Genomic DNA, 115343 nt, shown 5'->3' with positions numbered 1-115343 from the left:
TCCCGGAGGCGGGCATCGGGTAGTCCAGTGGCTCGGGCTCCGCACGGCGGGCGCGGAACCACGTGCTCCCGGCCCGCCACAGGGTGGCCGCTGCAACCAGGTAACAGCCCATCACGGCTGCCGGCGCGTTGGTGTACCAGAGTGCCGCGACCAGAACGCCGATGCGCGCCGGCGACCACCGGGGTGCCAGCACCGCGGCAAACAGCAGCGGCAGCCACACGGCGGCAAGCAGTTCGCCGAATGCGGTGCGCTCAAAGCCGGTAAACAGCAGGTAGGGGCACAGCGCGTACACCATGCCTGCGAGGCTGGCACAGCGCAGGCGGCGCGCCGGGCCTGCGGTGCGCGCCACTGCAAAGTGCATGGCAGCGGCGGAGCCTGCCACGCACACCGCGGTAAACGCAGCGGGCACCAGCGCCCAGGGCAGCAGCAACGACAGGAGGGCGCCCAGCAGCCACGAAAGCGGAGGATAAAACAGCAGGCGCGGCTCGCCCGCGCCGTAGTTGGCGCCCGGCACCCATTGGGGCGCGAGCAGGCCGTCGTGCCAGGCGGCGCACACCGCAAACCAGCTCTGCAGGTGGAAGTCGAAGTCGTGTCCGCACGAGGCGCCATGGAGCAGCAAAGGCACCACGGCGATCAATCCGACGGTTGGCGGAAGCAGCCAGCGGGCAGCCTGGCGCCTCACGCGCGGCATGCGTGACCGGTGGCTGGCATGCGGGCAAAGGCCTGGCGCGGGTTCAAGAAGAAAACCCCTCGGCGCAGCGCGCGGGTCGCGCGCGGGCCAGCAGGGTAGAGCCCGAACGGAGCCTGCAGAGTCGATTCACCCTGATCGTAACTTCACCCCTGCCTGCTCCGATATTTGCGCCGCCTGTCGCGATGGTCCCCGGGCGCTTGCTGCCGGGAACGTGCGCACACCTCGCTCGCTACACATGCTATCGCATCAGGATCCGCCGAAAGCAGCCACGGCGGCAGCGCGCTGTCTTTCTCAATCGTGCGGCCACAGGCCACAAGCACTTGCCGCCACACAGCCCCTGCCACGGGCACCGCGTGCGCCCTAGGGATGAAGCGTCGCTGCCTGCGGTACGCCCTGCATTGCCACGCGGAACACGCGCGTTCGTTGTTTCCCCGCGCCTCCGCAAGCTCCACAGCCACGACCCAAAGATCTGCTTATGCCCGATCACTTCTTTGACTTGGACGCGCCGAACCCGCGCGCTCAGTCTGGGAGCAGAGGACACACCGTGATTCAGACCCTGCCCCTGCCGATCGGCCCAACCAAGAGCGAACCCGCCACCCTGTGCCGCTCGGCATTCGCGCCGGCCATGTTTCTCGACGAACGGGCGATCGAGCGGCTCCCAGCAAGCGCGGCACTGGCCGAGCAGAAGGAAGTGGTCGAAGACTCCTGCAAGCAACTCAGCAGGCAAATGGATGCCAAAATCCTGTTCTTTCTGGGACTGCTGCTTGCCGCGAGCGGCTTCGTCTCGCCACCAGTGGCGCTCGCGGGAGGCATCGCGTACGGCTTCACCGGAGAGCACCCGCTGCGGCGCGAAGCCAGCACCCTTGCGAAGCTGCTGCTGCAAGTCTCCGTGGTGCTGCTCGGCTTTGGCATGAACCTCGAGCAGGTGCTGAGGGTGGGCAGGTCAGGCTTCGGCTACACGGCCGTCAGCATCACCATGGCGGTCGCGCTGGGGCTTCTGCTCGGCAAGCTGCTGCGCATCGGCGGCAAGGCGTCCTACCTCATCACGATGGGTACGGCGATCTGCGGCGGTTCCGCAATTGCGGCACTCGCCCCGATCACCGAGGCCAGCGAGGAAGAGATCTCTGTTGCCATGGGCACCGTGTTCCTGTTGAACGCCGTCGCGCTGCTTCTGTTTCCCGCGGTGGGTTGGTGGCTGCACCTGAGCCAGAACCAGTTCGGGCTGTGGGCAGCGCTAGCTATCCACGACACGAGTTCAGTGGTAGGCGCCGCGGCGAAATACGGCAACCAGGCGCTCGCCATCGGCACCACGGTGAAACTGGCGCGCGCTCTCTGGATCGTGCCGATTTCGCTCGTGACCGCTGCACTGGTACGCCGCGCGGCGGCAAAAGCCGGCCGCCAGCACACGGCCAAAGTCAGGGCGCCATGGTTCATCCTGCTGTTCATCGGGGCTTCGGTCGCCAGCACCTGCCTCGTTCCCACCGCCCCGGTGTACGGCAACCTGACCCACCTGGGCAAGCTTGGACTCGCCGCAACCCTGTTCCTGATCGGCACGAGCTTCTCCCGCAAAACGCTGCGGCAGGTGGGCTTTCGGCCGCTGCTGCAGGGCGTAGTGCTGTGGATCCTGGTCGGTTGCGGCTCGCTCGCCGTTATTTACTCCCACCTGATCGCGATCTAGCAGCCGCCACGCAGGTAAGTTAGCAGGTGAGAGCAGGCCCCCATGATCGAGAACTTTCGCCTCCACGTGTTTCGCAGCGTCGCCCGGCACCTTAATTTCAGCCGCGCTGCCGAGGAACTCCTGCTGACGCAACCAGCGGTGACGCAGCAGATTAAGGCGCTCGAAGACGAGCTTGGCGTGGCGCTGTTTGATCGTGGTGGAGGCCACGTGCAGCTGACGCCGGGCGGCAGGGCGCTGGTACCGTTCGCCGAAAAGCTGCGGGCGCTCGCCGAGGAAGCAAGCACAGCCGTGGCTGCAGCCTGCGGCCAGCAGGGTGGAGAGCTGGCGCTGGGCGCCTCGCAGACCATCGCGCAGTACCTGCTGCCGGCGTTGATCGCAACGTTTCGCAAGAGCCACCCCCGGGTGCGTGTCACCACGCAAAGCGGTAACACCGACACCATGCTGGACGCGCTGGTTGCGGGCAGAATCCAGCTCGCGCTGGTGGAAGGACCCGACCGCCGCCGGGATCTTCAAATCGAGCATTTCATGGAAGACCACATGGTGCTGGTAGTGCCGCCGGCGCACGAGTGGGCCGGCGAGGAGGTCACCATCGGGATGCTGCGCGAGGAGCCGCTGTTGCTGCGCGAGTTCGGCTCCGGCTCGCGCCGCGTGATCGAGCAGGCGCTGGCGGCCCGGGGTCTCAGGGCGAAAGACCTCAAGGTCAGCATGGAACTCGATTCGACCGAAGGGCTGCTGAGTGCGGTCGAAGCCGGCCTCGGGGTGGCCTTTGTGTCGCGCTGGGCCGTGCGCAACCAGCTCGCCCTCGGCACGCTCAGGCTTGCGTATGCGCGGGAGCTGAAGCTGGCGCGGTGGCTTTCGGTCGCGCGTGCACTTGGGCCCGACACCGGCGGAGGCGCCGAAGCATTTCGTGCCCTGCTGCTGTCAGGAATGCTTGAGCCCGCGCCTCGCCGAACAGGCGCATCGCGCAGCCCCAGAGCGTCCGCGTGAAACAACGCCGGGGCGCGGGGAGCGCAATGGTTTCTTGTTGCTCCGCGCGCGGACAGTGGACGCGGCAGGCTCAGGGAACCAGCAGCAGCGTGTGTTGCGCCGCAGCAGCAACGGCAGCGGCAGAGTAGGGGAGCGTAAACGTGGTGCCGCCGTACCAGGCAGGCCACTGGTTGCGGTAGTACGGGCTGGCCGGGTCCTCGGACTCACCTGCAACGATGTTCTCGGTGGACTGGTCGAGGTCGCCCAACACGGCGGTAAAGCGCTGCGACGGGCCCAGCTCGCCTGACACCTGCTTCACCGTGGTGGGGTCACCCGACTGCGGCAGCGGGCCGATACCCGCGTGGAACCCGGGCAGCAGCTTCCAGAGCGGGTGCTCGATCGCGATGGTGTGGGTATCGCCGTAGTGCCAGGTGCTGAGTTTGGCAGGTGCGTCCTTGAGTCCTCCATCCACCAGGGCTGCGAGGAAGTCGTTCCAGTTCCGGTACGCGGGCGGCAGCCACGCGGCGGGCTGATGCGCGATCATCTGCTCGCGCGCGTAGGCAGACTCGGACCAGTCATAGAGCTTCCAGCCATCGCCGACCTTGGCTTCCAGCACCGCAGGCCAGAAAGCTTTCTCGGTCGCAGTCACAATCGCGGCCGCAGGCGAATTGGTGGCGAGAACGCCATCCCAGGAGCGCAGGAGGTCAGCAGCGGCGCGTGCCCGCGCGGTTGGGTGCGCGGCATGGTCCACAGCATAAGCCAGGCGCTCGGCGATCTCCTGGTCCACCTCGGAGAACACGTCAGTCTGGAGCCGCAGCATCGCAGCCGGGGTGAGCGCCTGGGCGCCGGTAAGCTGCTTCCAGATGCGCTCGTTGCGGTACGGCGCGGCCCAGTCCAGGCTCAACTGGTACGGGTAGCCGTCGGGTGAAACCCGGGCATTGGCAGTGGCGACGATGCCGCTCGCCGGGTCAAGCACGGCGGGCATGGCCTCGAATGGGATATAGCCGGTCCACTCGCCGATCACCGCCGGCGGGGTGGAGGGAGCGGGCTGGGTCGGAACCGTCGAAGTGCCGGGCTGTGGTGCTTCCCACATTTCAGACGCGGGCTGTGGAGCACCCGGTGTTGTTTGCGCCGCGGACTGCGGCGTGGGTGAACCGTTGAGGGCCTCGGGCGCGAGTGGAGACACAACAGGCTGGGGTGGCGCTGCCCTGGTGACACCGGGCGTGATCGGCGCGCTCTGCAGCCCTCCGGCGCGGATCGGGATCAGCCCTACGGCCTGGTAGCCGATGTGGCCGGCATCGTCGGCATACGCGACATTGAGGCTGGGAGCCCACCAGGTGGAAAGAGCAGCGCGAAAGCTGGTCCAGTCCGTGGCGGTATTGAGCGCGTATAGCGGCAGCCCCGCGGCCCTGGTGTCGTAGATGTTCCAGTGGACGGAGTACACCCGGTTCTGGGTCTGCGCCTGGTCGAGCGGCAGGGAGCCCAGTAGTGCTGAGATGATCGGACCATGTGCGGTGCGCTGCACATCCAGTTCCACATCGCTGCCGCCGCGTACCTTGATGCGTTCGTGCTCATGGGTCAGCGGCTGCCAGTGCACGGAGCCATCGGCAGCCACCACCCGGGCCTCGCCGTGCTGGTTGAGCTGTTCCACGTACACATCCTGCACATCGCCGCCCATCGCGGTGAACCCCACGCGATGTGATCGTTGTGGCCGGCCGAGATTAACGGCAGCCCGGGCACGCTGAGGCCCGCCACGTGAAAGCTGCCGGCGCGCAGCTCCGACTCGTACCACGGGTCAGGAATCTGGTGCTCGAGGTGCATGTCGTTGGAGAGCATGGGCTTGCCATTGGCCGTGTGTGCCCCGCTCACGGCCCACTCGTTGGAGCCGGGGCGACAGCCGGGGCAACGCTCGGCTGCGCCGGGCAGGTTGGACAGGGCAAGCAGCGCATCGGTTGGCAGCAGGCGCGGCTCCCCGGGTGGTGGCGTGGCCGGCAGCGCTGGAGCCGTGTTGCGGACCTGCGATGGGTCGAGCGGAACCAGTGGCACGATCTGCGGGTCGCTGATCGCCGGGGCGCTTGGCACGGGCGGGTGGTCCCTCCAGGAGCCAATCGGGTACAGATCCTGCGCCAGCGCTGCGTTGCCGTGGGCGGCCAGCCGCGCGGTGAGCTGTTCCCGCTTGAGCTTGGCCTGCCAGCGCTCGTCCAGCATCTGCCCCATCGAGAGCGCCACCAGCATGGAGTCGGCCGGCTTCCAGGCACGGGGCTTGTACAGTAGCAGCGAAAACTCGGCCGGCAGCGTGCTTTGGGCGATATAGGCGTTGACGCCGCGGGCATACGCATCGAGCTGGTGGAGCTGGTCCGGCGGCAGGGCGGCCGTCATGCGGTCGGCGACGTCGCGCACGCCCAGCGTGCGTTCCATGCGGTCATGCGGCACGAGCTTGGAGCCGAGGATTTCGGCGGCCTCACCAGCAGGCAGGCGGCGCGCCATGTCCATCTGCCACAGGCGGTCGCTGGCCGTGACCCAGCCCTGCGCAAACAGCAGGTCGTCCAGGGAGGCGGCCTCGATATGCGGCACACCCTGCGCATCGCGGCGCACCGTGACACGGCTGTTGAGCCCTGCGACATGCAGCGTGCCGTCAAGCGGTGCCAGCGATGCCTGCATGCGATGGTGCAGCCCCAGAACCACCGCGACCGCGAGTAGCGCGACGACGCCAAGGATGGAACCAAGAAAGAGGACGATGCGGGCAGGCGAGAACGGGCGGGCAGGGCGTACGGGTTTGTCGCGCATCACGTGGTGATTCTCTCACCCCGGAATGCGTGCTTTTGTGAGCGGGCGCATGCGTTCACCAGCAGATGCCACGGAGCGCGAGGGTGCCCGGGAACGACCATCAGCGGTCGTCTTTCGTCACAGCCTACCCACAGGGCAAGTCTCAGGAAACCACCACGGAGCCGGGACGGAAGGCGCGGCCTCGACGACGCTGCCATAGCAAAAGCAGCAACGCCACGAGGACGAGCACCGGGAACACCAGCACGCTGCCCTCCGGCCCGGTAGCACCGCCGCTCCACAGCGTCGGCCCCGTGGGCTGCGACGTAAACAGGTGCCCGGCCACGCCGGTGCCACTGTCGGCCGTGCCCCAGAAGAAGCTTTCACCCCAGTCCCACGCGGCGTGGAAGGCGATCGCCCACCAGAGAGACTGCGTATAGAAGATCGACAGGCAGAACAGCAACCCCACCGCCATCGCGGCAAACAGGCCTACCGCCGTTTCGCCCGGGTTGACGCCATGGATCGCACCAAACGCGATCGACATGACGATGGCGGCGGCAGGGAAGCCGATGCCGCGGGCCAGGGTAAACAGCAGGTAGCCGCGCAGCATGGTTTCCTCGGCAACCGCCACGAGCAGAAACGCCGCAGCCCAGAGCAGGGCGTAGCTCCACGCCGGGCTGCCATGCAGCACTGGCCCGGCAAGCACGAGCAGGTGTTGTGCCCGGAGCCAGCCCACCAGCGCCGAGATGGCCGCGAAGCCCGCGAGGAGGCCACCCACCGCGCGTGCCGTGTTGAGGCCGCGAAGGCCAAAGCTCAGCAATGGACGGCCCTCGATACGGGCCATCACCAGCGTGGCCAGCAGCACGGCCGCAGCCAGCAGCAGCTCGCTGAGCATCATCACGCCTGGCGTGATCGCGGCAGGGTGCTGCGCCGGATGCGAGCCGGAGTGCGCGGCAAACAGCCACTGCGATGCCACCCGCAGTGCAAAGCCAAGCGCGGCCAGGATCGCCAGGAACAGCAGGCAGGCCCAGCCGGCGCGTAGCCCCTGCGCGCCAAACAGGATGTGGCTGCGGGTGGCCAGCGGATGCTGCGGTTCCCGGGCAGTGCCCGGCGCTGCGACGTCACCTCGAGTGAGGTCGTGGGGAGTCTGGGGCGGTCCATCCTGCATCCTGTCTGTGTCCTCTCACTTTTGATCGTGCGGCCATTCTGCCGGAAGGTGCACGCGCGCGCCACAGAGTCGAGCCGGGATTAACTTTTCATCCCCACCGTCCGGGTGCGCGCTGCCTGACTTGACAGGCCGTCCCTGCGCCGCCATCCTAGTAGATTCGTGCCTTCAGCCTCCAGGGCGGGCAGTTCACCGAAAGGAAGTCGCCGCATTGACGGTTCGTGTTTTCTATCACGGGAATTGCTTCGACGGAGCCTGCTCCGCTGCACTGTTTACCCGCTTCCACCGCGAGCGCATCGATCCCTCGGCAACCTATGAGTACCAGGCGCTGATGCACCGCGCGGGCTCGCTGTTTGACGACTCCGCCTTTACCGGCGACGAGAACGCGATCGTGGACTTCAAGTACTCGCCCTCGCCCAGGGTCACGTGGTGGTTTGATCACCACCTCAGCGCGTTTCTTTCGCCCGAGGACCATGCTTCCTACGAGCAGGGGCTTGCGGATCCGACGAGCAACTTCCGCGACCGCCGTTTCTACGACCCACACTACACCTCGTGCACCTCGTTCATTGCCGACACGGTGACGGAGCGCTTCGGCTTCGATCGCTCGGGAGTGGCCTCGCTGGTGCACTGGGCCGATATCGTGGACGGCGCGCTTTACGAGAGTGCGCAGGCAGCCGTGGAGATGCGCGAAGCAGCGATGCGGCTGACACTCGTGATCGAATCCACCAGCGATGACAGCTTTGTGCCGCGACTGATCCCTTTGCTGGGCACCCAGTCGCTCGAAGACATCTTGGAGCAGCCGTTTGTGGCTGAGCTCCTGCCGCCGCTGCTGCAGAAGCATCGCGAGGCGATCGAGATCATTCGCGAGCGGGCAAAGCTCGAGCAGGGCACGATCTTCTTCGATCTCGCGGACCGCTCGCTCGAGGGCTACAACAAGTTCATCCCGTACTACCTGCATCCCGAGGCGACCTACTCGGTGGGCCTGTCGCGGTCGAGCTTTCGCACCAAGGTTGCCGTGGGTACGAACCCGTGGACGCCACTGATCAAGACGCCGGAGAAGCTCGTTAACCTGGCCGCCATCTGCGAGCGGTATGGCGGCGGCGGTCATGCGCGGGTCGGGGCCATCTCTTTCCCGCCCGACCGCTATGACGAGGCCAAGGAAGTAGCAGCCATCGTGGTGGCGGAGCTGCGCGCGGCGGACCAGGGCGCTTTGTAGCGCGCCCGGCGCTCGCCTAGCGCGCCAGCAGGCTCGCCGCGGCAACGCCTGCGCCGTGCAGCAGAAGCGCAACAACCAGCCCGGCGACAATGCCGCGCCATTTCGCAACCAGCGAAGCCAGCAGTCCATAGACAGGAAACTGCGCCCACATCATCCACTGCGCGAGCGTGTCGCGCTGCTCCGGCGCAAGCGCGCCAAGGCCCAGGCGAGCGCCGTGGAGCTGGATCAGCGTGACCCACGGGTACAGCAGGCGCAGCGCGCCCGGGCCTGAGAGCACCAGCACACTGGCTGCGCGCACTGCAAATGGCGTGGCCACCAGCGCCAGCAGCAGCGGCCACCAGAGGAGCCAGGACGAGGTCTTTTGCTTGCGGGACCGGCCTCGTTTGCGCGGTGCGGTTGCCGGTCGTCTGCGCTGCGTTGCTGCGGGTGCCATGGGTTCAGCATACCCGGCTGGGTCTTTGTTGCTCCGGTCGGCCTGGTGGGTCGATCGGTGTCGACCGCAGGTCCTTCGCTTCGCTCAGGATGACAAGGCGGCCTTTGAGATGACCGCATTCTTTCGAACCAGACCTGCGGCTCGGGCGCTTCCTTAAAGGCCCAGTGCTTCGGCGTTGCGCTGCATGGCGGCGAGGCAGAAGGCGATATGCGTGTCGAGGTCGATGCCCAGTTCTTCCGCGCCTTCCACCACGTCTTCGCGGCTGACTCCCCGCGCAAACGCCTTGTCCTTCATCTTCTTGCGCACGCCGGCCGGCTCTACATCGGCGATGCGTCGCGACGGCTTCACCAGCGCACAGGCTGTGAGCAGCCCGCTCAGCTCGTCCGAGGCATACAGCGCTTTCGCCAGGTGCGTGGTGCGCGGCACGCCCGAGTAGTTCGCATGCCCCAGGATCGCGGTGCGGATCTCCTCAGGCCAGCCCTGTTCCTCAAGGATGCGCACGCCGACGAACGGGTGCTCCTCGGGCGAGGGATGGCGCTCGTAGTCAAAGTCATGCAGCAGTGCAGTCACACTGTAGCGTTCGGCCAGCGCGCCGGCAGCGGCCGCATCGAGGCCGAGACGCGCCGCCTCCTGCTCACCGTAGGCGCGGCAGCACGTCTCTACTGCTAGCGCGTGCTTCCGCAGACTTGCGGACTCGGTGTACGTTTCGAGCAGGTGAAGAGCCCGGGCGCGCGACCATTCCTGTTCTGCCGACACGGCATCGGACGTTGCATCTGCGTGCGTGTGGCCTTGGTTCATAGGGCTGTTCCTGCTTTCTCTGGGTCCTATGCTGAAAGTAACTTGGGATTGCGGCCGTCCACTTGACAACCGGGGTACCTGGGCGCAAGGTTGAGAAGTTCCCTGTAGCCGAGAGCTGGCCCGCGTGCTAGCACTCGTACGGCCCGCCCGCTCTGGCGCCCCGTAGACAACTCATGGTAAGCACCCCAGCCACCCCAATGCTGCACGAGGTCGCGCGTGAGGTTCTGCGTTGCGAACGCTGCCAACTGGTGCAGTTTCGCACCACCAGCGGCTTCTGTCGACGGTGCCACAAGCCGCTCGAAGTGGAAGAGCCTGCCGTAGCTGCCATGCAGCCGCAACTGCACGCGACCGCCCCCACCCAAGAACTGGATGTAGCCCGCGCCGTGCGCGCCCTGCGGCATACGCGCGGACTCAGCCAGCGACAGCTTGCCGCCCGCATGGACGTTCCCCGTACCTACATCTCCAAGATCGAAAACGGCAAGGCGATGCCCACTTTGTCATCGCTGCAGCGGCTGGCCACTGCGCTTGAGGCGGAGGTTGGCGAACTGCTGCACGACGCACGCTCGCGTCGCTCACAAGCGCTTGCGAACGTGCTGTCCGATCCATTCCTGTGCGAGGTTCTGCCGTTGTGCAGCCGGCTCAATGCTTTTCAGCAGCAGGTGCTGCTGAGCCACGCACGCGACATGGCGAGGGACGGCGCGCGCGAGGGCGTACGCCTGCAGACCATGCGGGCGTAGCGCCGGGTGTATGTCCCGTCCCACCCCGCGCGCGCCTGGCCCATTGGGCCGCCCCGGGGTAGCGCCGCGCCCATGCATCGTTCGCGCTCGGCCCCCTGTTTCCCACATGGTGCTTCGCTTTGCGTGGTTGTTTCGAGCCGTGCTTCCTTCGGTGTTTCCACGCGGCCCCGCCCGCTTTGCGGGCACCCGCAAGCTATGCTACGGTCACACTGAGGTCGCCCGTTGTCACTGCAGCAGCCCAGCCGCGTTCATGAACTTTCCGCGGAAGAGTTGGCTATCTTCCGCCGTCTCGATCCCACGCGTATGCCCGAGCATGTAGCCATCATCATGGATGGCAATGGGCGCTGGGCGGGGAAGCGCTCCATGAAGCGCTTTGTGGGGCACAAGCAGGGCGCAGAGTCGGTCCAGTTCGTCGTAGAAACCGCGTCACGCATCAACCTGCCCTGGCTGACCCTGTACGCTTTTTCGCTTGAGAACAGCCTGCGCCGCCCTCGTCTCGAAGTGTCGTTCCTGATGCGGCTGCTGTCGAGCTACCTGGCCAGCAACGTCGAACGCATGAACGACAACAACGTGCGCATCCAGTACATCGGGCGCACCGCCGAGTTGCCTTCCGAGGTGCGCGACCGCATGGAGTGGGCTGCGGAAGCGACCTGCCGCAACACCGGCACCACCCTGACGCTTGCCCTCAATTACGGTTCGCGTTCCGAGCTGGTGGACGCCGTGCGCGCACTGGCCCGCGAGGTCGAGCAGGGTCTGCTGCGCCCCGACCAGGTGACCGAGCACGACATCGAGCGGCACCTGTACACGCGCGATATGCCCGACCCTGACCTCTTGATCCGCACCTCGGGCGAAATGCGGATTTCGAACTACCTGCTCTGGCAGATCGCGTACACCGAGATCTTCGTCACTGAGCGTCTCTGGCCCGACTTTCGCGGTTCCCACCTGCTGGAAGCCATCGAGGCATTTGGCGCCCGCAACCGTCGGTTCGGCGGCTTGAGCGAATCCGAAGGCGGCGCTCTGGCCGGGAGTGTCCTGGTTCCCCGGTAAAGCAAGACCCCCTGCGCGGGAGGCGGCCACTTCGTGGCGGGTATCCGAAAATTAAAAGAGCAGGCATTCCCGGGTCCTCTCGGAGAATGGCTGCTCTTCGTTGTTCAGGGACCGCCAGCCGCGCAGGCGATTTCGAACTTGCTACGCGTCCAGCACGACCCCGCCCCAGAAATCCTCTTCCACGCCGGTCACGGGTGTCCGCGTCGCGACGAGGTGGTAATCCTCGCGGTTCATCTGGTCGCCAAACTGCGCACGCACGCGCTCGATCACGCCGCGCTGCGACGTGTGTTTGCCGAACACGGCGAGCTTGCGCTCCATCAGCGCGTCATCCAGGTGGAGCGAGAGTGACACAGGCGGCATGGTGCCTCCGCGCTGCGCTTCCTCGTCGCGGGTCGACAGGAACTGCGTGGCGGCATAATAGAGCTTCTGTGGGGCCCAGATGGGAAGCGTCTCGAGCTGTTCGGCGAAGAATCCGGAGCGTCCCGCCCAGTGAAACGCCGCGGTCGCTGCCAGCGAAACGGTGGTGTGATCGCGATGAAGATTGACCCCGCCTTCACCGCCAAAGGTCAGCACCACATGCGGCCGGAAGCGGCGGATGCCTTCCACAAACACGCCCACGAGCGACAGAAACGGCTGCTCCCAGAGCTGCCCGTCGGGATACTTCAGCAGGCGGGCCTCATCGATTGCGAGCGCATGGCAGGCGTCCACAAACTCTTCGCGACGGGATGCAGCGAGTTCTTCATCGGTCTGGCCTTCCTGCCGGTAGGAGCCGGCGGCGCCCTCGGTCAGGCAGACCACGGATGTTTCGATTCCTTGTTCGGCGGCGAGCAGCAGGGCCGCTCCAAACGCGCCGGCTTCATCATCCGGGTGGGCAGTCAGGCACATCAAGCGTCGCGGCAACAGGTCTCCTTTGTGCACGCGGTGCGCGCTGTTCTTCAAGCTATCAGCAATGCGCGTCCCAGGGCAGCAGCGCCTCCCACACAGGGCGGAAGCTGCGGCGGTGCAGCGGCGATGGGCCATACCGCAACAAGGCCCTCTGGTGCTCCGGCGTGGCATAGCCCTTGTGCTCGTGCAGCCCGTACACGGGGTACTGCTTGTGCAGCGCGCACATGCGCGCATCGCGATATACCTTGGCCACCACAGAGGCGGCAGCGATCGACAGCGAGCGGGAGTCGCCGTACACGATGTTGGTCTGCGGACACGGATGCTGCAGCCGCAGCGCATCGATCAGCAGGTGATCGGGCGCGGGTGCAAGGTCCTCCACCGCGCGCAGCATCGCGAGCTTGGTGGCCTGGTAGATATTGACCCGGTCGATGGTGGCCGCGTCGATCTCGCGGATGGTGATCGCGACGGCGCACGCGCGCACCATGGCGGCAAGGCGCTCGCGCTCCTCGGGGAGCAGTTGCTTGGAGTCGCGCAGCCCCGCAGCCTGCAGGGCCTCGGCGTTGCAGTCGAGCGGCAGGATCACGGCGGCGGCGACCACGGGGCCAAACAGCGCGCCGCGTCCCACCTCGTCGACACCCGCGATCCGTGTAGCGCCTTCGGAGATTGCCGCGCGCTCGAAGCTGTCATCGCAGCAAAGGGTCTGCAGCATGCGCAGCTTGCGCGTGGCCTTGGAGACTTCAGCGTCAGGAAGCCGGCGCGAACGGGCAGGGGTTGTGGGAGCAGCCATCGATTTCAGTGTAGAGGACCGTCGAGGACCGGCCCAGCGTCGGGCTCAAGCGGGAAGCAGAGAGCCGCCACGCACAAAAGGCGTCTCGCAGGGAGACGCCTTTGTGTTGATGCCTGCTGCTTCTTGCAAACTAGGAGCGGTCGACTTCCTTGAGGCGGGCAGCCTTGCCGCGCAGACCGCGCAGGTAAAAGAGCTTCGAACGGCGGATCTTGGCCGAACGGAGCTTCTCGACCTTGTCGACAACCTTGGAGTTGAAAGGGAAGATGCGCTCGACGCCCTGGCCGAAGCTCATCTTGCGAACTGTGAAGGTGCCCTGCGGACCCTTCTTGAACGCGATTACGAGGCCTTCAAAGGCCTGCAGACGTTCCTTCTCGCCTTCCTTGATCTTGACCTGGACGCGCACGGTGTCGCCGGTGGCAAATGCGGGAAGATCGGTGCGCTTCAACTTATCGGCAAGGCGCTGCATCACTGGATGAATAGACATGGGCTGTTCCTGAACTTGATCGTATTTTCAGCTGCTGCACTACGGTCTGGATTGCCGGGCGCGAACCGAATCCTCAGTGTAGCAGAAGTTGGGCGGGTTGCCGCAGTTCCAGGCGCTGCAACGGCTGCCTTGATCCGGCTTTTCGCTCCGAAAAAGGCCTGCCACCAAGACTCGAACGCAGGGATGATCAGGCCGTTTGCCGCGCGGCGAGCGACGCCAGGAACACCCGGTCCGCCGGGCTCAACTCGGCCTGCTCCAGCAGGTCCGGGCGGTTGCGCCATGTCTTTTCGAGCGCCTTTTCTCTCCGCCAGCGCCGCACTTGCTCATGGTTGCCATTGAGCAGGACCTCGGGCACGGCGCTCCCCGCGAACTCGGGCGGCCGCGTGTATTGCGGGTAATCCAGCAAGCCGCCCGCGCCATGGGTAGCGCGGGGCGAAGCCGCGGGCGAGTGTGTGTCGGCCAGCAGCGTGTCGGCAACGCCAAAACTTTCAAACGCGCTGGAGGCGGCATTGCCAAGCACGCCGGGCACGAGCCGGGTCACGGCGTCGACGATCACCGCTGCGCCCAGTTCGCCGCCGGTCAGCACATAGTCGCCGATCGAGATTTCCCCATCGCACAGCAGCGTCGATACGCGCTCGTCCACGCCCTCGTAGCGGCCGCACAGCAGAACCACCCGCTCCACGCGGGCCAGCGCATGCGCCACCCCCTGCGTAAACGTGCGGCCCTGGGCCGAGAGCAGCAGCACAAGCGTTCTGGACGGGTCACGCTCGGCTTTTGACGGCACGCCGATCGACTCCAGCGCCGCGGCAAAGGGTTCCGGCTTGAGCACCATGCCCTCGCCACCGCCGAACGGGCGGTCGTCCACCGTGTGGTGCCGGTCGGTCGCAAACGAGCGCAGGTTGTGCACGTGGGCTTCGACCTGCCCGTCCGACAAGGCGCGGCGCAGCATGCCGGAGCCGAAGATGCCGGTGCCGGCGGCGCTCTTCGCAGTGGGCACCCCGAAGAAATCAGGAAAGATCGTGAGAATGTCGAAGCGCATGGGAGGTGATTCTTCCTGCGTGCTGCTGGTTTTGCTGCCGGGCTGCGGGCGTCGCGATTGCCTAGTCGGAGCTTGCGTCCCGAGGCTCATCCGGCGCGGCTGACAACTCCGCCGTCAGGTCCAGCAGGCCATCCGGAAGCTCCATGTGCAGGGTACGCGCCTTAAGATCCCACCGGGGCTTGTAAGCCTTCACGAAGGGGATCAGCAGTTCTTCGCCGGCACTGTTCGCGCCTTCGATCTCTGCTTCCTCGCGGCCGACGAGCACGGGGGAAACCACCAGTAGCGCGCTGTTGCTGGTCTCACGATCCACGTCGATCACGGTGCCGACCGTTCGACCAGAACAGGTGTCGATCAGCACGCAGCCCGACAGCTCCGCAATGTACACCTCGTCCTCGGGGAGAGGCTTGCGTTTCTCCCAGGGAATCACCACCTCGAGCCCGCGCAGGGTTTCCGCGTCGTTCATGGTGGCGCACTCGTCAAAGTGCAGCACCACGCGACCCTGGTGCATGCGGTAGCTAGTGACCGTGACGTGGCGCGTCGGCACCGTGGCGCCGGCCGGTCGCAGCGCTACTGCAGGCCTGTCTGCAAAGCGCTCCGGAAAGTCGGTAAGCAGGTCGGCGATCACGTCGCCGCGGTGGCCCTGCGGGCGAACGATGCTGGCCACGCGCAGCCACGCTTCTGCCGGCTCCGGAGCGATGGCGTGCGATGACAAGGGGGGCGTGTCGGTGCGTTTGGACTGGCTGGGCAAGGTCTCGTGTCTATTCGTGCGAGCTACGCGGGCGGCTCCGGCGACATCATCGGGGCAGGGACGGCGTGCGGCGCCGGGTTGTTCTCGACTATGTCGAGGGTGTAGCGGTGATGGTACTTCATGCTGACGGCGCTCAGGATGGTGCGCAGCGAGTGCGCTGTGCGCCCCTGCTTGCCGATCACCTTGCCGATATCGGACTCGGAAACATGAAGGCGGAGGATGGTGCATTCTTCACGTTCCACAGCCTGTACTAGCACTGCCTCGGGATGATCCACCAGTGCACGCGCGATCTGCGTCACCAGCGTATGTGTATCGTCCGCCCCAACTGCCGGGATGCTTCGCTCGTCGCTCATACCTGCTGCTCCAACCTTGAAGAGCCTCCACTATGGGGCAACTCCGCTTCAAAGTGGCGCAATAGTACCAGCTTGTCGCCGCAACGCAATAGTCCCACATAGACGATGCGGAGGGAATAACCGGAGCCTGCGCCGAGTCGCATTTTCACTTGATCGCTTACACAAAAAGCGGCGCCCCGGTGAAGGGGCGCTACGCGATGCGAGTCAGGTAGGTAGAGAGAGAAGCGAAGGATCATTGGCGCGGCCGCTCGTCCTGGAGTGAACCAGTCGAACGAGCCAGGCCCGAAAGCTAGGCCGTTGCTTCCGCTGGCGCCACAGGGGCGGCCTTGAGCAGCTTCTCTACGCGCTCGGAGAGCTGTGCACCCTTGCTGGTCCAGTAGTCGATGCGATCGCGCTTAAAGTCGACAGTGGCAGGGTTGGTGCGGGGGTTGTAGGTGCCGACGAGCTCGATGGAACGCCCGTTGCGCGCACGGTCCTTTTCGATCACAACCACACGGTAGAACGGCTTCTTGCGGGCGCCAAAGCGCGCCAGACGAATCATCAACACAGTGAAAATCCTTTCATCAACTACGGTACGGCAGAATATGGGTTGGGCGCTCCGATGCCGGCGGCAAACGTTGCAGAGTGCTGCGGCGAAGCCTTTGAGGAGCGGGTGTGCTCAACAAAGCGCAGTGCACTAGCCCCAGCTAGTAACTATAGCAAAAACGCGGGGCAAAGTCTGGCCGGCATGCCTATCGACCTACGGATCCGCTAGGACGCCCGACCAGCGCGAGCATCTTAGCAGGCATGACAAAGCGAGCTGGCATGGTGAGGCACACCCCCGACGAACAGCGGAACGAGCACTCTGCCCAGGCGAACACCGCCGAGCCGATGCCGGTGACGGCGACATCAGCAGCGGCAGTCCCTGGCTCGATGCACGTTGCTGCCACGCACTCACGGCAACCCGACCTCGCGGCGCAGCACGGCGCGACGACCCCGTCGGTGCGCCCCCTCATTGTCACCCTCGGCCTGGCTGCGCCGGGGCAGCAGCAGTTCGAGCAGGAGCGGCGGCTGCACTTCCCGGCGAAGCTCAACCGCATCCCCGCGCACCTCTCCATGTTTCATGCCCTGCCCGGTGAGGAGATCGACTCGATCCGCGGGGTGCTTGCACACGAGGCCCGGCGGGAACCATTCCCGCTCGCCGTGCACGACCTGTTGCGGCTGGGACGCGGCGTGGCGTACGCGCTCAAGGCCCCGGAGCTGTTCACGATCCACGCGGCCCTCCGCGGGCGATGGCTGCCGTGGCTTACCCGGCAGGACCTGCAGCCGTTCCACCCCCACGTGGTGATCCAGAACAAGGTGGACCCGGCGGAGGCGCGTACGCTGTACAGCCGGTTGTCGGAGGGCTTTCGCCCGTGGACGGCGGAGGCCAGCAGCCTCCTGCTATGGCACTACGAGGGCGGCCCATGGAAGCTGGCGGACGAGTTTCCGTTTGCCGGGCTCGAACACTCGGCGCCCGGCATGGCTGGCAACGCAGCAGTGACCCCAGCGGGAGGGGAGTAGCGCTATGTACCGCCGTCGCCTGCCGAGCTTCTGTCTGCGCGATCTTGCGCAGCCGACTGTTGCCGGGGAAGCAGCGCCTGCTGCAACCGACACTCCCGCCGGGAAGGCGGCATCCAACACCCTTATGGCGACAACCGGCACCACGGCAAACATCGCAAGCATGACCACACCTTTTCAAACGCGGCAGCTCGGCGACTCCGACCTGCACCTCAGCCCCATCGGTTTCGGCGCCTGGGCCATCGGTGGCGGCGACTGGGAGTTCGGCTGGGGTGCCCAGGAGGACCAGGCCTCCATCGACACCATCGAACGGGCGCTGGAGCTAGGCATCAACTGGATCGATACGGCAGCCATCTACGGCCTGGGCCACTCGGAAGAAGTTGTGGCGCGCATGCTGAAGCACAGCGCGCACAAGCCGCTGGTGTTCACCAAATGCTCCATGCGCTGGACCACCGAGGACCGCAAGATCTACCGTGCGCTCGATGCGAAGTCGGTACGGCAGGAACTGGAAGACTCGCTGCGCCGACTCGAGCGGGAAACGATCGACCTGTACCAGGTGCACTGGCCCAACCCGGAAGATCAGATCGAAGAAAGCTGGGCAACACTGGCGAAGCTGAAGGAAGAAGGCAAGATCCGCTACATCGGCGTGTCGAACTTCTCGGTGGAGCAAATGCGGCGCGTGCAGAAGATTGCGCCGATCACCTCGTTGCAGCCGCCTTACTCGCTGGTAAACCCCAAGGTCGAGACGGAGATCCTGCCCTTCTGCCTGGAGAACAACATCGGCGTCATCAACTATTCGCCCATGGCCTCGGGCCTGTTGACGGGCAAGATGACAGCAGAGCGCGTCCGCGAGATGCCGGCAGACGACTGGCGCAAGAAGAGCCCCAACTTCAACGAACCGAAGCTGACACGCAACCTAGCCCTGGCTGCGCTGCTGGGCGAAATCGGCAAGCAGCACGAGGTTGAAGCGGGCGTCGTTGCCATCGCCTGGACGCTGCACAACCCCGCCGTGACGGCCGCAATCGTGGGCGCACGCCGGCCCGACCAGGTGGACGGCATCCTGCCGGCAGCGACCTTCCGCCTGGCAGAGGAAGAGCTCACGCGCATCAACGACTTTGTGCGCGCAAACCCGGCCTGACCGCAGGCAATTGCTCAACACTGCAAACGAAGAAGCCGCCCTTGCGGGGCGGCTTCTTATTGTCAGCGTGCTTTGAACCCTTGCGCTACTTGTCGCGATTGACCACGAAGTCCGGCACCCATAGCAGCGCACGCTTGTACTCTGACTCGGGCAGCAGATCAAGCGAACGGCGGGCGGTCTCCGCGTGGTCGCGCGCCACCTGCATGGCAAACGCGATCGAGCCGTGCCGGGCCAGCGTTGCCAGCACGTCCTCGTAGCGGACGGTGGTGAAGGCTCCGTCGGCCAGCACCTGCAGGATCGCTTCCTGCTCGGCAGGGGACGCATGTTCGAGCGCATGCACCACCGCGAGTGTGGCCTTGCCCTCGCGCAGATCGCTGGCCACCGGCTTGCCAAGCACCTGTTCGTCCGCCGTCAGGTCGAGCACATCGTCAACAATCTGGAAGGCAAGGCCCAGCGAATGGCCATAGGTGGCCAGGCACTGCTCCACCTCGGGACCAGCGCCGGCAAGCACCGCACCCAGCCGCATCGAGACCTCGAACAGGCAGGCGGTCTTGCGGTAGATCAGCTCGTTGTACTCAGCGGCGGTGACGGCGCGGCCAAGCTTCTCGGTCTGCAGCAGTTCGCCCTCGACCATCACCTGGGTAAGGCCAATCAGCAGTTCGAGGATGCGGAAGTTCTGCTCGGCAAGCGCGATGCGGAAGGCCTGCATGTACAGCCAGTCGCCGGCCAGCACGCAGCGAGAGTTGCCCCACGTCGTATTGGGTGAAGGGCGGCCGCGCCGCAACTCCGCTCCATCAATGATGTCGTCGTGGACCAGAGTGGCTGTGTGAATCATCTCCACCACCGCGCCGAGGCGGTGCATGGGTGCGCCACTGTAACCAAGGCTGTGGCAGGCCAGCAGCAGCAGCGAGGGACGCAGCCGCTTGCCGCCGCTCTCGCGCAGGTAGCCGGTGATCTCGGTGATCGCTGCAACGGAGGAAACAGCGTCGCGGCCAAACTCCTGCTCAATCGCCAGGAGGTCGTCGTGCAAGAGGTCGAACACCTCTTTCGCTGTTGCTATCGCTGTAGTCCCCACATACTCTCCTGCCAACACTGATGCACCCCGGCCACTCCGTACCGCAAACTGGCTTGGACCGCGCACAAATCTAGTTCGAGCGAAAATTCGTAAACTGCATGTCGATGCCCAAGTCCTGCTTCTTCAGCAGGGCGATGGTCTCCTGCAGAGTATCGCGATCCTTGCCGGTGATGCGCACCGTCTCGCCCTGGATCGTCGCCTGCACCTTGGTCTTGGAGTCCTTGACGATGCGAACAATTTCCTTGGCCTTCTCGATGGCGATGCCTTGCTTGAGCGTCACCTTTTGCCGCACGCTGGAGCCAGAGGCCGCCTCGACCTTGCCGAACTCGAGCGACTTGATGGAGATGCCGCGCTTGATCAGCTTCTGCTCCAGGATCTGGGTCACGGCTTCCAGCTTGTAGCTGTCTTGCGAGGCGAGTTCCAGGCCCTTCTCGTCGCCGTCGAGCTTGATCGAGGACTTGGAGTCCTTGAGGTCGAAGCGGGCGTTGACTTCCTTGGTCGCCTGGTCGATCGCGTTCTTGACTTCCTGCAGCTCTACCTTGGAAACGATGTCGAACGAATTGTCTGCTGCCATGCTCTCTTGCTCCGTACTGTCAGTTTCTATTATGGGTGCAAACCGGCTGCCGCGCCCCGCTCAGCTGGCTGGAACCGCGTCGGCAGGATGGAAAAAACTGTAAAAGTTATCCTCTGTCAGCCTGGCGAGCTCGGTCGAGGAGATGCCCCGCACCTGTGCCAGGACCTCCGCCGTGCGCGCGACCAGGGCCGGCTCGTTGCGCTTGCCGCGCTCCGGAATGGGCGCTAGGAACGGGCAATCAGTCTCGATCAGCAGGCGGTCGGCAGGAACAGTGCCGGCAATGACGCGGAGAGCGCCGGCACTGGGATAGGTCACGTTGCCGGCGAAGGAGATCATGAAGCCGAGCGCAAGGGCGCGATGAGCCTGGCCCAGGTCGCCGGTAAAGCAGTGAAGGATGCCGCGGAGACCAGTGGGCGCCCAGTGTTGTTCGAGCATGCCGAGGCACTGTTCCCAGGCGTCCTGTGGTTCGTCGGCATCCTGGTCGAGTGCCGTGCCGGGGCGGCAATGAATGATGATCGGCTTGCGGTGCGCAGCGGCTACTTCCATCTGGGCGCGGAAGCACTCCCGCTGGACCTCGATGGATGGGTTGTCGTTGTGGTAGAAATCGAGGCCGATTTCGCCGCACGCCAGCACTTCCGGTTCTGCCAGCAGGGCGTCGAGGTTGGAGAGCGCAACAGTGTCCCACTTGGCGGCTTCCTGCGGGTGCACGCCGGCAGTAGCGTAGATGCGCGGGGTCTTTTCCTTGTCGCGGTAGGCGCGGGCGATCTTGAGCGCGCCGTCCATTGAGGATGGGCCTTCGCCGATACCGATCGAGAGGATGGTGCGCACCCCTGCCTGCCAGGCCCGGCCGAGCAGCAGTTCAAGCTCGTCGCCAAAGCGCTCATGGTCGAGATGGGCGTGCGAATCAACCAGCAAGGGTGGATCCTTTCAAAGTGGGAGAACAGCAGGTGGGATGCAGGAAAGCGGCGCGGGCGGAAACAGCCGCGCCGGTTCCTGTCTCCGCGAGGGAGTGTTACTTGAGGCGTGCGCCGATCTCGACGTGATCGAGGAAGCCGGCGAGCGACGGCTTGCCGTGCTCGCCAAGCGAGGCAGCGACGACCATGCCGTTCGACTCAAAGCCGCGCAGTTTGCGCGGTGCCAGATTGGCGACGATAACGACCTTGCGGCCCACCAGCGACTCGGGCGCGTAGGTTTCGGCGATGCCGGCCAGGATCTGCCGCTGCTCGTAGCCGAGATCGACCTCGAGGCGCAGCAGCTTGTCGGCTTTGGGCACGCGCTCGGCAACCAGGATCTGCGCCACCCGCAGTTCTACCTTGAGGAAGTCATCAATGGTGATCTGCGGCACGGCGTCGGGGCGCGCGGCTGCAGGGGCATCGTTCACGTTGGCGGTCTCGACCATGGCCGGGGTCGTGATCTGGCCGACAATCGCGGCGTCTTCCATGGCGCCAAGCCCGGGCATGAAGGCACCAAGCGGCAGAGACGCATCGGCCGTCTGCTCCGGCGGGGTGGCCAGGGCCGTCGCGGGGGATACGGGAACCGGACCGCTCTCGAGGTTGGGGTGGCTGATCGACTGGTCGACCGGAGCCGGCACAGACTGCGGGGTGGTGGGGCTTGCGGGCGCGGTCTCGGCCGCCTGTGCCGCAGCGTTGCGTGCGTTGTCCTGTTCCATGGCTTGCATCCTCTCGGCGGCATCTTTGTCCGCCCTTGGAAAAACGGGGCCGAGCGCGCCCAGGCGTGCGCCTGGCTGCAGCCCTCCCCAGTGAAGGTCTTTCAGATCAGCCTGGTGCAGGTCGCCCAGCCCAAGCTGTGTCCAGATCTTTGCGGCGGCCTCGGGCAGCACCGGGTACACCAGCGCAGTCAGCACGCGGATCGCTTCGGCACAGGCGGCCAGCACCGTCTTGAGCTGCTCCCGGCTCGCCTCATCGCCTGCGTCCGCCTGCTTGGCCAGCTTCCATGGCGCCTGCTCGGAGATGTAGCCGTCGATCACCGCCACCAGCGCCCATGCACTCTCCAGCGCACGGGAGAAGTCCAGTGCGTCGAACCGCTCGCCGAAGGTCTGGATGCACTGCTCCGCGGCCGCCTGGATGCTCTCGGCAGCAGAGGCCTCCGGGATCACGCCACTGAAATACTTCTCGATCATGGCTAGTGTGCGGCTCACGAGATTGCCGAGTCCGTTGGCGAGGTCGGCGTTATAGCGCTGCACCAGCGCGTCAAATGAGAACGAGCCATCCTGTCCGAACACGATCTCGCGCAAGAGGAAGTAGCGCAGGGCATCGGCGCCCAGCACGGCCAGGATCGTCTCCGAGCGCACGATGTTGCCGCGCGACTTGGACATCTTGGACTGCTCGAACAGCAGCCATCCGTGCGCGACCACGGCCGTGGGCAAAGGCAATCCGGCAGCCATCAGAAACGCGGGCCAGTATACGCAGTGGAACCGCGAAATCTCCTTGCCGATGATGTGCAGCTGGGCCGGCCAGTACTTGTGAAACGCGGACTCATCCTCCGACCCGTAGCCGAGGGCGGTGATGTAGTTGGCCAGCGCGTCGAGCCAGACGTAGATGACATGCGACTCGTCCCCGGGCACCGGGATGCCCCACTTGAAGCTGGTGCGCGACACGGAAAGGTCGCGCAGGCCGCCGCGCACGAAGGCGAGCACCTCGTTGCGACGTGTCTCCGGCTGGATGAGCCCGGGCTGCTCGGCGTATAGCTCAAGCAGGCGGTTCTCGAATGCGGAAAGCTTGAAGAAGTAGTTTTCCTCGCTCACCGTCTCGGTAATGCGCCCGCAGTCGGGGCAGGCCGCGCCGGGGCCGGCTTCCACGTAGAGCTCGTCCCACACGCAGTACTGCCCGGTGTAGGTGCCCTTATAAAGGTAGCCCCGCTCTTTCAGCACGTTCCAGAGCTTGTGCACGCCGCGTTTGTGCCGCTCTTCCGTGGTGCGGATGTAGTCATCGTAGGTGAGACCCATCTGGTCCCACAGCCCGCGGAACTCGGCTGACACCTGGTCGGTGAATTGTTGCGGCGCGATCCCGGCTTTTTCCGCCGAGCGCTCGATCTTCTGCCCGTGCTCGTCGGTGCCGGTCAGAAACCAGACGTCCTGCCCGAGCAAACGGCGGCGCCGGGCGATGGCATCGCTGACCACCGTGGTGTAGGTGTGCCCGATGTGCGGACGCGCGTTGACGTAGTAGATCGGCGTCGTGAGGTAGAAGGGCGTGCTGGTATCGGGCATGGGTGTTGGGGCTACGGCGCAAGCCGTCGCAACCCCCATCGTATCAGCCCTGCGCAGGGAGATCGCACGCGCACGGCAGGGACGCGTGCCGAATCAGCTCGTTGCGCTGATACACTCAGCCCGAGAGCGATGCCTGGGAGAAGTGCGTATGGCGACGACCGCAGGGGTGCCCCTGGAGTTGTATCTGCACACGACGTATGAGCCCGATGCCGAGTTTGTTGACGGAGTCATTGAGGAGCGTGCTGTGGGCGAGAACGATCATTCGGCGTGGCAGTTCGCAATTCAACGTTGGTTCGGCATGCACGAAGACGAGTGGAACATCCTGATTCGCCCGGAATACCGGGTGCAGGTTGCGGCGACGAGGTTTCGCGTGCCTGACGTCTCGATACTGGATGCAAGTTTTGCTCCGGACCCCATCGCTGTGCGGCCGCCGCTGGCAGTGTTTGAAGTTTTAAGTCCGGAGGATACTGTGAAGCGCCTGCGCATAAAGCTGTTGGACTATCAGGCGATGGGCGTCCCGTCGATCTTTGTCGTGGACCCTGAGAGCGGACGCTTCGAGCAATTTGTGGACAGTGAGCTTCGCGGAACACAGCAGTTCGCATCCGGTGCCATCCACTTCGATCTGGCGGAGATCGCTTCACGGGTGAAGTAGGCCCCAGCTTTAGCAGAATAGGAAACCAGACCTTGTATCTCCAGGCACAGCAAACGCTTGCAGCAGCGCTGCAGGCTACCCTTCGCACCCTGTACAACCTTGACCTCGCCCAGTTCGCCATCGAGCAGCCGCCCGAGATGCGCTTCGGCGAGTACGCGCTGCCGGTCGCGCTCAAGCTTGCGAAAGAGCTGCGCAAGGCCCCGCGCAAGATCGCGGAAGAGATCGTCGCAGGGCTCGGCACGGTGCCCGGGTTTGCCGGCTTCGAGGTCGCGGGCGCAGGCTACATCAATGCGCGGCTTGACCGCTCGGCTGCCGTGCGCATCCTGGCCGAGGGCACGCCGGAGCTCATCGAGCGCACGCCGCAGCATGCCCTGGTCGAGCACACCTCGATCAATCCCAACAAAGCCGCGCACGTCGGCCACCTGCGCAACGCGATCCTGGGCGACACGTTTGTGCGCCTCCTGCGCGCCACTGGCGACCAGGTGTCGGTGCAGAACTACATCGACAACACCGGCGTACAGGTTGCCGACATCGTGGTCGGCCTGGAACACCTGCTCGGGCTGTCGCTGGGCGACGTGGAGCAATGGATCGCAGGCCTAGCCGAGCGGATCGACTTCGCCTGCTGGGACCTGTATGCGCGCACCTCGCAGTGGTACACCGCGGGGTCGCCCGAAGAGAACGCCGCTCGCAAGCAGTTGCGGCTCGACACGCTGCACCGGCTTGAGCAGGGCAACAACCCCACTGCCGCCATCGCCGAGCGTGTCGCCACGTTGATCGTGCGCCGGCACCTCGAGACGATGCTCCGCCTCGGCATCACCTACGACCTGCTGCCACGCGAAAGCGAGATCCTGCACCTGCACTTCTGGGACGCGGCCTTTGTGCAGCTCAAGGAAACCGGCGTGCTACGGCTCGAGACCGCAGGCAAAAACACCGGCTGCTGGATCATGCGGCGCGCCAACACCGAGGGCGTGGCCGAGGGCGAGACCGACGAAGAAGCCAAGGTGATCGTGCGCTCCAATGGCACCGTCACCTACGTGGGCAAGGACATCGCGTACCACCTCTGGAAGTTCGGCCTGCTGGGCAAAGACTTCGGCTATAACCCGTTTTTCCGCTACCCGTCGGACAGCGGGCACCCCACCTGCTGGATCACCGCCGAGCACGGCGAGGCCGAGCACCCGCACTTCGGGGGAGCCGACGCCATCTACAACGTCATCGACTCGCGCCAGTCCGACCCGCAAAGCAACGTCATCGAAGCGCTGCGTGGCATGGGTTTTGCCGCGCAGGCCGAACGCTACACCCACTTCTCCTACGAGATGGTCGCGCTCACACCACGCTGCGCGCTCGAGCTGGGCTACGAGGTTGCCGAGGCGGATCGCGCCCGCGCTTACATCGAGGTCTCGGGCCGCAAGGGTTTTGGCGTCAAGGCCGATGACCTGATCGATCGGCTCGTCGCCGCGACCCGCGCCGAGGTCGATGAGCGCAACCCCGAGCTCAGCGAAGTGAACCGCGCGCAGACTGCGCAACAGATCGCCGTGGGCGCACTGCGCTACTTCATGCTCAAGTTCACTCGCAACACCGTGATCGCGTTCGACTTCAAGGACGCGCTTTCGTTCGAAGGCGAGACGGGCCCGTACCAGCAGTACGCCGTGGTCCGCACGCGCTCCATTTTTCGCAAGGCAAATGCCTCGCCCGCAGCCGTGCTCGCCGAGGCCGCTACCCTGGACCTCGCCGCGCACCTCGATGGCGAAGCTGGTGACAGCATCTGGCAGGTGTGGCTGCGTGCCGCCAAGACCGGCCTCGTGCTCGAACAGTGCCGCGACACCGCCGAGCCCGCGCACCTTGCGCGCCACTGCTTCCTCCTCGCGCAGGAGTTCTCCGCCTTCTACCGCAAGCACCACATCCTCACCGAAGAAGACCCCGCCCGCAAAACGCTGCTGCTTGCTACCGCCGCCATCGCCGAACAGGCGCTGGTTCGTTCGCTCGCCATCCTCGGCATCGAAGCGCCTGCGGTGATGTAAGACCCCCTGCGCGGGGAGCGGTCCCTTTGGGACATGTACTCGTTCAATACAAAAGCCTGAAAGCACCCCGGGTGAATCTATCCGGGGTGCTTTCAGGCTTTTGCTCTTCCGGTATACCCGCCACGAAGTGGCCGCGAGCCGCGCAGGCGGTTTTGCTATGGCAGTGGCTGTCCCGCGGCGGTCAGTAGTTTCAGCTGCGCAGCGTCGTACTGCTTCATGTTGTCGGGCAGCGGCGCATAGTTGAGAGACCCGGCCACGGTCTGGCCGTCGCTGATGATGTACCGCACGAAGCCCTTAAGCGCGGTGCGCCTGGTCTTGTCGGGGCCGTCCTTCGGCAGGATCAGGAAGGTCAGGCCGGAGATCGGGTAGGCATCTTTTGCTGAAGCGGGTGGGTTGACGATGGAGGCGCGGGGATCCTGAGCGAGCTGGGTAGCAAACGCGTTGATGGCCGCGGTGCTGCCGGCAGCGGTGGGCGCCACGAAGGCCCCGGCTGCATTCTCGACCTTGATTTCCGGCAGCTTATTTTGCTCGGCATAGGTGAGTTCGACGTAGCCAATGGCGCCAGGTGACTGGCGAAGCTGGCCGGTGACGCCCTCGCTGCCCTTGCCGCCGAGGCCCAGCGGCCAGCTCACACTTTTGCCCGCACCCACCTTGGACTTCCATACCGGACTGACCGCGGCAAGGTAGTCGGTGAAGATAGCGGTGGTGCCGCTGCCGTCGGCGCGGTGCACGATCACGACCGGCAGCCCCGGCAGCCTGGCGCCGGGGTTATCCTTCGCAACCGCCGGGTCGCTCCAGGTCTTGATGGTGCCCAGGAACATGCCGGCAAGCGTGGCCGGGGACAGCTGCAGCGTACCGGTGAAGCCCGGCAGGTTGTAAGTCAGGCACACCGGGCCTGCGGACTCGGGAATCTGCACCACGGCCGGCATCGTCTGCAACTGCGCGTCGGTAAGCGCGGCATCCGAAGCGCCGAAGTCCACGGTCTTGTTCTTGACCTGCTCGATACCGCCGCCGGAGCCGATCGACTGGTAGTTGATCTGCGTGCCGGTGTGAGCCTGGCTGTACTGCTCGATCCAGCGCGTCATCACCGGGTAGACAAAGGTGCTGCCCGCGCCCGACAACATCGCGGAACCGCTGCCGCTGTCGGAGCCGGGTTTGCAGGCAGTGAGGCTGCCACAGACAACGGCAGTCAGGGCGAGGGCAAGTACACGTCGCGAAACGAAAAGGTTCACTCGGGAGATCTCCACCTACCTAGAGGATAGAAGCGCGGACGCAGTTGCCCGCAGGGCGCGGCCCCGCAGGCCTGACACTGACCACCGCTTATTCGCCCTCGGGCAGCGTAACGCGGGTCTCCGGAGGCGTTTCACGTCGTGGAATCTTTCGGAGCAGGTGCGGAAACAGCAGGATCACCGTGAAATGCGCCGCGGTCGCTACCACGGCCAGCAGGGGCAGCCCCGCACCGCAAGCCATGCCCACCGCCGCTGTCAGCCAGACACTGGCTGCCGTGGTGAGCCCGCGTACCATGTCGCCGCGCACAAAGATGATGCCGGCCCCGATAAAGCCCATGCCCGAGATCACCTGCGCCGCGACACGTGACGGGTCCAGCGTCACGGTGCCCGCATGCAGCACGTCGGTAAACCCATACTTCGATACCAGAAGGAAAAGCGCGGAGGAAAGCCCAACCAGCGTGTAGGTACGCAGACCCGCACTCTTCTGCCTCCACTCGCGCTCGAGCCCGATCAGGCTCGATAAGAAGAATGCGGCGCCAAGCTCGCCTACCTGCTCCCAACCCTGCCCGGTCGGTTCTCCCGGAATATGCATAGTTCTCCTTGCTGCGACCCGGCGCCGTTTCGGCCGCCATGCTTCTCACCCTGGATTATCGTTGCTAGCGGATGCGGATACCATGTCAGGCAATCCGCCGCTTCTGCTGCCCCGTGGCAACGCCGCTCTCGATCCGTCCCTCCTAGACGTTAGGAGAACAGGCACACCATGGCACAGGAACTTGCAGGCAAGACAGTAGCGATTCTGGCAACGGACGGGTTTGAACAGGTCGAGCTGACCGAGCCCAAAAAGGCCCTGGAAGCAGCAGGCGCCACCACGCACGTGCTCTCGCTTAAGGACGGCGAGATCAAGGGGTGGAAGTTCACGGACTGGGGCGAGAGCGTCAAGGTCGACAAGCTCGTCAGCGAAGCCTCACCCGACGACTACGACATGCTGGTGCTGCCAGGCGGCGTGCAGAACCCGGACAAGCTCCGCGTGGACAACGCGGCCGTCGCCTTTGTGGGCGAGTTCTTCGACTCCGGCAAACCCATCGGCGCCATTTGCCACGCGGCCTGGACCCTGATCGAGGCCGACGTGGTCGACGGACTCACCGTGACCTCCTGGCCTTCGCTCGAGACCGATCTTGAGAACGCCGGCGCCGAGTGGGTCGATGAAGAAGTCGTCGTCGACGCCAACCTGATCACCAGTCGCAAGCCCGACGACCTGCCGGCCTTCAACGCAAAGTTGATTGAAGTGCTGAAGGGCTAAGACCCCCTGCGCGGAAGCGGCCACTTCGTGGCAGGCGTACCTAAAAGCAAGGCCTCAAGATACCCCGGAAAAATACTCCGGGGTATCTTGAGGCCTCTGTTCTTGAAAAACACATGTCCCGAAGGGACCGCAAGCCGCGCAGGCGGTTTCGGCTCTACGCGTACTGCTGCACCCATGCGACGATGCTCCGCACCGCGACGCCGCTCGGGCCCTTGGAGATCCAGCCCTTGGCGTCGTCAAGCCATGCCAGCCCGGCGATATCGAGGTGGATCCAGGGCGTGTCGCCGGCAAACTCCTTGAGGAACATGGCAGCGGTGATAGCCCCGCCGTAGCGGCCGCCGGTGTTCATCAGGTCAGCGATATGCGACTTGATCTGCTCGCGGTACTCGGAATGCAGGGGTAGCCGCCAGAAGCGTTCGCCGCTGAGCTTGAGCCCGTCCTCGAACTTCGCCCACGTAGCCTCGTCGCTCGCGAACGCCCCGGCATTGTGCACGCCAAGCGCCACGCCAACCGCGCCCGTAAGCGTGGCGGCGTCGATCAGGTGGGTGGCGCCAAGCTGCTTTGCATAATGCAGCCCGTCGGCGAGCACGAGGCGGCCTTCGGCGTCGGTATTGATCACCTCGATGGTCTTGCCGCTCATCGCGGTCAGCACGTCGCCGGGCTTGTAGGCACGGCTCGAGGGCATGTTCTCCGCCGAGCAGATCACTGCGAGGACGCGAACGTTGGGCTTGAGCAGGGCAATGGCACGGATCGCGCCCAGCATGGCGGCGCCGCCGGCCATGTCGTACTTCATCTTCTCCATGCCATCGGCAGGCTTGATCGAAATGCCGCCGGTGTCGAAAGTGATGGCTTTACCGACAAGGCCGAGTACGACCTCGCTGGTGGGGTTCGCCGGCTCGTAGTGCGCGACGATCAAAGCGGGTGGCTCGGCCGAACCGCGGGTGACGCCAAGGAACGCGCCCATCTTGAGCTCTTCGAGCTTCGCCGTCGAGTACACCTCGCAGGTGAGCCCGACCTCGTCGCACATGGCCTTGGCGCGCTCGCCCAGCACCGTGGGCGTCAGCACGTTGCCTGGCTCGTTGATCAGGGCGCGGGCGAAGTTCTGCGACTCGCCCAGGATCACGCCCTCCTCGAAGCCCGCCAGGGTGCCCGGCTGGTCGATGCGCTCGGAGCCAAGCAGGGTGAGCGACGTGAGGCTTTGATCCTTGCGGTCGGAACGATAGGTGTCCGGGTCGAAGTCGGCGGCGATCACGCCTTCTGCAATGGTGCGCGCTGCTTCGGCGTCGGTGGCCTCGACCAGCGTCTGCGGCAGCGCGATGGTGAGCGCGCGCAAACCACGTGACTTGGCGTAGCGAGCCGCCGTGCCGGCTGCCTTGCGCAGCGCAACCACGCCGGGGCCGGTGGTGCTTGCCGGGTCGGCGGCCTTGCCGATGCCGACCAGAAGGACGCGCTTGGCTGCGAACGACTTGGGCTGATGGATCAGGAGGGTTTCGTTGGCCGTGGAGCGGAACTCGCCGCTCGTGAGAATCTCGCCGATGGAGTCATGCACGGTCTGCGATTCGGTAAGGGGGAAGACCGCGGGGATATCGGCTGGGGTGCCGTCCACGCTCTGGTCGACGGTGAAAATCACCAGTAGTTCAGCGGCAGTAGCGGAGGCAAGCGCGAATTTCAGTTCGGTTTTCACTCTATAAGGATAGCGTGTGCGCGCCGCCTGGTCTCTCCCGAAAGCCTGGCGCGTGTCGCTATCCGGATGGCGTGTCGCCCATAAGCGAAACCATCCGAGCTCCGACACGGCCGCTCACGCTCGAACCCGGGGCAAGTGAGAGAAGGCGCTCCCGCTCAGGCTCCTCAGGAGCCCGGGAGAACGGTTCAACCCCGCTTGCTGGCCGCAACCGCCTGCTTGGCTTCCTTGTCGGCTTCGCGCTTCTTTTCGGTGGCGCGCTTGTCCCAGTCCTGCTTGCCTTTGGCGACCGCCAGTTCGCACTTCACGCGTCCATGGCGGAAGTACAGTCGGGTCGGGATCAGCGTCAGGCCCTTGGCCTGGGTCTGGTCGATCAGCTTGCGGATCTCGCCGGAGTGCAGCAGGAGCTTGCGGGTGCGCACCGCGTCGTGCGAGTCAAAGCCCGTGTGTGAGTAAGGACCGATATGCGCGTTCAAGAGCCAGGCTTCGCCGTTCTTGACCAGCCCATAGCTGTCTTTCAGGTTGGCCTTGCCTTCGCGAATGCTCTTGACCTCGGAGCCGCGCAGGGCCACGCCGGCTTCGAAGCGATCCATCAGGAAGTAGTTATGTCCGGCGGCACGGTTGTAGGCAGCATCTCGCTCGCCCGACGCGACCGGGTCGCGCGGCACAGCTTTAGTGGGGGCGCTGCTTTTTTCCGCAGCCTGCGTCTGGTATGTCGATTGCCGAGCCATGACTAAAGGATAGATGAACGCGCATTTCGATGCGCCCTGTCTATCTTTTTTGCCGGAATCACGGTGCTATACTTTGCCAGCATTCGTCTATCTACGGTAGGTATCCGCCCCCGGCTAGCGCAGGGCTGACCTGCATCCACCGGGGCGACCCAAGGAAAACAACATTTCAAGTGGCGGAACGACCGGCTAATGCCCGCAATGAATCATCTTTTTTCTGGAGTTGCATGAACCGCCTGACGCACTGGGCCATTCCCATTTCCGTCGCAGCTCTCTGCGTGACCGTTTCGGCACGCGACGCGTATGCGCAGTCGGCCAACACCTTATTCAACCGGGGCAGAGCTGCCGAGGCCCGCGACGATGTTGAGGGCGCTTACAACGACTACGCCAAAGCTTTCCAGAAAAAGCCGACCGATGAGAAGTTCAAGATCTCGTACGAGCGCCTGCGACTGGACGCGGCTGCCGCGCACGTAAAGCAGGGCGAACGCCTGCGCGACCAGGGCGACAACACCGGCGCGCTGACCGAGTTCCTCCGCGCGCTCGAGATCGATGCGTCCAACGAGCTCGCCTCGCAGGATATCCGCGTTACGCGCGAAAAGATCGACGGGGAAGCCAACGCGCCGGTGCCCGAAACGGCCATGCCGCCCGGCGAGCGCAAGGCCCTGCTCGACCTCGGCGGCGTGCCGATCCTGAAGCCGCTCTCGAACGAGCCGCTCACCGTGCACGCCACCCAGGACTCCAAGGTTGTCTACCAGACCATCGCCAAGACCGCTGGCATCAACGTCCTGTTCGACCCGGATTACCACTCCTCCAACATCACGGTGGACCTGCAGAATGTCAGCCTGCTCGATGCGCTGCGCATCCTCAGCATCCAGACCGGTACCTTCTGGCGGCCGATCACGGCCAACACCATCTTCGTAGCGCAGAACACCCGCGGCAAGCGCACCGAGCTCGACGAGCAGGCCGTGCAGACCTTCTACCTGACCAACATCGCGCAGCAGAACGATCTGAACGACATCCAGACCGCACTGCGCAACGTGTTCACGGTAGCCAAGCTGTACAGCGTGCCGTCCCAGAACGCCATCATCATGCGCGGCACCCCGGACGAGCTGCTGCTGGCCGGCAAGCTGATCAACGATCTCGACAAAGCGCGCGCCGAGGTTGTGGTCGACATCGCCGTACTCGAAGTAAGCCGCGAACGCATGCGCACCATCGGCATCCAGCTGCCGCAGACTGCTTCAATCAACTTCCAGCAGTCCAACGCAGATACCACCGCAACCACGACGACGACCACCACCAGTACCTCCAGCCTCACGCTCAACAGCCTGGCCCACCTGAACTCCACCAACTTCGCAGTGTCGATCGGCGCCGCCGCGGTCAACCTCCTGATGAACGACACCGACACCCACATACTGCAAAATCCTCGTCTCCGGGCGACGGACGGGCAGGAAGCGACGGCCAACATCGGCGAGCGGCTGCCGGTGGCCACCGGGTCTTACCAGGCAGGTGTCGCGACCGCGGTCACCTCGTCGCTGGTCAACACGCAGTTCCAGTACCTTGATATCGGCGTCAACATCGACATGAAGCCTACGGTGCACTACGACCGCGACGTATCGATGAAGCTCAAGATCGAAGTCTCCTCGACCAATGGCACCGAAGACCTGGGCGGCATCAACGAGCCCATCATCACCCAGAGAAAAACCGAGCAGACGATCCGCCTCCGTGAAGGCGAAGCGACGATCCTGAGCGGCCTGCTGCAGCACCAGAAGAGCAAGAGCGCCTCCGGAACGCCGGGGCTGGGCGAGCTGCCGCTCCTGAAGTACCTGTTCTCCTCGGTCACCACCGACGACACCGACGACGAGATTGTGTTCCTGCTGGTGCCGCACATTGTGCGCGCCGCCGACATCACCCCGCTCAACCTCCGGCAGGTCGATACCGGCACGAGCGGCGATATCCAGCTTCGGCACATGGGCGCGAACCTGAGCGATGACGACATCGCGGGTGACGTACCGCCGCTGCCAGGCGTCAAGGGCGTCGTGCCCTCCAACGCGTCCGACTCCAGCATCGCGCGTCCGCGTCCGCAGATCCCCGACAGCACCAACCCCGCCATGATGACCGGTAGCATCCCGGGACAGGTCGCTACGGCCGGACCTTCCGGACAGCCCCAGAACGGCTTCACCTCGAACCCTGCAGTGCAGGGAAGCGCCGGCGCAGCCACTGCCGCGATGGCCGCACTGGCCAGCGGGCAGGTTGGAGCCGCCGCCGCGGGCGGTCCGCCGCCGGCCCTGACGCTGGTGCCTTCAAACGCAACGCAGTCCATTGGCAACACCTTCCAGGAGCAGGTCATGCTTGCCGGCGGAACGGATGTCTATTCCGTGCCGCTGCAGGTGAAGTACGACCAGACCAAGCTTCAGCTGACCAACGTGGACGTAGGCGACATGCTGGGTCGCGATGGCCAGGCGGTTGCGCTGGTGCACCGCGACGACGGCGCGGGCAACGTTGTGATCTCCACCTCGCGTCCACCTGGCGTTGCCGGCATCACCGGAGCCGGCACCGTCTGCACCCTGACGTTCCAGGCAAAGGCCGTGGGCGATGCGGCCATTTCGATCAACCATCCGGTGGTGCGCGACAGCAAGCAGCAGCCGATGGCGGCAACCGGTTCCGCAGGGGTCGTACACATCAAGTGAAGCACCCTCTGCGCATCCGGCTCGATGACCTGGCACGGCGGTTCCGAAACCACCTCGCTGGCACCAGCACTGCGGCGATACCCTCTGTCATGGGCACGCGCATACGGCAAAGTCGCGGGGCTGGCACCAGCGCTGCGGCCATGGCCTCTGCCAGGGGAATGCGCATACGGCGGAGTCGCGAGGCTGGCGTAACGCTGGTGGAGCTGATCGTCACGGTCGCCATCCTGTCCATCCTGGCTTCGGCCGCTGTGCCGATCACCCGGTTTGAAAAGAAGCGCGAGCGCGAACGCGAGCTTCGCTATGATCTCTGGTCGATGCGCGCGGCGATCGACCGCTACAAGGACGCGGCGGACCGCCAGGCCTTTCAGATCAAGGTTGATAGCCAGGGCTACCCGCCGGATCTCAAGACCCTGGTCGAAGGGGTGGATGTGCAGGGCAAGAAGGTGAAATTTCTTCGCCGCATCCCGATCGATCCGATGACCGGCAATGATGACTGGGGCGAGCGCGCCATGCAGGACGATCCGGACTCGACCTCCTTCGGGGGCCAGAACCTGTTCGACGTCTACACCAAGTCCAACGGCACCGCGCTGGACGGCACGAAGTACTCGACCTGGTAGCAGCTGAGTACGACCGCCAGCCAGGGTGAATCGATAACGAGATGAGCGAGTTGCAGCACAAACCGGTGTCCCCCAGCACACTCCCCACGAGCGAGAGCGGTTTCACGCTGGTGGAACTGATGATCGTCATGTTGATCATCGGCGTGCTGGCCGCCATCGCCATTCCGAGCTACACGGCGTCGCTTCGGAGCGCGCGCGAAGCGGTGTTCAATGAGGACCTCCACGTCATGCGGCAGGCGATCGACTCCTTCACTATGGACAAGGAAAAAGCGCCGCAGTCGCTCGACGACCTGGTGCAGTCCGGCTACCTGAAAGAGATCCCCAAGGACCCCATCACGCAGAGCCGCGACACCTGGGTCCCCGACCAGGATGACTCCGTCGAGAGCGTGGACCAGACCAGCGGCGGCATCACCAACGTGCATGGTGGCTCGGCCCAGGCTGGCACGGACGGCCGGCCCTACTCGGAATGGTAAAAGGCCGCTGATCACAGCAGCCTGCAGCCTTTCGGTGGGGTTGTCGAGCGGTTTGCCAGGACGGCTATCGAGTCAAAATGAGAACGCAAGTCCGGCTGCAAGGCATCGCTGCGCCTGCGCAAAGTACACCGTGGTGCCGTCCTGCGACACAAAGGGCCGGTAGCCCTGCGCGAGCAGGTTACGCACATCGAGGATGGCCTCGAGCCGCCCGGTGCCCATGCGCTGCAGGTGCAGCGGCTGGCGGAGTTGCAGGCTCAGGTATGGTTCGGGTGTGGCTGCCTCGAAGGGCGCCACCTGCGTCAGGGTGCTGACTGGCTGCCATCGATACCCGCCGTGCACAACAGTACCCGTAACCCCGACCCGTGTCTCGCCTTCGACGGCAAGCATTGAAGCCGGCGCCGCATTGAAGCTGTCGCCCACGGGCAGAGCTGCTGCCTCTTTGCCGCCGGCATCGCCTAACGTGACCGCTTCGCCCAGCGCATAGCGCAGCGAGATCCAGGTGTCGCGGCTGAGCTGGTCGCGCAGCAGAGCAAGCACGCCCCCTCCGCTATATCCCTTGCCGGAAACAGCAATGGTGCCGCTCGCGGGGTCATACAACACGTTGTCCGAGTCCAGCGCTGCTTCGTCGCCCGTCGCGCCCAACGCTGCTTCAACCACCGGGTGCGCCAGCCGATCGTGGAAGATGGCAATGGTGCCGGTCAGGGTGGAACTGCTGCCTTCCTCCCCCTGTAGTATCCGCTCGACGCGAAGCTCCTGGTGCAGTCCCTGCTCCAGGTGCAGCGCCCCAGCCTGCCGCGTCAGCATGGGGGCGTCGCCCGGATGGTACGCCTCGAGCTGGCCCGCGCTGGTGAGCCCCGGCGCCGTAGCCATGGAGTACCCGACCGCCGTGCGGCTGCCGTGCACGCGCGCCCTGACAAAAGGGTGGCTTGCGGCCATGAGTGAGCCCCCGCCGAAGGATGCGGCCGCCAGTTCCGTGCCGGCCTCCACATCGCCCAGGTCGCCGAAGGGTATGGTGCTGGCCGTGCGTACACGCAGCATGGCCAAACCGCTCGCGCCACCGGCAGTAAGCTCCGGCCGATCGGTAAAGGTGGCAACAGTGGTCATGGAGCGGCCCGGTGCAAGCTGCTGCTGCATTGCAGCAGTGGCCGACAACCGGTTGTAGCCCGTTCCTCCAGCCGCCGACCCCACCGACGACTCGGCAGCCAGCATCAGCGACCGCGTATCGCCCAAGGTGCTGTTCCAAAGCGCCTGCTCCGACAGCCCACTCTCTCCGAACTGGCGCACGCCGCTGTGCAGCGCAAAGCGTCCATGCCGACGTGCGCTGGCGCCGGTTTCCGCAGGGCTGCCTGCTATCCCGCGCGGAAGCCCTTCCTGCCGGTCGGCCACGGAGGCAAGCCGCGCCTGTGCTGCCTGGTCGGCCTCGAGCATGCGCAGCAGGGGGCGGTTCGCCGAAAGGCGCAGCGTCCAGTTCCAGTCGTCGTCGCGGGTGGCCGGGGTACGTGGCGTCGCGGGAAGCCACTGCACCGCATCGTACAGGGTGCTCAGCGTGAGATTGATAATGATGCGGGAGTTCGCCACGACGCGCAGGTCCGGATGAATCGTCGGCAGAAACAGGGTGTTGCTGGCCTTGAGCTGGTATTTGCCGGCGGGCAGTCGTGGCAGCGTGTAGCGGCCCCGGTCGTCGGTGAAGGTGCGCGCCAGCACGTCATACTCGCTGTCCAGCAATTCGATCAGGGCGCCCACCTGGGGCTGCCCGCTGCGGTCACGCACCACACCGGCAATGCCGGATCGCTGGGTGCTTCCGTTGACCGTGGCTCCGGCACGCACCTCGTGGGTCTGTGCGCGCGACAGGGAGGAGGTGGCGACGGCGCCCACAACGAACGTGACGGCAAGTCCTACGAATCTGGAGGTTCTATCAATCACTCGCGTGTTCGAATACCGTTTCTTCGCGCCCTGCTCCTGAAATGCACTGCCGGCCACAGCTCTGATGGCCGCATGCCTTGTTGTTTCCAAAAATGACGTGCTCGTGACCGAAGTGTAGCGCAAAACCGTTCAGGTTGGCGGGGAGAGCGTTGCGGATGCTTTTCGGCTGTTGGAAATCAGCGCGATCGCGGCTCGCAGAACAAGCTGGGACCGCGCTGTGATGCCTACTCCACCGAGAACGGGGCCGTCTGCGCAATCTCCTGCTTGGTCACTCCATCATTCACGCTGACCTTGACGCTGTACTTGCCGACCGGCACGCTCGAGAGCGGCACCGTCTTGGCCAGCGTGATCTGGTCGGAGCTCGCACCCAGGGTGGCCGAGCTTTCCTGCGTGTTGAAGATGGTCTTGCCGTCCGCCAGGTTGATGATCGAGTAGTCAATCATCGCGCCATTCTTCTTACTGTCCTGGTTGATGCCGAGGTTGTACACCTGCATCCAGAAGTTGAGGTTCTGGTTCTGGTGGAAGATCGCCGGCTGCGTCTGATTGGCCGTTACCGTAGGCAGCAGCTTGGTGTTGCCGATGATGAAGTTGCCGGTGCCAATCTCCTTCGACGCCACCTTCTCCATCTTGGCCGCCAGGATCAGCGACGAGGCCGACAGGCGGTCATCGTCGTAGCGCGGCACCACCACGCCCTGCGCCCAGGTGCCGATGTGGTCAGCGTTGTTCACGTCCTTGATGGCGATATCGATCCGGTACCGGCCGGGACGCAGGGGCATCGCCTTCCAGTACAGCTGCGAATTGTTCATCAGCTTCGGGAGCAGTTCTGACGGCACCGGCACCTCCACCGTGTCCTCAAAGGTCTGCACGATCTTGTCGGTGATGGTGGAAACGCGGCCGATGATGTGCACCTCGCCCTTGGACACGCCGTCCTTGGTCTGGAAGGTGATATCGCGGTTCTTGATCTGGATGGTGATCGGCATCAGCACCGTGTCGTCGGTGACCTTGACGTAGTCGGTACGCACGTCAAAGGGGAAGAACGGGCCGCTCAGCACCTTGTGGGTCGAGAGAAACTCTTCCAGCTTCAGATCCTGGAACTTGATGATGGGCGGCGCCTGCAGCTTGGCATAGCGTTCCAGGCGGTCGAACTCCTTGGACTGCTGCATACCGCTCATGGGGCCGGTGCCCAGGTTCTCGAGCCCGCCCTTGAAGCGGTCCGCCTGCTTGGCCTGGCCCATCTGCTCGTACAGGGTCTGGCCCGCGCCCGGCACGTGCAGCAGCGCGTCCTTCTCCGAGCGGTCAATGGTCATGTGGTAGTCGCCGCACATGCAGGTGTCCACGAACTCGATGTCGACGTTGTCGCCGATGCCTTCGAGGTAGCGGTAGTGCCAGATCTCGAACGGAAACGTAGAAGTCTGTCCGCCGCCTTCGTCCATGGGCCGGTCATAGGAGCCGCCCGACGGGTGCGAGTCGATCGAGTCCGGCTTGCCGTAGGCGATGTACATGTGGCCGCGGTCGGTCATCCAGCCGGGCTTGCCGGCAGGGAAGTGTTCGTTGGAGTACTCGATGCGGCGATAGTGTTCATCGCGGAAGGTGTTCTCCGGCGATTCCGGGTCGGGATTGCGACGCTGCCAGAACTGCTCGATGAACGCATCGCGCTCTTCGTCGTTGGACAAGCTCTTGAACGCCTTCATCTCCTGGTCGGTGATGATCCAGCGCACGTCCTGGGTCGCCCACTTCTTGTAGGGTCCCTTCAATTCCTGCCGCAGGTCCTTCTGCTGGTTGAACCGTTCCTTGTCCGAGAGCTTGCGATTCAGCGGGCTGTCGGGATCATTCTTGCCACCCACATCGGAGGCCGGGCGCTCGACGTCGAGCAGTGCCTGCGCTGCCTTGGCGTTCGCCTGGGCGTTGGACATGTCGGCACTGGTGCTGTTCGAGGCAGCCTGCGTGTCGGAGGTGCCGGCCGGCTGCGCCGACTGCTGGGCACGTGCAAAGCCGCCGTTGCCCAGCAGCAAAGACGAGACCAGGCAGAAGGCGGCTGCCGGGAACACACGGCGGCGCGGCGTGGAAAAGAAGCGGACAGCGGATGGGGGACAAAGGCGGTTCAGCATGATGCGGGACTCCCTGCGAGCAGGTTTATTCTAGTGGGCGCGGGTATGGGTAGCAAGCGAACCACAACCCCGCACGCAGCCACCGCATCGAATTGCAGTTTGCCCGAACGCGGCCGTGCGCACGGCCGCGGCCTGTGGGTGGCGGTACGGGCCGGCGAAAGGGACTGGAGCGTGCCGGGTTCTGCCCGCAGAACAGTGTCCATCTGAGTGCGCAAACGGGGTGAAAAAGCACGCAAAAGAGCTGCGAATTGCGCGTTGTGCGCACAAGGCTGATTGATATTTATGCAGTGTTTTGGCGGGTGGTGCATACCTATGCACGAAAGAACGCGCCAGTTGGGAAAAGCAATTTGCGGAAGTGCATATTTATGCGGTGCACATCCATACGCCCAAAGCTGTCAAAATGGCGACCTCAACGTGGCAGCCCTTGAAAGCCGCCACGCGCGCAGTCTGCTACCGCGAAGCAACGCCCACGGCTGCTGCTTCCCGGGCCAGCGCTGCGTGCAGCAGGCGCTGCAACGCTTCGCGCTCTGCCGTGTACGCCTCCGGGGTAATCCGTCCCGCGGCATACTCGCGCTCCAGCGCAAGCAGTGCCTGCTCCAGCGCGGGGCGTAGCGCGGTGGGTGCCGTTGCTGTTTCCCCCCTTGCCCCGGCCGGCCCGGCGCGCATCAGCCACACGGCACCGCCCAGCAACAGCACCCCCAGGCCACCCAGCAGCCACGGCTTGTAGCGTTGCAGCGGGTCTGGCGTATCCACCGGCGGCCCCAGGCCGCCGCCAGGGCGCGTGTCAGACTGCATGCTGCTTTGCGTCGCCACGTTGGCGCCCGCGGCAGCGCCGGCAGCCGCACCGGAGGCAGCCGGCGCGTTGCCGGCCTGGTCGGGCTGGTTGGAGTCGCGCGGCAGCTCGCCCTGGCCACCGATGGAGAACGCGACCGGCACGGACTGGGCGACGCCCTTGCGCACAAACGTCTGCGCCTCGGGGTTTGCGGGGACTGGCTGCCACTCGGTGCCCTCCGGGGTAAAGCGCATCGATTTTGGAAGCAGCACTACCAGGTTCTCGGTTGCGAGCGACTCGCGCTGGGTCCAGCCCAGGCTCTTGCCGGAGTAGGGCAGGGTATAGCTCACCTGGAAACGGGTCTGCCCGGGCCGCAGCGGAAAGATAAACGCGTAGTGGCCCTTGCCAGGCAGCGGCACCGGCGACGACTCCACTGGCATGCCGTTTGGCCCCTTGGCCGCGGTGCCGACGACCTTGACGCCTTCCGGCAGGTAGAACTCGTAGGCGTGGTCGCTGAGCTGCGTGCGCGCCGGCTTGGAGGCATTGCGCACGAAGTAGTCCTCCACCACGCGCAGCTCGCCACCCGGCGCGGTCTGCATGGTCAACACGTCGGCCTCGGTGGTGATGCCGGCCACCGCGGGCGCCACGTCGTACACGTCGACGTTGACCGTGGTGCTGCCCGGCGTGGCGGGCGCGAAGTACGCGGCTTTCTGATGGCTCACCCGCACCAGGTGCATGGCCTGGTCGGGCACTTCGAGCGAGTAGCGCCCGGCGGCATCCGTGGTGGTCTGCGCGGCCACCTGCATGCCCGCGCCATTCTGGCCATCCAGCGCGATCAGCGCCACAATGTCGCCCGCCGATGGCTTGCCGTTGGTCCGGTTCTGCACCGTGCCTCGCAGGGTCGCGGCGATCGATACGGTCGTCGCCGCACATGGAGCAGCGGCCAGGCCGATCAGGGCCAGCATGCGCAGCAATCGAGCTGCGCTGGTGTACTTGGGTCGAAGTTTCACGGATTGAGTGTACCGGTCGCGAACAAGCCGGGTGAGTGGTCCCTGCCGGAAGAGCGTGCCCGTGGGAAGAAGTCCACCCGCGGTAAAGATGCGCCGCTAAATAAGTTTGATCCCGTCAACGTGGCCCATCGCCTGCGTGTTGAGGCGCACCAACGAATGCGGTGAGGCGTGATGTTATCGATCACAGCAGGAGCGAGCCTCAAACTAAAGACGCTCGGCCACCTGCACCAGGGAGCCGCCGTGCCAGCATCTTCAGACAGTTCCATGGAAAACAGGTTCGCAGAAACACGAAGAGTAGTAGATACCGATCGCAACGGCGACGCTGTGATCCTGACCTTCGACAATGGAGAAGTGCTGCAGTTCGAAGGCGCCTACCTGTACAGCCTCAAGTTAGAACAAGGCTGCCTGCCTCTTCTCAGGACACAAGCCGACCTCGACGACATCAGCTAGCGCAGCCGCCACACCCAGACTGTCGATCATCCACGCGGGCTGCACAGCCACGCCCGCGATCGTGTGCCTCCAGCAAGCCAGTCAAGCCGCGCCTACCCGGTGGTCCGCTCGAGTCCGTCCAGTTCATGCAGGATGGCAGCGGCCTCTGTCTCGAGTACCGCGCGCTCTGATTGATACTCCTCGTCGCGGTACTTGCCGGCGCGGTGCTCAAAACTCAGGTCGCGCAGGTTCTCGTAGAGCACGGCCTTGCGCTCCTCCAGGTACTCGGCGCGCGACTTTTCGCTCTGGGCGGCCACGCGCTTCTCGGGGTAGAAGATAAACACGGCCAGTGCGAGCGTAAGCGCCAGCGACGCGATCAGGGCGGTCACAGTTCACCGCCCGTCTCGCGGCGGATGCGCGCCAGCGCCTCGCTTTCACGCGGCGTAAGCGGTGGCCTGGTCCCGGCGCCGTTTGCCGTGGCCTGGGCCCTGCCATGCTCACGCCACTGCCGCAGCACCAGCAAAGCGCCCAGCATGGCCAGGATCAGCACGGCGGGTGGCATGATCCACGCACTCTTGTTGAAGCGGGTCAGCAGCGGCGACGCCAGCGCCGTGGGACCATACTTTTCCGAGAAGTCCACCAGGATGGCATGATCGTCCATGCCACTCGTGAGGTCGGTCTGCAGCGTGGCCAGCATCGGGGTGGAGCGCGGGCAGCCGAGATGGTTGCACTCGCCCAGGATCTGCGCGCACCCGCAGGTGCACATCATCTGGTGGTTCAGCGACTTGTAGCGTTCTGCGATGTCGCTCGCGCCAAGGCTGCCCGCCAGCCCTGCGGCGAGCAGCAGGCTCAAGGCCGGGCGTACCAGCGCCTGCAATCGCGATTGGGCCAATCTTTTGCCGAGCACGTGCATCAGTCACCCCCACTTACCGGCAAAAGGCTGCCCTGCGCCGGGCGCGGCCGTGCTTCGACCGACACGGTGGCCGTGATGCGATTTGGCGCCAGTGCCACAGCTGTGCCTGCTACCACGATCAGCACGCCGATCCAGATCCAGGCGACCAGCGGGTTGAGAAAGATCTTGAGTACAGGCTGGCCGGTGTCGGCGTTCTTGCCGGCGTAGACCGTGTACAGGTCCCATGCCAGCGTGGAATGGTTGGCGACGATGGTCTCGGTCTGCTGCGAGGCGGGGTAGAACCGCTTGGAGGGTGTGAGCGTGGTGACCAGCTTGCCGTGCCGGTACACGTCGAGCAGCGCGTACTCCGAGTCGTAGTTCGGGTTGGAGTCCTGCGTGAAGCTTTCGGCGACCAGGGTGTAGGGGCCGATCTGCATGCGGTCGTGGAAGCCCATCTCCCGCTCCTGGCTCTGGTTAAAGGCCGAGCCGGCAAAGCCGATAAAGATGATCACGACGCCGAGGTGGATGATGTAGCCGCCGTAGCGGCGGGTGTTGCGCTGGCACAAGAGCAGGGTCGAGCGAAGCAGGTTGCGGCCGGTCTGTCGGCTCAGCACCTGCGCGCCGCGGAGGAACTCGGAGAGGATCGCGACGGCGACGAACATGGCGAAGACCCAAACGGTGTAGGCGTAGAACGAGCCTTCGTCGGTCCAGGGACGCAGCCCCCACACCACCAGGAGTACCGCCGTGATGCCGGCGGCGGTCACGGGCCGGGCCAGGTTGCGGCGGATCGAACGCAGCGAACCGGTGCGCCAGGCCAGCAGGGGGCCGACGCCGGTGAGCATCATCAGGAAGACGCCGATCGGCACGGCAACGCGGTTGTAGAACGGCGGCCCGACGGTGACGCGGTTGCCCTGGGCGTATTCGGACAGGATGGGGAACAGAGTGCCCCACAGCACGGTGAAGCAGGCCGCCAGCAGAATGATGTTGTTGAACAGGAAGCTCGACTCGCGGGAGGCAAGCGACTCGATCTGGTGATCGGCGGTGAGGTGGGCGCGCTGCCGCCAGAAGGTGTAGGCGCAGACCACGAAGCTGATCCCCATGAACGCGTGAAACCAGCCGCCGATGGAGCTTTGCGCGAATGCGTGTACCGACTGCACCAGGCCGGAGCGGGTGAGGTCGGTGCCGAGCAGCGTGAGCAGAAAGGTGGAGAAGATCAGCCACACATTCCACTTCTTCATCATGCCGCGCTTTTCCTGCATCATCACCGAATGCAGAAAAGCAGTGCCGGTGAGCCAGGGCATCAGCGAGGCGTTTTCCACCGGGTCCCAGCCCCAGTAGCCGCCCCAGCCCAGCACCGAGTAGGCCCAGTGCGCACCGAGGAAGATGCCAAAGGTGAGGAACAGCCAGGTCACCATGGTCCAGCGGCGGGTGATCTGGATCCACTTCTCGCCGGGATAGCGCATCATCAGCGCGCCGAGGGCGAAGGCAAACGGCACCGAGAAGCCCACGTAGCCGAGGTACAGCATGGGCGGATGGATCACCATCTCCGGGTACTGCAGCAGGGGATTGAGCCCGAAGCCGTCTGCGGGAATGGTGCCGCCGACCAGCGCGAACGGCGGCGCGACGAAGTTCAGCAGCATGAGGAAGAAGAGCTGGATCGCCGCCAGGATCGTCGAGGCATAGGCGAACAGCTTGACGTCGGTGCGATGGCGCAGTCGCAGCACAAAGCCGTAAGCCGCCAGCAGGAACGCCCACAGCAGCAGCGAGCCTTCCTGGCCGCTCCACAGCGTTGCGAACTTGTACGGGCCGGGCAGGTCGCGGTTGGAGTGATGCAGGATGTAGGAGACCGAAAAGTCGTTGGTGAACGCGGCCCAGATGAGTGCAAAGGCCGCGGCAGCCACGGCCACGAAGCTCGCAATGCCGGAGCGGCGTGCGGTTTCGGCGAGGCGCTCGGGCGCAAGGCGGCCATACCGCCCCGTCGCCAGCTGGCGCAGCGCGATGGAACCGGCCACGAGCGTGTACGCGCTGAGAGCCAGTGCCAGAAGAAGAGCGTAACTGCCGAAAGCAGGCATCATTGGCGGTGATCGTCCCAGAGGGCAAGCCGTGCGGCAGGCTTTGCACGGCGGGCGAATCCCCGCGCGTGACCCTGCTTTATTGTCGCAGACGGCAGCACGGTTGCTCGCCGTTTCGCGCAATCCTGTGTGGGTGGCGACACGTTGACAGCCACATAGATCTCCAGGGGGAAACGGCTATCGCAAACATCGTTGGCTTGGGTGGATGCGCCCCTGCATCGAACGATCGAGGTACGCCAGCCCCGGTCAGGGGAGGCAAGGCTCACGATATGGTGCAGACAGAGCATCCATTCACAAGCTGCGCACATCCCTCCTTTAGCGAAAGACCGCGCAATTTGCTTTGAAACTGGAATACATGGCACTCGAAATTCTGCTGGTTGATGACAATCCCATACAGGCCCAGGCCCGTGGCGCCATCCTGGCCCGTACCGGCCTCCCGGTGCGGATCACCGGAAGCGGCTCGGAAGCGCTGGCCGTTCTGGGGAACCCGGAGGCTCGCGAAGCGATCGGGCTGATGGTCACCGACCACCTGATGCCAGGCATGAACGGGCCGGAACTGGTGGAGCATGTCGTGCAGCTTGCCCCGGATCTGCCCATCCTGGTGTTGAGCGGGCTTGCCGATGCCGAGAGCGAGTACGACGCGGAGCGCATAGTGTTTCGCCTGAAGCCGTTTCCTCCCCACGAGTTGATTCGGCTGGCCCAGCACATGCTCGGCGAACAGGCGCTGCGCACAGCCTAGCGAGCGGAATCCCGTGCTGCCGTCCTGAACCATCCAGAGTAGAAAGTACTTCCAAATCCTGATCCAGGCAGGTCCAGGTTTCGCGCTGAAGCTTCTCTGCTTCCGGGTGCGGGCTGCGCAGCACGCTTGTGCTGAACAGTTGTAGCTGCAGATGCGCACCCTCTACGCGCCTGGCATCGATCTTTGAGTGTCGCGGGCGGTGTCATTCTGCCCCGCCCGACACGCACCGCACCCTCCGGCAGGGCTCATCCCCGCCCCATCCCTCAGGCCCGCCGTCTCCCGCCGCTGCGAGACTGCCCGGTCTACCGGGTGTCCGGCGACCCTGCTGTTGCCGGGAGAATTACCTTGGTGAGTCTTTGTTGGGATCGAGGCGATTTCACGCTGGTGCCGCCGCTCCGTGTTGTCTAAGGTGATCCCAACTACCCGTGCTAAAGAGTTCTACGTTCATCAGGGCCCCGGTCCTGCGTTCGTACACAATTTTTTCTCTTCCAGGCCATTTGGCTCGTGCTTTGCTGCGCGCTGCCGATAGGGAGAGAGTCTGCACGTGGTTGCTTAGGAGCAATCAGATGAAGAGTCGGCGGAACCTGAGTGGGGAGTGGCGCGAAATGCCCAACTGCCCCCATTGTGAAAAGGCAGAGCTGCGGCGGCACGGCAGATTCGGATTTATGGAGCGGGTGGTCTTTACCTACTTCGGCTACTACCCCTGGGAGTGTGGCCTGTGCCGCCGGATCTTCCGGCTTCGGCAGCGTTTCGGCGTCAGCGCGCGGTCAGCCAGCCTTCCCGCCGTTGCTGTGCCCGCACGCATGCGCTACGGGGTGCCGCGCAAAACACACGCTGCCTGAAGTGTCGTTTCCTGGCGCTTCGTTGTTCACCGCATCGTTCCCCGCATCGTTCGGCCCAGCAGCATTCGCCAGCCCGGTACTACCCGACGCGGTACTGCCCGCCTGAACCACGCGCATGTCGCCATCTCGGCAGAGCCACCGGTACTGCAGGGTTGCCGGCTTCAGTACGCACGCAAGGGCGGCCAGTACCGCGGCGCCCTTGCTGCCTCGGGACCCTTGCCCGTGCAGAGCGATCCAGATGAGCCGCCCTGGGATCAGCAGGAGCTGCCCCGGGGCCGCCGCGGGTTGTTGCTCCGCTCGGGCGCCTGCGGGCAGGCGCAGCTTCGCGCGGAACCTATCCGCGCCAGCCACCCGCAACCCAGCGCCAACCGTTGGGACTGCGATCCCAGTGACCCGGCATCCACACCGCGCGCGGTCGTGGCGCGATCGCCCACTTTCCAGGAGCCCAGATAAAGCGGTTGCCGTCCCATCGCTGGTACCCGGGGATCCATACATAGCCGCGCCCGGGCGCGGGGCGTGGGCGTTCCACCACCGGCGGCGGAGGCTGCACGTGCACATACTGCGCCCCGGCCGAAAGCACCGGCATCATCGACCCCAGCAAGAGCAGCAAGGTCGCACGTCGCATCTGGTTCTGTTTCATCGCATTCTCCTGTGTGCTGCGCCAATCACGCCGGCACGCTTCGGTTCCCTTGCCAGCGCGGGGACCCGTACGCAACCAGCATAGCCGCAAGGCTGCGCAGCCAGGCTGGACGGGCGATCCGGCGCTGGTTTTTGGACGCCCCCGCGCTTTCATTCCCGGGTGCATAGGGCGATGGAGGCGTTTGTGCGCATTCCGCACGAGGACGCAGCCCGGGAGCGCGTTATGATGGCGTCACTCCTGGCCAGCACCCAGGTGCACGCGACGCAAATTCCTCGTCCTGAGGCCGCATGAAGCAACGGTGGAAGAAGATAGCAGTGGCAGTGGCAATCCTGATCGCGCTTGCCGCGATCGTGGGCTTCACAGTGCACCAGGTGCAGTCCGGGTACACCAAGGTCCTGCTGGGAACAGTGGAGCGCGGCGAGGTCGAGGCGACCGTCAGCGGCACCGGGCAAGTCAAACCCAAGACCTATGTCAACATCGGCGCCACAGCGTTTGGTCGCATCACGCACCTGTACGTGAAGGAAGGCGACCACGTGCACCGCGGGCAGATCCTGGCCACGGTTGAGAATGTGCAGCCGGAGGCCAGCGTTGCCGCCCAGCGTGAGTCCATCTCCTCGGCGAAAACGGATATCACCTCCTACGTCGCGGCCGAGCAGACCGCACAGGCCAACATCGAGCACGCCCAGGCAGACCTGGAGCAGAAGAAGCTCGACTTCGACCGGTACCGGCAGCTGTACAACGAGAAGCTGGTCTCGAAGCAGGAGTTCGACGCCCGCAAGGCGGCGCTGGACCTGGACGTCGCCAGCCTAGCGCAGTCCAACGCCGCGCTGAACCAGGCCAAGGCGCAGACCGACTCGGCGCGCGGACACCTGGGCACGGCGGTTGCGACGCTGCGTAGCGATGTGGACGCGCTGAGCAAGACCGTAAGCGTTGCGCCGTATGACGGCATCGTCACCAACCTGCCGGTACGCGAAGGCGAGACCATGGTGATCGGGATCCAGAATGCGGAAGGCTCGACGCTGATGACGATCGCGGACATGTCCGTGGTCACGGCCGAGGTCAAGATCGACGAGACCGACATCGTCAACGTGCACATGGGCCAGCCGGTCAATGTCACGGTGGATGCGTTGCCGGACAAGATCCTGAAGGGGCACGTGACCGAGGTCGGGGACCAGGCGCTGCTTCGTTCGAGCGGCGTGGCCACCAGCCAGTCCACCAGCGGCACCGAGGAGGCCAAGGACTTCAAGGTCATCGTGACGCTCGACGGCGGCCAGGATGTGTCCGCCCTGCGTCCCGGACTTTCAGCCACCGCCCGGATTGTCACGGCCGACCACAAGAACGTGCTGGCGATCCCGATCCAGGCACTGTGCCCGCCCCCGGCGGCTGCGAAGCCGGGGAACGGCGAGGCAAACAACACGGCGAACGGCGCGTCCGGTACCGGCAGCAAGGAGGGCGTGTTCGTGGTGCGCAAGGAAGCCGGCAAGCTCCACGCCCACTTTGTTCCCCTCACTACCGGCGTAAGCGGTGCGTCCAACATGGAGGTGTCAGGCGCGATCCATGCTGGCGACCAGATCGTCACGGGAACCTACAAGGTGCTGCGCGTGCTCAAGGAGAATGCCGCGGTCAAGGCGGTTACGGCCGCAGAGCTCGCGACGAGCGACAGCGCGACCCCCTAAACTGGAACGAGCGCGCGAACGTGTGGTTGGAGGGGCGATGGCGGTTGTGGAAGCAGCGCGGGAAGAGTCGGCAAAAGCAGCGCAGAGCCATGTGATTGTGGTCGACAACCTGTGGAAGACCTACGAGATGGGCGAGCAGCAGGTGCACGCCCTGCAGGGCGTCAACCTGCAGATCCGCCACAACGAGTACGTGGCGATCATGGGGCCTTCCGGGTCCGGGAAGTCCACGCTGATGAACCTCATTGGCTGCCTTGATTCGCCCACGCAGGGCCAGTACTGGCTCAATGGGCACCTTGTTTCGGAGCTCGACGACGACCAGCTGGCGCGGATCCGCAACAAGGAGATCGGCTTTGTGTTCCAGACCTTTAACCTGCTCGCGCGGGCCACGGCACTGCACAACGTGGAGCTGCCGCTGATTTACAACGGCACCCCCTCGGCGGAGCGGCTGTTGCGGGCCAAGGCTGCGCTCACGGCCGTGAACCTTGAGCAGCGCATGGACCACCGTCCCAATGAGCTCTCGGGCGGCCAGAGGCAGCGTGTGGCTATCGCCCGCGCCCTGATCAACCGGCCTTCAATCATCCTGGCCGATGAGCCCACCGGCAACCTTGATTCCAAGACCGGCGACGAGATCATGGCTCTGTTTGACGAGCTGCACCGCGGCGGCAACACCATCGTGCTTGTGACCCACGAGCCAGACATCGCGGAGTACGCGCATCGCGTGGTCACGATCCGCGACGGGGTGATCGCCTCGGATCAGCCCTCGACGCGCATGCGTACAGGCTCACTGCAGCACTGAGGCACGCGCGATGAGGCGCCGGGCTTGGCTGGCCGATGCCACTCTTGGCCCCGTGACAGGCGGGGTGTGCTCAACGGGTTGGCGAGGCGTGCGCGTGCGGCCCCAGTCGGCGCTCGTCGCTTTCCGGCGGCAGCGCTCGCATTCCTCTCATGTTCCTGCCGGATGCGTCGATGTATCTCCTGCGTGCGCTGCACACAGCCACCCAGGAGAGCAAGCATGGCGTCCCAACGCGTATCGCCCCCAGAACTGCCAGCAGGATCGCCCATCGGGAGCTATGCACGGCCTGCCCCGCTGACCAGCGCGCAGGAGCTGCGCTGGACGCTGGGCAACATGCACGGCCGCAGCCACGAAATGGAGCGGCTGTTTCTGCAGATGCGCTGCGTTGCCGCGCACCTGCGGGTGGGCTGGATCCATGGGGAGCGCGGTACGGGCCGTCGCCTGACTGCCGCGACGCTGCACGGTCTCTGTCCCATGGCTTCCGGGCCGTTTGTGGCCTGTGAGGCCGCCACGCTCTTCCAGGGGGATCGCCTGGCGGAGCAGCTTGCGGCCGCAGCCGGCGGCACTCTCTACCTCAGCGCGGTGGACCGCCTGGACCATGAGCAGCAGGCAAGGCTGCTGCACCTGCTCGGCTGGCTGGTGCAGGCGGGCGAGAGCGCGGGCAGGTGCCCTGGAAGCGAGGTGTCCTCGAGCCATGAGGCCGGCCGGCAGGGCAGCAGGCGCGGCCCGGCTGCCGCCCCCCGACTGCTGCTGGTCTCCACAGAGCGCGCGCTGCGCCGGTTGATGCTGCAGGGCAGGCTGCGCAAGGAGCTCTACGAACAGCTGGCCCACGCGGAGTTCAGGCTGCCGCCGCTGCGGGAGCGCCCACAGGACATCCCGATGCTGGCCGGGCAGATGCTCGCCCGTTTCGCCGCTCGAAACGGCGGGTCCGCGCCGGAGATCGCCGCCAGGGCCATGGCGAGGCTCCGCGCGTATGCGTGGCCCGGCAACGTGGCAGAGCTGGAGCGCGTGCTGTGTGGTGCCGCGGCGCTGGCCGGGTCCGGCGTGATCGAGCCGGCACACCTCGTGCTGGAAGGTTTGCCGGAGCAGAACTCCGCGCGCGCGTGTGCCCGCATCTCCGGGCACACGGCAGCGCACCTTCTCGCGCCTCTCCGTATGGCGGGTGGGGTACCTGTAGCAGCGCCAGCCCCCGGCCTTGTGGCCCGGCACCTGGCCCACAACGGAGCGAACCACTCCGGCCCGGCAGCTGCCGGGGATCTGTCCGGAACAACGGCAGGGGAGCGCCCCCGGCGTGACGATCCGGACGATCCATCGGTGGAAGCAGCCGGGCACACGACTGGCCACACGACCGGCCACGCGTCTGACCAAGTGTTTGACCAGGTATTCGACGAGGGATTCGACCGGGCATCCGGCTACATGACTGACCGCCGGGTTGCCGTTGCCGAGCCCCGCGGCTCGTCCACAGCCGACGCCGCCATGCTGCGTCGCGAGGGCTTCGCACGGGCCGTGCCGCTGCTGCCGGTCGGCGGCTATGCTTCGGCCTCGCTCGCCGAGCGGTCCGGCATCGCCCTGCGCGCCAAGCAGGATGCCTCCCACAATGCTTCGGCATCGATCGGGGTCGCGGCCATGGCGAACCGTTCGGCAGCCCCGCGCACCGGCATGGAAGCACCCTTGATTCGAGCCATGCACGCCGGTGGCCCCGTTGCGCCTGCCCGGGTTCTACCTGCCGGCGAACGGGACCGTGCCCAGTCCGGCTTCGAGCCGGTTGTTCCTCCCGATCTGCGCATAAGCCGTGAACCGGACACTCACCTTGATGCGGACGCGCACCTGGAACCGGACCTGGACCCGGATCTGGACCGCGCCATCCTGCGACACATCCATCGCGTGCTCGGCAGTGTGGCTGGCAACAAGCTGCGGGCCGCGCGACTCCTGGGGATCAGCCGGTCCACCCTCTACCGACTGCTGGAAGCAGAAGAATCAGGTCCGGGTTCTGGCGCGGACGCTTCCATGCACCAGCCCGATGCGGCGGTCGCGTCCTGCATGCGGCGGTTGCAGTAGCCGCCCCTGCGCTGGTTTGTCCGCACCGCTCTTCGCATGCTCCCGCCCCGCCATCGCCCGGCTGCCCCGGAAAGACCCGGCGGGCTGCGGGGTCGGAACACATGCCGCGTCTGCGGTGCGACCGGACAGGGCTGCGCCTAAATTGCATGAAGGCCGCACCCATGCCGCACCCAGGCTGCGCCCAGCCCACGCACGCTGCCTGCGGCCTGCGGCAATTCACCCGCCCCACGCCCACCCGAACGCATCGCGCCGCGCCGCCCAGCCACCCGCCACGCATGGAGTACACTCGGCAACACAGAGATGCCTCGCCCCGGGCGGCACGCGCCACTGCCGGGCGCACCCTGTGGAACGATCAAGTGCCATGCAGCGCCATGTCGCATAGCGGCAGCGCCTGTGCTCCTGCCACCCCCTACCCTGGATCGGACCCCCTCCAAACGCTATGGACCTTCTCCGCCGCTTTCCGCATCTGCGCTTCGCGCTCTTCACGCTTGCCGCCGTGCCCGCCCTGGCGCAGCATCCAGGAACCTTTCCCAAGGGCGCGGTGCCGGCGCAGCCAGTGCAGACCATACCCGGCTCCGCTGCTGCCACCGCAGGCATGCCCGGCCCTGCCGCCCCGGCTCCCGAGCGCTCCAGAGCCCTTGCCGCCGTGTTCAACGAGATCTGGCAGGACCGCCTGGAACACTCGCCCGAGTTCGCCACCGCCGTCGGCGACCCCCGCTACAACGACCGCCTCGACGACGAGTCCGCAACCGCCTACAACAGCACCCTCGAGCGCGGCTTCGGCTATATCGCGAAGCTCTCCTCCATTAGCACCGATGGACTCTCCGACCAGGAGAAGCTGTCGAAAGACCTGATGCTCCGCTCGCTGATCGAGCAGCAGCAGGGCGCCTTGTTCCAACCCTGGCAGATGCCGGTCAACCAGTTCGCCGGCATCCAGGTGAACCTGCCCCAGCTGCAGACGCTTGCTCCCTTCAACACTGTCAAGGACTACGACGACTACATCGCCCGCATGCACGCGGTGCCGGCCGCGTTCCAGCAGGTCACCAACTCGATCGAAGCCGGCATCGCGGACCACCGCGTGCCACCGCGCATCCTGCTCGAAAAGGTGCTTAAGCAGACCGAGACCCTGGCCACGCAGAAGGCGGAGGACAGCCCTTTCGCGCGTCCCCTTGCCAAGCTCCCCGCGTCCATTCCTGCTCCCGAGCAGGCGCGCATCCGCAAGGAGCTGCTGGGCGCGATCACCGGGGACGTGCTGCCGGCGTACGCGCGTTTTGCGAAGTTTGTCGAAGGCACCTATATCCCGGCGGGGCGCGTTGACCCCGGGGCCTGGGCGCTGCCCGACGGCGATGCCTACTACGCGTTCTGCGTGAAGCAGAGCACCACTACCGACATGACTCCGGCGCAGATCCACCAGGTCGGCCTCGACGAGGTCGCACGCGACGAAGCCGAGATGCTGGCCATCGCCAAAAAGCTGGGCTTCAAGGATCTTGCCGCCCTGCGCGCCTCGGTCGCAGCCGATCCCAGGCAGCACCCTGCAAGCAGGGAAGCGCTGCTCGCCGCATACCGCAAGGATCTCGACGCGATGCGCCCGAAGCTCCCGCAGTATTTCGGCATCCTGCCCAAGGCGCAGCTGCGCGTCGAGCCGGTGCCGGCCTACTCGGAAAAAGAGCAGGCGCCCGCCTACTACGACGGCGGCACCGCGGACGGTTCGCGCCCCGGCACGATCTACATCAACACGTATGACTTTGCGCATCGCTCGCTGGCGAATGTGGAGTCCATCGCGTACCACGAGGGCATTCCCGGGCATCACCTGCAGATCTCCATCGCGCAGGAGCTGACCGGCATTCCCGAGTTCCGCAAGTACACCGGCTACACCGCCTACGTGGAAGGGTGGGGGCTGTACTCCGAGCACCTCGGCAAGGACATGGGCTTCTACCAGGATCCCTACTCCGAGTACGGACGCCTCGAAACCGATATCTTCCGCGCCGTGCGCCTCGTGGTGGACACCGGCGTGCACTCCCAGCATTGGACCCGCCAGCAGATGGTCGACTACTTCCACGCGCATACCGGTCTTGATGAAGCCACGGTGCAGGCGGAGACCGACCGGTACATCGCCTGGCCCGCGCAGGCGCTGGGCTACAAGATCGGGCAGCTTGAACTGCTGAAGCTGCGCGCCCAGGCGCAGGCTGCGCTCGGCTCGCGCTTTGACTATCGCGGTTTCCACGACGAGGTGCTGGGCGCAGGAGCCCTGCCACTCGATGTTCTGGAAGCCCGGATCAACACCTGGATCGCCACGCAAAACCACGCACAACAACCCACAGGAGCGGCAAAATGACGCCAGAAATTCTCGAAAGCGGGGCCATCGCCCACCAGGTGGAAGCACGCCCACGCATCACCGTGTTCGGCGCGGGCAAAATGGGCGGCATCCTGCTGCAGGCATTCCTGAAGCAGCAGCTGTTCGCCCCCTCCGAGATCACCGCAACGGTCGCACACGAGGAGCGGGCCACCGTGCTCGCCACCCAGTGGGGCGTGGACGTGACCACCGACAACCTGCGCGCAGCCGAGCAGGCCGACATCCTGCTGCTGGCCGTCAAGCCGTTTCAGATCAATGATTTGCTTGAGAAAGTTCGTCCGGCGCTTACACCCGAGAAGCTGATCATTTCGGTTGCGGCCTCCATGAAAACGGACGCCATCGAGCAGGCTGCGGGCATGGATATCGCGGTAATCCGGGCGATGCCCAACACGCCATCGATGCTCGGTGCGGGCATCGCCGGGCTTTGCCGCGGGCGCTTCGTCTCCGACGCGCAGATGGACCTGGCATCCCGGATCTTCGCCACCGTGGGCCGCACCGTGATCGTGGACGAAAAGCACATGGACGCCGTGACCGGGCTTTCGGCCAGCGGACCCGCCTTCATCTACATCATTCTTGAGTCGCTGGCGGAAGCAGGTGTAAAGGTCGGCCTGCCGAGAGACATCGCCACTCTTCTGGCGGCGCAGACCACATTTGGCGCGGCCAAGATGGTGCTTGACACCGGGTATCACCCGGCACTGCTCAAGGACGCGGTCACCACGCCGGCCGGGTGCACGGTCGACGGAATCCTTGAGTTGGAAGAAGGTGGCCTGCGCGTGACGCTGATCAAGGCGGTGATGCGCGCCACTGCCCGGGCGAAGGAGCTGGCGTCCGGCTAAGGGTGCCCGCGCTGCCTGAGGTGGCAATCAGGCTGCCCGCAGAAGAACAAAGCCCCTGCGATCAGCCGGCGAAAAAGCCGGTCCGTCGCAGAGGCTGCAGGCAAGGTCTACTAGATATGATGCCCGGTACCCAAACCGGGTTGGTCGACTTTCGGACTGCGGACGCCTGAAAGCGCCCACAGCGAAAGAATGTGACTACTGGTGCGTCGTGTCCTTGATCTTCTGCTTGTCCTGGTTCAGGTCGTCTTTACCGGCCATGTGCGCTTCCTTGGTCTTGTCCTTGGCGACCGTCTTCTTCTCGGCCTTGGGATCAAATACCTTCTGCACGCCTTCCTTGGTCTTGTCGTAGCTCTTTACCGAGACTTCCTTGGTCTTGTCGGCGGCGACGGTGGTGCCTTCCTTGGTCTTGTCATAGGCCTTGGTGGTGCCGCTCTTGGTGTCGGCAGTGGCCTTCTTGGTGCCGTGCTTGGTCTTGTGGTAGGCCTTCTTGGTCGTGTGCGAGACAGCATGACCGGTGTCCTTGGTCGCGTTCTTGGTGTCGGTACCCGCGTTCTGCATATCCTGGCCAGCGGTCTGAGCCAGCAGAGAGGCAGGGGTTACCAGAACAGAGGCCAGCAGGACGGATGAGATTGCAGAAAAGACGCGTTTTGTTGTCATAGTTGTTGAAAGGATTCCAATTCGCCGCAAAGGGTTGTAGCAGCGGTAGAATCATTTGAGTCGCGCCTGCTCCACCGCGCCCTTATGGCCTCGCCTCTTTCCATTCCGGCGCACCGCCCCGGCTCCGCTGCGCTGCCTCTTTCCGGGGCATCCGCGGCATCCTCCGCCCAGCCGCCAGCCTCACCGTCTCTCGCGCTGCAACGCTACAGTTGGGCCGTGGTCGCCTACAACGTCCTCGTGATCCTGTGGGGAGCCGTGGTGCGGGCCACGGGCTCGGGCAATGGCTGTGGCGAGCACTGGCCGCTCTGCGGCGGCACCATGGTCCAGCACTGGAAGACCGTGGCCTCCATGATCGAGTACGCGCACCGCGCCACGTCGGGCATCGCCGTGATCGCGCTTGTCGGGCTGGTGGCCTGGTGCTGGCGCAGCGCGCCGCGCCGGCACATCGCCCGGGTCTTTGCCGCGACGGCCGCCGTGCTCACTTTCAACGAAGCCCTGCTGGGCGCCCTGCTGGTCCTGCTCGGGCATACCGGCACCGACCAGTCCCCGATGCGCGCCTTCTGGCTATCGCTGCACCTGGCCAACACCCTGCTGCTGCTGGCAGCCCTCGCCCTCACCGCGCACTTTCTGAGCCGTATCAATGGCCGGATGCGGGGCGGCGTGGAGCTTACGCACGCCCCGCTCGCCTTTGTGGGCCTGGCCGCTACCTTATGTGTGGGCGTCAGCGGCTCGCTGGCCGCGCTGGGCGATACACTCTACCCCGCGCATTCGCTGGCCGAAGCCTTCGCGCAGGATTTCTCACCCTCCGCCAACTGGCTGCTGCACATCCGCTGGATCCACCCCACGCTGAGCTTTGTGGCGGGGGCCTGGATCCTGTTCCTGGTCATCCGCACCCGCGATGCCGGGTATCCCGCGCTGCGTGCCATGGGGAACTGGGTGGCGTCGCTGGTGGGTATCCAGATCGTGCTTGGCGTCGCCGATGTGCTGCTGCTTGCGCCCACCTGGCTGCAGGTGACGCACCTGCTCGGGGCAGACCTGCTGTGGATCGGGCTGGTGGTGTTGAGCGCCCAGTACTGCATCCGCCCTATCGGCTGCGCGGGGGCAAACAGCGCCTGCGCCGTGCGTGCCCGGGCCGACGCCCGGGCACAAAAGCCGCTGGCCGCCACTACGGGCGCGTAGCTCCCGCTGCCGCCGCCACGTCGCCGTACTGCTGCTGGTACCAGGCCACTGTCTGCCGCAGACCCTCCTCGAAACTGATCGCCGGCTCATACCCGAAGGCCGCGCGCGCCGCTGAAATATCGGCCAGCGAGTTCTGGATATCACCCGTGCGCTCGGCCGTGTAAAGCGCCGGTTCCTTAAATGCGAGCAGTTCGGCCAAGACTTGGAAGGTTCTGTTCAGGGTGTGACGCTGCCCGCAGGCCACGTTGAACACCCGACCCGCAACGCGCTCCGCCGGCGCCGAGGCCGCCAGCAGGTTGGCGGAAACAGCATTGCCGACAAAGGTGAAGTCGCGCCCCTGCTCGCCATCGCCGAAGATCGTGGGCTGCTTGCCCTGCATCATCTGCAGCGTCCACCGGGCCATCACGCCGGAGTAGGGCGAGTCCGGCACCTGGCGCGGACCGAAGATGTTGAAGTAGCGCAGCGCCACTGTTTCGAGCCCATACACCTGCCAGTACGACCGCATGTAGTGCTCGCCCATCAGCTTCTGCACGGGGTAGGGTGCGATCGGCATAGGCACCATCGTTTCCACGCGTGGAAAGCCCGGCTGGTTGCCGTAGGCGGACGAAGACGCGGCATACACCACGCGGCGCACTCCGTGGGCGCGGGCTGCCTCGAGCAGGTTGAAGGTGCCATCGATGTTGGCGGTGTGCGAGGTGCGCGGGTCCAGGATCGAGCGAGGCACCGAGGGCAGCGCGCCCTGGTGGAAGATCACCTCGAGCTCCGCACCGTGTCTGCTGGTGTCGCGTACCGCCCGCGCCACCGCGTCGGCATCGCGCAGGTCTGCTTCAAACAGCCGGAACTCCGCGCCGCTGGCGGCGGCCGCTGCTTCCACAGCGGCGATGTTCTCGCGCCGCCCTGTTTCGAAATTGTCGAGCCCGCAAACGGAGACGCCCTGCCGCAGCAGGGTGTCGGCGATCCACGAACCGATGAAACCGGCACAGCCGGTGACCAGATAACGTGCCATGCGTCATGGTACTGCGTCGCCCCGGTAGTTACCTGTACGCAGCAACCGCACGCGACATAGATGCCAGCCACACCGCAAAATACGGCATACTGGGGTGCATGGAACAGGTTCACCCCAGTCATCAGCAGGAGCAGCTCGCCCCGTTTAAACTCGCACCCTACTACTCCACCCGTGTCTGGGGTTTTGAGGATCTCGCCCCCTGGTTTGAGAAAAAGGCCGCGCCCGGCGAGCCCATCGGCGAAGCCTGGCTCACCGGGCCGGACTCGATTGTGGCCAGCGGGGACCTGGCTGGCCAGAAGTTCGCAGCCGTGGTCAAGCAGCACGCCCAGGCGATCCTGGGCTCGGCGTTTGCCAGCGAAGGCGAGTACCCGCTGTTGATCAAGGTGCTGTTTCCCCGCGAAAAGCTCAGCGTGCAGGTGCATCCCGATGACGTGCTGGCGCAGCAGAAGGGTGAGCCGCGCGGCAAGACGGAGTGCTGGTACATCCTCGAGAGCGAGCCCGGCGCCAAGGTGGCCCTGGGGCTCAAGCCCGGCGTGACCCCCGACGCCGTGCGCTCCGCGATTGAAGACAAGTCGCTGGAAGACCTGCTCGGCTGGGTTCCGGTTGAAGCAGGGGACATGGTGTACGTGGACGCCGGCACCGTGCATGCCATCTGGCCCGGGGTGGTGATCCTGGAAACCCAGCAGACGTCCGACACCACCTATCGGCTCTACGACTACGGACGCCCGCGGGAGCTGCACGTGGAAGCCTCGATCGAGGCCATGCGCGTCGAAACCGCCGCCGGCAAGATCGCACCCGAAGCCGGCACCCAGGGCGAAAGCGTGCTGGTCGATAAGACCTACTTCCGCGTGGAACGCTGGCCGCACAAGACCGAGGCTCTCTATGCCGCCGTGGCTGCAACGCAGGACCCGCAGCTTCTGTTTGTGGTGGAAGGCGCGCTGCAGGTCACGGGCGAAGGCTTCGAGCCCTTCACGCTCAACCGGTGCGAACTGGCCGTGATCCCGGCGCATGCGCTTGCCTGGAAGCTTGGGGGCGACGCCGAGGTCATGCGCATTCTCCCGCAGGGCGGCTCCGTGGAGCGGAGCGCGCAGATCGTCGCTTGACCGCTGGCTGCAACGGCGAGCATGCTTCCTCCTTCAATCCCTGGCCGAGCATGGCTTGCCGGGGCAGGAAATAAAGCGCAGCACCAGGCGCAGGAAACCATCCGCGCTGCCGATAAGGCAAGTGGCGGTTCAGCGCAAAGCAGTGGAACAGCAGGAGAGCAGACCCATGGCAGCACAGCAGGAGTTCCGTCCGATCATCCTCGCGGGGGGCAGTGGAACCCGGTTCTGGCCGCGCAGCCGCAAGGCCCGCGCCAAGCAGGTGCTTGCGCTCGACGGCGAGCGCACCATGATCCAGCGCACCGTGGACCGGCTCGCCGCGCTCTCCTCGGCCGACGACGTGTGGGTCATCACCAATGACCTGCTGTCCCGGGAGATCTGCGGGCAGCTCGAGATGGTGCCGCAGTCCCAGGTGGTCTGCGAGCCGACGGCCCGCAACACCGCTCCGGCCGCCGGCCTTGCGGCCTTTTTGATCGAGAAGCACAACCCGGACGCGATCCTCGGCATGTTCCCCGCTGACCACGTGATCGCCAACGAGCCCGCGTTTACCGCGGTGCTGCGCCGTGCGATCCTGCTCGCTTCTTCCGGTGAAAACATGGTGGTGCTCGGCATCCGGCCGACCCGCGCCGAGACGGGCTACGGCTACATCGAGACCGGTGAGGTGATGCCTTCGGGCGAAACGCGCGTGCGCCGCTTTACCGAGAAGCCCAACCAGGAGCGCGCCGAGGCGTTCGTCGCCGCGGGGAACTATCACTGGAACTCCGGGATCTTTATCTGGAGCGCCCGCACCCTGGCCAATGCCATGCGCGAGCACCTGCCCGAAACCGCGCCGCTGCTCGAGACCATCGCCGCCGCGCACGGCACCCCGCAGTTCGAGCAGGTCTTCGCCGAGCTGTATCCAAAGTGCGAAAACATCAGCGTCGATTACGCAATCCTGGAGCCGCGCTCCGCCAAGGGCGAGCACCAGTCCAACCTGTACTGCCTCGAGGCCGACTTCGGCTGGAACGATCTCGGCTCGTGGGCCGCTCTGTACGAGCACCAGATGGAGCAGCGTGAAGGCGTGGACGGCCATGAAAACGTGTCCGAAACCGCCGGGCTGCTCGCGGTGGACGCGCACCGCAACTACGCCTACAGCCCCAAGAAGTTCGTGGCGCTGGTGGGCGTGCATGACCTCGTCGTCGTCGAGACAGACGACGCCATTCTGGTCACCACGCGGCACCACTCGCAGGACGTGGGCAAGGTCGTCAAGGAACTCGCGGCCAAGGGCAAAACCGAGTTGATCTAGCAACAGTGTGCGCGGGAGCCGTCGCCAGGAGTGCGCTCCAAAGCAGGGCGCACCGCGGCTCCCTCCTTTGCACCTGTATCAGGAACACAAGCAGTTACGAATTTTTTGGAGAACGAGACGTATGGGCGCGGAACAGATCAAGTTTGGCACCGACGGCTGGCGCGGCATCATCGCTGCCGATTTCACGTTTGAAAATGTGCGCATCGCCGCCGCCGCGATCGGCAACTACCTGCTGCTCGAGAGCGCGCAGCAAAAAGGCGCCGCCATCGGCTACGACTCGCGCTTTGGCTCGCGCGCTTTTGCCGAGGCGGTCGCCGAGGTACTGGCCGACGCTGGCATCCCTGTCGCGCTCGCCGACAACATCACCCCCACCCCCGCGCTGTCGTTCGGCGTACGCGCCGGCAAGCACGCGGGCGGCGTCATGATCACGTCCTCGCACAATCCCTTCCAGTGGAACGGCGTGAAGTACAAGGCGTACTACGGCGGCTCCGGTCGCCCCGCCATCATTGCCGAGATCGAGAAAGAACTGGGCAAGCCGATCGCCAGCGCGGCAACCCCGGCAAAGATCGAGCATGTCGACTTCAACACGCCTTACATCCAGGCGATCTGCGACTTCGCCAACCTCGAAGCCATCAAGACCTCGGGACTGAAGTTCGGCGTGGACTGCATGTACGGCGCGGGCCGCGGCGTGCTGGCTGGCATCTTTACGAAGCTGGGCGTGGACTTCGTTGAGATTCGCGGCGAAAACAACCCGTTGTTCCCGGGCATCAACCCCGAGCCCATTGAGCCGCACATCCGCGCGCTCGGCACCGCGGTGGTCGAGCACAAGTGCGACTCCGGCTTTGCGACCGATGGCGATGCCGACCGCATCGGCGCAATCGACGAGCACGGCAACTTTGTGGATCCGCACAAGATCTTCGCGATCCTGCTCGAGTGGCTGCTGACTACCAAGGACTGGGCGGGCGGCATCACGCGCGCCTTCAACACCACCGGCATGCTTGACCGCATCGCGGCCAGGTACAACCGACCCCTGTACGAGCACGGTATCGGCTTCAAGTATGTGGTCGACCTGATGCTCGAAAAAGAAATCCTGATCGGCGGCGAAGAGTCCGGCGGCATCGGCATCCAGCGGCACCTGCCGGAGCGCGACGGCCTGCTCAACGCGCTGCTGCTTGCCACCGTCATGTCGGAGCAGAAGAAGACGCTCGGCGAACTCGTGCAGGCACTGCAGGACCAGTACGGCGAGCACCAGTACGGCCGCATCGATCTCCACATCAACGATGACCTCAAGAACGCGACCATAGCCAAGGCCAAAGCGGGGATCAAAGAGATCGGGGGAATGGAGGTGGAGCGCGTCGCCACGCTTGACGGCATCAAGCTTTTCGTCAAGAACCCGGAAGCCGCGTCGAAGCCCAACGCCGCCGAGAGCTGGCTGCTGCTGCGCGCCTCGGGCACCGAGCCGCTGCTGCGCATCTACTCGGAGTCGTGCTCGAAGGAGTCCGTCGAGAAGCTGCTCGAAGCTGGTCGGCAGTTCGCCCTGACCAGCCTGGACTAACACTCACCCGGTCAGCCCAACAACAACCCAGCAGGACAAGCGGTGCCTCCACGGCACCGCTTTCCTGTTTGCGGCGCTGCCATTACTCTGGATGCACTTTCCCGCAGGAGTATCCGCGTGGCACGCATCGGATTTCTGGTCCTCTACGCAACCGGCCACCTCAACCCTTCGATCGCGCTCGCCCGTGGACTGGCGCAGAGAGGCCATGAGGTCGTGTTCTTCAACGTGCCCGATGTCGGCGCGGCAATCGAGTCTGCCGGCCTCGGCTTTGTGCCGTTTGCCGAGCAGGAGTATCCACCCGGCACGCTGCGCGAGACCACCCGCAAAATCGGCGAGCTGACCGGCGCTGCTTCGTTCGCCTACTTCATCGAGCGCATGTCGCTGCTCACCCGCGTCTCGTTCCAGTACCTGCCGGCGCTGCTGGCCGCGAACCGCCCCGACCTGCTCATCATCGACCAGTTGTTCCCCGGCGCGTCCACGGTAGCGGATCACCTCGGCATCCCGTTCGTCTCGATCGCCAACGCGTTGATCGTCAACAGCGACCACTCCGTACCGCCGCCGACGCTGCCCTGGCCCTACGACCCAGCCGACGCCGCCGTGGCGCGCAACGCGCAGGGCTGGGCAGGCACGCTCAAGGCGTTTGATCCGCTGCTGGCGCTGGTCAACGCGCAGCGTGAGAAGTGGTCGCTGCCGCCCTGCAGCAACTTCCTCAACGACTCCTTCTCCACGCGTGCGCAGATCTCGCAGCAGCCTGCCTTCTTCGAGTTTCCCCGCGCCAGCCAGCCGGCAACACTGCACTTTGTCGGACCCCTGCAGGACGACATGCCAGCCCGCGAAATCCCGTTCCCATGGGAGAAGCTCGACGGGCGTCCCTTGATCTACGCCTCACTCGGCACGCTGCAGAACCGGCTCGAGTCCGTATTCCGCGCTATCATCGAGGCCTGCGCCCCGCTGCCTGCGCAGACCGTGATCGCCCTGGGCAAGGACGCGCTCGCGCCTGAGCTCTTTGGCGAGGTCGCTGAAAATATCCTGCTGGTGCCGTTCGCGCCGCAATCCCGGTTGCTCGCGCGCGCGAGCCTCTGCATCACCCACGCGGGCCTCAACACCGCGCTCGACTGCCTTGTGCACGGCGTGCCCATGGTGGCCATGCCGATCGCGAGCGAGCAGCCAGGCGTGGCGATGCGCGTTGCGTATCTCGGCGCGGGCGTGGTGCTGCCGTTGGCCGAGGTCAATGCCGAATCTCTGGGCACGGCAATCAGTAAAGTCTGGACCGACCCTGCCTACCGCGAGGCAGCGGACAACGCTGCGCAGCAGCTCAAGGCTCTTCACCCGGTTGACCACGCCGTGCGCATTGTGGAAGCGACACTGGCCGAAGTCGCGGCGCGCTCTACGCCGGCGTAGAGCGCACGAAGTCAGCCGACCATCGGAACAGCGGATCGCTCGAGACGAGCAAAGCGCCTCGAGCGGACTGCCACGCCTTTTGTGCCAGCGCGCACCTGCTCGTGCTGGCTACCGCAGCGGCAGTGATTCTGCCCTGTGTCGCGCGCCCGACCAACTGCCTCGCGCAAGCTCCCATCCCATTGCCAAACGCGCGCATCGTCCCGGCGCATTTGCTTTCAGGAAGAGAAACCGCGCTCATGGCGAATCGACCTGCCCATCGACATACAGTCCTGCGCTCCCTTGGACTTGGTCTGATCACGGGCGCCGCTGACGACGACTGTTCCGCCATCGGCACCTATGCGCAGGCCGGCGCGCAGTTCGGCTATGGCATTCTCTGGACCGCGCCTGTCACCCTGCCCATGATGATTGCGGTGGTGTACCTGTCGGCCAAGCTCGGGCAGGTCACCGGCGAAGGGCTGTTCTCTGTGCTGCGCCGCCATGCTCCGCGCTCCCTGCTGTACACAGTGCTTGCGGGCGTCCTGGTCGGCAACATCATTGAGGCGGGCGCCGACATCGGCGGCATGGCCGCGGCACTCGCCATCCTGGTCCATGTGCCACAGCCGTTGTTGCTGATCGGCATCACCACGGTGGCGCTGGTGCTGCAGATCTGGGGCTCCTACGCGGTGATCCGCAATGTGCTGCGCGTGCTCGCCATGTCGCTGCTCGCGTACGTCTTCTCGGCATTCCTGGCGCACCCCAAGCTTGCCGCGGTGGTGCATGGCACGCTGGTACCGACCCTCCATTTCAACCGCGACTTCCTCAGTATCCTGGTGGCGATCATCGGCACGTCGCTTTCGGCGTACCTCTACACCTGGCAGTCCAATGAAGAGGTGGAAGAAAAGATCGCGGCAGGCCAGGTTCGCCTGGAGCAGCGGCGCGGCACCACCGACGCCGAGCTCCGCACCAGCTTCTGGGACGTGGCGTTTGGCATGCTGTTCTCGAACGTGGTGATGTTCTTCATCATCCTCGCCACGGCGGCGACGCTATTCGTCGCCGGGCACCATACCATCCACTCGGCTGCCGATGCCGCGCAGTCGCTGCGCCCGCTCGCGGGCAACTTCGCCGGGCTGCTCTTCTCGCTCGGCATCATCGGCGTCGGCTTTCTTGCCATCCCGGTCATGACCACGGGTGCTGCATACGACCTGTGCCAGAGCACCGGCTGCCGCAACGGCCTGAGTTATCGGCCACGCGAAGCAAGGCTTTTTTACGGGGCGATCACGTTGTTCACCCTGCTGGCCATGGGGCTCAACTTCCTCGGCATTAACCCCATGCGGGCGCTGGTCGTGGCCGGCATCGTGCAGGGCTTCTCCACCCCTCCGCTGATGCTGCTGATCATGCTCATGTGTAACCGTCGCTCCATCATGGGCGACCGCGTCAACGGCAGAGCCATCAACGTCCTCGGGTGGATCACCACGGCGCTGATCTTTGCCGCGTCCGTCTGCCTGGTCGGCAGCTACCTGTACCACTAGGCTGTTGCTGAAGCGCGTCGGCGCACAAGCCATCTGCTGCAGCAGGGAACAGGCGCACCACGCAGAAGACGCCATGTTCCCGCGCATCGTTCATTTACTGCCCGGGCTGCTCCCGGGGTTTCTGCCCGGAGGGGTTGGCCACAAACCGGGGCGTCTGCGGCTCCGTCGCAAACTGCCAGCCCGTAAGGTACGCAAGCTGCAGGATCTTCTGCATCTTCACGAAGTCGATCTTGTCGACCGTGTCGGTGGTGTGGTGGTAGTCCGGGTGGAAGCCCGTGAACCACCAGAACGCCGGGATGTTGTGCAGCACGAACGGGAACTGGTCGGAGCGAAAAAACACGTTCAGCGCTGACTCGTGATCGAAGCGATCATCGAGCGCGAGGCCGATCGGCTTGTTTGCTTCCCGTACCGTGCGGTCATAATCCGGCGAGTATAGCGCGCCGATCAGGTTCAGCCGGTTGGTCGTGTCCTTCGGGATCTCGATCAGCCCGTCGGTCTGCGGGCTGGCCGCTTCATCGCGGCCGATCATGTCGAAGTTGATCTGCGCGCGGGTTGTGGCCAGCGGCCGCAAAGGGTGCGCCGCCATCCAGTACGCGCCCAGCAGCCCGCGCTCTTCGCTCGCAAACACCACGAACAGGATCGACCGCTTCGAGCGCGCGGGGTTTGCCGCAAACGCACGCGCCAGCGCCACCACGCCCACCGTGCCCGAGCCGTTGTCATCCGCACCATGCCAGATCTGCGGGCAGGGGTGCGGGTCCGGCGGCGTGCTCACCGGCGGATGCGCCGGGTCAGCACACGGGGCTGCACCGTCGTGGTCATGGTGCGCGGTGATCAGGATCGTCTCCGGCGCCAGCTTCGGGTCGCTGCCCGGCAGCAGAGCGGCCACGTTGCTGGTGGTGCCTTCGCGTTCCGAGGTATTGCGCAGGTGCAGCGTCAGCACCGTGTCGGGCAGCGCGCGCGACTGTGGTTTGAGCGCACTGTCGATCGCTGTTTGCGTCGCGCCCGGCGTGGTGCCCGAGGTCGCGAACAGCTCCGCCGCTACAGCATCCAGCACCAGCGCCGCGGGGATGTGTACCTCGTCGTCGGCGATTGCCTGCAGGGGCAGTGGCACCGGGCGCACCACGCTCGAGCCGATCCGCGCCGCCCGCTCCGCGTTGGTGAGGTGCTTGCGATTGGGCTCGGCCACGATCACCACTGCCACCGCGCCATGCTGCTGCGCGTTCAAAACTTTCACCCTCGCCGTGGCGTAGCGCGTGTTGCCGGTGCCGTTGAAGACGGAGTGCGGATCGTCTTCCTGCGGTTCATGGTCGAAGAGCAGCACGATCTTGCCGCGTACATCGAGCGAGGCGTAGTCGTCGTAGCCGAGCTCGGGCGCGGTGATGCCGTAGCCTGCGAACACCACCGGCGCCGCAAGATCCACCGCATGCTTGTACGCGCCGAATGCCTCGGGCGCGTGCCACACGGTGGATCGGCCACCACGCGTGAGCGTGATTGTGGAAGCAGCCCGATCCGGCCGGTACTCGACTAACGGCACCGGTTGCAGAAAGCTCGGCCTGCCACCCGCGTCGCGGGCCGCGGGCTCGAGGCCGGCCTTTCGGAACGCGTCCGCGATCCAGGCGATGGCCGCGTCGTCGCCCGGCTGCAGGCTCAGGCGTCCGGCCATCGCGTCGGAGCTGATGAAGGTGAGATCCGTGCGCAGCGCATCCTGCTGAAGGTTGCGAAAGCCGGCGAGCTCGCGCGCCGGCACCCCGGTCTGTGCAGGTGCGGGCAGGGCACCGCTCGCCAGCAGGAGTCCTGCGGCCATCGCTGCGAGGCCTCGTCGTACCCGATGGTTCGTACCAGGAGGAAACAGCAGGTTGCGGCTGGGCATGGTTGCATCCTTGTGCGCTCGGGAGTGGTGTCTCCCTGCTTTGTACCAGAGACGCGCCGCGTCCAGGCAAGCAGTGTGCGCCCGCCTGACGGAGCCTGCTCCCGTCCGCGCATCCACACTGCTCCCCAAACCGGCACCAGCGCGCGGGCCGCGACGCCGTGCGCCGCGCGCACATCGGACCCTGCCAAGTTCGTTGCTCCAGAAGCTGGTCGGTGGTCCGTCCGTATGTTGCGACGGCTTGCCAGGTCGTCGCGGGCACTGGTCCGTTCACTTTTCTGCGATGCCATCTGCTAAGACGAAACCCGCGCCTTGTCTGCCCCGATCTTCACAGGCGGCAAAGCTTCCTGCTGAGGCTTCCACGCAGAGTTGTGCTGCCGCACAAACTCCACCCGGTTGCGGCCGCGCTGCTTCGCCAGGTACAGCGCGCTGTCTGCCAGGCTCACCAGCGACTCCACCGTGCAGAAGTCAACGCCCAGCCACGCCACGCCAAAGCTCGCCGTCACCGGGATCCCCAGGTCGTCATGCATCACGGGCTCGCCGGCGACCGCCAGCCGCAGCGCTTCCATGCGTGCTTCCGCTGCATCAGGGTGCAGGCCGGGCATAAGGATCAACAACTCCTCGCCGCCGTACCGCCCCACCGAGTCGCCGGTGCGCACCGCGCGCGCGATGCGTGCCGCACACTCCCGCAGCACCGTGTCTCCAACCACATGGCCATGCGCATCGTTGATCCTTTTGAACGAGTCAAGGTCCGCCATCGCAAAGGCCATCGGCGTCCCGGTCTTGCAGGCCAGCTCGCACTGCGTGCGCATCCGCTCAAAGATGGCCGCGCGGTTCAGCAGACCGGTCAGCCCGTCCTTGCGGGTCATCTCGATCAGGGCACTGCGCGTATTCAGCAGCTCCGTTTTCTCCAACTCCAGCTCCGCCGTACGCTGCGCCACCTGTACTTCCAGATCATGCTGTCGCACCACCAGCAGCCGCACGCTGGCCCGCCACAGCAACCACAACAGCAATGCCGCCAGGGTGCCCCACAGCAGCCACGCCCAGGTGCGCAGCCACCACGGTGGCAATACTTCAAAGCCAAGCGACAATGGCGCCGACGACAGGTGCAGTCGCTCGTCGTACGCCAGCATCGTCAAGCGGTAAGTGCCGGCGGGCAGGGAAGGGAAGCGCAGCAAGGGCGTGCGGCTCTCCTGCCAGGTGTTTTCCTGCCCGTCCATGCGGTACTTGTAGACCAGCGCCGAACCACGACTGTAACTGGTGCTGCGCAGGTACACGTTCAACGTGGGTTTGCGCAGGTCAAACGATCCTCCGTCCACCTGCGTGATCGGGGCATTGCCGTTGCGCTGAGCGCTCAACTCCGCCCCGTCGAGTTGCAGGTCCGGCGCACCCGTGGAGAACAGGCGCTTCGGGTGCAGCAGGTGCGAGAGCCCGGCGCTGGTGCCGATCCACACCGAGCCATCCGGATCCGCCAGAAACGCGCGATCGTCGGTGTCGTCCCACAGCAGGCCATCGTCGGCGGTGCAATGCACCCAGCGCTGCCCATTGAACACGGAAACGCCGGCATCGCTGCCCACCCAGATCCAGCCGCGCCGGTCTGTCTCGAGAAAGGTGATGCTGTCCGAAGGGATGATCGAGGTCCCGATGCTTTCAAGGATGGACGCCTTGTTGCCCTGTACCGCCAGATGCAGCACCGGGTAGGGCAGCTTGCCCTGCACCCACAGCGTGCCGTCGGCTGCAGCGGCGAGCATAAAGTCGTACGCGCTTCCCCCCGCAAACGGCAGTTCGATGTGGCTCCATTGTTCGCCCCTGAGGCGGTACAGGCCGTGCGCATTGGCCACCCAGATCGTGCCGTCCTGCCCCTGTGTCATCGACCACGCGTAACCCGCTGGTATCTGCTCCGGCCCCACCCGGTGCAGCAAACGGTCGCCCGCGGACAGGAAGCTCACCCCGCTCTCCGCGGCGATCCAGATGCGGTCCTGCCGGTCACGCAGCAGGGTGAAGATGCGGCCCAGGCCCGCGGCCGCCACGTGGGTGTGCCCGGTCAGGGGATCCAGCTCCAGCACGTTGCCCTGGCCGTCGCCCAGCCAGAGATGGTCCGCGGTGTCCATGATGCCGGTCGTGAGCCGTTGCAGCCCGTTTGCGCGCGGCACGATCTTGCTGGTCGCCGGGTCCAGCCGATCCAGCCCCGCCTGGGTAATCACCCATACCTTGCCCGTGGCGTCGCGCGGCGAGGCCCACACCACCGAGCTGCCCAGGCCCTCCTCGCGCGTCCAGCCTTCCCACTGCCCGTAGCCCGGCCAGATGGTGATGCCGTGGCCCGCAGGCGCAAGCCAGAGCTGGCCCGTGCGGTCGAACATCAGGGCGTTGACCGCGCCGTCCGGCAAGCCATTCTTCTCGGCAAACAGGTGCCAGTGGTTCGCCTCGCTGCGCGCCACGCCCTGGTTCAGGTTGAGCAGGATGCGGCCTTGCGGATCCTCCGCCATCACGGCGCCCATTGCATACAGAAACAGCGAAGAGGGCAAGGTATCCATGCTTCGGAAGTGCGCCGCCCCCTTGTCGAGGGAGATCACAGTGCGTTGCCCGCGCGCCCATAGCGTCCCGCTGCGGCCAACCAGCAGCCGCAGCCAGGCCTCGTGCGGTACACCCTGCTGCGGCCCATACACGCGAACCGCGTCGCCCCCGGCCGCTCCCGTGCGGCCAGCCGCTTCAACATGGGCAAGCGCTGCCAGATCGACACGGCAGAGTGACTGTCCGCAGCCTGCCCACAGCGCGTCGTCCACGGCAGGGAACACGCTGGTGAGTGTGCCAAGTTCGGGATGCTGCCGGATCATCGCCGGCGCAAAGGCCGGGGCGATCTGCCAGCGTGCCCCCTGGTCGTCGCTGTGCAGCCGCAGCAGCGTGCCCTCGCGCAGCAGGTACGCGGTATCCGGCTCCCCGCGCACAAACCGCAGGTCGATGCCCTCCATGGTGACCAGGTGCAGGTCCAGCCCGGGGATCACGTGCGCCGCGCCGCCGCCCGGCGCCTCCGGGTGATCCAGATATGCGAGCTGCCGGCTGTCCATCGCCCAGATACGCCCGGCAGTGTCCTGTCGAAGCAGCCGCACAAACTTCATGCCCGCCTGCGCAAATGCCGGGGACCTGTCGAAATGCTGCGCGTTCGCGGTGAAGACGCCGTTCTGCGTGCCCACCCAGACCAGCCCGGACCGGTCGTCCAGAAAGTCGTCCACCGTGAGGTTGCTCAGGCCGTCCGACGCGCCATAGCTGGTGGTGGAAAAATGCTGCGCGTGCGCGCACGCACTGCCGGCGAGCAGCAAGACCAGGAGGCAGCCGCTCAGCCAGTGCCGGAGCCCGCGTCGCACCATCCACCTGCCGCAGCGCAAAGCCACCCGTTCCCCCTCGGAACGTCACTCTCCACTTGAGGTATTACCTTCAGGGGCGGCTCAGGGTCCATAGCGGGCACGGCGGACGGCGACACTTGGGCGTCACCAAAGTTTCGCCCGCAGCAGCCGGCGACGGGCGCATGCGCGTTCCGAACCGAGGCGAGTGGGAGCGCAGCCTCCCCGGCGCCCCTGCAAAGGGCCGTATCCAGGTAGGCAGATGCTACTAACTCGATCTATCTCGGCCAGGTTAGCCGGAGGGCATGGAGTCGTAAGTGCGGCTGGGCCGCCCGCGGCTCCAGGCCCCCGGCAGCGCCGGCTACGTCTGGCTTGCCGGCTGCTGGCTCAATCTATGCAGCATGCGCGCCATGTACGCCGGCTTGTACAGCCCGGCGACAAGCTTGTGCACGACCCGGTAGCACTCGCAGCTTGCCCGCTCCAGTGCGGCCCGGTTCAGCACCGTGACCCGACCCCGACGCGCCTCGATCAGCCCGGCCCGCTGCAGCGATCCGGCGATCAGGGTCACCGTGGGACGGCCCGTGCCGAGCATCTGCGCCAGGACCTCCTGCGTCAGCTCCAGCGTGTCGCCACCCACGCGATCCTGCGCCATCAGCAGCCAGCGCGACAGGCGCGCCTCCGCATCGTGCAAACGGTGGCAGGCCGCAATCTGGCTTTGCGTCATGGTCTGTTCCTGCACATTTTCGAGCAGGCGCGCCCGGATCTCCGGCGATCGATCAAAGCACGCCTGCAGGTCAGTTAACGGGATACGCAGCGCCGTTCCCGCGATCTGCATAAAGCACTCTGTGGGGGCCAGGTTCGGACCCAGCAGATGGATCGCGCCCACCACGCCTTCACAGCCGGTCATGCCTACTTCGCTTCCTTTGCCTTCCTCGGTAATCGCCACGGTGGACGCAAGACCCGAAGTGATCAGGTACGCGTAAGCAGGTGTTCGTTGCGCCTGGGAGAGACGTGTTTTTTGTGGGAGTCCAACGGGGCTGCACTTCACCAGCAAGCTTTGCCTGGCCTCGGGTGATAACACTTCGAGGAGCAGGTTTGTGTTGGGGCTTGTCACAGCAGTTCCCTTCTATTCCGTGCGCAGGACTGCGGCATATAGCTGCAGTCAATTACAGTCAGGAACTCTCCACCTATGTACGTGGATGGTGTGGACTATAGCGGTGGGTGCAATGGCCGTTCGCCATGACATCGAACGAAAGTGGCAAAAAAGTTTCAGATCGAACGAGGTTTTTTCGAGCATCGTGCCGGCGCCGGCAAGGGTAAGGGCACAGCCCACTGTGCCCGCGCCACACGTCGGCTCATCCGTAGATCTGGCACCGTCGCATGCAAGGAGGCTTCGCTCTGCGTCGCTTCGCTTCCGGGCACCTTGTAGCTGCCGGGGTCGCCATTGTTCACACGCTATGCATCGGGCCTGCCGTGCCTGCCCGGGTAAAATGGAGCCGACGACCGGCGCGCCCCAAGGCCGCCTCGAAAGGCGAAAACCGATATGAGCACTGTTGCCACCGCGGTAAAAACTCCCTTGACCCAGCTGCCTGCCTGGAAAGCCCTCCAGGCCCACTACGAAGCGATCGCACCCCAGCACCTGCGCGAGATCTTCAAGCAGGATCCCGAGCGCGGCACCCGGCTCACCGCCTCGTTTGAAGACATTTATCTCGACTACTCCAAGCACCGCATCACCGACGAAACCCTGAAGCTGCTCTTCGAGCTGGCCGAGCAGAGCGGACTGGCCGAGCATCGCGAAGCCATGTTCTCGGGCGAAAAGATCAACACAACCGAGGGCCGTGCCGTGCTGCACGTCGCCCTGCGCGCGCCCAAGGGCGAAGTGATCCAGGTCGACGGCAAGGATGTAGTCCCGGAAGTCCACGAAGTGCTCGACCACATGTCCGAGTTCTCTGACCGGGTCCGTTCGGGCGCGTGGAAGGGGCACACCGGCAAGCGCATCAAGACCGTGGTCAACATCGGTATCGGCGGCTCCGACCTTGGCCCCGTGATGGCCTACGAGGCGCTCAAGCACTACTCGCAGCGCGACCTGCATTTCCGCTTCGTCTCCAACATCGACGGCACCGACTTCGCCGAGGCCACGGAAGATCTCCAGGCCGATGAAACGCTGTTCATCATCTCGTCCAAGACCTTCACCACGCTCGAGACCATGACCAACGCGCACACCGCGCGCGAGTGGGCGCTGAAGCAGCTTGGTGACGACAAAGCCGTCGCCAAGCACTTCGTGGCGGTGTCCACCAATGCCGGTGAGGTGTCCAAGTTCGGCATCGACACGGCCAACATGTTCGGTTTCTGGGACTGGGTCGGCGGCCGCTACTCCATGGACTCCGCCATCGGGCTCTCCACCATGCTCGCGGTCGGCCCCGAGAACTTCCGCAAGCTGCTGGCCGGCTTCCACTCCATGGACCAGCACTTCCGCACCGCGCCGCTCCAGCAGAACCTGCCGGTCATCATGGGCCTGCTGGGCGTCTGGTACAACAACTTCTTCGGCGCGCAGACCGTTGCTGTGCTGCCTTACGACCAGTACCTCAAGCGCTTCCCGGCGTACCTGCAGCAGCTCACCATGGAGTCCAACGGCAAGCACGTCACGCTCGACGGCGCCGAGGTCGGCTACCAGACCGGCCAGATCTTCTGGGGCGAGCCCGGCACCAATGGCCAGCACTCCTTCTACCAGCTCATCCACCAGGGCACCAAGCTGATCCCGGCTGACCTGATCGGGTTTGTGGAGACGCTCAATCCGCTCGGCAACCACCACACCTACCTGATGGCCAATGTGTTCGCACAGGCCGAGGCGCTGGCCTTCGGCAAGACCGCCGAAGAGGTCAAGGCTGAAGGCACCAAGCCGGAGCTGGTGGCGCACCGCGTGTTCGAGGGCAACCGCCCCACCAACACCATCCTGGTCGACAAGCTCACGCCCGAGGCACTGGGCAAGCTGGTCGCCCTGTATGAGCACATGGTCTTCACCCAGGGCGTGATCTGGCAGATCGATTCGTTCGACCAGTGGGGCGTGGAGCTGGGCAAGAAGCTGGCCGTGCAGATCATCGGGGACCTCGATGGTTCGCAGCACAACAAGCACGACAGCTCCACCACTGCTCTGATCGCGCGCGCCAGCAAGAAGTAAAGGCTGCGAACCGCCTGCGCGGCTGGCGGCCACTGCATGGCGTCTCACCTTGAAGGGCTTTCCCGTAGCGGGAAAGCCCTTCTTTTCCTGTGCGCACCGCCCGTACCCCGCTCCAGTGCGCGCGGCGTGCAACTTCTTCCGGAAACTCGTGTCTCATCAAGTACGAGACCCGCAACAGCGAGGCGGGCGAACGATTTCAGCAGGAGTGGCAGACACTATGACAACGGAAAGGCTTCTCCGCAAAGCAAGTCAGCACATTGCACACACCGCGGCCCCGGCGATCCTCGGCGCGGCGCTGCTGGCAGCCCCGCTTGCCCATGCGCAATATGCCGTCAGCGACAGCCAGCTGCAGGGCAGCATCACCAGTGCGATCAACCAGGATGCCAAGCTCAAGGGTCTCGGCATCACCGCTGCCGTTTCGGGCGGCGTGGTGACCCTGTCTGGCACGGTAGCGAATGAAGATGCCCGCGTCGAGGCCGAGCAGGCCGCGGCCAATGTAAGCGGCGTCCGCTCCATCCAGGACAACATCAATGTGAGCGGCGGCGGGGCTGTGCCAGCAAACCAGCCCGATACGTCGGCACAGGCAGCACAGTCCGCACCGGCAGAGCAGCCCGGCCAGTCAGCCGCGGCACCCCAGACCGCCGGCGGCATGCCCCCGGCCCCGCCCGCCGAGCCCGGCACCGCGGAGAGCGGCATGCCGCCCGCGCCGCCTGCCGACCAGCAGGCCGCGGCAGACCAGCAGTACACGCCCTACCCCAACGGCAGCGCTCCGCAGAACGGCTACCCCAACCAGGGCCAGGCCGGCGCGCAACAGCCATACCCCAACCAGGGTCAGTATCCAAACCAGGCGCAGTCGCAGTATCCGAACCAGGGCCAGTATCCAAATCAAGGCCAGTATCCAAATCAGGCACAGGCACAGTATCCCGACCAGGGCCAGTATCCGCAGAACGGCCCCTACGGTGACAACGGTGGCTACGGACCGCGCGGCAACAGCCACCCGCCGCAGCCGGCGCCTGCAACCTTCAGCGTGTCGCCGCAGCAGCAGAATGCCAGCGGCCCGGTCGGTATCCCCGCCGGCACGCTGTTGAGCGTGCGCACCACCCAGCCCCTGTCCACCTCCGCACTCAAGGGCGGTGAGTACTTCCAGGCCACGGTGGCCAGCGATATCTACGCGAACGGCGTAGTGGCGGTCCCGCGCGGCGCCGTGCTGACCGGCCAGGTGATCGAGTCCAAGAACGCCGGCCCGTTCGGCGGCGCGCCCCGGCTCGACCTCAAGCTGACTGCACTCCAGCTCGGACCGACGACCTACCCGATCGTCTCCGATATCTGGTCGAACCAGGGCCGCAGCAAGACCGGTTACACCGCGGCCAATACCGTGGGCGGCGCTGCTGTAGGCGCACTGATCGGCGCAGCCGCCGGTGGTGGAGTCGGCGCAGGCATCGGCGCGTTGGCCGGCGGTACTGGCGGAGCGCTGCTTTCGGGCGCAACCCACGGCCCGCGGCTCGACCTGCCACCCGAGGCGCTGCTGCAGTTCAACCTGGCCGCCCCGCTGACCGTGCAGCCCGTTCCGTACAACGAGGCGCAGCGGATCGCAGCCTCGGCGCCGCAGCCACCCGTACTGCACCAGCGGCCTGTGTACGTCGCACCATACCCGGTCATGTATGCACGTCCCTACCCTTACCCCTACTAACCCAGGGCACGTACTTACCGTCAGCGCGGGGCCGGAGCACACTGCTCCGGCCCCGCTTTGTTTGCTTTGCCCAGCCTTGCTCCAACATCTCTCGCGGCAGGCGCAACCCGCCCTCTGGGTACGAAAGAACAGTCGGGCCATCCCGAGCCGCCGTTATAGTGGGGGTATGACCCCGGTGACAACCCGTCCTGTTCCAGCCGCCCGCAGCCCCTACTTCACCCGGCGCGCCTTTCTGGGGCTCGGCAGCGCCGCGGCCGTGGGCCTGGCGCTGTACGCAGGCGAAATCGGGCGGCACGACCTGGTCATTGAGCGCCGCACCATCCGCCTCAAGGGTCTGGCCGAGTGCTTCGCCGGCCTCCGTATCGCGCAGATCTCCGACATCCACTTCATGGAGTACACCGAACCATTCTTCGTGCGGCGCGCCGTCGCGGAGATCAACCGCCTCAAGCCCGACATCGTCCTGCTGACGGGCGACTTCGTTTCCATGGCGCCGATCGAAAAAAGCCGCGCCGTGGCCTACGCGCCGATGGTGGCCGAGATCCTGGGCGGAATTGAGTGCCCGCACCGGTACGGCGTGCTCGGCAACCACGACTGGATGGTCGACGGAGCCGCGGTGGTCGATGCCATGAAGTCCGTCGGCATCCCCATCCTGCATAACGAGAACCTTCCTTTCGAGCGCGATGGCGGCCGCTTCTGGATCGCCGGCATCATGGACGCGCTGAGCTGGGAGTCCGACATCCCCAAGTCCCTGCCGACCCACGCGCAAAAGGACCGTGAGCCCGTGATCCTGATGGCCCACGAACCCGACGTGCTGCCCGCCGTGGCCCACTACAACGCCGTCGACCTGATGCTCTCCGGCCATACCCACGGCGGCCAGGTACGCCTGCCGTTCCTGCCCCCGCTGCTGCTGCCGCCGCTTGGCAAACGCTTTGTGGAAGGCCATTTCCAAATGGGACGCACGCAGCTTTACGTCAACCGCGGCATCGGCGCCGTGGGCCTGCCCTTCCGCTTCCGCTGCCCCTCGGAGATCACGGAACTTACCCTGCAGCCGGCCTGACGCAGGCAGCACGCACCGACACCCGGCATGCGTTGGGCTCGGCCAGAGAACCGGGTGCCTCATATTCCGCTTCCGGAACGTAGGCACCACCAGGATCAAGCCCGAGCGGCCTTGATCCACCCAGAGCCACGCAGCCCAGCATCCCTGCCCACTGAACGCCCCGGCTCTTTCCCCACCGCCCCAACCCAAACCCGCCGGTATACTGGGGTGGCAGCGTATCCGCCGGGGCGCACCCCAGCCCGGCGGCGCGCCATCTCTCCTGCCGGGCACCGCAACGGCAAAGGCCAAGCTCGACCTCATGATTCGCTTCCTGCAGAAAGACAGCCGCTTTACCAAGACGATCTTCATCGTCATCATCTCCGTTGCCTGCGTCACCATGGTCATCACGCTTGTGCCGGGCATCTTCCAATCGGCAACCGAGACGCAGGGCACCTATGCAACGGTGCGCGGCGGCAACCCGTTCACCCGCATCTTCGGCGCCTCCACTGAGGTTTCGACCGTGGATGTGCAGCGTGCTGCCCAGCGCATGCTGCGGCAACAGGGCTGGCCGGACGCGGCGCTGCCGTTCGTGATGCAGCGCGCCGGCCAGGGACTGATTCAGCAGGCCGTGATGCTCAACGAGGCCAACCGCCTTGGCCTCCAGGTCACCGATGACACCGTGCGCAAGTTTCTGCACTCCGGTCCCGTGGGCGCGGCGCTGTTTCCCAACGGCCAGTACATCGGCGACCAGCGCTACGCGGAGCTGATCCAGGATCACTTCGGCATGTCGCGCGACCAGTTCGAAGGTGAGATCAAGAAGGAGCTCGAAGAAGCCCGCCTGCGTGACCTTGTCACCGGCAGCGTTGCTGTCTCCGATGCCCAGGTGCGCTCCTCCTACCTGCTGGCTGCCACCAAGATCAAGTTCACCTACGCCGTGCTTTCGGCCGACGACATCGCCAAGACCATCAACCCCACGGATGCTGAGCTCCAGTCGTTCTTCTCGTCGCACGCCGCGCTCTACGCCAGCGCCATTCCGGAAACGCGCAAGCTGCAGTACATCGTCTTCACCACGGACAGCCTGCCCGGCGGCGCGCCCCAGGTCACCGATGCCGAGGAGCAGGCCTACTACAGCGCGCATGCCGCCGAGTACAAGGTCGATGACCAGGTCAAGGTCCGCCATATCCTGATCAAGGTAGCGACCCCGGCCGACGACGCCGCGGCCAAGACCAAGGCGCAGGGCATCCTCGACCAGGTACGCAAGGGCGGCAACTTCGCCGACCTCGCCAAGAAGAACTCCGACGACCCGGGCTCCAAGGGCAACGGCGGCGAACTTGGCTTCATCAAGAAGGGCGTCACCGTGCCGGCCTTCGAGCAGGCTGCTTTCGCACTCCAGCCCGGCCAGACCTCGGACCTGGTGAAAACCCAGTTCGGCTACCACATCATCCAGGCGGAAGAGAAGCAGACCGCGCACACCCGCCCCTTCGACGAGGTCAAGCCGCAGATCCTCGCCGCGCTGACCCAGCAGCGTGAGCAGGCGGCCCAGCAGGCCTTTGCCACGCAGCTTGCCAATGAGGCCAAGAAGAGCGGGCTACAGGCCACCGCCGCTGCCCACCACCTCACCGTGCAGACTTCGGACTACGTTGCGCAGGACGCCGTGGTGCCCGGCGTTGCGGATGCCTCCAAGCTGCTGACCGCCGCGTTTGCTACCGCCAAGGGTGGCGCACCGCAGGCTGCCAGTACCGGCGACGGCACCGCGGTGTTCCAGGTGCTTGACGTCAAGGCAGCGCATGCCCCGGTCTTTGCCGAGTACCGGGACCACATCCTGGGTGACTACCGCACGCAGCAGACACCCGTGTTGCTGGGACAGAAAACCACGCAGCTTGCTGACAAGGCGCATACCTCGAACGACCTAGCGGCTGCGGCAAAGGAGCTGGGCGCGACCATCAAGACCAGCGACCTCGTGGGCCGCGACGGACAGGTGCCGGACATCGGCGCGATTGCCACCACGGCTCCGCAGTTGTTCACGCTCAACCCCGGGCAGATCAGCGGCCCGATCCGCGGCGAGCGCACCGGTGTTGTGGCCAAGCTCGACGACAAGCAGGAGCCTGCGGCAGCCGATGTCGCGCAGCACCTCGCGCAGTCCAAGGAAGCCCTGCTCGACCAGAACCGTGACGAGGTGTTTGCCGTGTTCGTCACCAACCTGTACGAGCAGTACAACAAGGACAAGCGCATCGTGATCAGCAAGCAGGCGCAGACCGCGCCCGCCATGCCGGGGCAGCAGGGCAACTAAAGCCTGCTTCCGCCCGCAAGCAACAGGCCCGCCGTTCTGGGAATCTTCCCTAAGCGGCGGGCTTTTCTCTTTTGCCCTCAACCTCGTCTCGACTGATCGGAAACCCCATGCCTTTTGATCGCGCCTCCGGCCTGCTGCTCCATATCTCCTCGCTGCCTTCGCACGGGGGCATTGGAGATCTCGGCCCCGCTGCCTACGACTTCGCCAACTTCCTCGAGGCAGCAGGGCAGCGTATCTGGCAGGTGCTGCCGCTCAGCCCCGTCGGCTACGGCAACTCTCCTTACGCCTCGCTCTCGGCCATGGCGGTGAACCCGTTGCTGGTAAGCCTCGAGGTGCTGCGCGACTGGGGCTGGCTCACTGCCGAGCAACTCAATGCGGCTGCGCTTCCCACTGCTTCGGGCCCAGTCGACTTCGATACCGTGATCCAGCAGAAGCTGCCCTTGCTGCGAGAAGCGGCGGCCAGCTTTCTCAAGCAGCGCGGCAGCGCAAAAGAGCCTGCGCAATGGGTAGCATTCGAGAAGTTCTGCGCGGACAAGGCCGACTGGCTCGACGACTACGTGGCCTTCGTGATCCTGCGCGAGGCCCACGGCAATGCCCTCTGGACCGAGTGGGAAGCGCCGCTTGCGCATCGCGATCCTGCGGCGCTCGCGGCCTTTCGCAAGGAGCAGGCACACGCGCTTGAGGTCGAGAAAGCCATCCAGTTCGCATTCGACGAGCAGTGGCGCTACCTGCGCGCATACTGCGCTGAACGCGGCATCCAGTTGATGGGCGACATTGCGATCTTCGTTTCCTTCGACTCCGCCGACGTGTGGACGCACCCCGAAATCTTTGAGCTGCGCGAAGACAAGATGCCGCTGCGCGTGGCCGGTGTGCCGCCCGATTACTTCAGCGAGACAGGTCAGCGCTGGGGCAATCCGCTGTACAGGTGGGACACGCTCGCGCAGCAGGACTTCGCATGGTGGGTCGGCCGCATGCGCCGCGCCACCGAACTCTACGACATGATTCGCCTCGATCACTTCCGCGGCTTCGAGGCCTTCTGGGCCATTCCCGGCGAAGACGAAACCGCCGTCAACGGCACCTGGGTCAAAGCGCCAGGTCACGCGCTGTTTGCAGCGCTCGAAAAGGAACTCGGACAGCTCGCCCTGGTTGCCGAGGATCTCGGTGTCATCACCGACGAGGTCGACAAGCTGCGCACCGACTTCAAGATGCCCGGTATGCGTATTCTGCAGTTCGGGTTCGGTAACCGTGGCGCGCACAGTTATCTGCCGCACCGCTTCGAGTCGAACGCCGTGGTCTACACCGGTACCCACGACAACGACACCACGCTCGGGTGGTGGCAGACCGGCAGCACCCCGGAAGAGCGCAAGCACGTGGCGGAGTACCTCAGCATAGGCGAAGACGGACCGGTGTGGGCGATGATCCGCGCCGCGTCGAGCTCCGTTGCGGATCTCTGCCTGTTCCCGGTGCAGGATGTGCTGGAGTTAGGCTCGGAAGCCCGCATGAACGTGCCATCGGCCGCGACAGGGAACTGGAGCTGGCGCTACAACCAGTCCGCTTTGACCCGCGCCATCGCTGACAAGCTGTCGGCCATTACCGACATCACCGATCGCACCCTCAGGGCGCAGCGCGAAATCGTGCAGGCCGCCAAAGAGAAAGCAGCAGAAGCCGCCGCGCTCGAGCCTGTCGAGTCACCGAGCTAACGCCCGGTCCCCGCATGCGTTTCGGCACGCAGGCTTTGCACCATCAAGTCACACCAGGCAACAAGAAGGGCCGCCCTCACAGGCGGCCCTTCTTGTGTTCAGCAACCAGGCTGAGTTTACGCGCGTGTCAGGATCGCAACAGGGAAGTCCGCGAGCACGCTGGCGAGGTCGAGCACACCATTCTCCACGCTCACCTGCTTGCCCGTAAACGCATGCACCCACTGCGTCGCAGCACTCGCAGGCACCTGCACCGACAGCCCGGCCCAGTCTTTGCCGGTCGCGATTTTCGCCTCGCCCTTGCACAGCGTGTAGGTAAAGCGCGGCACCACCACCAGCACATCCTCGCCGCGCAGGTACGCAAACGCATGGTCGGTGTCGCTCACTTCGAGCGGCGTGTACGCGCCATCCAGAAACGTTTTAAGGTGCGCGTTCCGCACGGCAAGCGTCCTGTGCATGGTGAGCAACTTCACGCGCCCATCCTCGAGCGTGCCGAGCACGTCCGCAATCGCGGCAAGTGGCTCCAGTTTCTCCAGCGCGGCAACAGCTTCGACGCGCGTTTCGTAGTTCACCGGCCGGCGATTGTCCGGGTCCACCAGGCTCAAGTCCCACATATCCGTGCCCTGGTAAAAGTCCGGCACGCCGGGCGACGTTGCCTTCAACACCACCTGCGCCAGCGAGTTCACCGCGCCGTGCACCTTGACCGTTGTTAGTAACTCCTCGAGCTCGCCCACGAACCGGGTCTGCGTTTCGCCCTTCGCCGGTGTCAGCAAACGATCCACAAAGTTCTGCACCGCCTCCGTGTACTCGGGCCGCGGGTTGATCCAGCTCACGTTGACCTTGCCTTCGCTCAACGCCTTGGCCAGGTATTCCTTCACGCGCTCTGCAAAGCCCGGCTGGTCCGCCGCGGCCCATGGCCACGCGCCCACGATCGTCTGGTAAATCATGTATTCTTCGTTCGCGTCCGGCGCCACCGTACCATCGTCCAGAGTCGTCTTCAGCGCGGCGTTCGCCTCGGCCCATGCCGTGACCTGCTTCTGCCATGCATCCGGCATTTCCGACAACACGTTGAGCCGGTTGCGCACGTCCTCGCTGCGCTTGGTGTCGTGCGTTGAGGTCGTCAGCAGCGCATGCGGCGTGTACTGCAGCCGGTCCGCGTTGGCCTTGTGCAGCACCTCGGGCTTAAGCCCGAACGCATCCATCGCCGAGCCCACCTCGTTCGACGAGAGGAAGCGGAAGTACACGTAGAAGCTCGTATCCTCCACGCCTTTGGCCATCACCGGTCCGGTCAACTGCTGGAACTTCAGCGCGAAGTAAAGCTGCGCCTCATCGCGCTCCGCATCGCCTGCGCCGCGGCCATCCAGCAGCAGCATGTTCTGCAGGTAATCGAACGCCGAAGCATCCACGTCCGGGTTGCGCCGCTTGGCCAGGCGGATCGCGGTGCGAATCGTCCTGGTGTCTTCTTCCGAATACTTTCCGCGCTCATCGATGTAGGTGCGATAGATCGGGAACGAAGCAATCGTCTCGCGAATCACCGTCTGCAGGAGGTTATCGGTGAAGTCGCGCACGCGACGATCCTTGCGCGCCAACTGCGACAGCAGGTTGCCCAGTACCGCGGTTTCGCTCGACAGCGACGAGAACATGACGTTGCGCTTGGACTCGTACACAATGCGCGAAGGGTTGACCTTGCCATCGATGAACGCAGCGTAGATGTCATCAAACCGCTGCTTGTTCCTGGGCTGGATAAAGAACTGGTTTGCAAAGTGCACAAAGTCGTAGCCTGACGTGCCCTGCACCGCCCAGGTATGCGGCAGGATTTCACCTGGCTCGAGAATCTTCTCCACCACGCAGTAAAGCGGCAGCTTCGCTTCGGTCCAGTCGCGACCCTTGAGCGCGTCTACCACGCTGCGCTCAATCCCGTTCGGTGTGCCTTCGGCCTCCACCATCACCGGGCCCTTGCACTTTGCCGCCACGAACAGCATCTGTAACTGTTCGAGGTATACATGCGGGTTGAACATGCCGTCGCAGTGATCGATGCGCAGCCCCGTCACATCGCCGTTGGCCAGCATCTTGCGAATCAGCAGGTGGGTCTTCGCAAACACCTCGGGGTACTCCATGCGCAGGCCAACGAGGTCGTTTACATCGAAGAACCGGCGATAGTTGATCTGCTCGCTGGATGTCCTCCAGAACGCCAGCCGGTACGGCTGCTGTTCCAGCAGCGCGTGCAGCGCATCAAATGAGCGCGGATCGCCTTCCTTGCCGTTGATCGCCTCCGCTGCCTTGGCGAGACACGGCTGCACGAGCTTGTCGTTCAATGCCTGGGTGAGCTGAGGCTTCAGCGCCTTCAGGCGCTCGCGACGCTTGTGTACCGCGCCCTCAGCCGTGCTCTCGTGCACCGGCAGGTCCGACAGTTCGTCCAGCAGCCGCCGGAAGCTTGCCGGCACCCCGAACTCCGCATCCCGCTCCCGCGGAAACACCATCGGCAGCGTGCGCGGCGCAATCGGCTGCAGGTGATCGAAGTACGCGATCAGTGCGCGGCCATCTTCGAACTTCACCTGCAACTGCTTCGACTCGAGTGCCTCGCCGTACTGCACGCCCAGGATCGGCAGCAGCAGCTTGTTCTGCATGTCCGGCTTCAGCGGTTCCCAGTCGATGTCGAAATAGCCCGAGTACTCCGATGCCCGGCCATTCTCGAGCACGTCCTGCCACCAGATCGAGTTATTGCCCACGCCCATATGATTCGGCACCGTGTCGAGCAGCACGCCCATGCCGTGCTCCTTGATCGCCGCCGAGAACGGTGCGAACTTTACCTCGCCGCCGAGCTCCGGGTTCAGGCAGTCGTGCCGCACCACATCGTAGCCATGCATCGAGTGCGGCCGCGCCTCAAAGATCGGCGAAAGGTACGCGTCGCTGATGCCCAGCTTCTTCAGGTAGGGCAGGATCTTCTGCGCGTCCTCGAACGTGAACTTCTCGTGCATCTGCAGGCGGTAGGTCGCGGCCGGGGTGCGCGCTTCGGTGCCAAGGGTGGTCTGTATGCAGTCGCTCATGATGGTGGGATCGTTCCTCGAAAGCTCAATTGGGAACGGGCGTCGCGCCGCGGTTCCTCCTGCTTTGATGCAAGGCCGCGGGCTCTTCGCACACTCCCCGCATCTATACTGGGGAAGCGAACGTTTCGCACACTGCAAAGGAGCCCCATGCCACTTTCCGGCGAAGCCATCCGCCTGATGAACTACGTAGACGATGTCGCCACGACGCTCCGTCGCATCATGGCGCTCTCCATCAGCCTCACCCCCGAAGAGAAGACCCGCGTCAGCGAGTACCTCACCAAGTCCGAGCCCAGCGTCCAGGATGTTGTGAACAAGCTGGCAGTTGAAACCAAGGCCTAGGCAACGCCCACGGCCCGGCAGCTCGCCTGCGCCCGCGGGCAGGGCACAAGGCTGCCGGGTATGGCCTTCCTGATGCAACACATCGCCATCATCGGCGCCGGGCAAAGCGGCGGGGCAGGTCCAGCCATTTCCGGCACGCAGCTCGCCCGCAGGTGTGCCGAGGCCGGGTTCCTCACCGTGCTTGAGGACATCCAGCGCAGCAGGCTCAGACATGCCTCAGCCGAGCTCGCCGCATCCGCTGCTTCCAGCGACTTGCCCAACCTGCGCTACTCCACCAGCATTGAAGACGCTGTTCGCACGGCTGACCTGGTGATGGACACCGTGCCCGACGAACTCGAGTCCAAGCTCGAAATCCTGAGCCTGCTTGACCGCATGGCGCCCCCGGCCACACTGTTCGCCACGCCGACCAGCCATCTCTCCATCGCCGACCTGGGCTCCTGCACCTACCGCCCCATGCAGTGTTTCGGCCTTCGCTTCGCCGCGGCCGGCTCCAGCGCGCTTGCCCTGGTTGAGATCACCCATGTTCCGGGCTGTGCACCCTCCACCCTCGAGGAGCTCCGCACGTTCTTCCAGTCACTCGGCCTCGCAGTCGAAGTCACCCCCGACCTCCAGCCCCTGCCCTGAACGCCTTTAGCAAAGAAAAGTCACGAAGGGACAGCCAGCCGCGAAGGCGGTCTAGCCGTCAAGCGGCGCTTACTCCGCATCCGGACGCTTATATGCCTGCTTCAGGTACAGCCGCGCCTCGTTCAAAGCACCCTGTGTGTTGTCGTTGGTCTGCACTGCCAGCCGATACTCGTTGACCGCGCGATCCCTCTGCCCGGTCACGTCGAAGATCTTGCCCAGCGCTATGTGGCTCCAAACCTGCGTCCAGCCCGGCTCCGCGTCGCCGCGCAGCGCATCGCGGTAGCTGTTCGCCGCCGACTGGTAGTTGTGCTGCGTAAACAGCAGCTCCGCCACGCGGTAGCTCGCGAGTGAACTCTGCGGATTCGCCGCCAGCGCCTTCTGGTACTCCGCCAGCGCCGCGGTCAGGTCGCCTTCGCCCACCAGCTGCTGCCCGCGCAAAATCGCCACGCGTACCTGCATGTCGGGCGAGTTCTTCAGGATCCAGTTATCAGGGTCGATCTGGATGTGGCGGGGCGCGCCAAACGTGTCCACCACGAACTGCGAGCTGGTGCCCTCCACGTCGACGCGCTTGGTCTCCGTCTTGCCCTCGGTCTCGACCCGCAGCTCCACCGGCATGTTGAACAGGTCAAGATCCTGCGCAACCGAGCCGATCGTGCGAAAACCCTTGTCGTTGCCCAGCCTGTACACCGCCCACTTGTTCACAAACTGCGGCGCGCCGGTGCCGTCCAGCCACTCCGAGAAGAAGGCCGTCAACTGCTGCTGCGTCTGCCCCTCGGCGAGCTGCTCGAACTGCCGCGTCGTGATGCCCTTGTCCGCGTACTGCGTCTGCGCCCCGCGCACGATCTTGAGGAAGCCGTCGTCGCCCGTCTCCCAGCGCAGCATGTGGAACACCATCGCGCCCTTTTCCAAGGTCATTGACTGGAACTCCGGCGAAAACACCGGCAGCCGCCCCGTGGTGCCGAGCGGGATCGTGTCATACGCCAGCGCACCCGCTGACACGTCCAGCACCGCCTGCTGCAGGGCGGACTTGCCGTTCAGGTCTTCCAGGAACAGCAGCTCCGAGTACCGCGCCATTCCGTTGGTGATCCACGTATCGTTCAGCGTCTGCGGGCTCACCTGCGAGCCCCACCACTGGTGCGCCAGAGTGTTGGCCAGCAGTCGGTAGTCGGCCTTGTTGTTGAGCCGAGCGCCGGCGATGCCCGCCATTTCGGGCGCCCACGCCGCCGGCACCGTGTCGTCCGGCAGTTCCACCACGTTGATGTGGTTCGACTCCGGCATGCCGTAGGTGCTGGTGTAGAACGCGAACTCACGGTTGGCCGTGTCGGCATACGCAGCGGCCGAAGCCTTGTGCGCTTCGGTCGTGTACACGCGGATGTAGGGCGAGCCGGCTTCTGTCACAGGCGGCAGGAACCTGCCAATGACGAGCGTGCCAGGGAAGCCCGGTTTGGTCCACGAGAAGTCAAACTCCTGCCCGCCGGGTATCGCGAACGGGGAACTGCTCGCGGAAGCGGGCCCCGTCGCCGCCGCAGGCTTCACCTTTGCAGCCGCCGCTGCCCGTCTCGCTGCGGCAGCACGACCCGCCGCCGTGGTCGGTTTTGCAGCCGCGGCGCTTTTCGCAGCGGTGCCACTCGCCCCGCCCGCAGCGGTTCCCGCAGCCCCGGCTTTTGCCCCCCGGCTCGTCACCGGCGGCGTGGCCATGTCCTGGTCCGTATCCTCGCTCACCGTCGCCGTGCCGCTCTTGCGCCGCGCCTCGCTCGCGGTGGTCGGGGCTTCGCCCGCCGCATCCCCTCGTCGCTGCAGCGTGGGCTCGCCTGCACCCTGCTGCCCGGCAGGAGCAGCCGCCTCGCGATGCGCCTGCTCGGTGTTCACCGTAACGGTCTTCTGGTCGCCCCCGCGCGTCGCGCCCGAGCCCACCACCGTGTACCCCGCCGGCACAAACACGTGCATCTCCGCGGTAAACCGGTCGGTCGTGTAGCCCACCATCGGGAACCAGCGACCCGCGTACAGCAGGTACGAGATCGAAGTATCCGGAGCAGCTGCGCCAGCGCCCGCGGCAGGCGCAGCGGCCCCGGCCTCGACACTGTTGTTGCCAATGGACGCGAGCTTCAGCCCCTCGACCGGGCCGCCTTCCGCGCCGGTCAGCGCGCCCTTGTACTGGAACGTCCACGTGTAGCTCTGCCCGGCCACCAGTGGCTGCGTGGGGGTCACCCGCACCGTGGCATTCGCACCCCGCTCGCCGTTCAGCGCGGCGCCGCTGCCGTCGAGCACCTGGCTTACCTGCAGCGCGCCATGCAGCTCAAACACCGCGGCATCACTCGCCTGGTTGGCCGTAAACGTCACCTTGGCCTGGGCCGACAGCATGTGCGTGGCCGGGTCTACCTGCGCATCGATCACGTAGCCCGTCACCAGCAGCGGCGGCAAAGGGGTCCGGGTGTCGGCGGCAAAAAAGGTCTGGGGGCAGGTGAGCAGCAGGGCAGTGGCAGTAGTGCGGATACGCTTCATAGGGCGACGCTCAGCTTTTTCGAAGTCAGGGGCGAGGTTTCCTGCGGCACTGCCGGCAGCACCGCAAGCACATGCGAGGCTACCAGTTCGATAGCACTTGCCGTTTGTTGCAAAGACAGACGAAGCTCCCCGAGTGCAAGCTGCATCCCCTCGCGCTCGGGTGTTGGTTCGATCAAAGGCCGCAGCGCGGCCACGACTGCCCCGGGCGTAAACGCATCCTGGATCAACTCCGGCACCACGCGGCGTCCGGCAATCAGGTTGCTCATCGCCACATGCGGCACCTTGACCACCCGCTTCGCCACGGCATACGACAGGCGCGACAGCCGGTACACCACCACGAACGGGTTGCCGATCAGCGCCGCCTCCACCGTGGCCGTGCCGCTTGCCACCACGCTCGCGCGGGCGTGGAACAGCGCCGCCCGCGCATCCGTCACCGTGAGCACATCCCTGCGGTCCCCGAGCAGGCGCTGCACCGCGGCCACCTGTTGCGCATGCAGGGTGGGCGCCAGCGGCAGCACAAACTCAAAGTGGTTGCCGTACGCCCGCTGCAATGCGCGTGCTGCGGCAAGCATCGTCGGCAGGTTCAGCGTGATCTCGCGCATGCGGCTGCCCGGCAGGAGCCCGATCCACTCCTTGAGCGGGTCGAGCCCATGCTCCCGCGCAAAGCGCTCGCGGCTAATGGTGGGCAGCGGCAGCTCCGCCAGCGGATGCCCCACAAACGTCGCCGCCACGCCCCGCTCGCGATACCACGGCTCCTCGAAAGGAAAGATCACCAGCATCTGGTCCACATCGCGCCGGATCTGCCGTAGCCGATGCTGCTTCCACGCCCACACCTGCGGGCTCACAAAAAAGATCACCGGGATGCCCAGCGCCTTGGCACGACGCGCCAGGCCGAGGTTCACATCCGGAAAGTCGATCAGCACCACCACCGCCGGCCGCTCCGTTTCAAGCGAGCGGCGCAATCGGCGGTACTCGCGATAGATCCGGGGGATATGGCGCACGATCTCGGTGATGCCCATGACGGCCACGTCCTCGGCGCGCACAATGCGCCGGAACCCCTCGGCCTCCATGCGCTGGCCGCCCAGTCCGAAGAACGCGGCGTCCGGCCGCGCCGCCCGCAGCGCCGCCATCAACTGCACCGCGTACTGCTCGCCGCTGGCTTCCCCGGCCGAGAGGAAGATCCGCGTCGCCGCGTTCTGTTCCCGAGAGGTATCGCGCGGTGCATCCATGGCCTTCTCCATCGACATCAGTCCGACCCGAGTGCCACGGCGCCTTGTTCGGATGAGTCCGTTGGGTCTGCCGCAGGCTCGCCGACCACGGTCCCGAGCTTCGGGGCAAACGCCTCCCCGGCTGCGCCCGTTTCCTGGTCGCGATACTGCAACTGGTACAGCTTCCAGTACAGCCCGCGCTCCGACAGCAACTGCTGGTGCGGTCCCTGCTCGCGCAGCTGTCCCTTGTGCATCACCAAGATCACGTCCGCCCGCTGCACCGTGGACAAGCGATGCGCGATCAGCACCGAGGTCCGCCCCGTCACCATGCGCTCCAGCGCCGAGCGCACCTTCAGCTCGGTGTCCGTATCGACCGACGAGGTCGCCTCGTCCAGGATCAGGACCGCCGGGTCATGCGCCAGCGCGCGGGCAAAGTTGATCAGCTGTTTCTGCCCGGTCGAAAGCCCTGCGCCGCGCTCCCGCAGCAGCTCCTGGAACCCCGCCGGCTGCTGCTCGATGAAGTCCAGCAGGTTCACTTCCTCCGCCGCTTCCCGCACCCGTTCGGTGGTGATCGGCGAACCCATCCGGATGTTGGACTCGATCGTGCCCGAGAACAGGAACGGATCCTGCAGCACTACGCCGAAGCGCGAGCGCAGCGCATGGAGGTCCTGCGCGCGCACGTCCACTCCGTCGATCAGTACCGCGCCATGCTGCACATCGTAGAAGCGCATCATCAGGCTGATGATCGTGGTCTTGCCCGCGCCCGTGTGCCCCACGATGGCGGCCGTTTCATTGGCGTTGACGACGAACGAGACCCCACGAAGGATCCACTCCACGTCGCGCATCGCGGCCAGCGCCGCCGGGCCGTTCTGCTGCGCCAGCGCCTGCTGCTCGGCTGTCAGCTTCTGATACGTGAACCACACCTCGCGGAACTCGATCGTGCCCGCTTCGGTCTGGCTCGTCGGTGTACTCACGCCCGCGGGCGAAGCAATCTCGGGCTCCGAGTCCAGCAGCTTGAACACGCGCTCGCTGGCTGCCATCGCCGCCTGCAGGATGTTGTACTTTTCGCTTAAATCCTGGATCGGCCGGAAGAACCGTTGCGAGTACTGGATGAACGCCACCAGCACGCCCAGCGTGACGGTGCCGCGCAGCACTCCGCTGCCGCCGATCCAGATCACCAGCGCAATCGCGACTGTTGACAGCAACTCCACGCCCGGGTAGTACAACGCGTACGCCAGGATCGAGTCCTTGAACGCGACCATGTGCACCGCGTTGATCTCTTCGAAGTCCCGGTACGCGCGCTCCTGCCGGTTGAACAACTGCACCAGCGGCATACCCGAGATATGCTCCTGCGTGTACGCGTTGATGCGCGCCACGGCGGCGCGGATCCGGCGGTACGACTCCCGCACATACTTGCGGAAGATGCGCGTGATCAACAGGATCAGCGGCAGCACCGAGAAGGTAAGCAGCGCCAGCCACCAGCTCATCGAGAGCATTACGGCGACGATGCCGATCAGCACGAATACATCTTCAAAGATCGCGAAGATGCCCGAGGTGAACATCTCGTTCAGCGCGTCCACATCGCTGGTAAGCCGGGTCACCAGCCGCCCCACGGGGTTTTTGTCAAAGAAGCCGATGTGCATGCGCTGCATGTGGCCAAAGATCTGCCGGCGCATGTCAAACATCACCTTCTGGCCCATCCACTGCAGCACGTAGGTCTGCGCAAACTCCAGCAGGTACGAGAGCGTGAGCGAGCCCATGTACAGGGCCGCCAGCTCCGTCACGCCCCGCGCCGCGTCGGTGCTCAGGTACCTCGACAGGAATGAGTGCGTGCTCGCCTGCTCCTGCGGCGAAAGGTGCGAGAACCGCGGCGTCAGGTAAAGATCCAGCGCCACCTTGAACAGGTAGGGCCCCAGCACGTCCAGCCCCGCCTTGAGCAGGATCGCCACCAGCGACACGGCGGCAATCAGCTTGTACGGGCGCAGATAGGTAAGCAGCCGCCGCATCAGGCGTCCGTCATACGCTTTTCCTACGACATCATCATCCTGCGGTTGTTGCGGCGTTGCTGTTTGCTGCGTTGCCTCGGCCATGTGGGTGCCTCTATTTTAGCGAGCGCGCCCCGTCCCGATCGAGCGAGGCCAAAAATAGCCGTGGCCCGGGCACCATCCGCACGGGCCCATCCTTCCCGCACGCTGCCCGGCAGTAACCACATCTCGCGTGCTCGGCCGCTCGCTTTGCGCCGAAGGCAGCTACGCTTGAGCGCAGATGACAGATCGTTTGATCTCCAGGCGAGGCGCCGGCCTCTTCGCCCTGAATGCCCTTGGCGCCATGTTTTACGTCTACGCGGCTTCGTTCTCCTGGGTCATGCCGCAGGAGTGCGCCGCGGGCCTGCGCACCATCACCGGCGAGCCCATCACCTGGGCGGTGGCGATCCTGCCGATCCTGAGCCTTTTCTTCCTCATTAACTTCGTCTGGGGCGTCGGCATCGTCCGCCGTCGACGCTGGGGTGCCGGGCGGTGGTGGCTGGCCGCCGCCGTGCTCTGGCCCATCGCCGTCTGGATCGACTTCGCGCACCACGCCTGCCCCGCCGGATCGTGACCCGGCGCAGCGCCCTCCCCGCCTCGGCCAAGAAAAAGCGTGCCCCATGTCTCGCTTCTGGGACGTGAGACAGACGAAGCCGGCACAACCTGCAAGCTCCACAAGCCGTCTGCTCCGCAGCATTTTCTCCGGACCATAGCGAACCAGCAAGCGACCTGCCCGCACGGGAACTATCCGCAGCAGCGTACCCTTGAAAGCAGGGAAGTACGCACATGCCGGACCTCGAAAACCCGATCCACGCGGCGCCCGGGGACGCCCGCCCACCCAGGCCAGACACCCTGGGCCTCTACCTTGCTGTGCCGTTCTGCCGCGCCAAGTGCACCTTCTGCAACTTCGCCTCGGGCGTCTACCCGGCCTCGGCCATGCCCGCTTACGTGGCGGCGCTTGAGCGCCAGCTCGCCGCCGCACGCGCCTGGGCGCACCGACACAGCCTCACCCTGCCCCACACCATCGACACCATCTATCTCGGCGGCGGTACCCCCTCGCTGCTGCCACCAGACCTGCTGACCACCCTGTTCCACACCATCCGCGAACACTTCCACGTGCTCCCCGATGCCGAGATCACGCTGGAGGCCGCGCCGCTCCAGCTCGACCCCGACACCCTTGACGCGGGGTTGACCGTAGGGCTCAACCGCGTCTCGTTCGGCGTGCAGTCGTTCGTGGAGGCAGAAGCCCGCGCCACCGCCCGCACCCACTCCGGCGACGAAGCCCTAGCCGAGATCGAGCGCATGCGCCGCTCCGGCGTCGCGCACGTCTCCGCCGACCTGATTGCGGGGCTGCCCGGGCAAACCACTGAAAGCTGGCACCACTCGCTCGACCGACTTACCGAAGCATCGCTCGACCACTCCTCCGTGTACATGTTCGAGCTCGACGAAGACTCGCGCCTCGGCGCCGAAGCCCTGCGCGGGGGCGCGCGGTTCGGTGCGGCGCTGCTGCCCCGCGAAGACATCGTCGCCGACTGGTACGCCGCCGCGATTGACCGGCTCGCGCAGGCGGGCCTCGCCCAGTACGAAATCTCCAACTTCGCCCGGCCCGGCGGCCGCTCCGTGCACAACGAGCGTTACTGGCTTCGCCGGCCCTACCTCGGCGTCGGGGTCGACGCCCACTCCATGCTTCGGCACGCGCACACCGGCGCCGCCGCCCGCTTTGCTATCCCTGAAGAGCTTGACGCCTTTCTCGCACCGCACCACGCCACCACCTGGGACGAGCCCGAGCTGCTCACCCCGCGCGAGGAGCTCGAAGAAGCCTGGTTCCTGGGCCTGCGCCGCACCGCCGGCGTCTCGCTCGCGCTGCTCACCCGGCAGTTCGGGGGAGACGCCCTGGCACCTTTTTCAGCCGTGCTCGCCGAGCTTGCCGAGGCCGATCTGCTGACCCGCACGCCCGGCGACGGCGGCCCCGTGGACCGCGTTGCGCTGACCCGGCGCGGCCAGCTGCTTTCCAATGACGTGTTCGCCGCACTGCTCGCCGCGGAAGACCAGCCTGCCCCTGAACAGAACCCGCAGCCGCTGCCCCATGCCGAAACGCAACCTTCCTCCTACCCGGCTACCTCCATACCCACGATTGCGTAGATAATGAGGGCACCATGGCACTCGAGACCGACATTCTGACCCCAGCCTCCCCGTCCTTCGCGCACTCGAACCCGGTCACCACCATTGACCTGCGCAGTGACACCGTGACCCGCCCCACCGCGCGCATGCGGGCCGTGATGGCCGAAGCCGAGGTCGGCGACGACGTGTACGGCGAGGACCCCACGGTCAACGCGCTCGAGGCCCGCGCCGCCGAGGTCTTCGGCCGCGAAGCCGGCCTGTTCGTGCCCACCGGCACCATGGGCAACCAGATCGCGATCCGCCTGCACACGGAGCGCGGCCAGGAAGTCCTGTGCGAAGCCCGCGCCCACCTGATCGACTGGGAGATGGCCATGGTCGCCGACTTCAACGGCTGTCAGCTCCGCACCGCCTACGCCGAGGACGGCGTGTTCCGCTGGGAGCACATCAAGGCGCTGATCGCGCCCAAGATCTACTACCGCCAGCAGCCCGGGCTGATCTCGCTCGAAAATACCCACAACATGGCCGGCGGAATTGTCACGCCGCTGCCGGTCTTTGAAGAGATCTGGGAAGGCGCCCGCGAGGCCGGGCTGCCCGTCCACCTCGACGGCGCCCGCATCTTCCACGCCGCCACGCACCTCGGCATCGGCGTGCAGGAGCTCACCTCCGGTTTCGACTCGGTGATGTTCTGCCTCTCCAAGGGCCTGTGCGCCCCGGTCGGCTCCATGCTGGTCGGCTCGGGAGAGTTCATCGCCCGAGCCCGCTCCGTACGCAAGGCACTCGGCGGCGGCATGCGCCAGGCCGGCATCCTCGCCGCGGCCGGGCTCATTGCACTCGACGAAATGCCGGCGCGCCTCCACGAAGACCACAGCAACGCCCGCATCCTGGCCGAGCGCCTTGCCGCGCTACCCGGAGTCGAGCTCGACCTCCATTCCGTGCAGAGCAACATCGTGATCTTCTACCTGCGCGGCGGCCGCGACGCCAACCACGTCGTCCGTGCGCTCAAGGACCGTGGCGTGCTCGCCGGCGCCGTGGGCCCGCACGCGGTGCGCTTCGTTACCCACCATGACGTGGACCGCTCTGCCTGCGCCCATGCCGCCCGCATTGCCGCCGAAGTGCTCGCCGAGGCGTAAAGCTTCGGGCGACCGCTTCTGGTGCAAACGACAATCCGCCTGCGCGACTGGCTGCCACTCCGTGGCGTTTTCCCTTGAGAGCAAGAACCAGTTCGGGTGCCCCACGGCTCGCGTCAGAGACGTGGGAAGCCCGCACCGCCGTCTCACGCCCACTCTGGCGAAGTGGCCACGTGCAGCCCCAAACCCTGCCCCGGAAGGCACAACGCTCCACTCCTGCATCGAACTGAAACGAAACCAGGAGGGTTACCCGCATGGCACTGCGCACACTCGAGATTGAAAAGAAGGGTGAGACATACGTCATCACCGAGCAGGTAGGCTCCAACTATCGCAAGGACAGCGCCGTGTACGAGTCGCCCAGTCTCGAAGACGCTGCCGGCTGGCTTCGCCGGCAGGGCGGCGCACCCGATCTTGTCGACAACGCCCTGGAAGAAGCAGCCTCCGGGCAGCGCATCTACCTCGAAATGGTAGGAAACTACGATGAGGCCGAGGGCTTTCCCAAGCTCTAAGCTCGTCGGGAACCGGCAGCATAGCGTGTAAAATACACGCTATGCTCAAGTATTCAATCGTCGTCCCGTTCCACAACGAAGAAGAGAACGTAACCGCCATGTACGACCGCCTTAAGGCCGTCATGGAGCAGGTCGGGGACTCCTTTGAACTGGTGCTGGTAGACGACGGGTCGAGCGACCGCACCTACAAGCTGCTGGAAGAAATCGCCGCGGTCGACTCCCGCGTCCTGGTCGTCAAGCTGCGCCGCAACTTCGGCCAGACCTCCGCGCTTGCCGCCGGCTTTGACCACGCGCAGGGCGAATTCATTCTGGCCATGGATGGCGACCTCCAGCACGATCCCGACGAAATCCCGAACTTCCTCGAAAAGCTCGAGGAGGGTTACGACGTTGTCTCCGGCTGGCGCAAGGAGCGCATTGACAACTTTGTCATGCGCCGCTTCCCGTCGCGCATCGCCAACTGGCTCATGGCCCGTCTCTCGGGCGTCGACATTCACGACTTCGGCACCACCTACAAGGCGTACCGTCGCGAAGTGATTCACGCCGTGCCGCTGTACGGCGAGATGCACCGGTTCATCCCGGCGCTGGCGGCCTGGTACGGCGCGTCCATCTGCGAGATCCCGATCAAGAACGTGAACCGCGAACGCGGCAAGAGCCACTACGGCATCTCGCGCACCTTCCGCGTGTTCTTCGACCTGCTGACCATCCGCTTCCTGCTCAAGTACATGACGCGGCCCCTGCACTTTTTCGGCCCCATCGGCGCGGTCTCGATGCTCGGCGGGACACTGGTCGCCATGCTGCTGCTGGTGCTCAAACTGGTGCACCCGCACCAGCCCATCATGGACGCGCACGGCCCGTTGTTCGTCATCGCCGGCATCTCTATCCTTGCCGGCATCCAGATGCTCGCCATCGGCCTGCTGGGCGAGTTACAGGTGCGCCACTACCACCACTCCGGGCAGCGCTCCCCATACGCCATCGACCGCCTCGTGCGCCTGCGCGCCCCGGAAGAACCAAGCCTCCTGCGCGACTAAGCCGCCCGACTTACCCGCCAAGGCCTGCAATCAGCAGGCCTTTGTGGTTTCACAAATGCACCCACCACTCAGGCGGGTGCCTCATCTCTCAACTCTGAGACGTGGGAATCACCACAGCCCATAGCTCCCACAAGTCCTAGAAATCCCGACCTGACACCCACGACGAACTCACCCGGCACAGCACCCAGGAACCTCCCACCCCATCCCGCCTCGCCTAGACCTGCGATCATCTTTATTCCATCCCGCCTCGCCTCCCGATCCCTGTGCCCGCATCCAACCGCACGTATGCCGCTTCCTTTGCTGGCCGCTCTCATCTTCGCCTTTGGTTGCTTCAACGGTCTGCGCACGCTCACTCCGGCGGCCGCGTTGTGCTGGGGAGCACACCTGGGCTGGTTTTCCTTCGCCCACACCCCGTTCGCTTTCCTTGATCACCCCGCCTCGCTGATCATCTTTTCGCTCCTTGCTATCGGTGAGTGGATCGGCGACAAGCTCCCCAACACCCCCTCCCGCGTGACCACCTTTCCGCTCATCTCCCGCGCTGTTTTCGGCGGCGCGTGCGGTGCGGCTTTGGCCACGCTCGCCGGGGCCGGCCTGTTTGTCGGCCTCGTGATGGGCGCCGTGGGAGCCATCGTCGGCTCGTACGCTGGGTTCCTGCTGCGTCGCGCCATGACCCGCCGCGGCGGACTGCCTGACCTGCCCGTTGCCCTGGTCGAAGACCTCATTGCCATCGGCGGTTCTTTCTTTGTTGCCTCGCGCTTCTAGCCACAGCCTCACAACCTCGACCCTCTTCAAGGAGCGGACGCACCATGCCCCAGACCGAACACGTTGACGCCCTGATCCTCGGCTCCGGCCAGGCCGGCAATCCTCTCGCTGCCGCGCTCGCGGCCAAGGGCCGCCGTGTTGTTATGGTGGAGTCGAAGCACGTCGGCGGAACCTGCGTGAACGAAGGCTGCACCCCCACCAAGACCATGATTGCCTCCGCCAAGGTCGCATTCCAGGCGCGCCGCGCGGCGGAGTTCGGCATCCACACCGGCCCGGTTTCGGTCAATTTCGACGAGGTCCGCGACCGCAAGCGCAAGGTCGTCGATATCTGGCGTTCCGGCAGCGAAAAGTCGCTCGCAGGTAAAAGCAACATCGAACTGGTGCGCGGTTTCGGCCGCTTCACCGGCCCAAAGACGGTCGAAGTCGCCCTGAACGGCTCCAGCGAAACGCGTCTGTTCTCGGCCGACCTGGTCTTCATCAACACCGGTCTGCGCGCACTCACCCCCGCGGACCTCGGCCTCGACTCCGTTCCATACCTCGATAACGAGACGGTGATGGAGCTCGACGAGGTGCCGACGCATCTGCTCGTGCTCGGCGGTTCCTACATCGCGGTGGAGTTCGCGCAGATGTTCCGCCGCTTCGGCGCCGATGTCACCATCGTCTCCAATGCCAGCCAGCTGCTGCCCCGCGAAGACCCCGACATTGCCGAAGCCCTCTCCAAAATCTTCGAGGAGGACGGCATCAAGGTTGTGCTCAATGCCCGCGCCACTGCGGCTACGAAAACAGGCGACGGCATCGGTCTGACCGTTACGATCGACGGAGCCGACAAGACCATCTTCGGCACGCACCTGCTGCTCGCCGCCGGCCGTGCACCCAACAGTGACAAGCTCAACCTCGAGGCCGCCGGCGTCCGGATCGACGAGCACCACTTCATCCAGACCAATCCAAAACTCGAAACCTCCGCGCCCGGCGTCTACGCGCTCGGCGACGTCAAGGGCGGCCCGGCCTTTACCCACATCTCCTATGACGACTACCGCATCATCGAGGCCAACCTGCTCAACGGCGGTGCACGTTCCACCACGGACCGCCCCGTCCCGTACACGGTTTTCACCGACCCTGAGCTGGGCCGCATCGGCATGACTGCCACCGAGGCACAGCAGGCCGGCTTCAACATCCGCATCGCGTCCATGCCCGCCAGCTCCATCGCGCGTGCTTTTGAAACCGGCGAAGATCGCGGTCTCGTCAAGGTCGTCGTTGATCGCGACTCCGAGCAGATCCTGGGCGCCGCCATCCTCGCGGGCGAAGGCGGCGAGTTGGCCGCTATGCTGCAGATCGCCATGTCGGCCAAGCTGCCGTATCCAGCGCTCCGCGACGCCGTGTGGGCGCACCCCACCTGGGCCGAATCGCTCAACACCATCTTTTCGAAGTGGGAAGACAGCTAGCCTCACCGCACGGGGTTAGCTGCCCGCACGCCGGCTGTTACCCGCAGCGCGGGCGGCGCTGACAACTGCCGGGAGCCAACCGTCATCTCCCTTATCTGTCCTGTATCTGTCACGCAAACATGTCTACACCAGGCCTTCACAACCGAGCACCCAAACCAGAGGAACGATGGCAGGCGGAAAAATTCAGAAACCGAATGATGGGCAGAATCGGGTCGTCATCACGCATGTCACCCCCGAGATCGACGCAGGCCGCTTTGCCGCCAAACGCGTCGAGGGCGACACCGTTGTGGTCGAGGCCGACATCTTCGGAGACGGACATGACCACGTCGAAGCGCGCCTCTTGTGGCGCCGCGCCGGCGAAAAAGGCTGGGTCTCTACGCCACTGCGCACCATTGGCAACGACCGCTGGCAGGGCAGCTTTCCGGTAGCCGTGCCCGGCAACTACGAGTACACGATTGTCGCCTCGATCGACCACTTTGATACCTGGCAGGATGGTCTCCGCAAAAAGCTTGCCGCCGGGCAGGACGTCGCGCTGGAACTCCAGACCGGCAGCCTGCTGGTGGAAGCTGCCGCCGCCCGCGCCAAAGGCAAGGATCAGAAACAGCTCCAGGCAGCCGCCAAGCTGCTTCGCACAAACGGCGACAGGCTTGGCCTGCTTGAGCAGGGCACCGGGTCCGGGATCGTTTCCGGGGCCACCGCCAAGCCGGCAAAGAAGATCAAGTCCAGCACACCGGATGCATCCGCCGGCTCCACGCTCGTAGCGGCCCCTAACGATGCGCCCGCGGAGGCAGTCGACTCAGCCGGCACCCAGCGCGCGACGCTCGCTGCCCCCGGCCTCGCCAGTGACCTGCTCGCCCTGGTCACCCGCTATCCCAACACCGCGCTTGAAACCCGTCACGCCCGCACCCTGCTGGTCGAGGTCGACCGCGAGCGCGCCCGCTACTCCACCTGGTACGAGCTGTTTCCACGCTCCGCCGGTCCGGATGCCCAGACCCACGGCACCCTCGCGGACGTGGAAGGGAAGCTCCCGTACCTCAAGAAACTCGGCTTCGACGTGCTCTACCTGCCGCCGATCCACCCGGTCGGCCGTTCGTTCCGCAAGGGCAAGAACAACGCCGTCACCGCCCAGCCCGGCGACATTGGTTCCCCGTGGGCCATCGGCGCAGCCGAGGGTGGCCACACTGACCTGCTCCCCGAGCTCGGCACGATGGCTGACTTTGACCGCCTGCTGCAGTCTGCGGCAGCCCACGGCCTAGAGCTCGCCCTCGACATCGCCTTCCAGTGCGCTCCTGATCATCCCTGGGTCGCGAAGCACCCCGACTGGTTCAAGCACCGTGCCGACGGTTCCATCCAGTACGCCGAGAACCCGCCCAAGAAGTACCAGGACATCTACCCCATCGATTTTGAGTCGACGGACTGGAAAGCGCTGTGGGACGCACTTGCCGACGTGTTTCTCTTCTGGGCCGAGCGCGGCGTGCGCATCTTCCGCGTCGACAACCCGCACACCAAGGCCTTTCCCTTCTGGGAGTGGTGCATTGCCGAGGTGAAGCGCCAATACCCCGACGCGCTGTTCCTCGCCGAGGCCTTCACCCGCCCGCGCGTCATGGAGCAGCTCGCCAAGGTCGGCTTCTCGCAGAGCTACACCTACTTCTGCTGGCGCACCACCGCGGCCGAACTCACCGAGTACCTCACCGAGCTCACGCAGACCGAGCAATGGCAGTACTTCCGCCCCAACTTCTGGCCCAACACGCCCGACATCAACCCGCTTAACCTCCAGCACACCGGCGCCGCCGCACAGCCCGCGCACGCGCTGCGCTTCGTGCTGGCCGCCACGCTCAACCCCTCGTACGGCATCTACGGCGGCACCTTCGAGAACCTGGTGAACGCGCCGTTTCGCGCGGGTGGCGAAGAGTACCTCGACTCCGAAAAGTACGAGCTCAAGCACTGGCCGCTCGCGCTCGACAATCCCACCGCCCAGCTCATTGCTACTGTCAACCGCGCGCGTCGCGAGCACCCGGCACTCCGGACCTTCGACCAGTCGCTGCGTTTTCACCACAGCGAGAACCCGCAGCTGCTCGCCTACTCCAAGCGCTCGGCCGATGGGGCAAGCGTTGTGCTCACCGTGGTCAACCTCGACCCGTCCAATCGGCAGAGCGGCTGGCTGTATCTTGATACCGCCCAGTTAGCACTCACCGACCAGTCGACCTATACTTGCGAAGACCTGCTTTCCGGCGCGTCCTACACCTGGACCGGCCCCTCCAACTTCGTCGCCCTCGATCCTGTGGTACAACCGGCTCATCTCTTCGTGGTGCGCGCATGACCGCCGCCACTCTTCCGACAGCACCAATAAGAAACAGCAGCGGTTGCAAATGCACCGCTGGTTCCAGGAGGCAGGCTTGAAGCGGCAGGGAAGTGCGTCCGACCCACTCTGGTATAAAGATGCGATCATCTACGAACTGCACGTGCGTGCGTTCGCAGACAGCAACAACGATGGCATCGGGGACTTTCCCGGCCTGCTCACCAAGCTGGACTACCTGCAGGACCTCGGCGTCACCTGCATCTGGCTGCTGCCATTCTTCCCGTCGCCCCTGCGCGATGACGGCTACGACATCTCCGACTACCTCTCGGTCAATCCGAGCTACGGCACCGTCGAAGACTTCAAGAAATTCCTCAACGCCGCGCACGACCGCGACATGCAGGTCATGGTGGAGCTGGTCATCAATCACACCTCCGACCAGCACCCGTGGTTCCAGGCTGCGCGCAATGCGCCCGCCGGCTCGCCCGAGCGCGACTACTACGTGTGGACCGAAGATGACTCCCTCTACAAGGAAGCCCGCATCATCTTCACCGACACCGAGAAGTCCAACTGGACCTGGGACCCGGTTGCCAAGGCTTACTACTGGCACCGCTTCTTCTCGCACCAGCCCGACCTCAATTTCGACAACCCCAAGGTGCTCGAAGAAGTCATCAACGTCATGCGCTTCTGGCTCGACATGGGTGTCGACGGCCTCCGCATGGACGCCATCCCGTACCTGATCGAGCGCGACGGCACCAACTGCGAGAACCTGCCCGAGACCCACGTTGCCATCAAGGCCATCCGCAAGGCCATCGATGACGACTACGACGGCCGCCTGATCCTGGCCGAGGCCAACCAGTGGCCCGAGGACGTGCGCCCCTACTTCGGCGATGGCGACGAGTGCCACATGGCCTTCCACTTTCCGCTGATGCCGCGTATCTACATGGCCCTGCGGCAGGAAGACCGTCTGCCGATCACCGACATCATGGCGCAGACCCCGGACATTCCGGAGAGCTGCCAGTGGGGCATCTTCCTGCGCAACCACGACGAGCTCACGCTCGAGATGGTCTCGGACGAAGAGCGCGACTATATGTATCTTGCCTATTCGGCCGACCCGCGCATGCGCATCAACATCGGCATTCGCCGCCGCCTTGCGCCGCTGGTCGACAACAACCGCCGCCGTATCGAACTGCTCAATTCGCTGCTGTTCTCGTTCCCCGGCACGCCGATCCTGTACTACGGCGACGAAATCGGCATGGGCGACAACATCTATCTCGGCGACCGCAACGGCGTGCGCACCCCCATGCAATGGTCGGGCGATCGCAACGCTGGCTTCTCGCGCGCTTCGCCCGCCAAGCTTTTCTCGCCCGTCATCATGGACCCCGTGTGGGGCTACGAGGCCATCAACGTCGAGGCCCAGCAGTCTGACCCGTCGAGCCTTCTGAGCTGGATGCGCAACATGATCTCGCTGCGCAAGCTCTTCCAGGTCTTTGGCCGCGGCACCCTGCGCTTCCTCGCACCCGATAATCGCAAGGTCCTGGCCTACATCCGCGAAGACGAGAACCAGACCATCCTGTGCGTCGCCAACCTGTCGCGCTTTGCGCAGCCAGCCACGCTTGATCTCGCCGAGTTCGAAGGCATGACGCCGGTCGAGATGCTCGGCTACGTCGAGTTCCCCGAAATCACCAAGGCGCCATACCACGTCACGCTCGCGTCCTACGGCTTCTTCTGGCTTGAGCTGCAGCCCTCGCCCGACCGCGCGGCCATCCAGGAGGCAGCCAGCCCGGAAGGAGAGACGCACCTCTCCATCCGTCAGCAGCATGACTGGGAGTCGGTCTTCGCTGCCGCCGGCCGCCTGTTCGAGCAGCGCCTGCTGCCCGACTACATGCCGCGCCAGCGCTGGTTCGGCGCCAAGAGCCGCACAATCGCCACTACCACGGTGACAGACTGGTCTCCGCTGGCTACCAGCGCAACCAGCTCCATCGCCCTCGCTGTGGTCGAGGTGCGCTACACCGACCAGGAGGTAGCCGCACCCGATATTTATCTCGTGCCGCTCACCATGCTTTTCGGCGAAGCCGCCACTGCGCTGCGCGAAGCCTCGCCCACTGCGATCATCGGCACCGTGCTGGTGCCGGGCCTCGCCAATGGCGCCACCGGCATCCTTGCCGACGCCATGTACACCGACGAAGCCGCCAACGCGCTGCTCACCCTGCTTGCGCACGGGGAAGAGCTGCCCATGCGCAATGGCGCACTGCGCGGCACCGCGTCCTCGGTCTTCACCGACCTGCGCGGCACCGGCACTCTTGCGCCGCGCCGCTCCTCGGCCGAGCAGAGCAACACGTCGATCTTTTACGGCGACCGCCTGATCCTGAAGCTGTTCCGCCGCCTGCAGTTCGGCCCCAACCCTGATACGGAGATTGGCCGCTTCCTGACCGAGGTCGCGCCCTTCCGCAACATCGCTCCATTCGGCGGATCCATCGAGTACTCCGCCGACGGGCAGGAGCCCGCAACCATCGCCATGCTCCAGGGCCTCGTGCCCAACGAGGGCGACGGCTGGCAGTGGACACTGGAAGAACTGCAGCGCTTCTACGAGGGCCGTCTCGCCTCGCAGTACCCACTCGCCTCACTGCCCAAACCCGGTGCCGCGATCGATCACGACGGCCCCGCCATGGCGCAGGCACGCGATGCCGCCGGGTACTATCTCGAGGCAGCCTGCACCCTGGGCCGCCGCACCGCCGAGATGCACCTGGCCCTTGCGCAGCAAACCAGCGATCCCGCGTTCGGCTCCGACACTCTGTCCGCCGACGACCTGCGCGCCCTGCAGGAAGAGCTGGCCGCCCACGGCGCGCATGCCTTCGATACGCTACGTGCCGCGCTCGGCAAAAACACCGGCGAGGCCTCCGAGAGCACCATCGAGCTCGCCGGGCTGCTGCTCAGCCGCCGCCGCGCCATCCTTGCCAAGTTCGCCGCACTCTCCGCCTTTGAGACAGCGCCTGTACGCATCCGCGTCCACGGCGACTATCACCTCGGCCAGGTGCTGCGCTCCAAGGGCGACTTCGTGATCCTCGACTTCGAGGGTGAGCCCGCTCGCTCGCTTGCAGAACGTCGCGCTCGCCAGTCGCCGATGAAGGATGTAGCCGGCATGCTGCGCTCGTTCTCCTACGCCGCGTATGCCGCGCTTAACCGCTCCACGGCACGCCGCCCGCAGGACTACGACCAGCTCGAACCCTGGGCCCGCCTCTGGGAAGCAGCGGTCTCCGCGGAGTTCCTCGCCTCCTACCGCAAAACCACTGCCGGCTCGCCTATCGTGCCTTCTGACGATGCAGGATTTACACAGCTGCTCGACGTGTATCTACTCGACAAGGCACTCTATGAACTGGTCTACGAACTGAATAACCGCCCCACCTGGGTGCGCATTCCCTTGTCCGGCATCCTGCAACTCTCCCGCGGCCCCGTGGCCTGGGGTGGGCAATAACCGCACCGTTCTACCTTGGAGCAACACAAGCGCATGTCACGAATGGAAGCAGAGCCGATGGAAACAGAACCCGAGCTCCTTACTCACCCCGCAGCGGCGGAGCCCGTGCTGCCGACCGCACCTGTTGCGGAGCCGGCGAGCCCCGGGGCCGGTCCGGCAACGGCTCCTGCCGCAACCCTGTTCGCCGGCATCACCGGTGTTGCCGATATCGACCTGGTCCGGGCGCATGCCGCCTCGCTGGCTGCCGCGATGCAGGGCACGCATGTCACCCTGGCCTACGCCGGTGCCGACACCACGCGCACTGCCATCACGCCCGAGCTTGATCTGCTGTCCTACCCGCTGCCCACTGCCGAGGCAACCGGCACCCCGGCCTCGCCTTGGGCGCAGACCGCCGCGGCCCAGGCTGCTCTGCTCGCCCTGGCGAGTGACAGCAGCGCGCAGTCCGTGGTGCTGCTGCACCCTGACCTCGCCGCGCTTGAGCCCTCCGCACTGCTGCAGCTCACCGCGCCCGTGCTCACCCGCGAAGCTGACCTCGTCATGGCGTCCTACGCGCAGGGTCCGTTTGACGGACTGCTCAACCACAGCATCCTGGCGCCGCTCACCCGCGCCCTCTATGGCAAGCACGTGCGCTTTCCGCTTGCGCCCGACTTCGCCCTGTCCAGCCGCATGGCCGCCCGCCTGCGTATGCGCGCCCACTCCGGCGGCTCCACCGGCACCTCGGTCCTGTGGCCAACCACCGTGGCCGCCGCCATGGACGCAACCGTCGCCGAGGTCCGCCTCGGTCTTCAGCACCCCACGCCGTCCGGCGACCTCGATCTCGCCACCGTGATCGCGCAGCTCGTGGGCTCCACCTTCGGCGAGATGGAACTCCACGCGCCGCTCTGGCAAAGGGTCAGGGCCGCGCAGCATTCCGTGCCGTTCTCGCAGTTCGCGGCCCCCGTCGCGGCGCCGCTCAGCTCGGAAACAGTCGACACTGCGCCCATGATCAAGTCCTTTGTGCTCGGCTCGCGCTCGCTGCAGGATGTCTGGGGCATGATCCTGCCGCCCGTCACCTTGCTCGATCTCAAGCGGATCACCCTGCTGCCTGCCGAGAGGTTCCGCCTGCCCGACGAGCTCTGGGTGCGCATCATCTACGACTTCGCGCTGGGCTACCGCCTCCGCACCATCAACCGCACCCACTTGCTCGGCGCGCTTACCCCGCTCTACCTTGGCTGGGTCGCGTCGTACATCCAGGAGGCATCCGCCGACCCGGCGTTTCAGGCTGAGGCCCGCGCCGAACGCCTGGCCCGTGCCTTTGAAGACGGCAAGCCATACCTGGTGCGCCGCTGGCGCTGGCCCGACCGGTTCAATCCATAGTCGGCAGCAGCAGTCCTGGGCGAGGCTCCGCATGACGGAGAGAAACGGCATCGAAGCCGCTTCCCAAGGGTTCAAAAGGGCTGTCATCCTGAGTGCAGCGAAGGATCCGCGGCCCCTGCGGCGCCGGATACGGGGTGCAAGTCACCGAAACGCATCCCCTGTGAGAACAATTGCGCAGCCGTAAGGCGCAGCAAACCAGGCAACACCGCGTCGCGAGGACGCACCGCACCAAACCGGAGGAACCGCAATGGGTCAGCAGATCGCACAGTCTTTGCAGGATTCAGTAGGGCGCGTCATCACCAAGATCGTGATGCTGCTGCCGGGTATCGTGGCGTTCGTGGTGGTCCTGCTGATCTTCTGGGCCGTCGCCGCAGGGCTTGCTTTTGGCGTGCGTCGCATTCTCGCCGCCCTCCGTTTCGACGCACGCTTTGAGCAGAGCGACAACTTCGCCGAATGGACCCACTCGCCCTCGCTGCTGATCGCGCGGGTCGTCTTCTGGGGTGTGTTCCTGTTGGGCGTCCTGGTCGGCATCTCCGCCTTCGAGGCCGGCTCCTCCGACACCGGACTTTCCGCCTATGTCTTCTCCTACGTGCCCCGCGTCATCGGTGCGCTGGTGCTGCTCTTCGTTGGCACCCTGGTAGCCCGCGTGCTCGGCCGCTCCGTGCTGATCTCGGGCGTCAACATGAACCTCCAGTACGCCCGCCTGCTCGGCACCGGCGTCAAGTGGATGGTGCTCGTACTCACCGCTGCCATGGTGCTCGACCACCTCGCCATTGGCGGCCACATCGTCGATCTGGCTTTCGGCATCCTGTTCGGCGGCATCGTGCTCGCGCTCGCCCTCGCCGTGGGCCTCGGCTCCCGCGACCTGGTCAGCCGTTCCCTAGAGCGCGAAGTCGCTACCCGCCCCACACCCGTTCCGGTCGCTGACGAGCGTATCCACCACTTTTAACCAGCCCGCGCATGGGCCGGCTTTCGGCCGGCCCATGCGTTGAGCGATCCTCCCAGTGCGCGGGGTGTTCGATGGCGACCAGCAAGACTCCCAGGAAAACAGCAGCGAAGCGAAAGACCGCGCCTGCCGCGAATACCGTGCCGCCCACGGCTGCAAAGAAGTCCAGGGCGCCGGCAGCGTCCCCCGACAAGTCGTCCCCGCCTGCCACTGCCCGCGATGAAGTCGATGCCCAACTCGAGCGTTACCGCGCCATGCGTGACTTTGCCACCACCGCCGAGCCCTCCGGCGACAGCGCCGCGCCAACCAGTGCCAATACCCTCCCGTTCGTCATCCAGAAACACGCCGCCACCCGCCTCCACTACGACTTCCGCCTCGGCTGGCACGGCGTGCTCAAGAGCTGGGCCTGCGCAAAAGGCCCGTCCTACAACACAGCGGACAAGCGTCTCGCCGTCCAGGTCGAAGACCATCCCATGGAGTACGGCGGCTTCGAAGGCACCATCCCGCGCGGCCAGTACGGCGGCGGCACCGTGCTGGTCTGGGACCAGGGCACCTGGGAGCCGCTCCCCGGCCATGACTTCGACGAGGGCCTCCAAAAGGGCGCCATCAAGTTCATCCTCCACGGCACCAAGCTCGAAGGCCGCTGGACGCTGATCCGCATGAACTCCCGCTGGGCCGGCGACCACTCCAAGGGAGACGCCAAGCCCAACTGGCTTCTGATCAAGGAACACGACGGCAACGAGCGACCTGCTGACGCCCCGGCTATCACCGACGAGGCGCCCGACTCCGTCGTGACCGGCCGCTCGCTCGAAGCCATCGCCGCCGCCGAGGACCACGTCTGGAACTCGCGCCCCGCCGAGCACGGCAGCGGGGAAGCAGGCGACCACCCGCCCGCCAACCGCTCCCGCCTCAAAGCTCGCCTCAGCAACGCACATCTGAAAGCAACGCCCATCCCCGGCAAGCCCGGCTCCGAGTCGGACCAAGAGCCCGATCCGGACCCGCCCAAAGTGGCGAAGCCCGCAGCATCGTCCGCGGCCGCAGCCAACAAGACCGCCAGCGTAAAGCGCGCCACCAAGGCAAACAAGGCTCCTGCTCCAGCAAAGCGCACAGAGGGACGAGCTGCCGGGGCCGCTTCCCGAGGAGCTGACGACGCGGACACCGCTCCCGCCAAAGCTGCCGACCCGGCCGCCGCTGCCGCCCATCAGGAAGCTCCCAGCCAAGATCGCGAACCAGCTTCCAGGCAGCCCCCCGCCGAACACAGCACCACCGACTCCTGGCTCCAGGGCGCACCCCTCACTCCCATGCCCGCCTTCATCCCGCCCCAGCTCGCCTCGCCTGCGCAAACCGCGCCGCCCGGCTCCGGCTGGCTCCACGAGCTCAAGCTTGACGGCTACCGCGTGCAGGCCCACCTGCGCCACGACAAGGCAGGCGCCCTCACCGCGACGCTATTCACCCGCTCCGGCCTTGACTGGACGCACCGCATGAAGGCCGTGGCCCGCGCCTGCGCGAAGCTCCCGGTGGAGCAGGCGATCCTTGACGGCGAGCTCGTCGCCCTCGACGCCGACGGACAGAGCAGCTTCGCCACCCTGCAGGCCGCGTTTGAAAAAGGCGAAGCCGCCACCCTCTCCTACTTCGTTTTCGACCTGCTCTACCTCGACGGGCACGACCTGCGCCGCGTGCCCCTGCGCCAGCGCAAGCTCATCCTCGAGCCGCTAATCCCGGAGGCCGACGACCCGCTGCTGCTCTTCTCGCAGCATCTCGAGCAGTCTGCCGACCGGGTCTACGCGCACGCCTGCGAGGTTGGTGCCGAGGGCATCATCACCAAGCACGGCGAATCGCGCTACCAGAGCGGCCGCTCCGATACCTGGCTCAAGCTGAAGTGCACCCACCGGCAGGAGTTCGTGATTGCCGGTTTTACCCCGCCCAAGGACCGTGGCACCGGCCTCGGCTCGCTGCTGCTCGGCTATTACCAGGACGGCGCGCTGATCCACTGCGGCCGCTGCGGCACCGGCTTCTCGCAGGCCACGGCGCGCGACGTGCGCGCCCTCCTTGAACCCCTGCGCCAGGCCAAACCCGCCTACAGCGCCCCGCTCGGCTGGGAAGCCAAGAAGGACGGCCTCTGGGTCCGCCCTGAGCTGGTCTGCGAAGTGCAGTTCGCTACCTGGACCGCTGACGGCTCGCTCCGCCATGCGTCCTTCCAGGGCCTGCGCACCGACAAGCCCGCCAGCGAAGTTCTCCGCGAAGAAACCCTCTTGCTCCGCCCCGATGAGGAGGCGAAAATCACCGTTCGAGAGGAGGCTGCCCGCCAAGTTGAGCCACCCTCTACGCCGTCAAAGCCAGGCTCAAAGTCCTCCGTCAAAAAAACAGCAACTACTCCAGCGCCAGACACAGAAGCCGCCCCAGCCGCAGGTAGCCAAACCGCGCCACTCGCCAGCGGTACCGGCGCTCCGAAAAAGAGCCCCATCTCCGCCAGCACCCAAACCCCTGTCCTGGCGGCCAGCAAGGCCGCAGCCCCCCGCAAAGCCCGGAACAGCAAGGCGGAGGCTGAGCCTGTCACTGTGCGAAACAGCGAACCCGTCCCGGACGTTCCGGCCCCGGTGCCAGCACCCAGAACGCGACCCGCAAAAAAGCCAGCCGCCGCAAAGCTCGAGCAGCCAGCCCCATCCACCCCGGCCCAGTCCCCCGCACCAACCAAGTCCCAGACCCGCCTCACCCACCCCGACAAGATCCTGGACGCCACCAGCAACACCACCAAGCAGCAGCTCGCCGACTACCTCGCCGCCGTTGCCCCCGCAATGCTCCCGCACCTGCTCCACCGCCCGGTCTCGATCGTGCGCTGCCCTGGCGGCACTTCCGCCAAGTGCTTCTTCCAGAAGCACGTCGCCGTCGGCCTCCCCGCGAGCGTCGCCGCCATCCCCATCCCCGACCGCGACAACCCCGCGCACTCCGAGGACTACATCGCCCTCGAAACTCCCGAGTCGCTCCAGGCGCTTGCACAGCTCGGCGTGCTCGAGCTGCACCCTTGGGGCTCCACTGCCGCCTCGCTCGAGCAGCCCGACCGCCTCATCCTTGATCTCGACCCGGACGAAGCCCTCGCCTGGGACACGCTGGTCGCAAGCGCCCACGCCATTCGCGCCTTTCTCCAGGAGCTGCAACTCGAAAGCTTCATCAAGACCACCGGCGGCAAGGGCCTCCATCTCGTGGTCGCGCTTGAACCCTCCATCGAGTGGCCCGCCATGCGCCTGTTCGCGCGTGGCATCGCCGCCGCCATCGAGAGCACCGACCCCAGGCTCTACCTGATCAAAATGACAAAAGCCGCCCGCACCGGCCGCATCTTTATCGACTGGATGCGCAACGAGCGCGGCGCCACCGCCATCGCCCCGTGGTCCCCGCGGGCGCGCTCGGGCATGCGCGTGGCCGTGCCGCTGCGCTGGGACGAGCTCGCCTCGGGGCCGCCCACCTTCGCAATCTCCAACTTTGCCGACTGGCGCGAGCGCGCCGCGCCACACAATGACCCGTGGGCCGCCATGCGCCCGCAGACGCTCCATCCCGAGGTCGTTGAAGCCGTGCTCGCGCAAACCGGAAGCGATGCTCCCCGGTCCAAAGGCCGCCGCGGCTGAGCAGCAGCGGTCTGCCGCTTGCCCCGGGCAACGAGCGTCCGCAGGGCGGGCAATTGCCCTCCAAGCACCTGCTCAGGCTTTTGGAATCGATCCAGTCGCTGTGGTTCGCGGAGCGTCGTACTGCAACCCCGCATGCCGCGCACTGGGCTGTCGCACCTTGGACGCGCGCCCACTCTCGCGCATCCTGCGGTCCGCCTCCGTCCACTCCGGCAGCGCCGCTTCATCCTGCACCCAGTGCGCCACCGAGGCTTCGTCGCACCACTCCATCAGGCGCGGCATCGCCTTCCGGTGCGCGCCGCTGGTCATAAACGCTCGCATGCTCTCCTGGCTGTCCCATCCGGTCATCGTCCAGAAGCACCAGCGTCGATCCCACAGCAACACGCCCTTTTGAAACCCGGCTGCACGGCTTACCTGCTGGTTGGCCTGCACCGCATGCAGCATGAACCCGGGCACAAACCGGACAGACCGTAGTCGTAACCGGGTCAGACTTACAAACATGCGCACCCACCGCGAGCAGGCGGCCGGACCCGGCTGCTTTCGCCCCGCCCGGCGAGTCGCGATCCAGACCGCCCTGCACCAGGACGAATCTTAGTGCTTCCGCGCCGCCCCGGCTACGGGCAGCGGCCCCGCGCCCTGCATCGTCATCTTCACCGGCTCAATATCGCCGTGCGCGTCAAACACCATCCGATCGATCGCCAGCACGCGCTCGTTCGGCCCGGTCGTCCCCAGCGGGTGCCGGTGATACACGATGTACCACTCGTCCGTGCCCGGTATCTGCAGCACCGAGTGGTGCCCCGGCCCGTTCGCGACCGCGGGGTCCGTCTGCAGGATTTTGCCTACGCGCACGAACGGCCCGGTCGGGCTCGTGCTTTTGGCATACGCCACCCCGTAGCTCGACCCGCCCCAGTCACCTTCCGACCACATGAAGTAGTACACGCCCTTACGCTTCAGCATGAACGGGCCTTCCACGTAATGCTCCGGCGTGATCTCGCGATATAGCGAGCCATCTTTCATCGGGATCACCTGCTTCAGATCCGCCGAAAGCTTGGCCACGTTGCAGTGCCCCTGGCCTCCGTAGTACAGGTAAATCGAGCCATCGTCATCCTTGTAAACCATGGGATCGATCGGCTGCGCCCCGTTGTGAAATGCGCCGATCAGCGGCTTGCCCAGCGCATCCACAAACGGCCCACCTGGCTTGTCACTTACCGCCACGCCGATCCCGCCCGGGTTCGTGTCGTTCTTCTGGATATCGTTGGCCGCAAAGAACAGGTAATACTTCCCGTTCAGCTCGATCGCCGAAGGCGCCCAGATCGCATACGCCGCCCAGCCCACGTTCTTCACATCCAGCACATCCGCTTGCTTCTGCCAATGCACCAGGTCGGTCGAGCGAAACGCGTCCAGCGACGTATGCAGCAGGTACACCGGGTGCACCACCGGCCGCCCGCGCAACTGCTGCTGCAGCGCGTTGAACGTGCGATGCTCGCCGCTTGCCGGTGCCGGGTTCGATGACGTCGGATAGATCCAGTACGCGCCACCGAAGATATGCACCTCGGGATCCGCATACCAGCCAAACTTCGCAAGGTTGGCACTCGCCTGCGCCCACCCGCTGGTTCCACACAGCAGGGAAGCCGCTACCACCACAGCACCACTCAAAAGCCGAGACACTCGCAACACGGGCACATCCAGTAAGAGAGATTCAAGCGCAGGCAGCAGTTTCCGCCACCACTGCCCACCATTCTAAGCGGCCCTGAACGCCCTTTAAAGAAAGATCCGCCACGAAGTGGCCGTCAGCCGCGCAGGCGGTCTTGCCGTTGAGTCTTGAATGTAACTGTCACTAGCTCATTTAGAAGCTGAACTTGGCAATAAACATAATCTGCCGATTCGCCGAGCCCTGCGTGTAGTTCTGATTCAGCGCATTCGACTTGCCGAACAGCGCCGAGCCAAGCGTGCCAACCGGTGGCGAAGGGTTCACGTGGTTCAACAGGTTCTCCGCCTCGACCGACGCGGTGAACGCATACTTCTGCGGCAGCTCCGGTGGTTTCTGCCCCGCCTTCAGCACCGGTTTCGGATCATCCGGCCCCGGCTGAAGCCTCGGCCCGAACGCGAAGCTCTTCTCCCAGTACGTGTTGAGCAACAGCACGCCCGGCCCGTTGCCATAGTTGTGCGGAATGATCTTCTGCCCGGCAATCGGGGCGGTATCGAAGTTGCCGTACTGCGTGCGCACCACGCTGGCCCGCGTCAGGTCCGTGGCAAAAGACGGCCGGTCGTTGAACTGGCTATCCCCGTTCAGATCGTTGCCCAGCACGATGTCGAACGGCGTACCCGTCTGCGCAATCATGAAAAAGCCGCCGCTCACCCCGCCCGGCATGTGGTGAAACTCTCCCAGGAACAAACGATTGCGCGGGTCCCAGCTGTCCCTTCCATAATCCGCACGCGCATCGTACTGGTTCATCGGGAAGCCGCCACTCGTGTCCGACCGCGCATAGCCGAAGGTGTAGTTCGCGAAAACCTCCAGCGGCTTGGTGTGCACATGCCCGTTCACAAACAGACGGTTCCTGTTGGACACGCCTTCCGTGTCGTACTGGTTGATGTTCTGCAGCGTGCCGAACGGCCGCACCCCGCTCGTCGGCACCGCGGGGTTATACGTGCCGGGCAGTGGCGCGTTGATGTTGTGCTGCAACAACAGGTGCTCTCCGCGCGATCCTCGATATCCGAAGGAAAGCTGGCTGCCCCCGTGGAACGAGTGCTCCAGGCTCACACTCGGATACAGCAGATACGGCGAGCGGTACGTGCTGCCGATGCGGTACAGCGTCGGCGGCACCTGCCCCACACCCTGCAACGCACTCGCCGCCGGTATCTGCGGATACGTCACCGGGTTGGTCAGCACATACTGCGACTGCGACACGCCATTCAGTCGAGTCGCCTGCAGCAGGTCCGCGATCGGGAACCGCGTGTAGAACACGCCGAAGCCCATCTGCAGCGCAAACAGCGGCGGCTTCTTGCCATCGCCGCCGATGTTGTAGGTAGCCGCAAGCCGCGGCGCAAAGTCGTGCTCGTCCGTGATGTGATTCTGCGTCTCGAAGCGCAGTCCATAGGTGGCCGTAAACTTCCTCGTGATCTTCCAGCTATCCTCGGCAAAGAGCCCCGTGTCCGCCAGCAGCACCGTCGCCGCGGGGTCGCCGGTGGTGATGTTGAACTGGCTTGCACCCGCCACCGTGGTCGCGCCCGCCGCGATCTGCTGCTCCGCTGCCTGGTACGCCCCCAGCGTTGAGAAGATGTACTCGCCGTTGTAGTTGGCCGTCGAACTGTTCGCATCGCGACCAATACGCTGCCGTATCCCGGCGCGCACAAAGTGCTTGCCCAGGTCGAACGTCGCGTAGTTCTGTAACTCGTACTGGTCGGTATTGTCGGTGATGTGCCCCAGCGCGCTGCCGCCGCCGGTGAATGCGCCTTGCACCACCAGCGCCGCCGCCGTGCTCACCGGGTCCTGCGTGGAGCGCGCCCGCTGATACTGGAAGCGCGTATCGTTCACAATCTTGGGCCCGTAGATCTGCGAGTCGCTCATCTGCAGAATCGTGAAGTTGTTCACCAGCCCGAAGCCCTGGGACGCCAACTGCAGCTGGCCAACCGAAGAGTTCTGCTGGTTCTGGTGCCCGTAGTCCACCCGCGCCGTCAGCGTGTTGCTGGTGCTGATCTGCCGGTCGATCTTGACCGACAACCCGTTGTAGTCCGTCGGCGAATCCACCACTGCCTCCAGCGGTGTCTGGTTGTTGTTGTTGTCCAGCGTCACGGCGTTCACCACTGACACGTTGGCCGCATGATTCAGGCGAATCCCCGCAAGGAACGAAGTTTTCTTCCCCAGCGGTCCGTTTGAGTCAGCCTCCAGGTTCCACGTGTGAAACGGCTGCGGCTCCGTCGCAAACGGGTTCTGCGAGTCGAACGATGAGTCCGTTCCATACGCGGTCACCTCCGCATGCAGCTTGTCCGTGCCCGGCTTCGTAAAGATCTCGATCCGGCCTCCACCCTGCTCCTCGTACTCCGCCGAGTAAGGGTTCTGGTTGATGCGGATCTCGCGAATCGTACTCCTGGGCGGCATCTTGCCGTTGGAAAATCCATCCACGTACAGCGATGCACTCCCGCTATCGCCCGTCGCGCCCGCCATCGCCTGCAACTGCTGCTGCATCATGCCGGTATCGGTCGAGAGCATGTCCAGCGCGGATCCGCTGATCGAGATCGCATCCGCATTGCGGTCCGGCGCCGTGTCCGTCGCGCCCCCTGGCGTGACCTGCACATCCTGCCGCGCGGTTTCAATCTGCAGTGTCACATTCAGCAGCACCGGCCTGGAGGCGCTCACCTGCAAACCTGTAACGGTGTTGGTGGCAAAACCGCCGGCCGAGACAGCAACCGTGTACGTGCCATCCGCCAGCTCCGCAAAGCGGTACACGCCCGCCGCATCCGCCGTCGTCGTGGAGCGCTTGCCCTGCGCATCCGTGATCTCCACCAGCGCACCGGGTACGATCGCGCCGCTCGGGTCCTTGACGCTGCCCGACAGCGACAGCTTCTGTGCAGCTTCCTCCGCATACGCGGGGGGCACAAGGCTCCCGGAAACCAGCAGGACGGTGTGTGCTGTGAACAGGGCGAGAGTTCCAAGGCGTCTTCGCTGCAAAAGCCCTCCTGTGCCACTAGCTCACTGCCGGCCCACTGGCACCGCTGCTTAAGTCAGCGTTTGGACGGGCATAGTTGCTGTTTCGTTTCAGAGCATTCACGATTTATTTACACGCCGCCTGCATTCTCTCCCGCAGCATCGGCCATGCGGCTCGGCTACCAGCGCCGCAACGCCGCGTTCGCCGCGTTGTAGCCGCACATCCCGTGCACGCCCGCGCCTGGCGGCGTGGACGAAGAGCAAAGAAACAGCAGCGGGTCCGGGGTCCGATACGCGCGCAGCGTCGGTCGAAATAGTTGCTGCACAATATCCATCGCGCCCCCGCTGATGTCGCCGCCTTGAAGGTTCGCGTCGCCTGCCTCGAGCGTGCGCGGCGAAGCTACGCTGCGATGCAGCACGCACTCGCGGAACCCCGGTGCGAACCGCTCCATCTGCGCCTCGATCGCCTCGACGGCATCCACCTGCGAGCCATGCGGCACATGGCAGTACGCCCAGGCCACGTGCCTGTCTGCGGGCGCGCGGGTGGGGTCCCGCAGCGTCGGCTGCGCCACCAGCACGTACGGGTCGTCGGTGCGCTCGCCGCGCAGCATCCGCCGTTCCGATCGTGCAATCTCGCCCAGCGTTCCGCCCAGGTGCACGGTAGACGCCCTGCGGCATCCGGCCGCTGTCCAGGGAATCGGTTCGCTCAGTGCATAGTCCACCTTGAACGCCGCCGGTCCCGGCCGGAACCGCGCCAGCTTGCGCGCGTAACTCGCCGGAAAGCGATCGCCCGCAAGCCTGCGCATCTGCCCCGGAGTCGTGTCGAAGAACGTAATTGCTTCATACCGGCCCCCCAGGGAGTCGAGCGACCGCACCTCGCGGTTCAACTCCACGGCCCCACCCCAGTCCGCGAGCAGGCTCGCCATGGCCCCAGTGATGCTGCCCGCGCCGCCCTCCGGAATCGGCCAGCCCACCGCGTGCGCTGCCGCGCCCAGCACCAGCGCCACCGCTGCTGAAAACGGCGCGTCCAGCGACAGGAACGAGTGTGCCGCCAGCCCCGCAAACAAGGCTCGCGCCCGCTCTGTTTTGAACATCGTGTCGGCCAGCAGGCGCGCCGGCTGCGCCGCAAACAATCCAAAGCGCGCCAGCCACAATGGGTGTCTCGGAATGCGCAACAGCGGCTGTAACAAATCCGGCACCATCTCGTCCCAGTGCTCCACCAACGGCCCCACCATGCGCCGCCACGCGGCCCCATCCGGGCCCAGGTCCTTCACTGTCGAGTCCAGGCTCCGCTCCAGCACCACTGCCGTTTCGTCCGCCAGCGGATGCGCCAGCGGCGCCTCATGGTGCAGCCAACGCAGTCCGTGCTTCTCCAGCGGCAGCTGCCGCAGAAACGGCGAGCCGGCTGCCAGCGGGTGCACCGCCGAGCCAAAATCATGCCGGAAGCCGGGCAGCGTCAGCGGCAGCGTGCGGCATGCGCCACCCAGCGTCGCTTGGGCTTCCAGCACCTCGGTCTGGAAGCCCGCGTGCGCCATCACCAGCGCGGCCGCCAGTCCGTTCGGGCCAGACCCCACCACCGCGACGCGGCTCGGCGCACCCGCCTTCGCCCCGGTCACTCGCCCGCCTCGTTCTCTGTCATTCCCATCCGCTTACCTCGGTGTACCTGCCGGCGCGCGCGGCTGCCTTGTGTTTCGCGTCCATCGCTTAACCTGCAGGCAACACCCCGCACAGCAAGCATATTCCCGGGCACCGCCCGCACGGAGCTTCGATCCATGCGCCACCGCGTCAGCGTTGTTATCCCCACGTGCAACCGCGCTGCCATGGTCCGGCTCGCCGTTGCGAGCGCCCTGGCGCAGACCCACGCCCCCATGGAGGTCATCGTGGTCATCGACGGCCCCGAATCCAGCGGCCATCTCAGCCTCTCTTCGCAGGTCGTGCTCGACTGCATCCACGATCCGCGGCTCCGGGTGCTGCCCCTGCTGGCCTCGGTCGGCGGCGGCGAAGCCCGCAACACCGGCGTCCGCGCTGCCTCCGGTGACTGGATCGCCTTCCTGGACGACGACGACCTCTGGCTGCCAGGCAAACTGGCCGCGCAACTGGAGTACTTCGACGCCCTCGAGCACCCTGACACGCCCGGGGCTCATGCTCCGGCTGCGGCACGTGAGCCGGATGCAAGGCCTCACCCGGCTGCGGCGAATGATCTGGCTGCATCGAGGGATTCCCGTGCTGCGGTGGCTGGTCTGACTGCGGCAACCTCCGGAGGCAACTTCGCGGCCAGCCAGGATGTCGTGCTCAGCTGCCCCGTGCTCGCCCGCAGCCCCCAGTGGGAAGAACAGTGGCCGCGTCTGCCCTACGACCCTGCCGAGCCCCTGGCCGAGTACCTTTTCTGCCGCCGCGGCTGGCGCTACGGCGACGCGCTGCTCCAGACCTCGACCCTGCTGATCCCGCGCCGGCTGCTGCTGCGCCTACCGTTTACCCCGGGCCTGCGCAAGCACCAGGACTGGGACTGGCTGCTGCGCGCCGCCGCTGACCCCAGCGTGGCCATCCGCTGCGTCGGCACCACCCCGCTCGTGGTCTTCCACGTGGAAGGGGAGCGCCAAAGCGTCGGACGCGTTCGCGACTGGCACCTTTCCGCCAACTGGGCGTTGCAGCGCCGCCATCTCTTCACGCCCAAAGCCCTGTCTGCATTCTTCGCGACCGAGTGCGCGGCACAGGCCCAGGGTATGCCCTGGCTGGAGCGATTCGCGCTGCTCCGCCTCGCCCTCACGGTCGCACCGGTGCGCCTCGCCAACCTCGTACCACTCGTGGTCTTCCTGGTGTTGCCGCAGCAGACCCGCCGTCGCCTGCGGGACCTCGTTCGCCCCGTGCCATCCGCCCACCGCCGCCCCGCCTGACCGGCCGTATGGCCCGGGATACACGCAGATTGCAGTGGAGAGATATCGCGGGATGGGTACAAGTTCCCTGTGCATTGCATCCCGCACTCCTGAGGAGGCAACGATGGCGAAGATCACCGGCTTTGGCGGTGTGTTTTTTGCGCGCAGAGAACCCCAAGGTCCCGTACTCCTGGTATGCCGAGCACCTCGGCCTCGAACACGGTCCGGCCGGCTTCGTCTTTCCCAAGGCGCCACCGGAGGCGGAGTTCGCAATCGCCCTGTTCTCCCGTGGCAACGACTATTTCCCAACCGCGCAACCTGCCATGTTCAACTTTCGGGTTGACGATCTCGCCGCCATCCTGGACCGCCTTGCCGCCGCCGGCATCCCCATCGATTCGAGGCGCGAACAGTACGAGTTCGGCCACTTCGGGTGGTTCACCGACCCCGAAGGCAATCGCGTCGAAGTGTGGCAGCCCGCCTGATCCGACGGACGCACTCTACCCGTCTAGCGCATCGTGGGCCGCTTGACGCATCGGACTGCCCGTGCCGCTAGGCCGCCCGCCTGCTGCTCATCCGCTGCCTGACGCCTGCCTCGGCGATACGGCCGGTCGCGGCCGCTCAGGCGAGGCGGCGAGCGACCCGTCGTTAGGAACACGCTTTTGCCCCATGCTGCGCGGGGCATTCCGCGCCTGTCTCGCTCTCAGTTGTGCTTCGAGTCCGAGGGCGATCCATGCTCCGCCGTGAA

88 protein-coding genes and 1 pseudogene (2 of these 89 cut by a window edge) are annotated in these 115343 nt (G+C 65.4%); 48 read left to right on the top strand and 41 right to left on the bottom strand.

Annotated features, from left to right (window positions below; all coding sequences use genetic code 11):
• A protein-coding gene (locus D1Y84_RS02825) for a hypothetical protein (RefSeq protein ID WP_124847169.1) crosses the window boundary here: on the bottom strand, positions 1-691 show its 5' portion. The gene continues 1379 nt to the left of window position 1, outside the view; the window shows 691 of its 2070 coding nt (coding positions 1-691); it begins with the start codon at positions 689-691; its stop codon lies off the left edge, out of view.
• A gap of 544 nt (positions 692-1235) precedes the next feature.
• On the opposite strand from D1Y84_RS02825, the gene D1Y84_RS02820 reads away from it, so the two are divergent.
• Positions 1236-2369, top strand: coding sequence for a YeiH family protein (locus tag D1Y84_RS02820; protein ID WP_370245692.1), 1134 nt, complete (start codon positions 1236-1238; stop codon positions 2367-2369).
• A gap of 42 nt (positions 2370-2411) precedes the next feature.
• Positions 2412-3356 (top strand): LysR substrate-binding domain-containing protein, encoded by a 945-nt coding sequence (locus tag D1Y84_RS02815; RefSeq protein ID WP_124847168.1) that lies wholly within the window; start codon positions 2412-2414, stop codon positions 3354-3356.
• A gap of 70 nt (positions 3357-3426) precedes the next feature.
• Here D1Y84_RS02815 and D1Y84_RS18810 read toward each other — a convergent pair.
• Together D1Y84_RS18810 and D1Y84_RS02800 are read right to left on the bottom strand one after the other, a co-directional pair.
• Positions 3427-5996 (bottom strand): annotated as a pseudogene (locus D1Y84_RS18810) (penicillin acylase family protein).
• A gap of 268 nt (positions 5997-6264) precedes the next feature.
• Positions 6265-7266: a CPBP family intramembrane glutamic endopeptidase gene (locus tag D1Y84_RS02800; RefSeq protein WP_124847165.1), complete on the bottom strand. Its 1002-nt coding sequence runs from the start codon at positions 7264-7266 to the stop codon at positions 6265-6267.
• A 208-nt stretch (positions 7267-7474) separates the two neighbouring features.
• Here D1Y84_RS02800 and D1Y84_RS02795 point away from each other — a divergent pair, with 208 nt between their 5' ends.
• Complete coding sequence (locus tag D1Y84_RS02795) at positions 7475-8479, top strand: phosphoesterase (RefSeq protein WP_124847164.1); 1005 nt, start codon at positions 7475-7477, stop codon at positions 8477-8479.
• Between the two features lie 16 nt (positions 8480-8495).
• Here the strand turns inward: D1Y84_RS02795 and D1Y84_RS02790 are convergent, their stop codons facing one another.
• Together D1Y84_RS02790 and D1Y84_RS02785 are read right to left on the bottom strand one after the other, a co-directional pair.
• The gene (locus D1Y84_RS02790; protein ID WP_124847163.1) at positions 8496-8912 is read right to left on the bottom strand and encodes a hypothetical protein; all 417 of its coding nucleotides are present in this window, start codon (positions 8910-8912) and stop codon (positions 8496-8498) included.
• Positions 8913-9065: 153 nt separating this feature from the next.
• On the bottom strand, positions 9066-9710 hold the full coding sequence (locus D1Y84_RS02785; RefSeq protein ID WP_233581038.1) for an HAD family hydrolase: 645 nt from the start codon (positions 9708-9710) through the stop codon (positions 9066-9068).
• Positions 9711-9883: 173 nt separating this feature from the next.
• Here D1Y84_RS02785 and D1Y84_RS02780 point away from each other — a divergent pair, with 173 nt between their 5' ends.
• Both D1Y84_RS02780 and D1Y84_RS02775 read left to right on the top strand, forming a co-directional pair.
• Positions 9884-10447 (top strand): helix-turn-helix domain-containing protein, encoded by a 564-nt coding sequence (locus D1Y84_RS02780; protein ID WP_233581036.1) that lies wholly within the window; start codon positions 9884-9886, stop codon positions 10445-10447.
• 270 nt (positions 10448-10717) lie between these two features.
• A complete protein-coding gene (locus tag D1Y84_RS02775) occupies positions 10718-11494 on the top strand; it encodes an isoprenyl transferase (RefSeq protein WP_233581034.1) in 777 nt (258 codons plus the stop codon).
• A gap of 141 nt (positions 11495-11635) precedes the next feature.
• On the opposite strand, the gene D1Y84_RS02770 is transcribed toward D1Y84_RS02775, so the two are convergent.
• The 7 genes from D1Y84_RS02770 to rpsP form a co-directional block, all read right to left on the bottom strand.
• The gene (locus tag D1Y84_RS02770) at positions 11636-12394 is read right to left on the bottom strand and encodes a PIG-L deacetylase family protein (protein WP_158615281.1); all 759 of its coding nucleotides are present in this window, start codon (positions 12392-12394) and stop codon (positions 11636-11638) included.
• A gap of 43 nt (positions 12395-12437) precedes the next feature.
• Positions 12438-13166, bottom strand: coding sequence for a ribonuclease HII (locus D1Y84_RS02765; protein ID WP_233581032.1), 729 nt, complete (start codon positions 13164-13166; stop codon positions 12438-12440).
• Positions 13167-13296: 130 nt separating this feature from the next.
• The gene (gene rplS / locus D1Y84_RS02760) at positions 13297-13650 is read right to left on the bottom strand and encodes a 50S ribosomal protein L19 (RefSeq protein ID WP_124847160.1); all 354 of its coding nucleotides are present in this window, start codon (positions 13648-13650) and stop codon (positions 13297-13299) included.
• Between the two features lie 187 nt (positions 13651-13837).
• Positions 13838-14689, bottom strand: a complete 852-nt coding sequence (trmD, locus tag D1Y84_RS02755) for a tRNA (guanosine(37)-N1)-methyltransferase TrmD (protein ID WP_124847159.1) — start codon at positions 14687-14689, stop codon at positions 13838-13840.
• Between the two features lie 61 nt (positions 14690-14750).
• Entirely contained in the window at positions 14751-15437 is a 687-nt protein-coding gene (rimM, locus tag D1Y84_RS02750) for a ribosome maturation factor RimM (RefSeq protein WP_124847158.1), read from the bottom strand.
• Positions 15438-15460: 23 nt separating this feature from the next.
• Positions 15461-15790: a KH domain-containing protein gene (locus tag D1Y84_RS02745; protein WP_124847157.1), complete on the bottom strand. Its 330-nt coding sequence runs from the start codon at positions 15788-15790 to the stop codon at positions 15461-15463.
• Between the two features lie 289 nt (positions 15791-16079).
• Entirely contained in the window at positions 16080-16331 is a 252-nt protein-coding gene (rpsP, locus tag D1Y84_RS02740; protein ID WP_124849893.1) for a 30S ribosomal protein S16, read from the bottom strand.
• A gap of 245 nt (positions 16332-16576) precedes the next feature.
• Between rpsP and D1Y84_RS02735 the strand changes: the two genes are divergently transcribed.
• Together D1Y84_RS02735 and D1Y84_RS02730 are read left to right on the top strand one after the other, a co-directional pair.
• On the top strand, positions 16577-17332 hold the full coding sequence (locus D1Y84_RS02735) for a 2'-5' RNA ligase family protein (RefSeq protein WP_124847156.1): 756 nt from the start codon (positions 16577-16579) through the stop codon (positions 17330-17332).
• Positions 17333-17336: 4 nt separating this feature from the next.
• Complete coding sequence (locus D1Y84_RS02730; protein WP_370245691.1) at positions 17337-18467, top strand: aldo/keto reductase; 1131 nt, start codon at positions 17337-17339, stop codon at positions 18465-18467.
• An 85-nt stretch (positions 18468-18552) separates the two neighbouring features.
• Here the strand turns inward: D1Y84_RS02730 and D1Y84_RS02725 are convergent, their stop codons facing one another.
• From D1Y84_RS02725 to metG, 4 genes are all read right to left on the bottom strand, one after another.
• Positions 18553-19542 carry a polyprenyl synthetase family protein gene (locus D1Y84_RS02725; RefSeq protein WP_124847155.1) on the bottom strand — a complete coding sequence of 330 codons (990 nt, stop codon included), beginning with the start codon at positions 19540-19542 and terminating at the stop codon, positions 18553-18555.
• Positions 19543-19612: 70 nt separating this feature from the next.
• On the bottom strand, positions 19613-20116 hold the full coding sequence (locus D1Y84_RS02720) for a YajQ family cyclic di-GMP-binding protein (protein WP_124847154.1): 504 nt from the start codon (positions 20114-20116) through the stop codon (positions 19613-19615).
• Positions 20117-20176: 60 nt separating this feature from the next.
• A complete protein-coding gene (locus D1Y84_RS02715) occupies positions 20177-21031 on the bottom strand; it encodes a TatD family hydrolase (protein ID WP_124847153.1) in 855 nt (284 codons plus the stop codon).
• Between the two features lie 97 nt (positions 21032-21128).
• Positions 21129-23342 carry a methionine--tRNA ligase gene (metG, locus tag D1Y84_RS02710; RefSeq protein ID WP_124847152.1) on the bottom strand — a complete coding sequence of 738 codons (2214 nt, stop codon included), beginning with the start codon at positions 23340-23342 and terminating at the stop codon, positions 21129-21131.
• Between the two features lie 148 nt (positions 23343-23490).
• On the opposite strand from metG, the gene D1Y84_RS02705 reads away from it, so the two are divergent.
• Both D1Y84_RS02705 and D1Y84_RS02700 read left to right on the top strand, forming a co-directional pair.
• Positions 23491-23994, top strand: coding sequence for a Uma2 family endonuclease (locus D1Y84_RS02705; protein ID WP_158615280.1), 504 nt, complete (start codon positions 23491-23493; stop codon positions 23992-23994).
• A 32-nt stretch (positions 23995-24026) separates the two neighbouring features.
• Positions 24027-26012 carry an arginine--tRNA ligase gene (locus D1Y84_RS02700; protein WP_124847150.1) on the top strand — a complete coding sequence of 662 codons (1986 nt, stop codon included), beginning with the start codon at positions 24027-24029 and terminating at the stop codon, positions 26010-26012.
• 155 nt (positions 26013-26167) lie between these two features.
• On the opposite strand, the gene pstS is transcribed toward D1Y84_RS02700, so the two are convergent.
• Positions 26168-27244, bottom strand: coding sequence for a phosphate ABC transporter substrate-binding protein PstS (pstS, locus tag D1Y84_RS02695; RefSeq protein ID WP_233581030.1), 1077 nt, complete (start codon positions 27242-27244; stop codon positions 26168-26170).
• Positions 27245-27332: 88 nt separating this feature from the next.
• Entirely contained in the window at positions 27333-27833 is a 501-nt protein-coding gene (locus D1Y84_RS02690; RefSeq protein ID WP_199726343.1) for an MgtC/SapB family protein, read from the bottom strand.
• 168 nt (positions 27834-28001) lie between these two features.
• On the opposite strand from D1Y84_RS02690, the gene D1Y84_RS02685 reads away from it, so the two are divergent.
• A complete protein-coding gene (locus D1Y84_RS02685; protein WP_124847149.1) occupies positions 28002-28541 on the top strand; it encodes a type 1 glutamine amidotransferase domain-containing protein in 540 nt (179 codons plus the stop codon).
• A 154-nt stretch (positions 28542-28695) separates the two neighbouring features.
• On the opposite strand, the gene D1Y84_RS02680 is transcribed toward D1Y84_RS02685, so the two are convergent.
• Together D1Y84_RS02680 and smpB are read right to left on the bottom strand one after the other, a co-directional pair.
• Positions 28696-30225 carry a leucyl aminopeptidase gene (locus D1Y84_RS02680; RefSeq protein ID WP_124847148.1) on the bottom strand — a complete coding sequence of 510 codons (1530 nt, stop codon included), beginning with the start codon at positions 30223-30225 and terminating at the stop codon, positions 28696-28698.
• 185 nt (positions 30226-30410) lie between these two features.
• Positions 30411-30953: an SsrA-binding protein SmpB gene (smpB, locus tag D1Y84_RS02675; protein ID WP_124847147.1), complete on the bottom strand. Its 543-nt coding sequence runs from the start codon at positions 30951-30953 to the stop codon at positions 30411-30413.
• 224 nt (positions 30954-31177) lie between these two features.
• On the opposite strand from smpB, the gene D1Y84_RS02670 reads away from it, so the two are divergent.
• The 3 genes from D1Y84_RS02670 to D1Y84_RS02660 are packed head-to-tail and all read left to right on the top strand — an operon-like array spanning position 31178 to position 34727.
• Complete coding sequence (locus D1Y84_RS02670) at positions 31178-33637, top strand: cohesin domain-containing protein (RefSeq protein WP_158615279.1); 2460 nt, start codon at positions 31178-31180, stop codon at positions 33635-33637.
• Positions 33634-34254 carry a type II secretion system protein gene (locus tag D1Y84_RS02665; RefSeq protein WP_370245690.1) on the top strand — a complete coding sequence of 207 codons (621 nt, stop codon included), beginning with the start codon at positions 33634-33636 and terminating at the stop codon, positions 34252-34254. Before D1Y84_RS02670 ends, D1Y84_RS02665 begins: the two co-directional genes overlap by 4 nt.
• Positions 34255-34295: 41 nt before the next feature.
• Positions 34296-34727, top strand: a complete 432-nt coding sequence (locus tag D1Y84_RS02660; protein WP_124847145.1) for a type II secretion system protein — start codon at positions 34296-34298, stop codon at positions 34725-34727.
• Positions 34728-34799: 72 nt separating this feature from the next.
• On the opposite strand, the gene D1Y84_RS02655 is transcribed toward D1Y84_RS02660, so the two are convergent.
• The 3 genes from D1Y84_RS02655 to D1Y84_RS02645 form a co-directional block, all read right to left on the bottom strand.
• Complete coding sequence (locus tag D1Y84_RS02655) at positions 34800-36650, bottom strand: carboxypeptidase-like regulatory domain-containing protein (protein ID WP_158615278.1); 1851 nt, start codon at positions 36648-36650, stop codon at positions 34800-34802.
• Positions 36651-36874: 224 nt separating this feature from the next.
• Positions 36875-38758, bottom strand: coding sequence for a GWxTD domain-containing protein (locus tag D1Y84_RS02650; RefSeq protein WP_233581029.1), 1884 nt, complete (start codon positions 38756-38758; stop codon positions 36875-36877).
• 450 nt (positions 38759-39208) lie between these two features.
• Positions 39209-40540: a carboxypeptidase-like regulatory domain-containing protein gene (locus D1Y84_RS02645; RefSeq protein ID WP_124847143.1), complete on the bottom strand. Its 1332-nt coding sequence runs from the start codon at positions 40538-40540 to the stop codon at positions 39209-39211.
• A 240-nt stretch (positions 40541-40780) separates the two neighbouring features.
• Here D1Y84_RS02645 and D1Y84_RS02640 point away from each other — a divergent pair, with 240 nt between their 5' ends.
• The gene (locus D1Y84_RS02640; protein WP_124847142.1) at positions 40781-40990 is read left to right on the top strand and encodes a hypothetical protein; all 210 of its coding nucleotides are present in this window, start codon (positions 40781-40783) and stop codon (positions 40988-40990) included.
• Between the two features lie 92 nt (positions 40991-41082).
• Here the strand turns inward: D1Y84_RS02640 and D1Y84_RS02635 are convergent, their stop codons facing one another.
• The 3 genes from D1Y84_RS02635 to D1Y84_RS02625 are packed head-to-tail and all read right to left on the bottom strand — an operon-like array spanning position 41083 to position 43933.
• Entirely contained in the window at positions 41083-41358 is a 276-nt protein-coding gene (locus D1Y84_RS02635; protein WP_124847141.1) for a hypothetical protein, read from the bottom strand.
• On the bottom strand, positions 41355-41822 hold the full coding sequence (locus tag D1Y84_RS02630; protein ID WP_158615277.1) for a cytochrome c-type biogenesis protein CcmH: 468 nt from the start codon (positions 41820-41822) through the stop codon (positions 41355-41357). Before D1Y84_RS02630 ends, D1Y84_RS02635 begins: the two co-directional genes overlap by 4 nt.
• 59 nt (positions 41823-41881) lie before the next feature.
• Positions 41882-43933 (bottom strand): heme lyase CcmF/NrfE family subunit, encoded by a 2052-nt coding sequence (locus D1Y84_RS02625; RefSeq protein WP_124849887.1) that lies wholly within the window; start codon positions 43931-43933, stop codon positions 41882-41884.
• A gap of 355 nt (positions 43934-44288) precedes the next feature.
• Here D1Y84_RS02625 and D1Y84_RS02620 point away from each other — a divergent pair, with 355 nt between their 5' ends.
• Complete coding sequence (locus D1Y84_RS02620) at positions 44289-44672, top strand: response regulator (RefSeq protein WP_124847139.1); 384 nt, start codon at positions 44289-44291, stop codon at positions 44670-44672.
• A 566-nt stretch (positions 44673-45238) separates the two neighbouring features.
• A complete protein-coding gene (locus D1Y84_RS02615) occupies positions 45239-45514 on the top strand; it encodes a hypothetical protein (RefSeq protein WP_124847138.1) in 276 nt (91 codons plus the stop codon).
• Between the two features lie 334 nt (positions 45515-45848).
• Here the strand turns inward: D1Y84_RS02615 and D1Y84_RS02610 are convergent, their stop codons facing one another.
• Entirely contained in the window at positions 45849-46154 is a 306-nt protein-coding gene (locus D1Y84_RS02610; protein ID WP_233581027.1) for a hypothetical protein, read from the bottom strand.
• 314 nt (positions 46155-46468) lie between these two features.
• Here D1Y84_RS02610 and D1Y84_RS02605 point away from each other — a divergent pair, with 314 nt between their 5' ends.
• The 5 genes from D1Y84_RS02605 (at position 46469) to proC (ending at position 53870) form a co-directional block, all read left to right on the top strand.
• Positions 46469-47830, top strand: coding sequence for an efflux RND transporter periplasmic adaptor subunit (locus D1Y84_RS02605; RefSeq protein WP_233581025.1), 1362 nt, complete (start codon positions 46469-46471; stop codon positions 47828-47830).
• A 37-nt stretch (positions 47831-47867) separates the two neighbouring features.
• The gene (locus D1Y84_RS02600; RefSeq protein WP_124847136.1) at positions 47868-48626 is read left to right on the top strand and encodes an ABC transporter ATP-binding protein; all 759 of its coding nucleotides are present in this window, start codon (positions 47868-47870) and stop codon (positions 48624-48626) included.
• Between the two features lie 216 nt (positions 48627-48842).
• A complete protein-coding gene (locus D1Y84_RS02595) occupies positions 48843-50681 on the top strand; it encodes a sigma 54-interacting transcriptional regulator (protein WP_158615276.1) in 1839 nt (612 codons plus the stop codon).
• Positions 50682-51120: 439 nt separating this feature from the next.
• Positions 51121-53016: a DUF885 family protein gene (locus D1Y84_RS02590; RefSeq protein WP_233581019.1), complete on the top strand. Its 1896-nt coding sequence runs from the start codon at positions 51121-51123 to the stop codon at positions 53014-53016.
• On the top strand, positions 53013-53870 hold the full coding sequence (gene proC, locus D1Y84_RS02585) for a pyrroline-5-carboxylate reductase (RefSeq protein ID WP_124847133.1): 858 nt from the start codon (positions 53013-53015) through the stop codon (positions 53868-53870). Before D1Y84_RS02590 ends, proC begins: the two co-directional genes overlap by 4 nt.
• A gap of 195 nt (positions 53871-54065) precedes the next feature.
• Here the strand turns inward: proC and D1Y84_RS02580 are convergent, their stop codons facing one another.
• A complete protein-coding gene (locus D1Y84_RS02580; protein ID WP_124847132.1) occupies positions 54066-54428 on the bottom strand; it encodes a hypothetical protein in 363 nt (120 codons plus the stop codon).
• 183 nt (positions 54429-54611) lie between these two features.
• On the opposite strand from D1Y84_RS02580, the gene D1Y84_RS02575 reads away from it, so the two are divergent.
• A complete protein-coding gene (locus tag D1Y84_RS02575) occupies positions 54612-55706 on the top strand; it encodes a COX15/CtaA family protein (protein WP_124847131.1) in 1095 nt (364 codons plus the stop codon).
• Here the strand turns inward: D1Y84_RS02575 and D1Y84_RS02570 are convergent.
• Positions 55693-56712, bottom strand: a complete 1020-nt coding sequence (locus D1Y84_RS02570; RefSeq protein ID WP_124847130.1) for an SDR family NAD(P)-dependent oxidoreductase — start codon at positions 56710-56712, stop codon at positions 55693-55695. The two genes, D1Y84_RS02575 and D1Y84_RS02570, sit on opposite strands and share 14 nt — an antisense overlap.
• Before the next feature lie 5 nt (positions 56713-56717).
• Here D1Y84_RS02570 and D1Y84_RS02565 point away from each other — a divergent pair, with 5 nt between their 5' ends.
• The 5 genes from D1Y84_RS02565 (at position 56718) to D1Y84_RS02545 (ending at position 63561) form a co-directional block, all read left to right on the top strand.
• Positions 56718-57815, top strand: a complete 1098-nt coding sequence (locus tag D1Y84_RS02565) for a type I phosphomannose isomerase catalytic subunit (RefSeq protein WP_124847129.1) — start codon at positions 56718-56720, stop codon at positions 57813-57815.
• Between the two features lie 166 nt (positions 57816-57981).
• Positions 57982-59097, top strand: coding sequence for a mannose-1-phosphate guanylyltransferase (locus tag D1Y84_RS02560; protein WP_124847128.1), 1116 nt, complete (start codon positions 57982-57984; stop codon positions 59095-59097).
• 121 nt (positions 59098-59218) lie between these two features.
• Positions 59219-60652 (top strand): phosphoglucomutase/phosphomannomutase family protein, encoded by a 1434-nt coding sequence (locus tag D1Y84_RS02555; protein WP_124847127.1) that lies wholly within the window; start codon positions 59219-59221, stop codon positions 60650-60652.
• 117 nt (positions 60653-60769) lie between these two features.
• Complete coding sequence (locus D1Y84_RS02550) at positions 60770-62053, top strand: nucleotide disphospho-sugar-binding domain-containing protein (RefSeq protein WP_124847126.1); 1284 nt, start codon at positions 60770-60772, stop codon at positions 62051-62053.
• Positions 62054-62289: 236 nt separating this feature from the next.
• Positions 62290-63561 (top strand): Nramp family divalent metal transporter, encoded by a 1272-nt coding sequence (locus tag D1Y84_RS02545; protein ID WP_124847125.1) that lies wholly within the window; start codon positions 62290-62292, stop codon positions 63559-63561.
• A gap of 94 nt (positions 63562-63655) precedes the next feature.
• Here the strand turns inward: D1Y84_RS02545 and D1Y84_RS02540 are convergent, their stop codons facing one another.
• The 3 genes from D1Y84_RS02540 to D1Y84_RS02530 form a co-directional block, all read right to left on the bottom strand.
• Positions 63656-65431 (bottom strand): M28 family peptidase, encoded by a 1776-nt coding sequence (locus D1Y84_RS02540; RefSeq protein WP_233581017.1) that lies wholly within the window; start codon positions 65429-65431, stop codon positions 63656-63658.
• A gap of 290 nt (positions 65432-65721) precedes the next feature.
• Positions 65722-68793 carry a ligand-binding sensor domain-containing diguanylate cyclase gene (locus D1Y84_RS02535; RefSeq protein ID WP_124847123.1) on the bottom strand — a complete coding sequence of 1024 codons (3072 nt, stop codon included), beginning with the start codon at positions 68791-68793 and terminating at the stop codon, positions 65722-65724.
• A 334-nt stretch (positions 68794-69127) separates the two neighbouring features.
• Entirely contained in the window at positions 69128-69673 is a 546-nt protein-coding gene (locus D1Y84_RS02530; protein ID WP_233581015.1) for a Crp/Fnr family transcriptional regulator, read from the bottom strand.
• A gap of 636 nt (positions 69674-70309) precedes the next feature.
• On the opposite strand from D1Y84_RS02530, the gene pgi reads away from it, so the two are divergent.
• The 5 genes from pgi to malQ all read left to right on the top strand — a co-directional run bounded on the left by pgi (position 70310) and on the right by malQ (position 78660).
• A complete protein-coding gene (gene pgi, locus D1Y84_RS02525) occupies positions 70310-71944 on the top strand; it encodes a glucose-6-phosphate isomerase (RefSeq protein WP_124847121.1) in 1635 nt (544 codons plus the stop codon).
• Between the two features lie 217 nt (positions 71945-72161).
• Positions 72162-73634: a BON domain-containing protein gene (locus tag D1Y84_RS02520; protein WP_124847120.1), complete on the top strand. Its 1473-nt coding sequence runs from the start codon at positions 72162-72164 to the stop codon at positions 73632-73634.
• Positions 73635-73800: 166 nt separating this feature from the next.
• Complete coding sequence (locus D1Y84_RS02515; RefSeq protein ID WP_124847119.1) at positions 73801-74691, top strand: metallophosphoesterase; 891 nt, start codon at positions 73801-73803, stop codon at positions 74689-74691.
• Positions 74692-74989: 298 nt separating this feature from the next.
• Entirely contained in the window at positions 74990-76960 is a 1971-nt protein-coding gene (locus D1Y84_RS02510) for a peptidyl-prolyl cis-trans isomerase (RefSeq protein ID WP_124847118.1), read from the top strand.
• Between the two features lie 107 nt (positions 76961-77067).
• Positions 77068-78660 carry a 4-alpha-glucanotransferase gene (malQ, locus tag D1Y84_RS02505; RefSeq protein ID WP_124847117.1) on the top strand — a complete coding sequence of 531 codons (1593 nt, stop codon included), beginning with the start codon at positions 77068-77070 and terminating at the stop codon, positions 78658-78660.
• Positions 78661-78776: 116 nt separating this feature from the next.
• On the opposite strand, the gene treY is transcribed toward malQ, so the two are convergent.
• Positions 78777-81704 (bottom strand): malto-oligosyltrehalose synthase, encoded by a 2928-nt coding sequence (gene treY, locus D1Y84_RS02500; protein ID WP_124847116.1) that lies wholly within the window; start codon positions 81702-81704, stop codon positions 78777-78779.
• 147 nt (positions 81705-81851) lie between these two features.
• On the opposite strand from treY, the gene D1Y84_RS02495 reads away from it, so the two are divergent.
• Together D1Y84_RS02495 and D1Y84_RS02490 are read left to right on the top strand one after the other, a co-directional pair.
• Positions 81852-82043: a hypothetical protein gene (locus D1Y84_RS02495; RefSeq protein ID WP_124847115.1), complete on the top strand. Its 192-nt coding sequence runs from the start codon at positions 81852-81854 to the stop codon at positions 82041-82043.
• 60 nt (positions 82044-82103) lie between these two features.
• Positions 82104-82667, top strand: coding sequence for a 3-hydroxyacyl-CoA dehydrogenase NAD-binding domain-containing protein (locus D1Y84_RS02490; protein WP_233581013.1), 564 nt, complete (start codon positions 82104-82106; stop codon positions 82665-82667).
• A 69-nt stretch (positions 82668-82736) separates the two neighbouring features.
• Here the strand turns inward: D1Y84_RS02490 and D1Y84_RS02485 are convergent, their stop codons facing one another.
• Genes D1Y84_RS02485 through D1Y84_RS02475 form a run of 3 tightly spaced genes read right to left on the bottom strand, consistent with a single transcriptional unit; the run spans position 82737 to position 88467 of the window.
• Positions 82737-85169: a tetratricopeptide repeat protein gene (locus tag D1Y84_RS02485; RefSeq protein WP_233581012.1), complete on the bottom strand. Its 2433-nt coding sequence runs from the start codon at positions 85167-85169 to the stop codon at positions 82737-82739.
• The gene (gene lpxB / locus D1Y84_RS02480; RefSeq protein ID WP_124847114.1) at positions 85166-86398 is read right to left on the bottom strand and encodes a lipid-A-disaccharide synthase; all 1233 of its coding nucleotides are present in this window, start codon (positions 86396-86398) and stop codon (positions 85166-85168) included. Before lpxB ends, D1Y84_RS02485 begins: the two co-directional genes overlap by 4 nt.
• Positions 86399-86415: 17 nt before the next feature.
• Positions 86416-88467 carry an ABC transporter ATP-binding protein gene (locus tag D1Y84_RS02475; protein WP_124847113.1) on the bottom strand — a complete coding sequence of 684 codons (2052 nt, stop codon included), beginning with the start codon at positions 88465-88467 and terminating at the stop codon, positions 86416-86418.
• A 175-nt stretch (positions 88468-88642) separates the two neighbouring features.
• Between D1Y84_RS02475 and D1Y84_RS02470 the strand changes: the two genes are divergently transcribed.
• From D1Y84_RS02470 to ligD, 12 genes are all read left to right on the top strand, one after another.
• Positions 88643-88975 carry a hypothetical protein gene (locus D1Y84_RS02470; RefSeq protein WP_124847112.1) on the top strand — a complete coding sequence of 111 codons (333 nt, stop codon included), beginning with the start codon at positions 88643-88645 and terminating at the stop codon, positions 88973-88975.
• Positions 88976-89187: 212 nt separating this feature from the next.
• Positions 89188-90543, top strand: coding sequence for a coproporphyrinogen-III oxidase family protein (locus D1Y84_RS02465; protein ID WP_124847111.1), 1356 nt, complete (start codon positions 89188-89190; stop codon positions 90541-90543).
• A 14-nt stretch (positions 90544-90557) separates the two neighbouring features.
• Positions 90558-91652, top strand: coding sequence for a low specificity L-threonine aldolase (locus D1Y84_RS02460; RefSeq protein ID WP_124847110.1), 1095 nt, complete (start codon positions 90558-90560; stop codon positions 91650-91652).
• Between the two features lie 251 nt (positions 91653-91903).
• Entirely contained in the window at positions 91904-92158 is a 255-nt protein-coding gene (locus D1Y84_RS02455; protein ID WP_124847109.1) for a hypothetical protein, read from the top strand.
• Positions 92159-92199: 41 nt separating this feature from the next.
• The gene (locus D1Y84_RS02450) at positions 92200-93186 is read left to right on the top strand and encodes a glycosyltransferase family 2 protein (protein WP_124847108.1); all 987 of its coding nucleotides are present in this window, start codon (positions 92200-92202) and stop codon (positions 93184-93186) included.
• Positions 93187-93471: 285 nt separating this feature from the next.
• The gene (locus tag D1Y84_RS02445; RefSeq protein WP_124847107.1) at positions 93472-93948 is read left to right on the top strand and encodes a DUF4126 family protein; all 477 of its coding nucleotides are present in this window, start codon (positions 93472-93474) and stop codon (positions 93946-93948) included.
• Positions 93949-93992: 44 nt separating this feature from the next.
• Positions 93993-95390, top strand: a complete 1398-nt coding sequence (locus tag D1Y84_RS02440) for a mercuric reductase (RefSeq protein WP_124847106.1) — start codon at positions 93993-93995, stop codon at positions 95388-95390.
• Between the two features lie 166 nt (positions 95391-95556).
• The gene (locus D1Y84_RS02435; protein WP_124847105.1) at positions 95557-97710 is read left to right on the top strand and encodes an alpha-1,4-glucan--maltose-1-phosphate maltosyltransferase; all 2154 of its coding nucleotides are present in this window, start codon (positions 95557-95559) and stop codon (positions 97708-97710) included.
• A gap of 49 nt (positions 97711-97759) precedes the next feature.
• Positions 97760-101161, top strand: coding sequence for a maltose alpha-D-glucosyltransferase (treS, locus tag D1Y84_RS02430; protein ID WP_124847103.1), 3402 nt, complete (start codon positions 97760-97762; stop codon positions 101159-101161).
• Between the two features lie 57 nt (positions 101162-101218).
• A complete protein-coding gene (locus D1Y84_RS02425) occupies positions 101219-102517 on the top strand; it encodes a hypothetical protein (RefSeq protein WP_124847102.1) in 1299 nt (432 codons plus the stop codon).
• Positions 102518-102764: 247 nt separating this feature from the next.
• Positions 102765-103466, top strand: coding sequence for a hypothetical protein (locus D1Y84_RS02420; RefSeq protein ID WP_124847101.1), 702 nt, complete (start codon positions 102765-102767; stop codon positions 103464-103466).
• A 71-nt stretch (positions 103467-103537) separates the two neighbouring features.
• Positions 103538-107083 carry a non-homologous end-joining DNA ligase gene (ligD, locus tag D1Y84_RS02415; RefSeq protein WP_124847099.1) on the top strand — a complete coding sequence of 1182 codons (3546 nt, stop codon included), beginning with the start codon at positions 103538-103540 and terminating at the stop codon, positions 107081-107083.
• A gap of 72 nt (positions 107084-107155) precedes the next feature.
• Here the strand turns inward: ligD and D1Y84_RS02410 are convergent, their stop codons facing one another.
• The 4 genes from D1Y84_RS02410 to D1Y84_RS02395 form a co-directional block, all read right to left on the bottom strand.
• Positions 107156-107536, bottom strand: a complete 381-nt coding sequence (locus D1Y84_RS02410) for a DUF3291 domain-containing protein (protein ID WP_233581010.1) — start codon at positions 107534-107536, stop codon at positions 107156-107158.
• A 135-nt stretch (positions 107537-107671) separates the two neighbouring features.
• Positions 107672-108757 carry a glycoside hydrolase family 43 protein gene (locus D1Y84_RS02405; protein WP_233581008.1) on the bottom strand — a complete coding sequence of 362 codons (1086 nt, stop codon included), beginning with the start codon at positions 108755-108757 and terminating at the stop codon, positions 107672-107674.
• A gap of 169 nt (positions 108758-108926) precedes the next feature.
• Positions 108927-111749: a TonB-dependent receptor gene (locus D1Y84_RS02400; protein ID WP_124847095.1), complete on the bottom strand. Its 2823-nt coding sequence runs from the start codon at positions 111747-111749 to the stop codon at positions 108927-108929.
• Positions 111750-111904: 155 nt separating this feature from the next.
• A complete protein-coding gene (locus tag D1Y84_RS02395; RefSeq protein ID WP_233581006.1) occupies positions 111905-113341 on the bottom strand; it encodes an NAD(P)/FAD-dependent oxidoreductase in 1437 nt (478 codons plus the stop codon).
• A 156-nt stretch (positions 113342-113497) separates the two neighbouring features.
• Between D1Y84_RS02395 and D1Y84_RS02390 the strand changes: the two genes are divergently transcribed.
• Both D1Y84_RS02390 and D1Y84_RS02385 read left to right on the top strand, forming a co-directional pair.
• Positions 113498-114619 (top strand): glycosyltransferase family 2 protein, encoded by a 1122-nt coding sequence (locus D1Y84_RS02390; RefSeq protein ID WP_124847093.1) that lies wholly within the window; start codon positions 113498-113500, stop codon positions 114617-114619.
• Between the two features lie 137 nt (positions 114620-114756).
• Entirely contained in the window at positions 114757-115080 is a 324-nt protein-coding gene (locus D1Y84_RS02385) for a VOC family protein (protein WP_199726342.1), read from the top strand.
• Positions 115081-115298: 218 nt separating this feature from the next.
• On the opposite strand, the gene D1Y84_RS02380 is transcribed toward D1Y84_RS02385, so the two are convergent.
• Positions 115299-115343 carry the final stretch of a WecB/TagA/CpsF family glycosyltransferase gene (locus tag D1Y84_RS02380; RefSeq protein ID WP_124847091.1) on the bottom strand. It continues 954 nt past the right edge of the window, so only the last 45 of its 999 coding nucleotides appear in the window; its start codon lies beyond the right edge, outside the window; the stop codon is at positions 115299-115301.

Source organism: Acidipila sp. EB88 (genome assembly GCF_003858395.1).
Lineage (GTDB): Bacteria > Acidobacteriota > Terriglobia > Terriglobales > Acidobacteriaceae > EB88.
The sequence above is the reverse complement of the archived record's forward strand: the minus strand, read 5'-3'. Positions and strand labels throughout refer to the sequence as shown.

Coding starts and splice junctions, on each gene's coding strand:
- D1Y84_RS02815 (WP_124847168.1), top strand. CDS start 2,412: ATGATCGAGAACTTTCGCCTCCACGTGTTTCGCAGCGTCGCCCGGCAC.
- D1Y84_RS02800 (WP_124847165.1), bottom strand. CDS start 7,266: ATGCAGGATGGACCGCCCCAGACTCCCCACGACCTCACTCGAGGTGAC.
- D1Y84_RS02790 (WP_124847163.1), bottom strand. CDS start 8,912: ATGGCACCCGCAGCAACGCAGCGCAGACGACCGGCAACCGCACCGCGC.
- D1Y84_RS02785 (WP_233581038.1), bottom strand. CDS start 9,710: ATGAACCAAGGCCACACGCACGCAGATGCAACGTCCGATGCCGTGTCG.
- D1Y84_RS02780 (WP_233581036.1), top strand. CDS start 9,884: ATGGTAAGCACCCCAGCCACCCCAATGCTGCACGAGGTCGCGCGTGAG.
- D1Y84_RS02765 (WP_233581032.1), bottom strand. CDS start 13,166: ATGGCTGCTCCCACAACCCCTGCCCGTTCGCGCCGGCTTCCTGACGCT.
- rplS (WP_124847160.1), bottom strand. CDS start 13,650: ATGTCTATTCATCCAGTGATGCAGCGCCTTGCCGATAAGTTGAAGCGC.
- trmD (WP_124847159.1), bottom strand. CDS start 14,689: ATGCGCTTCGACATTCTCACGATCTTTCCTGATTTCTTCGGGGTGCCC.
- D1Y84_RS02745 (WP_124847157.1), bottom strand. CDS start 15,790: ATGAGCGACGAGCGAAGCATCCCGGCAGTTGGGGCGGACGATACACAT.
- rpsP (WP_124849893.1), bottom strand. CDS start 16,331: ATGATTCGTCTGGCGCGCTTTGGCGCCCGCAAGAAGCCGTTCTACCGT.
- D1Y84_RS02735 (WP_124847156.1), top strand. CDS start 16,577: ATGACAAAGCGAGCTGGCATGGTGAGGCACACCCCCGACGAACAGCGG.
- D1Y84_RS02730 (WP_370245691.1), top strand. CDS start 17,337: ATGTACCGCCGTCGCCTGCCGAGCTTCTGTCTGCGCGATCTTGCGCAG.
- D1Y84_RS02720 (WP_124847154.1), bottom strand. CDS start 20,116: ATGGCAGCAGACAATTCGTTCGACATCGTTTCCAAGGTAGAGCTGCAG.
- metG (WP_124847152.1), bottom strand. CDS start 23,342: ATGCCCGATACCAGCACGCCCTTCTACCTCACGACGCCGATCTACTAC.
- D1Y84_RS02705 (WP_158615280.1), top strand. CDS start 23,491: ATGGCGACGACCGCAGGGGTGCCCCTGGAGTTGTATCTGCACACGACG.
- D1Y84_RS02690 (WP_199726343.1), bottom strand. CDS start 27,833: ATGCATATTCCGGGAGAACCGACCGGGCAGGGTTGGGAGCAGGTAGGC.
- D1Y84_RS02685 (WP_124847149.1), top strand. CDS start 28,002: ATGGCACAGGAACTTGCAGGCAAGACAGTAGCGATTCTGGCAACGGAC.
- smpB (WP_124847147.1), bottom strand. CDS start 30,953: ATGGCTCGGCAATCGACATACCAGACGCAGGCTGCGGAAAAAAGCAGC.
- D1Y84_RS02670 (WP_158615279.1), top strand. CDS start 31,178: ATGAACCGCCTGACGCACTGGGCCATTCCCATTTCCGTCGCAGCTCTC.
- D1Y84_RS02660 (WP_124847145.1), top strand. CDS start 34,296: ATGAGCGAGTTGCAGCACAAACCGGTGTCCCCCAGCACACTCCCCACG.
- D1Y84_RS02650 (WP_233581029.1), bottom strand. CDS start 38,758: ATGCTGAACCGCCTTTGTCCCCCATCCGCTGTCCGCTTCTTTTCCACG.
- D1Y84_RS02625 (WP_124849887.1), bottom strand. CDS start 43,933: ATGCCTGCTTTCGGCAGTTACGCTCTTCTTCTGGCACTGGCTCTCAGC.
- D1Y84_RS02620 (WP_124847139.1), top strand. CDS start 44,289: ATGGCACTCGAAATTCTGCTGGTTGATGACAATCCCATACAGGCCCAG.
- D1Y84_RS02615 (WP_124847138.1), top strand. CDS start 45,239: ATGAAGAGTCGGCGGAACCTGAGTGGGGAGTGGCGCGAAATGCCCAAC.
- D1Y84_RS02610 (WP_233581027.1), bottom strand. CDS start 46,154: ATGAAACAGAACCAGATGCGACGTGCGACCTTGCTGCTCTTGCTGGGG.
- D1Y84_RS02600 (WP_124847136.1), top strand. CDS start 47,868: ATGGCGGTTGTGGAAGCAGCGCGGGAAGAGTCGGCAAAAGCAGCGCAG.
- D1Y84_RS02595 (WP_158615276.1), top strand. CDS start 48,843: ATGGCGTCCCAACGCGTATCGCCCCCAGAACTGCCAGCAGGATCGCCC.
- D1Y84_RS02590 (WP_233581019.1), top strand. CDS start 51,121: ATGGACCTTCTCCGCCGCTTTCCGCATCTGCGCTTCGCGCTCTTCACG.
- proC (WP_124847133.1), top strand. CDS start 53,013: ATGACGCCAGAAATTCTCGAAAGCGGGGCCATCGCCCACCAGGTGGAA.
- D1Y84_RS02580 (WP_124847132.1), bottom strand. CDS start 54,428: ATGCAGAACGCGGGTACCGACACCAAGAACGCGACCAAGGACACCGGT.
- D1Y84_RS02575 (WP_124847131.1), top strand. CDS start 54,612: ATGGCCTCGCCTCTTTCCATTCCGGCGCACCGCCCCGGCTCCGCTGCG.
- D1Y84_RS02570 (WP_124847130.1), bottom strand. CDS start 56,712: ATGGCACGTTATCTGGTCACCGGCTGTGCCGGTTTCATCGGTTCGTGG.
- D1Y84_RS02565 (WP_124847129.1), top strand. CDS start 56,718: ATGGTACTGCGTCGCCCCGGTAGTTACCTGTACGCAGCAACCGCACGC.
- D1Y84_RS02560 (WP_124847128.1), top strand. CDS start 57,982: ATGGCAGCACAGCAGGAGTTCCGTCCGATCATCCTCGCGGGGGGCAGT.
- D1Y84_RS02555 (WP_124847127.1), top strand. CDS start 59,219: ATGGGCGCGGAACAGATCAAGTTTGGCACCGACGGCTGGCGCGGCATC.
- D1Y84_RS02545 (WP_124847125.1), top strand. CDS start 62,290: ATGGCGAATCGACCTGCCCATCGACATACAGTCCTGCGCTCCCTTGGA.
- D1Y84_RS02540 (WP_233581017.1), bottom strand. CDS start 65,431: ATGCCCAGCCGCAACCTGCTGTTTCCTCCTGGTACGAACCATCGGGTA.
- D1Y84_RS02535 (WP_124847123.1), bottom strand. CDS start 68,793: ATGGTGCGACGCGGGCTCCGGCACTGGCTGAGCGGCTGCCTCCTGGTC.
- D1Y84_RS02530 (WP_233581015.1), bottom strand. CDS start 69,673: ATGACCGGCTGTGAAGGCGTGGTGGGCGCGATCCATCTGCTGGGTCCG.
- pgi (WP_124847121.1), top strand. CDS start 70,310: ATGAGCACTGTTGCCACCGCGGTAAAAACTCCCTTGACCCAGCTGCCT.
- D1Y84_RS02520 (WP_124847120.1), top strand. CDS start 72,162: ATGACAACGGAAAGGCTTCTCCGCAAAGCAAGTCAGCACATTGCACAC.
- D1Y84_RS02515 (WP_124847119.1), top strand. CDS start 73,801: ATGACCCCGGTGACAACCCGTCCTGTTCCAGCCGCCCGCAGCCCCTAC.
- D1Y84_RS02510 (WP_124847118.1), top strand. CDS start 74,990: ATGATTCGCTTCCTGCAGAAAGACAGCCGCTTTACCAAGACGATCTTC.
- malQ (WP_124847117.1), top strand. CDS start 77,068: ATGCCTTTTGATCGCGCCTCCGGCCTGCTGCTCCATATCTCCTCGCTG.
- treY (WP_124847116.1), bottom strand. CDS start 81,704: ATGAGCGACTGCATACAGACCACCCTTGGCACCGAAGCGCGCACCCCG.
- D1Y84_RS02495 (WP_124847115.1), top strand. CDS start 81,852: ATGCCACTTTCCGGCGAAGCCATCCGCCTGATGAACTACGTAGACGAT.
- D1Y84_RS02490 (WP_233581013.1), top strand. CDS start 82,104: ATGGCCTTCCTGATGCAACACATCGCCATCATCGGCGCCGGGCAAAGC.
- D1Y84_RS02485 (WP_233581012.1), bottom strand. CDS start 85,169: ATGAAGCGTATCCGCACTACTGCCACTGCCCTGCTGCTCACCTGCCCC.
- lpxB (WP_124847114.1), bottom strand. CDS start 86,398: ATGGATGCACCGCGCGATACCTCTCGGGAACAGAACGCGGCGACGCGG.
- D1Y84_RS02475 (WP_124847113.1), bottom strand. CDS start 88,467: ATGGCCGAGGCAACGCAGCAAACAGCAACGCCGCAACAACCGCAGGAT.
- D1Y84_RS02470 (WP_124847112.1), top strand. CDS start 88,643: ATGACAGATCGTTTGATCTCCAGGCGAGGCGCCGGCCTCTTCGCCCTG.
- D1Y84_RS02465 (WP_124847111.1), top strand. CDS start 89,188: ATGCCGGACCTCGAAAACCCGATCCACGCGGCGCCCGGGGACGCCCGC.
- D1Y84_RS02460 (WP_124847110.1), top strand. CDS start 90,558: ATGGCACTCGAGACCGACATTCTGACCCCAGCCTCCCCGTCCTTCGCG.
- D1Y84_RS02455 (WP_124847109.1), top strand. CDS start 91,904: ATGGCACTGCGCACACTCGAGATTGAAAAGAAGGGTGAGACATACGTC.
- D1Y84_RS02450 (WP_124847108.1), top strand. CDS start 92,200: ATGCTCAAGTATTCAATCGTCGTCCCGTTCCACAACGAAGAAGAGAAC.
- D1Y84_RS02445 (WP_124847107.1), top strand. CDS start 93,472: ATGCCGCTTCCTTTGCTGGCCGCTCTCATCTTCGCCTTTGGTTGCTTC.
- D1Y84_RS02440 (WP_124847106.1), top strand. CDS start 93,993: ATGCCCCAGACCGAACACGTTGACGCCCTGATCCTCGGCTCCGGCCAG.
- D1Y84_RS02435 (WP_124847105.1), top strand. CDS start 95,557: ATGGCAGGCGGAAAAATTCAGAAACCGAATGATGGGCAGAATCGGGTC.
- treS (WP_124847103.1), top strand. CDS start 97,760: ATGCACCGCTGGTTCCAGGAGGCAGGCTTGAAGCGGCAGGGAAGTGCG.
- D1Y84_RS02425 (WP_124847102.1), top strand. CDS start 101,219: ATGGAAACAGAACCCGAGCTCCTTACTCACCCCGCAGCGGCGGAGCCC.
- D1Y84_RS02420 (WP_124847101.1), top strand. CDS start 102,765: ATGGGTCAGCAGATCGCACAGTCTTTGCAGGATTCAGTAGGGCGCGTC.
- ligD (WP_124847099.1), top strand. CDS start 103,538: ATGGCGACCAGCAAGACTCCCAGGAAAACAGCAGCGAAGCGAAAGACC.
- D1Y84_RS02390 (WP_124847093.1), top strand. CDS start 113,498: ATGCGCCACCGCGTCAGCGTTGTTATCCCCACGTGCAACCGCGCTGCC.